Raw genomic sequence first — 115,343 nt, forward strand, 5'->3', positions numbered from 1 at the left:
TGACGACTATGTGAAGAGGAGGAGACTCGAACTCCCACAACATTTCTGTCACTACCACCTCAAAGTAGCGCGTCTACCAATTCCGCCACCTCTCCATACCATCTCATACTTTCAAAGAACTAAAATCGCCTCACCTAACGTGCCCAGAACAGGACTCGAACCTGCATGCCTCTCGACACACGCACCTGAAACGTGCGCGTCTACCAATTCCGCCACCTGGGCATTAGGTAATTGCAATCTATGCACTTGAGCGGAAAACGAGACTCGAACTCGCGACCCTAACCTTGGCAAGGTTATGCTCTACCAACTGAGCTATTTCCGCGATTGCGGATGCAAAGGTAGATATTTTCTCCAAACCTGCAAACATTCCGCCCGTTTTTTTCGCGAAGAAAACTAGACATCTCCTCCACTCTGAAGACATGTTTTTGATTATCAACTCATTCTGTCCCGATAATCTTCGTAAGAAAATTGCCTGAATATTTCAGCCTTCCCATCTTTTGTCCACATAGCAATAGCAGGATGATGGATTCCGTTAAACATATTTGTTTTTACCATAGTGTAATGAATCATATCTTCGAAGACTATGCGTTCTCCGATTTGTAGTTCATGATCAAAACTCCAATCTCCCATATAATCACCACTCAGGCATGAATTCCCTCCCAAACGATATACATGGCAGCCATTATTTCCCATTTCAGCACCACATACAGCGGGCTGGTAAGGCATTTCAAGACAGTCGGGCATGTGACAGGTAAAGCTAACATTGAGAATAGCCGTGCGAATGCCGCGACTTTCTACAATATCCACTACTTCGGAAGTCAAAACACCGGTTTGCCAGGTAAAAGCAGAACCTGGCTCCAAAATAATACGCAGATGAGGATGACGGCTATGCAAATCATTCAATAAATGAATAAGATGCTCTACATCATAATCTTTACGTGTCATCAAATGACCACCACCCAGATTCAGCCATTTTATCTGCGGAAACCAATAAGAGAATTTTTCTTCCAAATGCTTAAGCGTACGTTCCAGCTCGTAAGAAGAAGACTCACAGTGGCAGTGGCAATGAAACCCTTCAATACCCTGCGGCAAGGTTTCAGTCAGTAAATCTGCCGTTATGCCGAAACGGGTTCCGGGAGCACAAGGATTATACAACTCTGTTTCTACTTCTGAATATTCAGGATTGATACGAATACCACAGGAAATTCCACTTCCTTTCTTTACCACCGTAGGATAGAAACGGCAGAATTGTGACAAAGAATTAAAGGTTATATGGCTACTACAGCGCATGATTTCCGGGAAATCAGCCTTCGTATAAGCAGGAGAGTAAGTATGAGCTTTACTGCCGAACTCTTCCAATGCCAATCGCGCTTCATATACGGAACTCGCCGTAGAATGCTCGATATATTCCCTAAAAATAGAAAATGAGCGCCACATAGCAAATGATTTAAAAGCCAGAATTATTTCTACTCCGGAACGATCGGCAACACTTTTTATCAACGTGAGGTTTTTTCTCAATAATTCTTCATCCATGATATAACATGGAGAAGGGAAACGATCAAAATCTATCATATTTTCTTTTTTATCCGATTATTTTAAAACGGGCAAAGCGCAATAAAAGTTGCTTATCACCCGCATTTTTGAAACGAATGGTAGCTTTAGCATTATCCCCTTCACCTTCCACTCTCACAACTTCTCCCAGACCAAAACGTTCGTGCTCAATCAATTGTCCGGGTTGTACTGCTATCGCAGAAGCAGAAGTTGAAGAAGAAACAGGAGTTGATGAAGTCACCCGCTTCAGGTTACGTGGAACACTCGGAGCAATTATCTGCTGCTTAGGACGCTGAGGAGTTTCCTTTTCCTTATTATAAAATGATTCGCGTACATGAGGCGAACGAGAGAAACCAGTGCTATTCTCCCGACGAAATGATCCGGACTCATCATCTATTTTGCTATTAAGCCCTGCCTCCTGGGGCAAACGCAGAAAACGAATATCTATATCCTTCAGGAAGCGACTGGGACTGGCAAATTCCATTTTTCCATAGCGAAAACGGGTGCGGGCATATGAAAGAAAGCAATGTTCTTCTGCACGGGTAATGGCCACATAGAACAAACGTCTTTCTTCTTCTAACGCACGCGGTGAATCCCCTACCATACCACTGGGAAAAAGGTTTTCTTCCATTCCCACCACAAATACATTCCTAAATTCCAATCCTTTGGCAGAATGGACAGTCATAAGTGTGATTTTCTCATCATCTCCATCTTTATCCGAGTCCTGATCTGTCAACAGTGAAACTTCCGAAAGAAAATCAGTCAACGATATATTAGGATTACCTTCTTCCAGACGCATCGCACAAAAATCACTCATACCATTGACCAATTCCTCGATATTCTCTTTACGACTAAGGTTCTCCGGAGAATTATCTTGGCAGACATCATTAATGATACCGGATTGACGGATAATTTCCGTACCAATTTCATAAGCATTTTTATCCACTACACCTTCCAGAAATCCAAAAATCAAATCGCGGAAAATCTGTAATTTGGAATGTGTACCCTTATTGAAATTCAGCCCATATGTCAACGGTTCGCACAACACAGTCCAAAGACTGACACCATTCTCAGTAGCTGCAGTAATGATCTTACCCACTGTCGTATCACCAATACCACGAGCCGGATAGTTAATAATCCGTTTAAATGCTTCTTCATCATTCGGATTTACCACCAGTCGGAAGTAGGCTATCACATCCTTAATCTCCTTACGTTGATAAAAGGATAATCCACCGTAAATACGGTATGGCATGCCACGCTTACGCATCGCTTCCTCGAAGACACGGCTTTGTGCATTGGTACGGTAAAGTATCGCAAAATCCGAATAGGGATAATGCTCCGAGCGACGAAGTTCCGCAATCTTATTGACTACAATATCCCCCTCTTCCACATCACTGTATGCCTGAAACACACCGATGGCTTCCCCTTTCTCTTTCTCCGAAAAAACCTCCTTACGTATTTGCCTCTCATTCTTCTCAATCAAACTATTCGCCGCACAAACAATAGTTTGTGTAGACCGATAGTTTTGTTCCAGTTTAAAGACTTTTGTATTGGGATATATTTTAGTAAAGTATAATATATTATCAATATCAGCTCCCCGGAAAGAATAAATACTCTGGGCATCATCTCCTACCACACAAACATGCTGATGATCTTTTGCCAACTGTAGCACAATGCTATGCTGAGCATAATTAGTATCCTGATACTCATCTACCAGAATATAGCGAAACTGTTCCTGATAACGCGCCAGCACTTCCGGATGATCCCTGAACAGTATAAAAGTATAAAAAAGTAAATCATCAAAATCCATTGCATCCGCCTGCCTGCAACGATCCCAATAGCGATGATAAATATCACGTATTGCAGGCATCTTAGCTGCACAATCGCCCTCATATGCCTCTTTATTGGATGCATACGCCGCAGGTGAAACTAAATGATTTTTCGCATTGGATATACGTGCCTGTACATTCCCCGGTTTATACACTTTCTCATCCAAGCCCATTTCTTTTATAATAGAACGCACCAGACTCTTACTGTCCGCCGTATCATAAATGGTAAACTGTGAAGTAAAACCTATATTTACGGCTTCCACATGCAAAATACGCAAAAATATGGAATGGAATGTACCCATCCATAAATGACGTGCCCGCTGGTCTCCTACTTGCCGAGCAATACGCTCTTTCATTTCACGGGCAGCTTTATTGGTAAAAGTTAAAGCCAATATATTCCATGGCTGATAACCATTCTCTAACAAATAGGCTATTTTATAGGTCAGCACCCGCGTCTTACCGGAACCAGCACCGGCTATAACCAGTGACGGGCCCTCGTTGTAGAGCACTGCTGCGCGCTGTCCTTCATTCAGTTCTTCGATATAATTCGTATTCATGTATGCAAAATTAAGGGATTCTTTTTAGATTCATACAATGTATACGAACTAAAATAATTAAGATAGCATATTACATTTCAAAAAATAGTTCGTAAATTCCTATTTATTACGCACTTCTGCAACAAGTCATTCTACATCTTCAAAAAGTTTTATAGATATGGAAGAACATTTATTGGATATCAAACGTTATATTAACAGAAACATAATTCAAGACAAATTATGAATACATTATTAACATCTTTAATGCTTATAATTATGACATACGAAATGCCTAAACTTCCATATGCAAACAATGCATTGGAACCTGTAATCAGTCAGCAAACTATAGATTACCACTACGGTAAGCACTTACAAACATACGTAAATAACCTCAATAACCTGGTTCCGGGTACAGAGTATGAAAATAAAGATTTAGTAACCATAGTAGCCACTGCACCGGATGGAGCCATCTTCAATAATGCAGGACAAGTTCTGAACCATACTTTATACTTCTTGCAATTTTCTCCCAAACCTGCTCATAGTGAGCCAACTGGAAAATTAGCAGAAGCTATTAAACGCGATTTTGGAAGCTTCGATAACTTCAAAAAGGAGTTCACAGCTGCTGCCGTAGGATTATTCGGATCTGGCTGGGCTTGGTTATCAGTAGATAAGAACGGAAAACTTCATATAACCAAAGAAGCTAATGGCAGTAACCCTGTACGTGCAGGACTTATTCCATTGTTAGGCTTCGATGTGTGGGAACACTCTTACTATCTTGATTATCAGAATCGCCGTGCTGACCACGTAAATGCTCTTTGGAGTATTATCGACTGGGACGTAGTGGGTAATCGACTGAAATAAGCAGCAACAACCTTATAAACTCTTTTTTAATGCGCACCTACGGGAATAAGAACTTCCCATAGGTGCGTTTGTGTTTCAATCTAACATATTTTAAAGAAAAACGTTACCTACTGAAAGCATTTATCATTAACTTTGCTAAACATAAACGTTTAACAAATAAAAATGAAGCTCATCGTAGTCACAGCGCCCACATTCTTTGTGGAAGAGGACAAGATCATTACAGCACTCTTTGAAGAAGGGCTGGATATTTTGCATCTGCGGAAGCCGGAAACTCCTGCTATGTATTCCGAGCGACTTTTGACGCTAATACCTGAAAAATATCATAGACGCATTGTTACTCACGAACATTTCTATTTAAAGGAAGAGTTTGACCTCATGGGCATTCATCTGAACACACGTAATCCTAATGAGCCACATGATTACTCAGGACATGTCAGCTGTACTTGCCATTCTGTAGAAGAAGTAAAAAGTAAAAAGCATTTTTATGATTATGTATTTATGAGTCCCGTTTATGACTGTATCACCAAAACAGGTACTCTTTCCGGTTATACTCCGGAAGAATTGCGCGCAGCTGGAAAAGAAAGAATAATAGATACTAAAGTTATGGCTTTAGGAGGAATTACTCCAGACAATATTCTGGAGATAAAAGATTTCGGATTTGGAGGTGCAGTAGTACTTGGTGATTTATGGAATAAATTCAATGTTTGTACAGATCGAGATTATTTAGGTGTCATTCGCCACTTTAAGAAACTAAAGGAAATGGCGGATTAAAAAGTTCAAATTCTATTAGAACTTCCCATATTCTTTATATTCGACCCCAGCAGGTAAAGTAAAATAGAATGTAGAGCCTTCTCCTTTTTTAGATTCTACACCAATGCCACCACCATAGTGTTCAACAATAGATTTCGTAATAGAAAGACCTAAACCTGTGCCACGAATATTATAGTTCATCTTCACAAAGCGTTCAAAAATAGCCCGGCGACTATCTTCATCAATACCGCATCCGGTATCAGCTACGTAAAAATAAAAGTTATTATTGCTCAAACGACGATATCCAATCTTCACACTACCCTGTTCTGTAAACTTCAAAGCATTCTTCACCAGATTATTAATAACCTGTGCAAAGCGTACCCGATCTATCATTAAACGGCATTGAGGAAGTTTCTCTACAAACTCAATCAAAATACCCGATGGACGAGGATGCGCATTCTCAGCAGCACACATTTCCTGAATCAAAGCATTCACGTCCACATCTCCATCTTTATATTCCATTGTATTGGCCTCAATCTTTGAGAAGTCCAATAAATCATTAATCATCTGAACAAGAAAATCTTTATTGTCATTGATTTCTTTCAGAAAAATCATTCGTTCTTCCCTACTCAGATTATCAGTCTCAGCAAGTACATTTGTAAATCCGACAATCGCATTAAGTGGCGTACGTATCTCATGGGTCATATTAGCAATAAAGGCATTCTTCAGCTGATTACTTTCTTCCGCTACTTCATTTAATTGTTGCAAAGTCTTCAACCTCTTGGTCTTGTTGATAGACACCACAATCATAATGACCAGAAGTAATAAAATAATTACTCCAAAGCAAAGCAAGAGTATTTCATTCCTTTGATAAAAATCTGATGCCCCTAAAATATAAAATGTTGCAAAATCCGGCTTCATAAAATTGGTTATTAAAAGATAAAGGTGATCCTAATTCTATATGTGGGCACAAATATACTAAAGAAAAAACAAATAACTGATCAATAGATACATGTTTCTTCTAAAAAAGATAGGCTGTAAGCCTTTCTGAAAAAGGTTTACAGCCTATAAATATAAGATTTATGAAGTCTTTTATTTCAGATCTTCAATAGCTGCCTGCGCCGCTGCCAGACGTGCAATGGGCACTCTGAACGGAGAACAACTAACATAGTTCAAACCCACCTTATGGCAGAATTTTACAGAAGAAGGCTCACCGCCATGTTCACCACAAATACCGCATTTCAAATCCGGACGGATAGCACGACCTTTTTCCGTAGCCATACGTACCAACTGTCCTACTCCATTCTGATCGAGAACCTGGAACGGGTCTACTTTCAGAATCTTCTTTTCCAGATAAACCGGGAGGAAAGAAGCAATATCATCACGTGAATAACCGAATGTCATCTGCGTTAAGTCATTTGTACCAAATGAGAAGAACTCAGCAGAAGAAGCAATACGGTCAGCAGTCAAAGCTGCACGAGGAATTTCAATCATTGTACCTACCTTGAAGTCAATGCTGTCACCCAGTTCAGCAAAAAGTGCAGCAGCTTCTTCGCGAATCACCTTTTCCTGTTCCTTGAACTCATACAAGATACCAGTCAGCGGAACCATGATTTCCGGATGGGTTTCCACACCTTCTTTCTTCAGTTCCAGAGCGGCACCAAGGATAGCACGTGTCTGCATCTGAGTAATTTCAGGATATGTATTACCTAAACGACATCCGCGGTGTCCCAACATCGGATTATGTTCACAAAGTGATTCTACACGTTGCTGGATATATTGCAGACTAACACCCATGGCATCTGCCATCTCTTGTTGTCCCTTCAAATCATGCGGAACAAATTCGTGCAAAGGAGGATCGAGCAGACGAACAGTTACCGGACAACCTTCCATAGCCTGGAAGATACCCTTAAAGTCTGCTTGTTGGTAAGGTAATATCTTGGCCAAAGCTTTGCGACGTCCTTCTGCATCTTCTGCGAGGATCATCTCACGCATAGCTTTAATCTTTTCACCTTCAAAGAACATATGTTCCGTACGGCAAAGACCGATACCTACAGCACCAAAATCACGAGCCACAGCAGCATCATGAGGAGTATCTGCATTGGTACGCACCTGAAGTTTCGTATACTTATCAGCCAGATCCATCAATTCAGCAAAATCTCCTGAAAGTTCAGCAGCCTTTGTTTCTACCTGACCTTTATAAACTACACCTGTACTACCATTCAATGAAATATAATCGCCTTCTTTCAGCAGAACGCCATCTATTTCTACGGTACGAGCCTTATAATCAATATTCAAAGCACCGGCGCCCGACACACAACACTTCCCCATACCACGGGCAACCACAGCTGCATGAGAAGTCATGCCACCGCGGGCAGTAAGAATACCTTCTGCAACAGCCATACCCGCCAAATCTTCGGGAGAAGTCTCGATACGTACCATTATAATACGTTTACCGGCAGCATGCCATTCTGCAGCATCATCTGCAAAGAAGACAATCTGTCCTGTAGCAGCACCCGGAGATGCGGGAAGACCACGAGTTAAAACCTTGGCTTGTTTCAAAGCGGTCTTATCAAACACAGGGTGGAGCAATTCATCCAATTTATTGGGCTCGCAGCGCATCAATGCAGTTTTCTCATCAATCATGCCCTGATGCAACAAATCCATTGCAATCTTCACCATAGCTGCACCGGTACGTTTACCGTTACGCGTCTGGAGAAACCAAAGCTTACCTTCCTGAACGGTAAATTCCATATCCTGCATATCTTTATAGTGGTCTTCCAACTTAGTCTGCAGAGTATCCAGTTCTTTGTAGATTTCCGGCATAGCCTCTTCCATTGACGGATATTTGACTGCACGTTCTTCTTCGCTAACACCTGCCAGTTCTGCCCAACGCTGTGAACCGATTTTGGTAATCTGCTGCGGAGTACGGATACCTGCCACAACGTCTTCACCTTGCGCATTAATCAAATACTCACCATTAAACAAGTCTTCACCTGTACCGGCATCGCGGCTAAAGCAAACACCTGTAGCAGAAGTCTCACCCATATTGCCGAATACCATTGCCTGAACATTAACGGCTGTACCCCACTCATCGGGTATACTTTCCATTTTACGATATAGAATAGCACGTTCATTCATCCAAGAATTGAATACTGCACAAACAGCACCCCACAACTGCTCATAAGCACAAGCCGGGAAGTCTTTTCCGGTTTGCTCCTTTACAGCAGCTTTAAACTTCTTCACTAATTCCTTGAGATCTTCCACTTCCAGTTCATTATCCAGCTTCACACCTTTTGCGTGCTTCACCTCTTCAATGATGGCTTCAAATGGATCGATATCCTCTTTATTAGTCGGTTTCATACCCAATACCACGTCACCATACATCTGTACGAAACGACGATAAGAGTCCCATGCAAAACGTGCATTACCTGTTTTACGTGTCAATCCTTCTACTACTTCATCATTCAGACCCAGATTAAGGATCGTATCCATCATACCCGGCATAGAAGCCCGAGCGCCCGAACGCACTGAAACCAGTAATGGATTTTCTATATCGCCGAACTTAGAAGACATCAATTCTTCTACTTTTGCTATAGCGTTTTCTACTTCACCTTTCAACAGAGCAACAACTTTTTCCTGCCCCATCTCATTATATTCGGTACAAACCTCAGTCGTGATTGTAAAACCAGGAGGAACCGGAACCCCGATAAGGTTCATTTCGGCAAGGTTGGCACCTTTACCTCCCAAAAGATTTTTCATGTCGGCCTTTCCTTCTGCCTGACCGTTACCAAAGGTATAAACTCTTTTCTTGTCCATAATATAAATTTAAGTTTCTCGATTGTGATTTTTTTCTGTTCGCAAATCTAAGTATATTTCGCATACTAGAAAACTTTTTGAGAAAAAACTTTCTATCAAAATGCAATTTCGACATTGCAATCTTTAATATTTCACTTCATAGAGAGAATTCCCGAAAAAATGTCTATTTTTGCAGAATAATTTATTAGACTGGTGTAAAAGTGGCAAGAAATAGAAAAGAACTTCCCCTACTGGAGAAAGTGACAATAACGGATGTGGCTGCCGAAGGAAAAGCCATCGCAAAGGTCAATGATTTGGTTATTTTCGTACCTTATGTCGTTCCCGGAGATATAGTAGACCTGCAAATTAAGAGAAAAAAGCATCATTATGCTGAAGCCGTAGCAGTGAAGTTCCACGAATATTCTCGTGAAAGAGCCGTCCCATTTTGCCAACATTATGGGGTATGTGGTGGTTGCAAATGGCAAGTTCTCCCTTATTCCGAACAGATCAAATACAAGCAAAAACAAGTAACAGACAATCTTACCCGCATCGGAAAAATTGAACTTCCGGAGATTTCCCCGATTCTCGGTTCTGAGAAAACACAGTTCTATAGAAATAAACTGGAGTACACTTTTTCTAACAAACGCTGGTTGACGGAAGAAGAAGTTAAGCAAAATGTGGTATATGATCAAATGAATGCTGTAGGTTTCCACATCCCCAATGCTTTTGATAAAGTACTGGCTATAGAGAAATGCTGGTTACAGGATGACATATCCAACCGTATCCGGAATGCTGTACGCGATTATGCTTACGAGCATGATTATTCATTCATCAATCTGCGTACTCAGGAAGGGATGTTGCGCAATATGATTATCCGTACCTCCACTACCGGGGAACTTATGGTGATCCTCGTTGCAAAAATAGAAGAAGAAGAAAAAGAGCTGCAACTGTTCAAACAACTCCTGCAATATGTTGCTGATACATTTCCCGAAATAACTTCTCTTCTATACATTATTAATAATAAGCGCAACGATACTATTACCGACCTGGATGTATATACTTTTAAAGGTAAAGATCACATCTTTGAAGAAATGGAAGGATTACGTTTTAAAATAGGTCCTAAATCGTTCTATCAAACCAATTCCGAACAAGCATACAACCTTTATAAGATAGCACGCAATTTTGCGGGATTAACCGGAAAGGAACTGGTATATGACCTTTATACAGGTACAGGAACCATTGCTAACTTTGTCTCCAAGCAAGCCCGCCAAGTTATCGGTATCGAATATGTACCCGAAGCTATTGAGGATGCAAAAGTAAATGCAGAAATCAACGGTATCGAGAATACCTTATTTTTTGCCGGTGATATGAAAGATATGCTAACACAGGATTTCATCAACCAGTATGGTAGACCGGATGTTATTATCACCGATCCTCCTCGAGCCGGTATGCATCAGGATGTAGTAGACGTTATCTTATTTGCCGAACCGAAACGTATTGTATATGTAAGTTGTAATCCAGCCACACAGGCACGCGACCTGCAACTGCTCGACGTAAAATACAAAGTAAAAGCCGTACAGCCGGTAGATATGTTCCCACATACTCACCACGTAGAAAACGTAGTGCTTCTGGAATTAAGAAATGAAGACTGAGAATTAATCACTAATCACTAACCATTAATCACTATCAACGTGGCAAGAGGAAAAATAATAGCACGGGCCCGCACTCAATATACGGACTACACAGTAAACGAACCGATGGAACTTATGGAGTTCCTGGCAGCCAAGATGCCGGACGCCAGTCGCACCAAACTAAAATCATTGCTCAGCAAACGAGTGGTATTTGTAGACAGTGTGATAACCACTCAATACAATTTTCCGCTAAAACCGGGCATGAAAGTACAGATTAGCCGTGATAAGGGTAAAAAGGAGTTTCATAACAACTTGCTGAAGATTGTATATGAAGATGCCTATATCATAGTGGTGGAAAAGAAGCAAGGTTTACTGTCAGTCAGCAGTGAACGCCAGAAGGAACGTACAGCCTATCATATTCTAAATGAATATGTGCAACGCTCTAATGGACGCGGTAGCAACGTTTATATTGTCCACCGCCTCGATCGTGATACTTCCGGATTAATGATGTTTGCAAAAGATGAAAAAACACAGCGCACACTGCGTGATAATTGGCATGAGATTGTAACCGACCGCCGTTATATAGCTGTAGTTGCGGGAGAGCTGGAGAAGAATGCCGGTTGTATAATATCCTGGCTCACGGATCGCACCCTTTACGTATATTCCAGTCCGACAGATGACGGAGGACAAAAGTCAATTACACATTATCGCACTATTAAGCGTGCCAATGGTTATTCTCTTGTGGAACTAAATCTTGAAACCGGACGTAAAAACCAAATCCGGGTGCATATGCAAGACTTAGGACATCCTATTGTTGGGGACGGGCGTTACGGACTCGAAGAAGTAAATCCTATCGGACGCCTGGCGCTACATGCCTTCAAATTATGCTTCTATCACCCGGTTACAGGAGAATTGATGCAGTTTGAAACTCCTTATCCGAATGATTTTAAAAAGTTGTTTCTGAAGAAATAAGAAAGCATATAATAAAATAGGCAGCTTTTATAAAGTGGCCTATTTTATTATTATATATTTTCTAATCTTTTATTCCATTCCCAGTATAAAATTAAATCCTCGAGAATCACTCGTCAAGAAGAATGTACCTCTTAACTGATTTCCTGTTACTCTAACATCATCCATATAAGATACACCTGCCCTACCATAATCTAATATTAGATTATTATTGTAATCATCCTCCCACAGCCATTTAAAACGAAAATTATCATAAGGAGCTCCATCAGATGAATAGTACTGGTATTCTTCACCAAATCCATCTCCCCAAAAAGTAAATGTACTGAAAATAGGTTCACCATTCTCAGCATACATACCTACATCTCCTGTCCATGCCCGTCCTATGATTACTGACTCTATACTATACTGATCATCATCTTCGCATGATGTCAGGCTCAGGGCAAACACCCATACAAATATAAAATATAGATATTTTTTCATCTCGCTTATTTATTTAGTTTTTCGTATAATTGGAGTCTGTCATCATCAGCACCTTTCCGTCCAGTTTACCGCTAAGGTAATGATCACGTACCCATACATTCTCAAAGTACTTTACTTTTCCATCTGAAAAAGTGAGTCTTAAAGCTTCCTTGCTATCATCTGTCCAACGCCAGGAAAACTCTCTGTCGACAGTCGTTTTTCCACCGGTATCATAGGTGGTTGTAAGTTCCTGCCCTTTATTATTATCTTTAAAGAATCTGAGTTGATAAGTACATGTTAAACCCTCATCCGTTTCATATTCATCTATCCAGGTTCTGTCACATAGCTTTTTGTCACTATTCTCCATCGTGTAATATACATCATCCCCGCAAGACAATAAACCAACAGCAAAGACGCATAGCAATAATATTTTTACGCAATTCAAAGTTTTCATAATTATCAAGTTTAGTTAATACCTGTGGACAAAAATACGAAAAGATATCGAAATGTTTTAATATTTCGCCTGATATTTCTTGTAGAAGGTCAGAAACAGAATAAAACCAACCATGGCAAAAGGAACTCCTGCCAGTGCCGGATAACGATAACCGCCACTGATAGCAAGCCCACCAACATACGCACCGATGGCATTTCCCAAGTTGAATGCCACTTGCACACAAGCCGCTCCCAGCATCTCTCCACCTTTTGCCACACGGATAATCAACACTTGTTCCGGACTGGAAACCGCGAACAAACCGGCAGTACAAAGACACATCAATAATGCTGATGACCACGGATAAGGAGACAAGAAGAATATCAATAACAGTACGACACAAATCATAGCTTGCACAGTAGTACCTACTTTTCCGGGAGTATACCGGTCAGAAAGACGCCCACTCACCAGATTGCCCACCACCATACCAAAACCGGCCAATACCATCAATCCGGTAATGCTTTCGGCACTGAATCCGGATACATTCGTCAATAACGGGTTAATATAACTGTACCAACAAAAAACTCCGCCATTACCCAGTGCTGTTGCCCCTAAAATGAGCCAGGGAGCCGGGGTTTTAAGAAAACGGAACTGTCCTTTGAAACCAGTATCTTTCAAACCTTCGACATGGGGTACCCAACGCCAGATATAATAAAGGATAATCACTCCCCAACAACCCACCAGTAAGAATGTTACCCGCCATGAGATAGCATTACTCAATGATGTTCCCAATGGAACTCCAAAAAGATTGGCTATAGTCATTCCGGCAATCATGATAGATACGGCCTCAGAGCCTTTACCCTTATCAGCCAATTTTTCAGCAACAATAGAGGCCACACCGAAATATGCCCCATGAGGAAGTCCGGAAATAAAACGGGCCAGTAATAATACCCAATAATTAGGCGCCATTGCTGCACAGATATTCCCTACCATTATCAGAGTCACCAACGCCAACAAAATATGTTTCAGTGGATGTTTACGGGCCAAGATCAGAGTGGGCGCCCCGACACATACCCCCAAAGCATATGCAGAAATAAAATGCCCTGCCACAGGAATACTAACGCCCAAATCTTTAGCCACATCAGGCAGAATGCCCATCATGACAAACTCGGCAATCCCTAATCCCAAGGTGCCGAACGCTAATGCAATAAGACTCTTCTTCATACCTATTTTACCTACAAAAAACTAATCTTTTTACCGGGGTGCAAAGGTAGTGTTTTTTTTATTCCAATAATAAACTATTCATGTCTTCATTTTGTTTTTATATATAAACAGAACAGTAATATGAAAACAATTATTATAAGTCTATTTATGGCAATAACAGTAATAGCTGCCCATGCACAGCAGAAAAGCTTTTATGACTTCACAGTCAAGACGATTGATGGAGAAGATTTGTCACTTTCCACCTTTAAGGGAAAGAAAGTACTGATAGTTAACGTAGCATCCAAATGTGGCTTCACTCCGCAATATGCCAAACTTGAAGAGTTATATAAAAAATATGGAAAAGACAATTTTGTAATAATAGGCTTTCCTGCCAATAATTTCCTGAGCCAGGAGCCAGGCAGTAATGAGGAAATCAAAGAATTCTGCACATTGAACTACGGAGTTACCTTCCCTATGATGGCAAAAATCTCTGTTAAAGGAAAAGACATTGCTCCTCTTTATAAATGGCTTACCGAAAAAAGCGAAAACGGTGTGGAAAACGCAAAAGTTGGCTGGAATTTCCATAAATTCCTGATAGATGAGAATGGAAAGTGGGTAGCCTCCTATGGCTCCACAACTGATCCGCTATCGGAGAAGATAACAGAATGGATTGAGAAATAGAACATAATAAGCCCCGAAACTTATGATAAATTTCGGGGCTTATTATATCTTTCATTTTCGGAATCCGGAGAAAAAGTTATCTATCCAACGAACCAGATAAACTATAATCACTCCAGCTATGACCATTGCAATGATACGACCTAACATATTCTTGTAGCTTTAAATATTTTAGTAGGCAAAGATAGCTAAGATATATAAAACAGCATAGATTATTACGTAAAAATCATGTTTGTGACAGGGCTACACCCTTTCACCCGAATGGTGTAGCCTTGAGCACAAAAGGGTGTAGCCATTCGGAGTAAAGGGTGTAGCCATCCCAGACAACTGATTATGAACTAATTATATGCCAGCCAACAAAATCCTTTCCTATGAACGTTACAACGCAAACAAAATCCTTTATTTTTTGTTATATAGTGTAAATCTAACAAATAATAGTTAATTTCGCGAACTCAAAAAATTAAAAAACAAACGAATATGAAATCAAAAAGAAGTTTTATGCTCATGGCTCTATGCCTAAGCACTTTAGCCGGATTGGCACAAAATACTCAATCTTCCGGACAAGTCACAGAAGAAAGTAAAACAACATTCAAACCTCATTGGTATATGCAGGTACAGGCAGGTGCTGCAGAAACTGTTGGTGAGGCCAGTTTTAAAGACCTGATCTCTCCTGCAGCAGCTCTTTCTGTCGGATACAAGTTTACTCCTCTATGGGGAATACGTGCCGGTGCAAGTGGCTGGCAAGCAAAAGGTAAATGGGCAGCACTTGACGATTCCTATAAATTCAACTATCTACAAGGAAACGTAGATGCCACACTTGACCTGAGCAACCTGTTCTGCCACTATAATCCAAAACGTTTCTTCAACGCTTATATGTTCTTGGGAGTAGGTCTTGCCGGTGGATTCAACAATGACGATGCTGTTGCACTGGATGCAGCAGGTTACCGCATGCAATATCTCTGGAGCGGCAAAAAGGTATTTGTAGCCGGTCGTGGAGGATTGGGTGCAAATTTGCGTCTGAGCAACCATGTATCTTTCAATCTTGAAGTGAATGCCAATGTCGTGTCGGATAAATTCAACTCCAAGAAGGCTGACAATGCCGACTGGCAGCTTAATGCATTGGCCGGTTTTACATTCAAGTTCGGAAAAAGTGGCAAAAAAGCAAAACCTGTCGTTGCTTATACTCCGGAGGTCGTAGAAACAGTAGTGGAAGTTCAGCAAGAGACGGAACCAGTTTATGTTCCTGCACCAGTAGAGGAGAAAAAAGAGGAAGTGAAACCTTTGACTGAAAATATCTTCTTCAATATAAATTCTTCTGTTATACGTTCTTCTGAAGAAAGTAAAATAGCTGATCTGGTTGCATTCCTGCAAAAGAACGCAGATGTAAAAGTCTCTATTTGCGGATATGCAGACGCTGGAACCGGTACAACAGCTATTAACCTACGACTTTCCAAAGAACGTGCTTTAGCTGTTGAGAAGGCTTTGAAAGCAAAAGGTATCTCTGCCGACAGAATCATGGTAGACTTTAAGGGAGATAAGGTTCAGCCTTTCTCTAATAATAATGAAAATCGTGTAGCAATTTGTATTACTGAATAGTAATCAGATAAGGTCTGATATAAAAGAAATAGAGCTGTACTGTATAATCCTGCCTTTAGGATACAGTACAGCTCTTTTTTATGCTCAATTTCGGAATAAGATTACATGAAGATCAACTGCTTTTTAAGCAAATCTACAATATCACTCTGCAATTTCTGTGCATTGATAGGTTTAGAAGTATACGCATCGAAACCACTATTCAGGATGCGCTCCTCATCTTCTGCATAGACATAAGCCGTTACTGCCATGATAGGAACTGTCGGTGATATTTCACGTATGATCTGTGTAGCCTCGTAGCCCGTTTTTTTAGGCATATTGATATCCATCAATATCAAATGAGGATTGTATTTCTTAAACAATTCTACCGCCTCTTCTCCATCCCAAGCATGAAGAATGTTATATTTACGTTTCAGAATAGATTCAAATAACAAGAAATTGCTTTCATTATCTTCAGCTATTAAAACGGTGAGCTTCTCTACTTTACTTAACCGGTGCTCTTTCTGTTCTCTCGTCGACTTGAGTTCCACAGGATGATAAGGAAGAGTAAACCAGAAAGTGGAGCCCTTGCCAGGTTCAGATTCAACGCCTACGTTACCACCCAAATTTTCGACAACACTCTGGCAGATAGACAGTCCCAATCCTGTACCTTGAGAAAAAGAATCGAGTTTCACAAAACGACCAAAAACAGTATCTTTCTTATCCTCTTCAATTCCACATCCCGTATCCGTAACATAAAAATAAAGGAAATCAGTATCCTTCAGTCGATAACCGAAAGTGACGCTTCCACTATAAGTAAACTTCATAGCATTATTAAGCATATTCGTCATAACCTGCGTCAGCCTGTTCCTCTCGATATTTACAGTACAGTCCGGCATTTCCGGTACATATCGGATGGGGACAGCTTCATTCTTCTGACGAAGTTGGGCAAATTCTTCTATCTCCTTAAACAATGCATTCAGATCTAAATCGGAAAAAACAAATTCCAATGTTCCGGACTCAATCTTGGAAAGCTCCAGGATGTCTCCGACCAGTTGCAACAATAGCGTATTATTATTCTCAATAATATTGATATACTCTTCTTTCTCCTCCTGCTCTTCCGTATCTGCCAAGATACTGGAAAATCCGACAATAGCATTGAGTGGAGTACGTATTTCATGACTCATATTGGCTAGGAAAGCAGACTTCAGACGATTTGATTCTTCAGCTTTCTCCTTTGCTATAATCAGATCTTCTTCCATTTTCTTTCGTCCGGTTATCACGAGAGAAGAACCAACCAAAGTTATCGGATTACCTTTTTCATCCCTCTTATCCACAGTGGCCTGAGCCTCAACCCATTCATAACGCGATATTCCATTCTTACGAACTATCACGCGATATTCTTCTCTGATCTTAGAAACATTACCTTCCGTCAACTCCTTATAAGCCCTCTTTACTCGGTCTCTGTCTTCCTTGCAAATTTTGGCAAAATATTGATAATCGGGTACGGAAAGTTGTTCCTCGTTCATCATGCTATCATCATGGCTAAGCTCTACCGGGCGGTTTACGTCACAAAGCATAGTACCTTTCTCCAAATCCCATTTCCAGGGAACAATATTAGCCACGTCCAGCGACATTGATAATTTATGATTAGCAGATCGTAACATCTGTTGTGTCTCGGCTAACTCGGTATTGTCCACACAGAATACATCAACGTATCCCTTATGCTTAGAGGGTGTCAGAATTACATTGAAATAATTACCTATATTTTCGTAATAGTATTGATATGAAAGTTCCTTCTGAGTAGAGTTGACCATACTATAGAGGTGACACATCCTTTCAAAACCTTTCGGATCTGCTTCACTTCCTCTTTTACCAATGACCTCCCCCATAGATTTGAAGTATTTCTCGAAACGGGGATTTGCTTCCACTGTGATGTAGTCTACAATCTTTCCGGCAGAATCATAAACCAGCTGTTGCTTCAAATAAACTATGGGCATATTCTCAAACAAACTATGATAGCTGGTCATCAACTTTATCTGTTCGGCTTGCTTTCTTCTGCTCTTATACAACCACCACAACCACATCCACATAAACAAAATCAAAATTGTGGTAATTCCCAAAATGACACTATATTTGTGTTGCTCCCAGAAAGAAGGAGGCATCATATAAAAAACAGAATTAGGAGGGCACAACTTAGGTGACAATCCGGCTTCTGTAAGATCATAATAGTTGAACATAGGAGTGGGAGTTCCACAATTCACCATACGAACACCTTTCACGTTGTTATCAGCTAAAACGCCGGCAGTTATTTCTGTAATTTTCCTTCCGATTGTCTTCTCATCCAAAAAGTAACCGCCTACCAAACCATTCCGTTGCAATCCGGTATTGTCTAATGAAAAAATAGGTGAAGAAGAATAATAGCTGAGGATTCTGGAAATATTATTGGTCAATACAGCATTCCCTTTTTGAGCATTTTCCTGATACCATGAGCAAAAGAGAACACCACTATTCTCCTCTGCATGAGCCAGTGAATCAGCCAATTCATCGGTAGTCATTTCACCGGCAACATAATCTTTTATTTCAAACTCCGGAAAGTCTTTATTCACAATCTCTTTTAAATCCGAGCGAAACTGAGCACTTATGTAACGGGCATCCGACAAGAAGATAAGTTCATCCATTTCAGGCATCAGATTCTGCATCAACAGAACAGTTTCTTTAAGATAGGCAGGCACATGAAACACGGTCAGCGACAGGTTGCCTCGATAATCTGTCAGAGGTGTTCTCTCTTCCGCCGCAATAGCTCGCCTATGCAAATAGGCCTCTTGTGGACCTACATAATCCGTCTCGGTGCAGAGAATAATGGGAACATCTTTCCATTGCTTTTCTATACTCTCTTTCAGCAAGCCCCAGGAGGCACTACCCAAGAGGACCAAGAGTTTCGGAGGATTGTCTGCATATTTTCCAAAAAGGTTTTCTTTGTATTCTGATAAATCTTCCGTATTTTGCAGATGCATAAATTGCCCGCCCATATGTTCCACATCCACTACATACGGAGAGTTTTTATGTTGATAAGAATTATAAATGGGGATAATAAAATCGTTACTCCAACGGGAAGATCCACTGTATGAATTGAGAATCAATATTCTATCTTCATTTCCGGGTTTAAATGTTGAGGAGACTTCACCAAATACATTAACAGCATTCGAAAGAAAAACAACTAATATAATAAACACTCTGATTATTATTTGCAAATATTTCATCGAAATTACAGTTTAGTCTACAAGTGTATCCATTCTTTACCACACAAGGAACAAAAGGCCTACATCATAGAGAGATTTAGATTGCAAAACTAATTAAAAATCAGAGAATTCCCAGTTTTTAGTAAAGAGATTTTTAAAGAGAATTGCGTATCTTCCATATTCTACGTACTTTTGAGAACAGAAAACAGTAAAATCATGAAAATACTTCATACCAGCGACTGGCATCTGGGACATACACTATACAACTATGACCGCAGTCGCGAGCAACAAGCATTCCTGAAACAACTAACCCGCATTGTGGCAGAAGAAATGCCGGATGCAATGGTAGTCAGCGGAGACATCTACCACTACTCCACCCCATCGGCAAGTACCCAGAAGATGTACACAGACGGTATGCTCGAAATTCACAGGGCATACCCCGGAATGACAATTGTAGTAACTGCCGGAAACCACGACAGCAGTTCTAAATTAGAGATAGACAGTAGCCTGTGGAACCATTTCGGTGTAAAGGTAGTAGGAAACATAGAACGAAACCAGGAAGAAGTCAATCTGGAAAAACATATCGTGGAAGTGAAAAACGACAGAGGAATACTAAAAGGATATATTATCGCCGTACCTCACGTCTATCCGCAAAACTTCCCGATACTGGACACAGAAACACCCCGCGAAGAACGGCAAGCACGCTTTTTTCAGGCATTGCAGGACGAAGTAGAAAAAATGAATGCGGAAAGACTACCTGTTGTATTGATGGCACACCTTTCCATAGAAGGCAGCGACCAAACCGGGCATGACGAAACCGTAGGCGGAATAGAATATGTCCCTATCAGTGCAATGGGCGAAGGATACGATTATCTGGCACTCGGTCACATCCATTGCCCACAGAACATTAAAGGAAGCAGGTATTGTGCACGATATTGTGGCGCTCCCCTGCCTGTCAGCTTCGACGAGGCTTATCCACATTCTGTTTCCATTGTTGAAATACAAGGAGAAAAAGCACCTCAGATCAAAACAATTGAAATAGAGAATCCGATGCCACTCATCACGCTACCCAAGGAAGCAGTAGATTTTGAAGAAGCTATAAAACTGCTGGAGGAATACCCGGATGACAAACCGGCTTATATCCGCCTGAATGTTCTGATAAAAGATTATCTGGCGCCCGACTGCAACGAACGGGCATCGAGCGCGGTAAAAGGGAAAAACTGCAAATTCTGCTATATCAAACCCAATCGGGAGAAGCACACTTCAGATGATGAAACCAGGCATATCTCTATTCAGGAAATGCAGGAAATGTCCCCATTGGAAATAGCAAAACTTTATTTTCAGGAAACAGAAGGAGAAGAAATGGATGAAGAACTCTGCGAACTGATGAATAGCGTCGTACAAAAGGTAAAAGAGAAAAGCATTCTGCATTAATTCCCTATAATCTGTAGTGAATCATGAAACTTCAAAAACTGACTATCAAAAATCTGGCATCTATAGAAGATGCTGTGATTGACTTTGAGAATGGACCACTGAGCGAAGAATCCCTGTTTCTGATTTGTGGGGAGACAGGTGCCGGCAAAACTACATTACTCGATGCCATTTGCCTGGCACTCTACAATGAAACGCCGCGCATGGAACGGGCAGAAAACGAAAAGTATCGGGACATAGGGCAAACTTTTTCTTCTAAAAAGGAGGATGTATCAATAAACGACAGCCGCCAATTGATGCGCAGAAATACTAACGAGGCGTGGACGGAACTGGAGTTCACCGGTTCAAACGAGATACCTTATACTGCCAAATGGTACGTAGCCCGTGCACACCGAAAAGCATCGGGTGCCATTCAAGATGCAAAGTGGACATTAGAGAATCGGAAAACGAATCTCCAAATCACTAAGAAAAATGAAATAAAGGCCGAAATACAAGCAGCTATAGGGTTAAGTTTTGAACAATTCTGCCGTACTACTCTCCTGGCACAGGGAGATTTCACCAAATTTCTTCAGAGTAAGGAGAGTGAAAAATCGGATATCCTGGAGAAACTGACAGGTACCGGAATCTATTCTGAAATAGGTGCAAAGATTTACGCCATCACCAAAGAGAAACGCATAGAATATGAGAATCAGAACCAAAAACTGGAAGGTATCCATGTGCTGACTGATGAAGAGATAAACGAAATCTCCGAAACTACAACTACACTAAATGCTGATATCAATGGAAATACCGTACAAAAGAATACAGCAGTCTTGAAACGTGACTGGCTGAAGCGGTTTGCAGAACTGATCCTCACTCAAGAAAACCAACAAAAGAACTGGGAAACGAAAAAGGAACAATTGCAATCGGATGACTTCCTGCAGAAAGAACTATTGATAAAAGACTGGAATAATACTGCAGATGCCCGTAACTGGTTATTTTCTCTCAAACAGCAACAACAGCAACAGGAAAAAGACAGAGAGCAAACTGAGAAGTTGAAAAAGAGTTTCATCTACCTCAGTAGTGGCTGTTCCTGGTTGAAGGAAAATCTGAAAGAATTGCAAGCTAAACTAATACTTGCCGAAGAGTATCTGCAAACTCACGCCCCGCTCCTACCTATGTTCGAGCAAAGTCAATCCATCGTTACAGACCTGAATGCTGTGCTTTCTGCTCGCTCACGCATCGCTGCCTACGAAAAACAAATAGCAGAATTGTCCCGGCAGCAGCCTGTCCGGGAGCAGGAACGCACGAATAAGGAAAATGACTTCAACCGGAAAAATGAAGAAAATCAGATTAAGCAGCAAGAGATAAACTTATTGAATGCCCGGCTTGAATCCATGAATCGAAATGTCCTACAGGAAAAGAAGAATGTATTGGAAACGGCTAAGGAAAAGTTGCTAAAAGCTCAAAATACCCTGATACTATTAGGAGAGAAAAAAGCAGCCTTGAACATAGCAGAAGAAAGCCTGAAATCTCTGGAAATAAAGCTGCAAACCAGCAAAAGCCAACACAAAGAACTGGGAAATAGGTTCGACACTAAAAAGAAAGCCTACGATGAGATAAAAATGCTCTACAACAAACAAAAAGAAGCTGTGGAAGAGTGGGCACAAGAAGCCCGTGCCCGTCTTTCTGTAGGAGATATGTGTCCGGTATGTGGCCAAAAGATAGAATCACTCAGCAAGGATGAAGATTTTCAGTCTGTACTTGCCCCTATCCAGCAATCGCTGGAGACAAAAGAGAAAGAATACAAGGAAGCAGAACAAACTTTGAATAGTAACCGGACGGAGACCAAAACTTATGAGGATATGATAGCAGGGAGTCGTCTGGCAACAGATAAAGCCCGGAAAGGATATGAATTTATTCAAACTGAAGCTGAAGAAACATGCCGTCAGTGTAATATTCTAATAATCTCAAATAATACCAGAGATATCCTGGAAAGACAAATTCAAGAAAATAAACAGCACCTTGAAGACATCAATGCCAGGTTGAACGAAGTACAAATCCTCTCCAACAATATCTCCCGATTGCAGCACTTAAAGGATGGACATCAGAAAGTAGTGGAGACCGCCCGAAATGCTTTCGATACTGCTGACAAGAATCTGACGAAACTAAAAAATGATATCACTAATAAACATTCGCTAACCGAAAGTGAAAAGGATATCATTCGCACCACACTGGAACGTGTCAGCCCACTTATTCTTTGGAAAGGATGGCAAACAGAATGGAATACTGCTCCTACCTCATTTATCGAACGCTTACAAAAGTCTACAGTACATTATAAACTGGCACAGAACAGGCAATCGGAATTAAAAGCAACCATTTCCCTCATAAAGAAAGAGCTGGACAGTATATCAGCAACGCAGGATCTGATCTACACAGCATTTCCCGAATGGAAAAAACTGCCAATAGAGGAAAAGATGGAAATCAAAAATCTGGGAATGGCATGGAATACCCTGAACTCCGAAGTCAGCGGATTGAAACAAAACATCTCATCTGTCCGAAAGAACATCGACGAGCTGCAAGCCAACCTTACAGCGTTCTATACTATACATCCGGATATGAACGAAGCACGCCTCGTTGCTCTTTCCTCCTACTATAGCGAGCAAATAGAGAACTTGCGTACCGGTCAACAAAGGCTTAAAGAAGAAGAAGTAGCCACACAAACAGCTTTCAAACTAACAACCGGACAACTGGAAGAACACCAAAGCAAAAAACCGGAAATGGAAGAGGAAGAAAACCTTGAAAGTCTGGACAGCCTTATCATAGCTTTAGATGAGAAAATTGCAGTAAGCAATCAGGCCCTCATACGGCTAAAAATCCAATTGGAAGAAAACACTAAGAACATCGCCCGGATAAAGGACGAGAAGAAACGTGCGGACGAATTGCGGGAAGTGTATTTGAAATGGGACCGTCTTTGCCATCACTTTGGTGACGAGAAAGGAAAGAATTTCCGAAACATCGCACAAAGTTTTGTACTGAAAGAACTGCTCAATGGAGCAAATTTCTACCTGCAACATCTCACCAAACGCTACGAATTGGAATGCCAAGCAGGTTCACTCACTATCCTACTGCGCGATTTTTATCAGGGAGGCACACCACGTCCAGCTTGTACACTGTCCGGTGGAGAGAGTTTTCTGGTTTCTTTGTCATTGGCACTCGGTTTGTCTTCACTCAGCCGGCACAGCCTGTCTGTAGATACATTGTTCATTGATGAAGGATTCGGAACCCTGAGCAGTGATTATCTGAACACAGTAATGGACACACTGGAGAAACTGCACCAGATGGGCGGCAAGAAAGTGGGTATCATCAGCCATGTAGAAGGACTGCGCGAGCGGATCAAAACCCAAATTCAGGTAAAGCGAATCGATAATTCAAGAAGTGAGATCAGCACAGTGAGGACCCTATAAATAGGTATTGTGACAAAGAAAGGAACGATTTTCTGTGCCTACAAGTACAAGTACACTATATTATTGTGTACTTTTGTAGCAACTATTAATAGAAAAAGACAATGAAAAAGTTCATAAAAGGAGTCCGGTTTGCTCCTAAAAACTATTCCGACGAAGTAGAAGCGAAGATTCAACACTATAAAAAGGAAGGTTATAAACTACCGTCGCGCCACTTATTGCGCACTGAAGAACAACTGGAGGGTATCCGCGAAAGTGCCAAAATCAACACCGCACTGCTGGATTACATTTCTGCAAACATCCGCGAAGGAATGTCCACCGCGGAAATTGACCACATGGTCTATGAATTTACAACGGATCATGATGCAATACCTGCCCCTTTCATGTACGAAGGTTTCCCCAAAAGTGTATGTACAAGTATCAATGACGTGGTATGTCATGGCATCCCAAGCACGAAAGAGTTCCTGCGCAGCGGAGATATTGTGAATGTGGACGTTTCCACTATTTATAAAGGATATTTCTCGGATGCGTCACGAATGTATATGATTGGAGAAGTGAAGCCGGAAATGCAACGCCTGGTACAGGTGGCAAAGGAATGCCGTGACATAGGCGTACAGACAGCACAACCGTGGGCACGGCTTGGAGACGTCGGTGCAGCCATTCAGGAACATGCGGAGAAAAACGGATACAGTGTAGTACGCGACCTGTGCGGACACGGCGTAGGAATCAAGTTCCATGAAGAACCGGACGTTGAGCACTTCGGCAAGCGCGGCACAGGTATGCTTATCGTTCCGGGAATGACATTCACCATCGAACCGATGATCAATATGGGAACTTACGAAGTCTTTATTGACGAAGCGGACGGATGGACCGTCTGCACAGACGACGGACTGCCCTCGGCACAATGGGAAAGTATGCTTCTGATTACCGAAAACGGCAACGAGATATTGACTGAGTAAACATGGATATTGTTTTTCTAATTATCGGCCTTATAGTAGGTGTCGGCGTAGGGTATCTGATAGCCGGACGAAAAAGTGCCGCATTATCAGCACAATTGCAAGCCACCCGCGAACGGGAAGAACTGCTGAACCGTACGGTAGAAGAACGGATTGCACGTGAGAAAACCATCACAGCCGAGCGCCTAGCGGAGCAGGAAAAATCTTTCAACCTGAGACTGGCAGAGCAGCAGAAGCAATGGGAAGAACGCCTGAAATTGCAAACTGAAGAAGCAGAAGCCTTGCACAAACGCATGAGCACGGAGTTTGAGAATCTCTCCAACCGCATTTTCAAAAGCAAGACAGAAGACTTCACCAAGCTGAATTCGGAGCATCTCAGCAATTTACTCCGCCCACTGGGGGAAAACCTGAAAGATTTCCGGGAAAAGGTAGAACAAGTATATGACAAAGAGTCGAAACAACGTTTCTCGCTGGAAGAACGCATCAAAGACTTGGTAGAACTGAACAACCGGATCAGCGAAGATGCCAACAACCTGACCCGTGCGCTAAAAGGTGATTCCAAGATACAGGGCAACTGGGGAGAAATGATACTGGAACGACTGCTGCAAGCTTCCGGCCTGATAGAAGGCGAACATTATTTCCGCCAGGAATTCCTGAAAAACGAACAGGGTGAAATGCTGACCAACGAAGAAAGCGGTCAGAGAATGCAGCCAGATATTATTGTCAGGTACCCGGATGAGCGGGAAATGATTATCGACTCTAAGGTATCCCTGACTGCCTATGCCGCCTACAATTCCGCTGAAAACAAAGAGGAAGAGGCTCGCTGGCTGAAAGCACATCTACAATCGGTACGGGCACATGTGGATGAACTCAGTCAGAAGGATTATTCGCATTATGATGCAAAAGCGCCGGACTTTGTGATGATGTTTATCCCTACCGAAGCTGCCTACCTGACGGCTATCAAAGCGGATACCAACCTATGGGAATATGCCTATAATAAAAAGGTGGTATTGATGAGTCCTACCAATCTGATCAGTGCGCTCCGCCTTTCCCTCGATCTCTGGAAACGGGAAAATCAAGTAAAGAATGTGCAGGATATTATCAAACGAGGTACATTGCTTTACGAAAAGATTGCCGGATTTACAGATACATTCCTGCGCATCGGTGACAATCTGAGCGGACTGCAAAGAGATTATGACAAGGCTTATAACCAGCTTTCGGATGGCAACGGCAGTGTGATAAGACAGGCCGAACTGCTGCGTAATATGAGTCTGACTCCTAAAAAGCGAATATCAGCAAGACTGCTGCCCAAAGAAGAGGAAACGGAGGAGGAAGAAAACGGACAGGACAAATAGACAATCCAAATTAAGATATATAAAACATGAAAATCCTAAAAGACCGTATCCTGAAAGATGGAAGATGCTACCCCGGAGGCATACTGAAAGTAGATAACTTCATCAACCACCAGATGGACCCTATCCTGATGAAATCCATCGGTGTGGAGTTCGTCAGACGCTTTGCCTCCACCCCTATCAACAAAATTATCACGGTAGAAGCCAGCGGTATCGCTCCCGCCATTATGGTAGGTTATTTATTGGAATTACCCGTAGTCTTTGCAAAAAAGAAAAAGCCGAGTACAATGGAGAACATGCTGGTTACTTCTGTCTATTCTTTCACCAAGCAACGCTCTTATGATGTATGTGTCAGTAAAGACTTTCTCCGTCCGGGCGACCGGGTACTTTTCATCGATGATTTCCTGGCCAACGGAAATGCTGCCAAAGGTATCATGGAACTTGTGAAACAGGCCGGGGCCGAACTGGTGGGCATGGGCTTCATCATAGAAAAAGCCTTTCAGCATGGAGGTGACGAACTTCGTGGGCAAGGTATTCATGTGGAGTCTCTGGCGATCATCGAGAGCCTTGACAATTGCGAAATTAAAATCAGATAAAAGTATTTATCGTACATCTATAAACTTACAGCCGGCTTGTTTATGAATTAACAAGCCGGCTGTTTCGTTATAATCCGAGTATATGTTTTTATTCAGTAAAGCATTATTTATGGGATAAAGTTGTCCGAATAACTTCTTTCACATCTTCCACGATTCCCATAGTAACATCTTTATCAAACTTCAGTCCCACTGATAATCCATCGCTGTTGGCAATCGTTTGGTAATCCTTTAGCTTCAATTCCAATTCCTGAAGAGAAGGATGCTTTATCACTGAGCTTGTACCTCCTTTCGGATACAAAGATACTTCTATGGGTAAAAATATATCCGAAGCCGTCTTATATTTAGAACTGTAAATCTTAGGTTCTCTAAAAGAAACGAATATAGGAAGCAAACTATCCAAACGAGCTTCGGAAACTCCACCTAAGTCTCCGGAAATTTCTCCACGAACTTGTAGATAAGCCTCTTTTATGGTGCGCAGGTAAGAAGTGATAGCGGTGGATGACGAACCACGGTCATATATCACAGATAGCACAAGCAGCTGATTCTCATCTTTCTTTACAGCTTCCTTGTATGACTTCATCAATAAATTGGTAAATCGGCTCGACAAGGTTTCTACATCATATTCCTTAATCAATTCCTGATCCAGCATCATCTTATTATTCATATTCACAAAAAAGCTGCAAATCCGCATTGGCTTCTCGGGCCTATACTCCTTCTTTCCGCCCATAGCGTCGTTTGCTTTACGCTCGAAAAAAGCCTCCAACTGTTGCAATTCACCCTCCTGGACTGAATCTAGTTTCACACTTACAGGGTTGTTTATCACCTGTCCCACTGTCTTTTTAACTTCCGGTTGCGCAAAAGCATAAAGCGCTCCGGCAGCTACAGGCACAAAAAGCAATAGCTTCAAGTGTGCCCAATTGTTTGTTCTTCTTTTTAACATCATTGTGATACGATTTTTAAGTTTGCTGTGATTGAACCCGCAAGCCATAGAGTAGAGCCTTGTGCCCACGGACTTCTTCACCAGCAAGAGTTGATATTCTGTTGCATCAATGCCATTATTAATAACGCCGTTATCGGCTTCGTATTCATGCACTTCACGAAGTTCACGCATCAGGAGCCATGCGGCAGGATTGAACCAATGGAATACAACGATACATTCCATCCAAAGTAAATCCAATGTATGCTTATGTTGCAGGTGCATTTGCTCATGCAACAGGATTTCTCCGGGATTCCGTTCGTAATCCTCCTGTGACAGGACAATTGTATGCCCCCAACTGAAAGAGACCATCTTCTCCGGACAGATGACCAACTTATATTTCCCGCAATTACAGGCAGGATAGCTCCGGATAAGCCGGCGCATACGGATGGTAGAAAGCAAGAGGAAAGCAAGCACTATCAAAGCTCCGATAAAATAACAACCGCCCAACAGCCAGATCACAGGAATAACATGAATCACATTCGCACGACCTCCCTCTATCCTCTCCCCTTTTTCTGCCATCAAAAGACTTGTTTCTTCGGACAAATGTTTTTCACCAGTTCCTCCTTCCATTTGAGCACTTACTTCCTTCTCTGTCAATAAATGTCTTACAGTAATTATTGGCAGCTGCAAAGTTGTATATTGAGGAACATCTATTTGCAGCAATGGAAGTAACATACACGCCATCGTTCCCGCCAGCAACAAAAAACGGTTCGTACGGAACAGCGTATCTTTCCTGAAAAACAATCTGAACAGAAAGTACAGGATTGTCAGGCATAAGGTAGACTCAAATATATAAAACAATATAGTTCCCATGATCTATTTATTTGCCGAGTATAACTCTATTTCTATCTGTTCGACTTTTTGCTTTCGATCTCTGCTATCAGCGCTTTTAATTCGTCTACAGACATACCTTCTTCTTCAATAAATGTAGATACAACATTGGTATAAGAGTTATTATAGTATTGGGCTACGACATCATTCAGTGCAGAACGCTTATATTCTTTGTCGGAAACAGCAGCATAGTACTGATATGTGTTACCATAGGCCTTGTATTTCACAAAGCCTTTTTCCTCTAATCCTCTAACTAAGGTAGATACAGTATTATAATGAGGTTTCGGCTCTTCATAAAAAGCCAGCAATTCACGAACAAACATCGGACCATGCTCCCAAAACATTTGCATGATTTCCTCTTCTTTAGCAGTCAATCGTTTCATAATATTTTCAAGTTTACTTGAGTGAACAGTGCAAAGATAGGAATTAGTTTTAAACAAACAACTAATATTATTAGTTATTAAACTAACAAAAGAAGTAGTTTAACTAATATTATTAGTAGGTAGTCAATACACCTATTATATATAGAAAAAGAGAAGAAGTATAAGGGCAAGGAGTATTTGCAGTTTAAAAGGAATTAAATACATTCAGTCATTAATGTAAGTTCATTGCAAGAAACAAAGTGTTTCATCATTTGAAACAAAGTGTTTCACCGCTTGGAACTGGAAGTTTCATGCCTTGAAACAGAGAGTTTCATTGCTTGGAACTAATGGTTTCAAGCAATGAAACTTCTTTTGCAATACGAGGATAGGTTTCATACTCTTATTTATGCTTTCTTTTTCTTCGGCAATACCTGGTTCAGTACCACATATCCCAGTATTCCGGCAATAATGGTACCACACAACACACCGAATTTAGCTTGGTTCAGCAATTCCGGATAAGCACCGGAGAAAGAAAGATTGGATATGAACAATGATACTGTAAATCCAATGCCACCCAACAACGATACTCCCGCAATATTCTTCCAGTTCATGCCTTCGGGCATACGGGTAAGTCCGCTTTTAATAGCCAGCCAGGTGAAGAGATAAATACCCAAGAACTTACCCAAAAGGAGACCTAAACCAACAGCAAGACCTACATTCCCTATAACTTCTCCGCCATCGCTAAAAACGACTCCTGCATTGGCAAAAGCAAACAAAGGAAGAATGACAAAATTCACAGCTCCATGCAAGTTATCCTCCAAAGATTGTAAAGGGCTTATCACACGATCCGAAGCCCGCTCCACTTGCTTCAATGTAGCAATCTGTTCGTTTGTCAACACAATGTTATCAGACTGTACCACCGGGAAAGAACTGATAATAGCCCGGATACGCCGGATATATTTACCCGCATCCAGTCGTGGACGGGCGGGGATCACAAATGCAAGTATCACACCGGATATTGTACTGTGGATGCCGGATTGCAAGAATAAATACCAAATAATAATACCGAAGAAAAGAAAGAAGATCTTCTGCGTCATACCAAACTTTCCCATATAATATAAGAATGCATAAAGTATGGCGGCTACAATCAAATAACCGTAAGCAACTTCGGAACTATAAAAAATGGCAATCACCAAAATACCACCAATATCATCTACTACAGCAAAAGCAGTCAGGAAAATCTTCAGGCTTAATGGTACGCGTTTACCCAGCAGACTAAGCACTCCCAATGAGAAGGCAATGTCCGTAGCCATAGGGATAGCCATACCTTGCGTTTCAGGAGTACCGGGAGTTACCAGAAATGAATAAACCAAAACCGGAAATATCATTCCTCCACATGCTGCGATGAACGGCAGAATAGCTTTCCTGAAAGAGGACAATTCTCCTACCAGTAACTCGCGCTTTATCTCTAATCCCACGGCTAAAAAGAAGATTGTCATCAGACAGTCATTGATAAATTCAATCATCGTCAGATTATGACCGCCATGCGAAAGCAAGTTAAAATCACCAATACGCAAATGCAACTCCTGCGACAGGAAGCTCTGATAAACAGGAGCTAATGAAGAATTGGCAACAATAGCTGCCAGAATAGCCGTCAGGAATAATAAAATACTCGCCACCACATTCAGTGCCGAAAAGTTTCTCACAGTACGTAAAATAATCATATGTTCGATTTAAGTATTAGGTTTGCAAAGGGATGCCTGACACGGTTAATAAGCTACTCCTGATAGCTCATTAACGCCAGTTTTTTAACCCAGAGCACAAATATACCTGTTAATATTAAATTTAATACAATAGTAAGCACAGAAATTACTAATGCCGGGCCACCCAGATTGTAACCCAACGCAATGAAAATAACTCCTGCCCCTACCTCACCACGGGTAAACATACCAATGGAAAGTGCCAGACGTTCGCTCAATTTACGGTCGCGGTAGAAGAATACCGGGAACAGCTTACCGACATTGGAAAGTAACGATACAATAACCACATGTACAATAATTAGTGCCCAAGGCATCATTTCCTGCGAACCGGTTACTGAGGCCAGCCCCGTATCACCAGGAAGACTGATTCCCTGAAGCGGAGGCATACTCATACCAACCAGGAACATGAAGATGAATGAAATTCCGGTTGAAGCTTTACGTTCCCAAGCCGTATCAATATCTTTATGCTTCATAACCATACCCAAAATGAATGCCGGAAGCAGGACTTCAATATGAATGCTGGCATCTTCTCCATATAAGTTCTTTGTAATAAGATAAAGCGATTGAGTGGCAGCAAACACCAGAACGGAATAAAACAGAATGGCTTTCCAATCCTGCCGCATATTGTATTTGCTCAACTTCTTCCAACCGAAGGAAAGCAACAGAAAGACAATAAGGATAATAACCAGCAACTGCCAGCGCGGCCCGATCATCATAATTTGCAAAGGAATCATTAAAAGGATCGTATCCAGGTCATCAAAGATGGCCAGCACCTGAATCTTCTTGTAGATCCAGCTGGACTTCAGTCCGATGGCAGCCAACATAGTAAATAGTATACCTGCGGAAGTAGGAGCCGCAAAACGACTCAGTAACAGGTTTTCTTTCCATGCCTCCCAACTATTCCAGTATTCCGGCGGAAGTAAAACGAAAATATAATAAATAGCGATCAGAAACCAAGGCATGGCGGCCGTAGCCATAGCAACGAAATAATCTTTTGCGTATGTTTGCCATCGGGACTTGTCCACTTCGAACTCACGTCCCACATTAATCATAATGAATCCCAGGCAAATATACAGCAACACATTTGATACAGTTTTCACCGTACCATAATCACTTCCTGACCATGCAGGCAGATATTGCGCTATAAAGAGGCCTACCACCAGGAAGGCCGAAAACGATAGAACTTTTCTCATTTATTATTAGTTAGAAATTTCAAAACAAAGGGATTGTCAAGACAGTCCTACAGAAAGAGAACAATCCCCGGACTAATATGAATCAGCTTTTATACTTTTTTATATTAATCTAATTTCAACACCGCAAGGAACGCTTTCTGCGGCACTTCCACATTACCAATCTGTTTCATACGTTTCTTTCCTTTTTTCTGCTTCTCCAGCAACTTTCTCTTACGGCTGACGTCGCCACCGTAGCACTTCGCCGTAACATCTTTGCGCACCGCCTTAATCGTCTCACGAGAAATGATTTTAGCTCCGATAGCCGCTTGGATAGCAATATCAAATTGCTGTCTCGGAATCAGGTCTTTCAACTTCTCGCACATTCGGCGTCCCAAATCATAAGCATTGTCGAAATGTGTCAGTGTTGAAAGAGCGTCCACCGGTTCGCCGTTCAGCAAAATGTCCAGTTTTACCAACTTGGACGGGCGGAAACCGCTGGCATGGTAATCAAAAGAAGCATATCCTTTCGAGATACTTTTCAACTTATCATAAAAGTCAATCACAATTTCTCCCAAAGGCATGTCATAATAGATCTCCACACGATTGCCGGAAATATATTCCTGCTTCACCAGTTCACCGCGTTTACCCAGACACAAGGTCATGATGGGACCGATATAATCTGTAGTTGTGATAACGGAAGCACGGATATAAGGCTCCTCAATGTGATCGATCAGAGTAGGATCGGGCATACTTCCAGGGTTATGCACCTCTGTCATATGCCCTTGTTTGTCGTAAATATTATAAGAAACGTTCGGTACAGTAGTTATCACGTTCATGTCGAATTCACGATCAAGACGCTCCTGCACAATCTCCATGTGCAACAGTCCCAGAAATCCGCAACGGAATCCAAAGCCCAGTGCCAATGAAGATTCGGGCTGGAAAGTCAGTGATGCATCGTTCAATTGCAGCTTTTCCAAAGAAGAACGCAAGTCTTCAAAGTCTTCCGCCTCAATGGGGTACACACCGGCAAAAACCATCGGCTTCACTTCCTCGAAACCTGCAATAGCTTCTTTACACGGACGGGCAATGTGGGTAATCGTATCTCCCACCTTTACCTCTTTAGAGGTTTTAATGCCGGAAATAATGTATCCCACGTCACCAGTACGCAGTTCCTGACGCGCCACCATTTCCATCTTGAGCACACCGATTTCATCGGCATCATATTCTTTACCGGTATTGAAGAATTTCACCTTATCTCCCTTACGGATCACTCCGTTCACAATCTTGAAGTAAGCGATGATACCACGGAAAGAATTGAATACGGAGTCGAAGATCAAAGCCTGCAAAGGTGCTTCCTCGTCTCCTTTAGGATGGGGAATACGCTCAATAACCGCAGCCAGAATTTCTTCTACGCCCATACCCGTCTTACCGGAAGCACGGATGATCTCACTACGTTTGCAACCAAGCAACTCTACAATTTCGTCTTCCACTTCTTCGGGCATGGCACTCGCCATATCGCACTTATTGATAACCGGAATAATTTCCAGATCATGCTCTATTGCCATATAAAGATTGGAAATCGTTTGTGCCTGTACACCTTGCGAAGCATCTACAATCAGCAACGCACCTTCACAAGCAGCAATAGAACGGGAAACTTCATACGAAAAGTCTACGTGTCCCGGAGTATCAATCAGATTCAGAACATACTTTTCACCTTTGTACGTATACTCCATCTGAATAGCATGGCTCTTAATGGTGATACCTCTCTCTTTTTCCAGATCCATATCATCCAGCATCTGTCCTCCGGTCACTTGTATGGTGTTGGTAAATTCAAGCAGACGGTCAGCTAAAGTAGACTTACCATGATCAATGTGGGCAATAATGCAAAAGTTACGTATATTCTTCATTTTCTACAATTATCTATCTATAAATAAGTATATTACAAAATGAGGCTGAATAACTCGTAGTACAGTCGCAAAACAAAATGGTAATATCTCGCAACGGGCTCGCCTCCTTTTGCGGGCGCAAAGATAATGAAAAATATGAGGTTTTGAAAGTGATTTATTTAATATCCAAGGTCGTAAATGTCTATATATCCTAAAACTATTCTATCATCCCACTGTTATGTATGCATAATAACCTAAACTGAATAACTGAAATGAAAGAATTTATTATTTTTGCGTGTTCCCTCCTATTATTGGCCGGATGCTCCAAGAATGAGATAATCATTTATGGCTCATCGCCCGAAAACAATGAATCCGACAACAATCAGCCTCCAGAGAAAGAAGATGCGCTCATCACCTTTTCCGCTTCACTCGAAAGTCGTAAAGTAACCAGATCCATGTCGCCCATGCCTAAAGGTCTGGTAAGTCAGATTTATGCCTTTGAAACTACAGACAGGAATTTCGATGCCCCTTTTGCCGAAGGTTTGTATTCAACCGCTTCCGCAGGTGTATTGACCGGATTGAAAGGATATAAAATGTATTTGAGTAACGGATCATATAATATGTATGCGTTTTCTGAAAACTCATCCGTTTATCCTCCAGACCTGATAGATGGAATATCCGCTCCGCTAAAGAATGGTATTGACTACCTATGGTGGGAAAATCTGGATCAGGACGTCACAACGTCACAAATCCATATGCCCATTGTATTCCAACATGTCGCCACTCAGGTTGTAGTTGATTTGTCAGCCGGCGACGGTATAAAACTGGACAGCCTGATTTCAGCAAGCATACTTCCACCCACCCCGGGGGCCACTCTCGATATACAGACCGGAATTATTGAATCCACCTTTACCTATGATACCACTCCGCTCACTATGGGGAAAAACGGTTTTCTCACGCAGGCCATCGTCCTACCGACAAAAGCTACAAGCCCCATGTCTTTGACATTAAAGATATTGGCAGACGGAGAAACGACTCCGCGTACCTATACCGTAGGCATTCCCATTCCGGGTAAACTGGCAGGAGGATTTTCGTACGTCTTCAGTGCCATCATAGACGGAAATTCCGTATCGTTCCCCAATGTCAGCATCAAAGACTGGACCGAAGTAGATGAATCCGGCAATCCGCTTTATCCGACACAGAAATAATAGGGATCACTCTTGCATCCCCCAAATACAACAACAAAGTAGAAAATATGGAAACTAAAATATCCGAGATCAGAAAAGAGTATACCAAAGGTAAATTGAGACAATGTACTATCAATGACAATCCTTTTGAGCAATTCGAAGAATGGTTGAATGATGCCATTGCCCACAATGCGGACGAGCCCACCGCCATGATAGTAGCAACTGTTTCGGCCGAAGGACATCCCTCTACACGCACCGTTCTGCTGAAAGGAGTGGAAAACAACAAATTTATATTCTTTACTAATTATGAAAGCCGGAAAGGGAGACAATTGGCTGGCAACCCATATATTTCCTTCTCTTTTGTATGGCACAAATTGGAAAGGCAGGTACACATTGAAGGCAAAGCCGAAAAGTGCCCCGGCAAAGTGTCGGACACTTACTTTTCCAGCAGACCCTATAAAAGCAAGATAGGGGCAAGAATATCTCCGCAAAGCCAGGTGATAAGTAGCCGTATGGAGATTATGCGAGCTTTCGTAAAAGAGGTCTTCAAACTGGCGGGACATGAAATCAGCCGTCCCGACAACTGGGGTGGTTTTGCCGTAACTCCTACCCGCTTTGAATTCTGGCAGGGACGGGAAAGCCGCCTGCACGACCGCATTCAGTATATACTTCAGAAAGATGGTAGCTGGAAACAGGAAAGACTGGCTCCCTAGACCTCTCTCTCACCAATGGAATAGAACATAAAAAGAAGCGTTGATAACATATAAATGTACCAACGCTTCTTTTTATAAGATAAATGTCACTCTCTCTTAAACCAACTTAACAAACAGTTCGCCTTCTACTTCCTGAGTCGAAATCTTGTCTTCTCTCAACAACCAGCCAAGGCCCAAGAACAAATCTTTGTCTACCAACTTAGTTGCTTTCTTGATTTGTTTAGCAGTTAAACCTTCAGTCTCATTCAGAGCACTCCAAATTTTTCCTGCAGTTTCACCAGCTTTTTCTTTTAACATTTTCTTTTTGTTTTTAGTTATACATGCTTTAATCTAAATTCTCTCATTGGTGAGGTTCAGATTTTATTTCAGCGGCAAAGATAGTTATATTTATGTTATATAACACATTATTATCTGTTTTTTTATGTTATATGTCATAAAAAGAGCATTTTTTCAGCAGGTCAGACCAAAAAGAATGATTCATTCAATCGAAACTGATGGTTTGTTTACATTAAATAGACGGTCTGTTTTCAAGATATTCCGCCCAAATGCGGGCAGCTTCTTCCACCATCCTGACACACGGACGTTTAGCATAATATTGGTCGGTGCGTTCTTCGGGAGTAGACACTCCTTCCGGCTTCTTCAACCCCAATAATTCAGCACAAATTGTAGAGCCGTTCCGTTTCTTAAACTCGGCAGCCAATTCCTGTACTACTGCATAATTGGCCCCTTTTCCTTCACGATCTTTGGGATCAGTCGCTCCGGTTTCCAGTCCGGCAAGCAGAAACATACCGCATGCAGCGCCACAAGTCTGACGCATACGCCCGATACCTCCACCGAAGGAAGCTGCCATACGCGCCGCCTGTTCTTGCGTAAATCCATACATGTCGGCAAAAGCAAGCACCACAGACTGGGAGCAATTATAACCACTCTTAAAAAACTCTACCGCTTTCTCTATTCTTTCTTCAAACATTACCCTATCCTTTTTTTAGCCTTCTATATCCAACAACATGGGACAATGATCAGAATGTACAGCATCATTCAGAATACGCGCCTCTTTCAGTAACGGGCGAACAGGTTCGGTCACCATACAATAATCAATACGCCATCCTTTATTCTTTGCGCGGGAGTTGAAACGATAACTCCACCACGTATATTCCTGCTGTTCGGGATGCAACACACGGAAAGTATCGATAAAACCGGCATTCAGAAAACGCGTCATCCATTCCCGTTCTTCGGGCAAGAAACCACTATTAGTAGCGTTACGAATAGGATCATGAATATCTATCGGTTCATGGCAGATATTATAATCTCCGCAAAGTATAAGTTTCGGACGTGATTTTCGCAGCTCCGTCACGTACTCCTGGAACTTCTCCAACCACACCATCTTAAATGCCTGGCGTTCGTCACCACTCGTTCCTGAAGGATGATAAACACTTACGACGGATATATCGCCAAAATCGGCACGGATAAAACGGCCTTCATTGTCATATTCTTCTATCCCCATGCCATATTCCACATGGTCCGGCTCTCTTTTAGTCAAGATGGCAACTCCGCTATACCCCTTCTTCTGCGCAGAATAGAGATAATGCTTATACCCCAATGCACTCAATGCTTCTTCCGGATATTGGTCCGGTTGCAATTTGGTTTCCTGAATGCATACTACATCAGCTTGTTCCTGTTCCAGCCATTCCGGTAAACCTTTACTAACAGCTGCACGCAGCCCGTTTACATTATATGTAATAATTTTCATATGATCGTTTATTTGGTTTATACTAGTTCAGATATCAGCAACATAATATTCAATACGGTAACGATTCCCGCAATAGCATAGAGTACAAAACTACTCCACTTACTATTAACATACTGCCCCATTACTTTACGCGAAGACGTCAGTCCCACTTGCAGGAAAACAGTAAATGGCAACTGAATACTAAGCACCATTTGCGAAATCAACAATCCTTTGAAAGGATCACCGATGAAGAATATCAGCAACAACGCAATGCCCAATGAAAGGATTACGCCCACCTGAGAGTGGCTATCCTTGATATGATAGGATTCTCCAAAGATACCGGCAAAAATAGAACCTGCCGCCATACCACTTGTAATGGTAGATGAAATACCTGCCATCAACAAGGCCAAAGCAAACACAACTGCAGCGCTACTTCCAAGTAAAGGTTCCAACAAAGACTTTGCCTGTTGCAGTTCTTCAACCTGAATACCACTTTTAAAGAAAGTAGCAGCAGCCAGCAATATCATAGCACTATTGATAGCCCATCCCACAATCATGGAGAAAAGCGTATCAAACAACTCATACTTCAAAACCTTACGAATAGAACTGTCATCTTGCTTATTATACTCATGGCTCTGTATTACTTCCGAATGCAGGAATAAATTATGTGGCATTACCACTGCTCCCAGCACACTCATAATAATCAGCATACTTCCTTCCGGAAAAGCAGGTGTCACCCATCCTTCTACAGCCAATGGCCAGTCAATCTTCACCAGGAACAACTCATAAATAAAGGATAACCCAATAACTGAAACAAACGCGATGATGGAACGCTCTATCTTCTTATATGAGTTCGTAAAAAGCATGATGACGACAAAGACGGTTGTCAATATAGCTCCCCATATAATGGGAATATCAAAAAGCATTTCCAGGGCAATTGCTCCTCCCAGTATCTCGGCAAGGGAAGTCGATATGGATGCCAGCACCGCAGTGCCCAGAATAGGACGAGAAACCCATTTAGGAGTATATTTCGTAGCAGCTTCCGACAAGCATAAACCTGTAACAATCCCCAAGTGAGCCACATTATGTTGCAATACAATCAACATGATCGTAGATAAAGTTACCACCCAAAGCAGGGAATATCCAAATTCGGAACCCGCTGCAAAATTAGAAGCCCAGTTTCCGGGATCAATAAAACCTACTGTAACAAGGAGTCCGGGACCAATATATTTAAAAACGTCCAGCCCCCCCAAATACCGCTTGTGGTCCCTACGTTTCAAGTCTTTCAGAATATTTTTCATTGTTCGTTCTTTTTATGGCGTAAAAATACGAAATAATAACAAGCAAGCCACACTTTCTGTTCAAAAAAGAAGCCCCCGGCATTGTGCAATACCGAGGGCCAACCTATATTTTTTAAAGTACAGGGATTTAGTTAGAATCCCATTTCATGCAGTGCCCTACATAACTGATCCGGACAAGAAGTCGAACGTCTTCCACAACGAATCCCTTCCAGACGGGAAATCACATCATTTACCGGCATTCCCTTTACCAAACGGGAAAGACCTTGTAAATTACCGTTACAACCTCCCCAAAACGCGATATCTGTTATTATATTATCTTCTATTTCCAATTCAATGTGAGAACTACATGTACCTTGAGTCTTATAAGTATACTTCATTACTCTTCACTTCCCTCCGGTTTCATGTTGGTATAAACCGTTTGTACATCATCAAATTCTTCAAGACGCTCTATCATCTTGTCAAGAGTCTCACGTTGCTCGGGAGTTACCTCCTTCGTATCGTTCGGGATATAAGTAAATTCACCACCGACATCCTCAAAACCACATTCCTCCAAATGTTTCTGGATAGCCGCATAGCTCTTCGGATCGCCATAGATAGTGACTGTCCCTTCTTCTTCATCCTCTTCAAACTCATCATCTACATCGTAGTCAATCAGGTCAAGGATGAGTTCTTCCATATCTATGCCGTCTTTCTTCTTGAAAGTAAACATACATTTATGGTCGAACAGGAAAGCCAATGACCCCATAGTACCCAGATTTCCACCAAACTTATTGAATACGGAACGTACATCGGCAACTGTACGGGTAGTATTGTCAGTCAATGTATCTACAAATACAGCAATACCATGAGGACCGTATCCTTCATAAGTCATTCCTTTATAATCGCTCTGGTCCTTACCCATTGCATTCTTGATAGCACGGTCAATGTTATCCTTCGGCATATTCTCACGCTTACAAGTAGCGATAACCGAACGCAAAGTCGGATTATTTTCCGGTTCCGGGCCACCAGCCTTTACTGCAATAGCAATTTGTTTACCCAGTCTTGTAAAGGTCTTTGCCATGTGACCCCATCTTTTCAATTTGGCAGCTTTTCTATATTCAAATGCTCTTCCCATTGGAATTATATTTTAATGTTTAATTATTAATTGTTTAACTATCAATTAGCGAAGTCTTGCATCCAACTTATCTTCCAGATTCTTCACGAGTTTCGACATGATCTTATCGATCATCTTATCGTTCAGTGTCTGCGTTTCATCCTGCAACAGGAAGCTGACAGCATACGATTTTTTGCCGGCCTCAAGATTCTTGCCTTCATAAACATCGAAAAGAGATACTTCTTTCAGTAACTTCTTCTCAGTTTCATAAGCAATCTTTTCTATCTCCGCAAACTGCACCTTCTTATCGATCAACAAGGCAAGGTCACGCTTCACAGCCGGGAATTTGGAGATTTCCGTATAGCTGATCTTTACAGAACGGATAGCTTTCATCAACTCTTTCCAGTTCAGATCAGCGTAATATACTTCATTATCAATATCGAAAGCTTTGAGAATCTTCTTCGTTACAATACCGAATGTAGCAAGACGCTTTCCACCTTTAGTCTGTACAGACAAGGCAGTAGCATAAATATCGTCCACCAGATTACCGACTACCAGATTTCTCATATTCAACCCTAAACGGAGGAAAATATTTTCTACGTAAGCTTTCAATTCATATACAGAACTTTCTTCATCAGCATGTGCCCAAGAGTTGGATACTTTCTTACCCGTTACCCACAATCCGAGATGATAATTCTCTGTATAAGCAGCTAACGACTTTTCGGGGTTCTTCTTTTCTGCATCGAAATAATAGCAATTTCCGAATTCGAAGAATTTCAAGTCGGCATTCTTACGGTTGGCGTTATGAGAGATACTTTCCAGCCCCCCGAACAACAAAGTCTGACGCATTGCATTCAGATCTGTGCTCAACGGGTTCAGTAACATTACCAGATTTTTGGAAGGATAAGTTTCCATACCGTCATAATAGCCGGCACGTGTCAGAGAGTTATTCAGAATCTCATTGAAGCCACAACCAACCAACTGTTCAGCTACCAGATTCTGCAGCTTGTTAGACTTATCATGTTCGCCCTTCGTAGTCAAGCTAGACTTCAGCGTAGACGGTATTTCTACATTATTATATCCATAAATACGGAGGATATCTTCAATAACATCACAATCGCGTTGCACGTCTACACGATAAGGGGGAACCGCCAAAGTCAATCCTTCTGTTGTCTCATTGATTATTTTCATCTCCAGACTGGTAACAATGCTCTTGATTGTCCCCACCGGAATCACTTTACCTACCAACGAATGCACCTTCTCATAAGATAATTCTACGATGAAATCCTGAGCAGGAGCAGCACAAACATCCTTTATTTCAGAAGAAATAGTACCGCCGGCCAGTTCTTTCACCATCATGGCAGCCAGTTTCAGGCAATAAATAGTGATATTAGGATCAATGCCTCTTTCAAAGCGGAAAGAAGCATCTGTATTCAGCCCATGACGACGAGCTGTCTTACGAACCCATGTCGGATGGAAATAAGCACTCTCCAGAAAGACATCTTGGGTAGTTTCCGTAGAACCGGAATCCAAACCACCGAATACACCGGCAATACACATCGGTTTTTCCTTGTCACAAATCATCAGGTCGCGATCGGATAATTTACGTTCCACGCCATCCAATGTAACAAACGGAGTACCTTCAGGCATCGTCTTCACTACAACTTCACCACCTTTAATTTTATCCGCATCAAAGCAGTGCAACGGTTGACCGAATGCATGAACAATGTAATTTGTGATATCTACTACATTATTGATAGGACGCAGTCCGATGATACGGAGTTTATTCTGCAACCATTCCGGACTTTCTTTAACCGTTACGCCTTTCACTGTTACACCGGCATAGCGAGGGCAAGCCTCACTGTTTTCAACTGTAACTTTGATATCCAAATCATTATTTTCAACGGAGAAAGTATCTACAGACGGTCTCTTCAGAGAAGTCGGTTTGTTATTTTGCACCAGATAAGCATACAAGTCACGAGCTACACCATAATGCGAACAAGCATCGGCACGATTCGGAGTGATATCCACTTCCAGCACATAGTCGCTCTTTATGTTATAATAATCTTTGGCAAGAGTCCCCGGAACTGCATCAGCGGGCAGAACGATGATACCTGCATGATCCGTACCGATACCTATTTCATCTTCAGCACAAATCATGCCGTTGGACTCAACACCACGGAGTTTTGACTTTTTAATCGTAAAACATTCATCCCCGTCATAGAGTTTTGTACCCAAAGTAGCAATTACCACTTTCTGACCGGCAGCCACATTCGGTGCACCGCACACTATCTGTACAGGTTCTCCCTGTCCCAAATTTACAGTAGTCACATGCATGTGGTCTGAATTCGGATGAGGAACGCATGTCAACACTTCACCTATCACGAGACCTTCCAGTCCGCCTTTAATTGTTTGCACTTCTTCTACACTACCTGTTTCCAGACCTATAGAAGTCAATGCAGCCGCAACTTCTTCCGGTGTCAAATCGAAATCGACATACTCTTTCAACCAATTATAAGAGATATTCATATCATTAATTTTTTATTGTTTCCAAAAGTGACCCGCAAAATTACAAAGTTTTTTTGGATGACAGGGAATTATCCGATAAGAAATTAATGAAAACAACCGAAACTACATGATAAACAGTAATTCCGGCTGTAATATTAAAATTCTTATATTAATTTACCGATAATTTAGAATGGCAACGGTCCATCCGACCCCACCCCACCAAACGGATTATCTGTTTGAGGAGCGAACTCAGCCGGAGGCGGTATACTGCCATCACCTACCGCATTTATTTTGGAGCCATAAGTAGCTCCGCCTCCTTCTGCCGGATGCGGAATCACCATATCATCCTCCGGATTCTGGAAACGGGTGTACTGACCGATAAAGCGCAAACGAACATCACCTACCGCACCATTACGATGCTTAGCAATAATAATTTCTGCCATACCACGCAAATCAGTACCATCTTGCGATGTATAGATTTTATAATATTCAGGACGATGAATGAAACATACCATATCGGCATCCTGCTCAATGGCTCCCGATTCACGCAAGTCACTCAACTGCGGACGTTTACCTTCTTCACCTTCACGGCTCTCCACACCACGATTCAACTGCGACAAGGCTATAATAGGAATATTCAACTCCTTCGCCAAACCTTTCAACGAACGCGAAATGGTACTTACCTCTTCCTGACGACTACCAAACGACATACCACTTGCATTCATCAACTGCAGGTAGTCGATAATAATAATCCTCACTCCATGCTCACGCACCAGACGACGGGCTTTTGTACGAAGCTCAAATACAGACAAAGAAGGAGTATCATCCACATACAACGGCGCATCCAGAAGGTCACGCAATTTATAGTCCAATTGCTGCCATTCATAATCTGCCAGCTGTCCACTCTTGATTTTCTCACTCGGAATTTCGCACGCATTGGATATCAAACGATTTACCAACTGTACGTTACTCATTTCAAGCGAAAACACAGCTACCGGATTGCGATAATTCACCGCAATATTCTTTGCCATAGAAAGCACGAACGCCGTCTTACCCATTGCCGGACGGGCAGCAATAATAATAAGGTCGGATCTCTGCCAACCGGAAGTCATCTTATCAAGTTTGGTAAAACCACTCTCCAAACCACTCAAACCATCAGTACGGGCAGCTGCAATCTGAATTAACTGGTATGCTTCAGCAATAACCGGATTAATCTGTGTATAATCCTTCTTCATGTTCTGCTGAGAAATTTCAAAGAGTCTTCCCTCAGCTTCCTGCATTAAGTCGTCCACGTCCAGAGTCTCATCAAAAGCCTTGCTTTGAACATTGCTGGTAAACGTAATCAGTTCGCGTGCCAATGCTTTCTGCGCGATGATACGTGCATGATATTCAATATGTGCCGAAGAGGCAACCTTACTACTTAACTGGGTAATGTAGAACGGTCCGCCCACCTCTTCCAGATCACCACGTTTAGCAAGCTGTTCTTTTACCGTGAGGATATCCACCGGCTTCTGATTCACAGCCAGATCGGTGATAGCGGAATAAATCAACTGGTGCCGGTGTTCATAAAAAGACTCCGGGCGAAGAATTTCACTTACCAATGAATAAGCGTCTTTCTCAATCATCAATGCTCCCAACACAGCTTCTTCCAATTCCGGCGCCTGCGGCTGTATACGTCCGTAGTCAGTTACAGGCTGCACTTTTGCCTTGGAGTTACTTCGGGGAGTTCTTTTTTGTTCTGCCATTTTTAAATACTATGAATTATAAAGGGATGGCAAAGATAACGCTTATTAATCAAAATCATCCCTATTCTACCAAACAAAAAAAGAGCCATTCCCGAAATTCGAAAACAGCTCTTTACGTTTATATCAAACTTATTCTTAGATGGTCATTGCCTGACCGCCAATCACACCTGCAATGGCACTGGCTACGGCAATAATGACTTTCAATATCACATTCCAACTCGTTTTTTTCATAAGAGAATCGTTTTTTAATGATTAATATTCAGCGATCAACAGACTGCGCAGTCTTGAATTTTTAATTCTTAATTCTTTAATTTCCAAAGTTGCTGGCTTTGGAAATTACCCCAGAGGATCGTCTTCTATTCCCCCATCACCCGAATTACCTCCTGAACCACCATCTGAACCACCTCCTGATGGAACATTAGCTAAATTTTTCAGATAATCATCCAAGCTGACCAAATCCAGTTTTTCACCGGCACGGGTAGCAGTCTTGGTTATCTTCAGTTCCCTGTTGGCCTGGAAGCAGATACGAACACTCTCCACACTCTTGGCGGTCACATCTTCAGTCTTATCTTCTCCCTTAGATTTTGCAGCCAGCATAAATACGCCCAATCCGGCAATATTTACAGTTTTACCTTCCAGCAACTGCTCTTTCAGCTTCTCCACGAAGTTCTGCATAGTACTCCGGATATCACCGATAGAAAGCGAAGAACGATCCTGCATTTTCTGGGCTATAAATGCCAAGTCCACGCTCTGTCCTAAAGTTATTAACTGAGGGAAAAACTTTTTGGGAGAATTCTCAACCCGAGGGTCAGACGGCCTCTCTACCGTTCTAAAAATTACACTCATACTTTTTCATTTAGAGATTTAAATTCTGTTTTTAATTCACTTTGTTGATCAACGTTGATGCAAAGGTGAGGATTAAATCTCTAATAAAAGCAGGAAAATGAGTGAAGAGAGCGGTTTTTCTGAGAAAAGTTGTAAGTAGTTATAAATGAATATTATACCTAAGCGTTATGATTTACTTTTTCAAACATGCCTTTATTTGCTCCACGATGTACGCTACGTCTTCATCCGTCACCCAAGGTCCGGCAGGGATACATAACCCCATATTAAATAAACGTTCTGAAACACCATTCACATAACAAGGATTATTCACATAGACAGGCTGAAGATGCATAGGTTTCCACAAAGGACGGGTCTCAATACCTTTAGCATCAAGTTGCACACGAACTTCGTCATAGTTAGTACCTGTCTTCTCCGGATCAATCAGAATCGTAGATAACCAATAGTTAGCATTGAAACGATCGTCAGGATTAGATTTCAGTGTAATACCTTCCACACCTTCAAAAGCCTTTGCATAAAGATCATGCACATGGCGGTGATGGGCAATATGATCTTCCAGCACAGTCATCTGACCACGGCCGATACCCGCACAGATATTACTCATGCGATAATTGTAACCGATCTTTTCATGCTGGTAATGAGGGAAAGGTTCACGAGCCTGAGTAGCATAAAACATGGTCTGCTTCTTTGCCACTTCATTAGGAACGATTAACGCACCACCACCCGAAGTAGTGATCATCTTATTTCCATTGAAAGACAACACACCAAAAGTACCGAACGTACCACACTTTTGTCCCTTGAACTCAGAACCTAAAGCTTCGGCAGCATCTTCCAATACAAGAATATCATATTTCGCAGCAATAGCACAAATCTCATCTATCCTGGCAGGCATACCATAAAGATGTACAGGAAGAATAGCTTTGGGCTTTTTACCTGTTTTCGCAATTCGGTCTTTGATAGCTTCTTCCAGTAAAGCAGGGTCCATATTCCAGGTATCTTCTTCACTATCGATAAATACAGGCGTAGCCCCCTGATAAGCCACCGGATTAGCTGAAGCACAGAAAGTGAATGACTGGCAAATTACCTCATCACCTGCACTGACGCCAAGCTGAATTAAACCTAAATGGATGGCTGCCGTACCTGCCGACAATGCGACTACTTCCTTATTCTGACCCACAAAATGTTTCAGGTCGTCTTCGAAAGCATTGACATTGGGCCCCAAAGGAACTACCCAGTTTGTATCAAAGGCTTCGCGTATGAAGTCTTGCTCCTTGCCGCTCATATGAGCGAGGCAAAGATAAATTCTCTTGTCCATGAAATTATATGATTAAAAGAACAATAATTTGAAAAGCGAGAGCATAAAAGAAAGGTTATTTACGCCATAAATAGTATGGCACAAATAACCAACAAAATAATTTAGACATATTTTTCAAGTTAAAAACTTGCACGAAAATCATCAACAAAAGTCATGAAATGAATAATTTCTATCTGTATTGCTGAAGTATTTTCTTTATATCCTCAAAGCTTTTCATCTTCGCTATTTCTTCCGGTTCCAGTTCTACATTAAATTCAGACTCGATCTCTACCATCAATTCTAAATGCTTCAAAGAGTCCCATTTTTCACAGTTCGCTTGAGAGCAACTTTTATCAATGTTATTCAACTCAAGCACTAGTTTCAAGATTTCTAATATCTTCTCATCCATATCAGTTCATTTTTATTTTATAATATGATTCTATTTGATAATTTCCTGACAAATATTGTATATATGTTTTTGCGCCATCTTCACTTTGTCCCAAGCCTTCAAATCCAAGCCTTTCATAGAAATCGGCTACTTGGACATTCTTCAAGGTTGGATAGTATTCAGCATATATTTTCGTTATACCGCGATTATATAAATGATTCAAAATAAAACGTATAAACGCCAACTCTACTCCCTTACCTAATATTCTGCAACTCAACAGTAGCGAGTCAATCTTCATTCCATCGGCAAGTGGTTCTAGCATGACAGTCCCAGTAATACCATTATCTCCGAACTTATCCTTGACACTAATGCAATAAACGCTCCAGCCTTCATCTATAAAACCATAAATATCTGTATCAGTATAGCGTTTAGTAGTTAAATTAAATTGGTTTGTTTTCTGAGTCATTTGCGCTATGCGAGGAATATTGAATTCATTTGCTTCTGATATTGTTATTTCTATTTCAAGACTGGCAAGATAAGCACCCATATCCACAAATTTCTTTCTTTCTTGATTTCTATTTATATTCGCCTTATACTGTTCCGTCTTTTTTTCATCTTCCTCCGTAATGGTATATATACGAAAATAGCGTTCAACCAAAGTTGAAAAGAACGATGGTAGCAGATAAGGCTGCTCAGGAAAATCAGGAACTTCTACCATAGGTAAAAGTTGTTTCACCAGTTCGCGTTCTGTGGGATTATCATCCACAAATACAAAGCTATCCAAACCTATATTTAATTCTTGAGCTAGTTCCTTTATATTGTCGGCTTTGTTCTGCCAATTTATTCGGTATGCCGAGAAATATGTTTGATTGAGCTTTATAAACGGATTCTTTTCCCATGCCTCTAGAACATCAGCCTCATTGTTCTTGCTACAAACCGTCAGAATGACCCCTTTCTTGCTTAACTCTATAAGAGCCTCCTGAAAATAAAGAAAAGCTTTTCCAGGGTATTCTCCTCCTATTTCGATTCCATCAATACCTTCCTCTCCAAGTATACCATTCCAAAGAGTATTATCCAGATCAAGCACCAAGCACTTCTTCCTATTTAAAGTAAACTCTTCTGTCTTACGGACAAACCATTTGCGGAAAGTTCCGGCTAGCCTTGGATTTATTATCGCCAAGGAAATAAAATAATATTTCCAATCTATCCACTGTTCTTTAGGATAACTGGAAAGGAATTCCGAAAAATCAAGATACTTCACATTGTGATGTTCATTCGCAAACTCACGAACATCAGTGTTAAATCTTATAATAGCATTTTTTAAGTCATAATCCGTACTGTAAAAATTCAAATCATAAAGGTCTTCCAAAGAAAACACTATCAGTTGCTTATGGGAAGATAGTTGATCGTAAACCATTCGTAGCTTACTAAAATACCCGTTTACCTCTTCCGACAAGGCTCCCCTATCGAACTTAACCGGAACCTGATAAAACCAAATATAACAATCAGCATCTGGAGCAACATAAGAGATATCGTCATAACCGGAATAACCTATCCCCGTAGTACCAAAAAGATTCTCTAAGGTGTGATTGCGAAAAACAAAATACTTCATAATGAAACCATTTAAGACTCAACTAATTCTATTAAACCAACTGTCTTACTAAATAGGAAACAGACACGTTTTCCATCAATAGCACATGCTTCCACTGGTTTTATTAGAGGGACAAACTTCTTCTTTTTTAAACGACAAACAGCATCTTCCATGTCGTCGACTAAATAGCAACAATGATAAGGGGACACTCCCATCTTATTTAAGATCCTGTTTACAGGAGAGTTCTCATCTACAGGTGCTAATAGCTCCAACATTGGCATATTTTCTTTCGTTAAAAAGCAAATTTTTACATTCTGTATCTCATCAATAACCGTTTCTGCCTTCATATATCCAGCATCAACATAATATAGGGCTGTCTCCTCTATATCCCAAACAGCTATACCTATATGGTGAAATTTAAAATCTGGAAGCATATCACATATATGTTAAAAGATTATTTTAGCCGGATTTCCCAAATAGGTCGAGCTATTTTTCGCATCTTTCATCAACACGCTATTTGCACCGACTGTCACGTTTTCACCGACCTTTATCCCCTGCAAAAGGATCGATGAAACTCCCAGGAAGTTCCCATCCCCTATTTCATCAAATCCTGAAATTCTAGCAGCAGGCATCATCGAATTAAAATTTCCAATTCTGGCATCATGTCCTATGCTGACCCCACAATTCAATATATTAAAATCACCTATATGAATATTACAACTGATTATGCAGCCACACATTACAATATTTCCCTTCCCTAAAAAGACTTTTTCTTTATCCAGCCATAGACAATCAGGAGAAATTATATTGGGAAACTCAACTGAAGTATTGGTTATACTGGAAAAAACAGTTCTTACAATCTTCGGCGTACCTATTGCTATCACAATATCCAATTGTCCATTCCAACTGTTTAGGGTCTCAATACCACCCAATATTTTCCCATATTCATTTTCACTACCGACAGGTTTGCCATCATCAAAAAATCCGATAAAATTCCAACGGTTCTTTTCTTCATTACATTTTTTTATAATGCATGCGACCTCTCGTCCAAAGCCGCCAGCTCCATAAACAGCAATATCTTTCATTTTTTAATTTAATTATTTCCAGTAAAAGGTTCCATAGTAACGGAAGTATCAGAACTGATGCCTTCCCTTATAAACACCTTCTTTATTGTCATAAATAATATTTCCATATCAAGTAGAAAAGAGCAATGATCGACATACCATACATCCAGTTCAAACTTCTTTGTCCAACTAATCGCATTACGACCGTTCACTTGAGCCCATCCTGTAATGCCTGGCCGGACTTCATGACGGCGAGCCTGTTCTTCGGAATAAAGAGGAAGGTATTGGGGAAGTAAAGGGCGGGGACCTACCAAAGCCATATCGCCTTTCAATACATTAATCAACTGTGGCAATTCATCAATGGAAGTGGAACGGATGAATTTTCCTATTTTTGTCAAACGTTTCTCATCTGGCAACAAGTTGCCATTTTCATCACGTTCGTCAGTCATTGTTTTGAATTTAATAACTCTGAAAATCTTGCCATACTTACCCGGACGTTCTTGCATAAAGAATGTGCCAGTACCTTTATTGGCAAAATAAAGCCAGATAGAAATGAGTAATAATATTGACCAGACGATTAGCAAGACACAAGATACAATAATAAGATCAACTCCCCTCTTCAAGAAATTCTTGTACATATCATTAAATCTTTCTATAATAATTCAAATTCTTACGGTTTAGCACCACATAAACCAACATTACTTTATCTTTTATCTGCGAATTTATTGTATAATATCACTCTAATTCACAACTTATCTATCACATTGATGATATTAATATAAGCTTTCGCTACCGTTGCATCTATTTCACAATTATATTTCAACCAAAAATCCACATTGACAAACGACATCTATAATTATAAAATCAAAGAGTCAGGAAAAACACTCTTTTGATATTTGCATACATTCATTGAATATTAACAATAAAAAAAATTAAAAACTACAGCAAACTGTTATACTCTTCAAGCAATGCCTCCCATAGTTTTTTTTGTTCATATCGTTCTACAATCATTGGTCTAGTATATGGAATCATTTTTTTCACTTCCATCTCACGATGTTCATACATCCACTTCATCGCTTCATACAAAGCCTCCTCATCTTTCGGCGGAATAATCCTACCATTTACACCATCCTGAATAATCTCATTGCAACCATTAATGTCAGTTACAATTGAAGGCAATTCCATTGCACCAGCTTGTAACACTACATTTGGAAAACCCTCCCGATAACTAGGGAATACAAAAACATCAGAAGCAGCAAGAAAAGAACGAATATCAGGCTGAAATCCCCAAATTATAATTGCCTCATTTTCCCTAATCATCCTCTCTACATTTTCATCAAGCGGATCCAATTCACGCTCAAAGCTCCCAACTAAATGTAACCTTATTTCGGGATAGATATATATCAATTTTGAGAAAGCTCTTACCAACTCATTAATCCCTTTATCTTTGACTATTCTCCCCACAAATACAAAATTAAAAGTCCCCCCTTCCTTTATAGTCTCTACTTTATACATGACTTCTGCCGAACGCGAGAAATACTCTACATCAATTCCATTAATATTACCGTTCAGTATCACCTTTAATGGTTTCTTCGTAATACCATTAGTAATCAACATTTTCTTCACACCTTCTCCCTCAGGAATCACTTTCGTAGCGCACCAACAAGTAATCTTTTCCATTATGATCAGTAACCAACGTATTTTTTTAGTTGCTGTTTCAAAACGTAAACCTGTTACAGTATATATACGATGAGGTACCCTTATTATCCAAGCCGCTATCATAGACAACAGACTGGCTTTAGGAGTATTGGCATGAACAATATAAGGTTGTTCCTTTTTAAACAGTTTTATTAACTTTATTAGAGATCTCATGTCATTCAGCAACGAAATCTCTCGATACATAGGTATATCGATACAACGCACGCCCTCACGATCAGATACTTCTCGCAGTTTGCCTGTATTAAAATCAGAGCCTACACCTATTATTTCATAATACTTCGATAAAAAACGTAATTGTCCTTTTAAGAGATAGTATAAACTGCCTGAAATGGTAGTAAGACGAATTATTTTGTACATTTACCTAAAAATATGATTATATATATTTTGCTTATACAATGAAAAACAGGTTCTTTATGCGACTAAGAGGATTATCATCTCCCACTTTTGTTATATCAGCAATATTGTCCGCTTTTTGAGTATAAAAAACAATCTTATTATGTGTCTAATTCTAATAGAATAAATCCAAGAAGTACAAAATAAAACAGTGATAGAATCTCGTTTTTAATCACGTCACAAAAAACGTTCTAACTATATAGATAAATAAATTGTTATACCAACAAATATCATATCCCTAATTTCTACAAATAATCCGTGGTTTTGGTAACACTACCGTAGCATTATCGGGAACATCTTCTACAACTACACAATTCGCTCCTATTTTCACATTACTCCCAATAATAACTCCTGGAAGTATTTTTGCACCAGCACCAATCATCACATCGTCAGATATTTTCACATCACCATGAGCGATTGTGACTTGCTGAAATATAGTACATCTCTTTCCTATACAAACATCATGCCCGATAATGATACCATTTGGTCCATGTGGAAGATGAGGAGGCGTTGCAAAAAATGCACCAGAATTTAGATTCGTACCAAAAGAGCAATTATGATAAGCATCTATTTTTTTTATATAATAAAGATAGTATAACTTTATAAAAAAAGGCGTTTTATTACTGGATGAAGTTACAATATCACGACGTTTCCAATATTTATAGTGATTATAATGCTGAATCCAAGACAATACTTTTAATCCAAATTTATTTTGGAATGAAAAAGACCTATCCATTATTGTATAGTTTTACACAAATTCAAAAAAATATTTTATTTTTACAAGCAGTTTTCTTCATAAATTCAAAAGAACTTTTATTACTTATTCTTTTAATATCTCTGAAACTATCATTTTAAAAAAATCATTTCTTCTATTATCCAATATCTTAGAATCATATTCCTTTACTTTATTAAAGCTATAATCCACATATTTGCACCAAGAACAAGGAGTAACTTCAAGCAACTTTACAATACCAGCAACGTTTCCCTCATCGAATATAAGTTCTTGAGGAAGCAATTCTGGTATCCCTCCAACATTAGAACCGATGCAGGGAAGACCCACATTCATTGCTTCAACAACAGCTCGCGGAAGTCCCTCTTGTCTAGATGGTTGTGCATAAATATCCATGCTCATAAGACACTCATTAATATCGCTATGCTTAAGTACTCCTAAATAATGAATATGATCTTCAACACCTAATTCTTTAGCAAGTTTCAACAATGCTTTGCCCTCACCTCCACCAATCAAATAATAATGATAGTTCCATCCATCTTGAAGCAATGTTTTCAATGCTCTTATAATATAACGTTGCCCTTTATATGAAACGTCAAGGCTTCCAATCGTAGCAACTTTTATTTTATCAGACTTGTTTAAATAAGTAAATCGCTCTTTTCGTTTCAAGCATATATTTTCATTATTCTCTTCAATTACGACATCAGAGCATCCGATATTTTTTCCAGCTGTCGGATATCTGTTTTGCAAAAATTGACAAGTTACATATATCACGTAATTAGCTTCCCATACAGTTCTTTTCATGTTGAAAAAAGCCGAGGTTGCCAATAGCTTTCCTTTCCAACTATGATTCCAGAGAGAATCCCACACACAACCAATAACGACAGCAAGAAACGGTTTTCTCAACTTTTTAGCATACCGAGCTCCCATATCTCCAACTGAATCAGGAATATGCACAATTAAAAGATCACACTTTTCAACAACCTTCTTTATTGCACGTCTATTATGTTGACGATTAATTCTATTTCTAATATTATTTTCCTTTTTAACCTCAATAAATTTTATACTAGAAAAATTTATTTCATTCAGATTACTACTATTTTTTTCTTCCATTGAAACACATACAGCCAATGAACCGAATTGAGAATAACGTGAGATAATATCATTCAGAAAATTATGATAGTATCTATTATTTACCTTTTCTATCGTAATACTAGAGTATATAAATGCTATGTTCATCTTAATTCTTTTTATTATTAATCTTAATCTACAGGAACCTTATAATTCAAGTATGAATATAAAGGAGAAATAACTATTTCTACTATTGAATTATTCATAAAACTAGTTTGATACTTTAAGGGATCTGTACCTAATCTTCCAAAAGAAAACCAAAATTGAAGGAAAAAAGTAATAGATAAAATGAATAGTATTAATACTTTTTTTGTAATAGAATTTTTCAGCCTATAAAGAATATTCATATATATCATTATATAAATTGGAAAAGAGAACAATAATAATCTTGTAAAATTATGATTATTAGAATAGTTAAGATTCAACACTATTATGAAAATAAGACATGTTTTATCTATAATATCACTGCTTCTGCTCACTAAAATACGATTTAACAAGACTATTGAACATAAGAACCCAAATGTAAATTGAAAATATGGTGCATTAGAGAAAAAATTATTAAAATTTTGTTCTGTATAAGAATCTGCCACTGATGCAACTGAAGGAAACAACCCGACCCAATTTAACACCTGTGTAGATATCTCCATTAAATTAATATTACGCAATAAAAAACTCAATAATAACATAATATAAATAAAAGCAGAATTCATTTTTTTAATAAAAAATAAGGGTAACATAAACAGAGGAGAGAAATGAACTCCTAAAGATAAAATAAAAGCAACTATACATTTCAATCGTTTATCCAGCAAATAATATGAAAAACTATAGAACATTATAGATGTTGCTACAGCTTGCTTCATCACCTCCATAGTTTCTACAAAAATGACAAAACAAAAAACAACAGATAATAAGACAAAGCGTTTTTTCTCATTCTTATTTTCAAAATATTTTTCTAAATTAAGTATTGTTAGAAAACATATATAATACATGAGAAATCCCCAAAACAATGATGTATATTGTACATTTCCAACAATTTTTGTTATCAAAAAATTTACAGCTGTATAAATAATATATCTATCAGTAACAAGATAAATAAAGAAATTTGCAATGGAAAAATCACTTATAGAATTTATAATATGGTAAGTACGTGATATGTCACCATTTGGTGAATATTGTGTAAATGCAAGTAGTCCTATAAATATCGCTATAAAAAAATACAATAATTTAACATTTAGATTACTATTCTTCAACATTGCAATACTAGATATACAAGCAAAGAATGGATTTATTATGAAAATAAGGGATAGTAATGCAATAGAATATTTCTTGCTCCTAAACGTGCCAGCCATTAATCTAATAATTTCAATGATTGCTTTATAGTGTTATTATTATCTATACTATTAAAACAGTCCAATGCTCCACTATAATATGAAGTATAATTCTTTTCAATTTGCAATATGGCCTTTTTGATAGATAAAACATTATTTTCATCAACTATTTCTCCTGCATGTAAATCACCTATAAGCTTTAGCCCTGGAATATTATTAGCTATTATTGGTTTGCCAAATGCCGCATATTCAAATATCTTATTGGGTGCACAATAGGCTGTATTCAAGGATCTTAAATCATAAGTAACAATTCCCAAATAACACATACTGGTAAATACTAAATAGTCTGGTGCAGGAATAAACTCAATATGAACTAATGTATTATCTATTTCCTTATATCTTCGAAGCATGTCCATTCCTTTTCCAAGAAGAACTAGTTTGTACTCACCTCCCAGTTCTTTTATTGCTCGAATGAAATTCGACAAGTCACGCTCTTCAAAAAACATTCCTTGATATAATATAACCTTATACGATTTAAAAATCGTCAACAGCTCTTTATACTTATCTTTCAAAGATCCGAGCTCTTCTTGAGAAGGTATAAAATATGGTTTATTAGGTAATGTAATCGGTCGTTTCTTTAAATGAAACCAAACTTGATAAAACACTGTTCTGTTATATTCAGGCATAAAAACGAGTTTGGCTTGATGAATAACTTTTCCTATAGTTTTCAGCTGCGCCCTTGAATTATCATGCAACTCTGATATCTGTAGAATATATAGATATTTCTTAATAAAGCTCCCTAGAGAACGCATTGTTGTAGCTCCTTCTATCCATAAATAATCAAACGACAGCTCTTCCAATCTTTGTTTTACTAATTTTCTAAACCTTAAATACTCCCAAATTTTCCCTAATATGTGTGTTGCTGTTGCATAAGGATAAATATCCATCGTAATATTCCTCTGCCTCATTTGTTCTATAATAGAATCGGATGCACCACTTGTAATAACATGCACATTGTGCCCTAAATCCTTCAAAATATAAGATACACTTATGACAGGAGGTATAAATCTTAAATCTGATTTTGTTATAACTACAAATTTCATGTTATTTTTCATAATAAGTCTTTATATGTTATTGATTGAACAAATTTAGATATGATTTTTAACGAAATTAAGGTTCCCATTGTGAAGTCTTTGGGATGATCAATATATACTAAAAGACGTTTTTTACTCAATAGTGTTGACATTACTGCTGTAATGGTAGACACACATGTCGTATTAAACATTGATCTATTAAAGAAATGTAATTTCGTCTTAAGTTGATCTGATTTTCTAAAATGCGTTCCATCCGCATAAATAGCCATTTGCGAAGAGAATCGTCGATAGATTCTATCAGACAATTTATAAAAAATAAAACGATAATATGAAGAAATCGGCACCTCCATAAATGAACCTTCTACGTCTTCTATCTCAACGGCATTCTCGAATCTATAAACACTCTTCCTTGGAATATTTGTAAAATCATAATAGGAATCTTTATTTGCATTTTTTATACCATAACTAGTTGATGAATCAATACGAATATTAGTACATAAGAAAGCTTTTTTCAAAAGAGAAAAAGGTTGAATAGCCCATCCTCCTGCCCTAAATGCAACAATTTGATAATTTGAATCAACATTTCTGATAATAGAATGGAGTATATTGCACCCTTCTATAAACATCTCAGTAATTTCATCTTCTGTAAAAGAATTCAGACTATAATGAGAAAAATCAGAATAATTCCAAGTTCCATCACCATTATATTTGGCATCAACCCAATGGGGATGTATATGGAGTTCTATTCGGTGCCCTCGTTGAACAATATCCCTTATTTGATCTTCAATCAGGCGCAAATCTAATACACTGTGTTCATCAGTATTTCGTCCAAGATATTTAATCATCAAATAATCAACAAAGAAAGTAGCTTTTAAATTTGATTCTTCAAATTGAGCCAACAATAGATTCGTCGGCTCAATTAGTGTTTTGATTACCGTTCCTGACCGATCACCAAAAAATAACTCATAGTCATATGATAATATAATCAATTTTCTCATCTTTTTATTATTCTTTTTATTATTGGAAGCAACAAATAGAATGGACGTGTTCTGAAGGCAGCATTAATTGATATATATATACTAAAAAACAATACTGTTGAAATAAAAATCTGCAACCAATATGAATTAATCTGATAGACCAAACAAAAAGGTAATAATGCAGAAACTATTGAAATAATCATAAATTTCCCATAATCAACGAGTTGCTCTAAATAACTAACTCCAATCAAATATCTTGTATAATATGAGTTCAAAGTTGGAGCATAAAGCCCATAAACGAGCTGCCCTATACAAACACCTATTAAACCAAAATTTATAGAAATCAAAAAAATGATAATAGCAGATATTTTCTTTACAACCTCCAACTTGAGTGCTAAATCTGAACGCCCTTTTACATAAAGAAGATTCCTATTAATCGCACTTATATGCAATGTCATCATTGCCAAACATAAAATTTGCATCACAGGGACAGAGTCTATCCATTTTTCGGTAAGTAAAAGTAAAATCAATGGTTTGGAAATTATAAATAGCCACAACATAATTGCAAATACAACAAACGACGATGCCTGTATATATTCGCGATATAAATTTCGCAACCGTTCCGTATCATCTTGAATAGAACTCATAATAGGTAATGTTACCCTTATGAACACATCACTAAGCAATACAACAGGTAACTTCCCAAACTGTTCACCTCTAGCATATACACCTAAAGTTCTTGCTGAAAAAAACTTTGCAATAACAAGAGGATAAAGATTCAAATATATTTGGTCGATAAGCGATGATGCTATCAGCTTGGAACTAAATGAGAATATTTTTTTAAATGATTGGACAGAAAACAACATTATCGGTTTCCATTTTTGTATCAAATTCAACAATATACATCTAATAAATAATAGCATTAGCTGTTGAAATACCAATGACCAAACACCCCATCCAGTATATGCCATAAAAATTCCTACAACTCCTGATACAATGGCAGAAATAATACTTGCAATAGCTATCTTCTTAAAATCAACAGCTATAGTAAGCTTTATCAACGGAACAGACATAAAAGCTGAAAGGATTAGCTGAAGCGACAGAACTCTCAGAAGTAACACAAGAGATGATTCCTTATAAAATTCAGCTATTATCGGAGATAATCCAAATAAAAGAAAATATAATAGTACTGATGTTACTACATTTACAATATAAATTGTATTAAAATCAGTTTCACTCCTATCTTTCTTCTGAATAAGAGCCGTACTAAATCCACCATCAACCAAAATTGCAAAAAAACCAATAAAAACCATTAAGATGCTAATTAACCCATAGTCTTTAGGGGATAATAGCCTAGCCATCACAATGTTAATGACGAACTGAATTATATAATACGAAAATCTATCAGTTCCGCTCCAAAACACCCCCTTTAATGTTTTACTTTTTAATGAATTTCCTGTCATTTGATTAAACGTTCAAATAATTGCTCCCTTGTTACAATGGAAGCCGTCAACTTTTCAATAGGAATTTCGCATATTGTTTCTCTGCTACTTCCTTTTTTACCAGGAATCGGCGTCATAAAGTCATCACCATAATGCTTCCTCAAAAATACTTCAGAGTTACGAGGTATAGACACTATCAGGTTCTTAAAATGTGTATCAACAAATCCATCATAGTTCATATTTACGAGGAGAATCTTAAATTTATTCAAATTAAAAGCTTCTGTCCAATTTTTATCATGCAAAGCTCTTGGAATAAATCCAGTGATAAGTTTCTCACTCGAAAGTCCTTTTCTAAAACCATATATATCGAAAGAAACACCATGATATTTAAATGAAATCTGACAATACAAATTATCATCCGTAAGAATAGCATGCTCAAATATGAACCCTTTCTCTTCTAGTTTATCTATAACTTCTGGAGTAATATCAGTGCAATACATTGCAGTATCGATATCATCATCATTTTTTATAAAATCTTTTTCTCGATATGCCCCTAATAAGGTACCAAATGCTAGCCAATAGTCTAGTTTTAAACTTCTGAAAACTGTATCAAATTCCGCAATAGCTTTTTCTCCATACATAAGCATAGCAAATCGTTGTATCTTTGTATTAATTCGTTTTACGATATTATCTCCCAATATATTTCTAGCTATCTGTTTCAACATAGCTTCTCATTTTATTACTTTTTTCATACGATTAATGACGCCGGAAGGAAGTATTTGCTTGGCTACATCTTTGACAGTTCTAATAGCGTAATCTTTATGATTTACTACAATATGTCTTACTAATTTAAGAGCTTCACTCTCATCATCTGTGTTTGTAAACACCTCAAATATAACAGGCTTATCATTTAAAACTGGACTCACAAATTTATTATAAATATTAAAGAACTCATCCTTACTACTTGCAGATATATATTCAAAGCCTAGATCTTCTGCATAATGCTTTATAAGTTTACTAGACTTATTACCATAATGACCAGCGGCAGCAATATATAAGTCAGTTGCTGCACCAAATATGGTAGCAGGATGATGATAGTTTCTAAACTCTATTCCTCGTCCATTGTTAATTAATAGAATACGAACATTCGATCCAATATGTCTATTACCAATCACATTCATATCATAAAAGAACTGTAAATCACCAAATATTCCAAAATACAGTTTATTTTTATCACAAAGGGAAGCACCTATTAGAGATGACATTCCACCATCTATTCCAAATCCTCCAACATTAGAATATATTCTTATAGAATCATCGAGTCGGAAAAGATTCCATGCTCTAAGACTATTCAAAATTCCAAGTTGGATTCGTGATTTTTTAGGTATTACACGATGTAATTGGTTCGCAATCCATAAATTGGAAAAAGGAATGTCTGGAAAGCGCTCTAAAATAGAGTCGTATTCTTGAATACAACTTTCATAAAAGCTAATATTCTTCGTATCAGTACAGTAATAGTCAAAAAAGCTCTTCTCATCCATCTCAAAAACATAATGGAGTTTTTTAAAGGTATCTATCATATCTCCATCGCAGCTAACTCTCCACACTTCTTTTGCTTTAGAAAGTGCCCCAATAGAATAATCATCTCCAGATACGTTTCCTAAATGAATGAGTAAATCAATATTTGTCATTGTAGATTGATAAAACTCTTGAATACCTAATAATGAATAGTTGATAGAATATCTTCTATAATAATGACTTGTATGATCTTTGAAAACAACAGCATTGTAAGATGCACAAAACCGTTCAATCGATTCAGCCAATGCTTCACTCATATTATCATAAGAACCAATAATTATACCGATTTTACCCTTGGACATTTGTGGCATTTTACCCATATCCTTGCCTTCTATCCGTACTATTATCCTAGCTTTTGGTAGTTTCACAACAGAAAAGTCCATACTATATTCTGTCTCAAGATTAATATGAACAGGTCCACCACTCCTATGAGTAAGTTCTGACAGTGCTTTATTAACTTTCACTACACAATCCCATTCATCCAAATCATCCTTAACAATTTGTATGAGAACACTTAAATTTGCAATATCTTTCTGTATAGAAGAACGATCCACAGATTGTCTCTGATGGTGACCTATATTTGCTAATGGGGTAGTAGATGTGATCGCAAGAACCGGAAGCTTACGATAATATGCTTCAGTTAAACCTGGGAGATAATTCCTTGATGCTGTTGCTGCTGTACAAGTCAATACCACCGGCTCTCCAGACTCTGCTGCCAGTCCACATGCCATATATGCCGCAGATCTTTCATCCACAGATGAATACATTTCGAAAAATGGATCATATTGCATACTTGCAACCACGGAAATATTTGTTGACCCTGGCGACGCTATCACCTTTTTTATTCCATATTGTTTCAATAATGAAATAATTATTTGAACATTCTTCTCTTTTGAATAATGAAAATCCATACTATTATATTTTTATAAATTCAACTTGTATTTGACGTTCTTCACAGAATAGTTTGATTTGTGAAATTAATGAAGCTTCTATATCTCTTTTAGGAGCAGTAAAAATACGAAACACTCTTTTACACCAATATAATAGCATAAAAAATATGGGAAATTTTCTCTCTATAAACCAATATTTGCATCCTATAATAGACAGAGTAACCGGATGATAAACTATAGACATATCAATTGGAGAGAAATCTTCCAAATATTTCTCTCGATAAACTATATACACTTTACCGTCATTTTTCAATAAACTAAAGTATGTTCGTAGAATATGAAAACTAGCATATAAACTGCGTCCCCAAATCGTCTCCTCCAAAGTTTTATCAATACTTATACACAGCCTATTTACATTATATTTATCACCTATGACAATTGTTTCAAAATTTCTTCTTTTATCATGCCAAGGATTGAACCTTCTCCGCATATATCGATTCCTAACATAAAGGTTTGCTATAAGTATAATACCCACTACAAACGCCAAACAAACATTAATAATCAGAAGTAAGATAAAAAACGAAAACAACAATAACATCTTACATCTAGTCATATTCCTGGATTACTTAATGATTCAACAAACAATTTATAATCAATATTCAATGAATTTATTTTCTCTATCTCAAATTCTTTTAAAGAGAAATCAAAAATATTATTATTTTCCCTTATTCGCTCTGGCTTATTACTCATAAATACTGGTATTATATTTGTATCAATATGCCATCTTAATATAATTTGAGGGATTGATTTGTTATATTTCTTACCTAAATTAATTAAATCACTATTTTCTATTAGTCGCTTATCCATTCTCCCAACAGAAGAATATGCCTGTACTTTTATATCCAATTTTGAATAATACGCAATTTCTGTTGCGCATGTATTCAAAGGGTGTCTCTCTATTTGTATATAATCTGGTTTTATTCCTGTCTGACCATTAATCAGATCAATATGTCTTCTATGTACGTTACATAAACCTATATATTTAGCCAGTCCACGTTGTTTTATTTTAATGAATGACTCCCATGTATTAATAAAATACTCAGGTTGTGGCCAATGAATATAAAGAATATCAAAATAATCAAGATTCATTAAGCATAAGGCCTTTTCTACATATTTATCTATACACCCTTTCGTTGCATACATTTGCCATGAATCAATTTTGTCACTAATCCAAATTTCACTTCTATCGACTTGATACTTAAATAAATTTTTGTTAATAATATTTCCTAATATCTTTTCCGTACCATAGCTAGGAGCAGTGTCAAAGCCATAAACATGTTCTTGAAAAGCTGTTTCTACAACCTTTGCTAAATTAGGTGAATTCTGATATGTGCCTAAAAATAAAGCAGGAATATTACTTACCATATTTTATTTCATCAGCTATTTTTGAAGAACTTATTCCTTTCGTATGAGAAATATAAACAATATCAACTCCTATTTCTTTGAATTTAACTTCATAATCATTATATAAATCAGAACCTTTCCAATCATCTCCATGAAACATTACATCAAAATGAAGTTTAGACCAAGCTTGATATTTATCCATAGATAACTGAGGCACAACTTGATCAACATATCTAATGGACTTTACTATTTCCATACGTTCTCTAAAAGGAATAACAGGGACTTTATGTTTATAATTTTGAACCACTTCATCAGTACTCACACCGACAATTAAAAAATCACACATCTCTTTCGATTTTTTCAAAATATTGAGATGCCCTATATGAAACAAATCAAATGTTCCAGTCGTATATCCAATTTTATATTTTTTCATTATTTGCTGAGTAATGTCTCTAAAATTCTACTACAAGCTTTTCCATCACCATAGGGATTTACAGCACAACTCATATTATTATATAATTCCTCACACTCTAATAGTTCTGAAACATTATCAATAATGGTATCATAATTGGTACCTACCAATTTTACAGTACCAGCTTCAATAGCCTCTGGACGCTCTGTCGTATCACGCATAACAAGAACTGGTTTTCCAAGACTAGGTGCTTCTTCCTGTATACCACCACTATCCGTCAATACAATATTTGACTTTTCCATCAAATATACAAAGCTGAGATATTCCAGCGGTTCTATAAAAAATATATTTCCAAGATTACTAAGTTCACTTCCAAAGACTTCATGAATGGGTTTACGGACATTAGGATTCAGATGCATAGGATAAACAAAATCCACATCGGGATATTTTCTAGCTACTTCTTTGATCGCCATGCAGATATTAACAAAACCATTACCAAAATTTTCCCGACGATGACCTGTGATAAGTACAAGCTTCTTACCGTTATCTAACCGATTAACATTATAACCTAATTTATATAATTCATTACTCAATTTGAAAGTAAGTATATTACTATTTTTTATCTTTTCAACAACCCAATATAGTGCATCTATAACAGTGTTACCCGTGACTATTATCTTATTATTATCGATATTTTCGTTGAGCAGATTATCACGACTTCGAAGAGTCGGCGCAAAATTATACGTAGCAATACGACTTGTTATCTGCCTATTCATCTCCTCAGGCCATGGGCTATATATATTATGGGTACGCAAACCTGCTTCAACGTGACCAACAGGGATTTGTTGATAGAATGCTGCCAAAGCGGCAGCAGTTGATGTTGTAGTATCACCATGAACAAGAACAATCTCAGGTTTTACCTCCCTCAGAACATTACGCATACCAAGAAGCACCCGACCTGTTACATCATACAAATCCTGACCTTGCTTCATGATGTTCAAATCGTAGTCAGGCTTGATATCGAAGATATCTAATACTTGATCGAGCATTTCGCGGTGTTGTCCCGTTACACACACTACAGTCTTAAAATTCTTTGCACTCTTTTGAAACTCCTTTACTAATGGTGCCATTTTTATTGCTTCTGGTCGTGTACCAAAAACAAGCATTATAGTTTTCATATATATTACTTATTATTTTTCATCTTATAGAATTTATATCTGGCTAATTACGAAAAATTAGTCTTAAGAGAAATTACTAACATTATTCAATGTATGGCAATTTTTAATTTGGATGAGTTTAATTATATACAGATATTTTTTCAAACAAAAGGACACCTTTCTAAATGTGCTAACATATATTTATAAATTAAGCTCAATCGTGCAGGAGCATTAACAAAGCCCTGTTTCTCCATTTCTTTCATATAAATAGTATTTTCTATTTTATAATTATGGGCAGTAAAAAAGATTTTATTATTATAAGGTAATTGAGAAAAGCATTCTATATCTTTTTGTGAACAACTATCCAACTCACTTCCAATAACTAACATTTTATTTACATTAATTCGCTGACATCGTCTATTCCACTTCTCCCTTGCCTCTGTTTCATCGTAATAATGTAAAAACTCTATTTCAACTTCATCTATTCCATCACTCAATACCCCAATAAGATATTTTTTCTTGCTTTGCAAATACCTAATTCTACCTAATTCGTATTTAGACTTTTCTTTAAACTCCAAAGGTATATGAATCCATTTATCAATATTCTCTAAAAATCTTATATAATCTGGATAAAAAAAATAAAGACCTACCGTTGGAGAATTGTATTGAATTCCAATATCTTGGCACATTAATCCTGACAAACAATTATTAGTTATTATACTAATATCATGAGGTAATAATAAAGACAGCTTATCAATATACGACTTTCTATATCTTCTTTCAATGTGTTTTTTTAGTTTTTTAACAGTATAAATCATAAGTCAATTAATAATCATAGAATATTTATAATAATCGAATAAAAAATCAAGTATTCATTGTATAGTTAGTGGATATATAGCTAGCATCTCAACCTAAAATTCAAATTAACGTAGTCCAATTTCCGGCTCATATATTCTCTACTATTAAACCATTTTAATCACATATAAGACTAAAGTTTATCCTCCTCAATACCACAGGCTCTATATAAAAAATCATATCTGTAAACTGAAATATCATATATTAAAGAGTTCTTTATTGATGAATAAATCAAAGCATCGATCTATATTAAAGTAAAATAGTCTCAAAGCACAAAAACGAGAAATAAAAGTAATTGGATGTTTCTAACTAATTATACAAATTCTCCGTTAAATACGTCTGGTTCAATTCTTGTAATCCAGATTTTCCCTTTTCATTCATCAATATACTCCCATGGATAAGGGTTGTCAACCACATTTTGAAATTCTGCAATAGCTTCATATTGTTCAAGAGTAAGCTTTGTAGAATCCCATAAAGCAATAATCGAATGAGCTTCGTCAGCCAAAGCCTCATCAAATACTTCACCATAGCAGGCAGTGAGCAGACGAAGTTTCAACAACGAGGCTGGAAGAGCATCAAGAATGTTCCAGCAACGATCCAAAACTTCCTGAACATGCTTCTGCTTTTCACCGTGATCAATAAACGAGGCACTATAACCCATCAGCAGTGCAAGACAGACATTTGTCTGTTCTTCAGTAGTAGAACCTTTAGCGCCAGAGTTATACAAAGCCGTGGTCAAACGATAAACTTCACCATTACGACGGGAAAGGTCATCGCTATAGACCGGACTCCCGTCCATACCTAAATACATCAGTTCGTGCGCTGCACGCTGAAGAGCAAATGTTTCTTCGGAAAGAGTCATAACTATTTATGATTTCAAATTTATGATTTACCAGCCAGCAAATGACAGCTGTTAATTATTCGATTACTTCTATAAGATCCGGATGGATAGTCGCCATAGCAACAGCAATAACACCTTGTACTTCGATGACCACACGACGATCGCGTGCACCTTTCACTTTCAAGAAAAGCCCCTCCTGCCCTTCAAAATCACCACCAATGATGCGGACTCTGGTGCCTTTGGACAAATTCAGTTCATCGGGTTGGAAGTACAAGAGATGATCGTTGTAGGTACCGGCAACAGCGATGAAACGCTGCATCTCGTTGTCGGGGATAATTATTTTCTGACCACTGCGAGTATCAGTTATGTATTGCAAGTATGTGAGCTGTGATTTAACACGCTTCACTTCAGAAGGACAGGCATGAACAAAAACCAGATTATGAACGACGGGCACTAAAACACGAACTTTTTTGCCTTTCTTTATACTAATCTTATATTGCATCGGAATAAAGCAACCTAACTTTTCTTTTTCAAGTAGTCGCATAGCATCCAACTCCCTGCGATAAGTAGCACGCATGGCATACCATATTTCGCTCTCTTTCTCCACTTCCATTTTATGATTATTTCAGAAAAGGGTGTTCTCTCGGGGCTTTGAATTCCTTGCATACACTTGAAATTCAACCATTTGCGAACGCTTTATGTAGAATATAGCAAGCTTTGCGTCCTTCTTGCCTACAGATTTTCTATAGCAGTTCATTACCTTACAGGTAAAAAGCTATAAACGAACCAGTCACAAACAAAAAATGTCTTTTAGACGTTCGTTTAATGGACGTCAATTATTTTTAAAAGTGGGAGATGAAGAAAACAATAAAATGAATAGATGTTAACTGATATTTTCACTCCCATCTTATTGCTCATAATCAGAATATTATCGTATAAAAGAAGTAATCACAAGAAGATTTTTTATCAAACATTTTGTCGTTTCCAAAAACACCTCTATCTTTGCGTCCATTAAACGAACGTTTTTTAAACAGCTTCAAAAACGAAGTTACCAATCTTATTTACAGCTATTTGAATCCAACAAAAAATCACATTCTTTTCACTTTTCTTCCCCCCATTATCATATCTGAACTTTATTTTCTACTTTTGCAACATTTTTAACTGTGAATATCAGTTAAATATTTAATTAAAATTTATTCAATATGAAAGATTTAAAAAAAAGAGAATCAGAATGGATCTGACACAAAGAAAAGGTCACATCAAGTTGAAAATCAGAGAAAAAGCAGTAACAGAACAGTAAGCAGAATTAGTATAGTCGACGAAAATTTACTGGCTGAACGGTATTATGCAGGTGCAAAAACTCACATGTATGTAGGAGTTCTAAGAAGTTTCAAATTAGGCTATTTCAGAGGCCTAAATATCAACACCATAAGCGATTTGGGAATGCATTTACACGAATCGGGTGATGGCTTAAAACACGAAAAAGGAGAAGATATTCCACTGGAACTAAGCAGTTTAATGACAGAACTAAGAAAGATCTGGGCAGTGATACAAAAGGAAGATACGGAACACATAGACCCCTATGGATATGATGTAAGGATAAATCATTGATAGTTTACTCCAAAGAAAGGACATAACTTTGCCCCGTCAACCTGACAGTGGAAGGGCTACACCCTTTCACCCGGATGGTGTAGCCCTAAGCATAAAAGGGTGTAGCTATCCGAAGCAAAGGGTGTAGCCATCACAGAAGGTTGATTATAAACAATTTACAAATAACTAAAAGTACAAAAATGGAAAAACAAAAGTTGGGGCACCAACAGAAGTATGTAACGAAAAATGAGAGAGTAGAGAATCTATGGAAAAAACTTATCAGGCAAGAAACCGATTTATCCGAAGAAACCATTGCATGGATGACCCTACGCATCCGACAGTTGACCGAGTACATGCCATACGGATGTGCGCTGATAGCCTACAGAAAACAAAATGGCGAATTCTACATGGCAAGAGGAACACTTATTTATTATGAATCCGATTTCCATCAGAAATATGATATTGAGCGCATCAAAAACCATGTAGCATACTGGGATATGGAACAGCAAGGATGGAGGACTTTCCAGATTGAAAACTTCTTGGAATGGAGACCGATTGTTTAAATGAAGAATGAAAATTAAGAATGAAGAATTATGGATTCATATTTATTACATGATGCCAATGCAGGCAATAACTTTAAAATTATGATGATGATACAAAAAGAAGGAATGAAAGGATATGGCATCTACTGGATGCTGCTTGAATTCCTGAGGTTACAGAACGGATATAAAGCCGATCTGAGGGTACTGCCTATCCTGGCACAAAAGATGAGAGTGACAGTGACTACCTCGAAGCGAATTATCTACAATTATAAACTCTTTGAGGTGGACGATACAGCCTTTTCATCGCCCGGGCTTATCCTGCGGATGAGACCACTGGAAGCCAAGCGCGAAGCGAACAGAGAGGCAGGCAAGCATGGAGGACTGGCTAACCAACAGAAAATCAGAGATGCAAAGGCAGGCAACGCTTTAGCAACAAATAAAGAGAATAAAGAAAATAAAACAGACCCCTCTATATCTCCCCAAGGGGAGACAGTGAAGAATGAGGAGATTCTTCTTGTTCCTCCAGAGTATGCACTCAACAGGCAGACGCACAACTACGAAGGATTGATAGCAGAATTGGAACGGCAAAAAGTTGCATCCATAAAAGAGAAAAACGCCATTCTCAGACTGACGGACTTCGGAAGATTGGGAGGCAAAATTTGGAAAATCATCTATGACATCAACAGTTCACCACAGATGAAGGCACGGATTATTATGCCGGGAAAATATATCTTAAAGCTACTGCAGAACTAAATGATCTCAAAAAGGTTAGCTCTCCCCCAAGAGCAACCTTTTTACTATTTTCAAATCAATCAAGTTCAAACTGCTTTCTTTTATAAACAAAAATATCTAGATTTTGCTTTCTGCTTTAAACAAATATCCAGCTAATTTGCTTTTTACTTTAAACAAATTCGTATATTTGCTACATAAATCACTTTGAATATGGATAGCCTGTTTTTAAAGCAAGAAAGAATGTTGGCGCAAACAAGCACCAATATTGTAAGAGAGCTAATGAATAAGATTCATTGGAACAACCGCTTGATTGCCATCAGAGGTTCTCGCGGTGTAGGGAAAACAACTTTAATGCTACAATACATCAAATTGAATTATTCACCCGGAAGCCGGATAGCTCTCTATTGTACACTCGACAGCATTTATTTCAGCAGTCACACATTACTGGAGCTTGTAGAAAAATTCTATCTTCAGGGAGGTAAACATCTGTTTCTGGACGAAGTTCATAAATACCCTACTTGGAGCAAAGAGCTTAAAGAAATCTATGATCTGTATCCATCTATGCAGATTGTCTTCAGCGGTTCATCCCTACTCAATATACTAAATGCAGATGCAGACCTTTCCAGAAGATGCCTGCCTTACAATATGTATGGCTTATCATTCCGCGAATTTTTGATGTTCTATAAGAATATTCGGATTCCGGTCGCTTCTTTAGAAGAAGTACTAAGGAATGCAGGCGAGATTTGCCAAGGCATTAACGAACAGTGCAGACCTGTACAAATGTTCAATGAGTATTTACATGACGGTTACTATCCATTCTTCACCGGCAACCGGGAAGATTACTACATGAATATTGAAAATGTAGTCAACTTCATCTTAGAACAGGAGATGCCTCTGTTGTGCGGAGTAGCTCCTGCCTACGTAAGAAAATTGAAAGCGCTATTGAGCATTTTGGCTTCATCTGTTCCTTATGAAGTCGATATCACCAAGCTGGCAGGGATTATAGGACTTACCAGAAACTCAGTGATTACTTATCTCCAAAATTTGGATCGTGCAGAACTGCTTAAATTACTGTATTCTGATCTCACCTCAGTTAAAAAGATGCAGAAACCGGACAAAATATATCTCCAGAACCCGAACTTGCTCTATGCCATTGCTTCTACATCTGTACAGATTAGTACAGCAAGAGAGACTTTTGTAATGAGCCAGCTTTCGGTTAATCACGAAATAGAATACGGAAAAGCGCAGGGAGATTTTGTTGTCGACCACAAATATACATTCGAAGTAGGAGGAGCAGACAAGACCTTCAAGCAGATTGCCGACCTACCGGATTCCTTTATTCTTGCTGATAACATCGAATATGCCACAGGTAAAAAACTGCCTCTGTGGATAGTAGGATTAACGTATTAAAATAGAAAACACCATGATAACATTTCCGAATGCCAAAATAAATCTGGGGCTGAACATTGTAGAGAAGCGTCCTGACGGATATCATAATCTGGAAACAGTATTCTATCCCGTCCCCGTAGAAGATGCGTTAGAAGTCAATATATTGAATGAAAGCACGCAGAAGTTTCGTCTGCATCAGGCGGGATTGGAAATTGCAGGAGAAGCAGAAAATAACTTAGTAGTGAAAGCTTATAAGCTTTTAGATGAGAGATTCAATCTCCCTCCCATAGATATTCACCTGTTCAAGCATATTCCTTCCGGTGCGGGATTAGGCGGCGGTTCATCGGACGCAGCTTACATGCTGAAATTGCTGAATGAGAAGTTCAACCTGAAATTGTCGGATGAAAATTTAGAAGAGTATGCCGCCAGATTAGGAGCGGATTGCGCCTTTTTCATCCGGAACACCCCAACTTATGCAGAGGGAATAGGAAACATCTTCTCTCCTATCTCCTTATCCTTAAAAGGATATCAGATTGTTTTAGTGAAACCGGATATTTTTGTCTCTACACGCGAAGCATTTGCCCGGATAAAACCTCATCGGCAGGAGATTCCATTGAAAGAGGTTATAAAGCGCCCTATAGAAGAATGGAAAGAACGAATGGTGAATGATTTCGAAGAAAGCGTATTCCCCCAATTTCCCGCTATCAAAGAGATTAAAGAGAAGCTGTATGAGGCAGGGGCTATATATGCAGCAATGACAGGATCCGGTTCATCTGTATTCGGGTTGTTCAAACCGAAAAATGATAAAGTAGCAAAAGAAGACTTCGGAGAAAAAGCATTTGTATATCAAGGCATATTGAGATAACGGATAAAAATCATCCACATATATAATCAGAGAGGCTGAATTCAAGCCTCTTTTTTTGTTCGCTGATGCGAAAAAAAATAAGCCCTGTCTCCCGACAAGGCTTATTCACAACACAAACACAAAATAAAACACGACAAAACTACTATGCAATCTTACCTGTCTATGCCGGGGAGGCATAAGTACTAGTTACGGATATTCACATATACATAAACAGCGTCAGGCTGATTTGCAACATATAAACAAATGCGGGGAAGCATTTGTTCATTTCTTATTTGTTAATAAAAACAAAAATCTCTTTTATCGCTTATTGAATACCTCTCTCACGAAGCTTCAATTGCCAGTTCCATGCAGAACGCAATGTATCTTCGATGGTTTCAACAGCTTTCCAACCCAACTCTTCATTAGCGAATTTAGGATCGGCCCATACCTTTTCAATATCTCCCGCACGACGACCGACGATCTGATAATTCAGTTTCACACCGGTTGCCTTTTCGAAAGCGTTAATCAATTCCAATACTGAAAGACCGCGTCCCGTTCCGATATTAAACACTTCCACTGTTTCCTTTTGTTTCTTTTCCAAGATACGGCGGATAGCGATAACATGTGCTTTTGCCAAATCGACTACATTAATGAAGTCGCGTATACAAGAGCCGTCGGGCGTATCATAATCATCACCAAAGACGCTCAGTTTCTCACGAATACCGATAGCGGTCTGGGTCAGATAAGGTATCAAGTTCTGAGGCACACCATTGGGCAACTCACCAAGCAATGCTGTCGGATGCGCACCAATCGGATTGAAATAGCGCAGTAAAATTGCATTGATAGGAGCACCTGAAGCCACTGTATCGCGAACGATTTCTTCATTGATCTGCTTCGTATTACCGTAAGGAGATTCAGCTTTCTTAATCGGGGCTTTCTCCGTTACCGGCAATTCGTCAGGCTGACCGTAAACTGTACAAGAAGAAGAAAACACAATACCTTCCACTCCATGCTTTGGCATCAACTCAAGTAGGTTAATCAATGAAACCAGATTATTGCGATAATAAAGCAATGGTTTCTGAACCGACTCGCCTACAGCCTTACTGGCTGCAAAGTGGATGATGGCTTTAATGCCTTTATATTTAGTAAACACAGCGTCAAGACCAGCGAAATCCAAACAATCCAATTTCTCGAATGCAGGACGAATACCTGATACTTTTTCGATGTTATCAACTACATCGGCGCTAGAGTTTGACAAATTATCTATTATCACTACTTCATAACCTGCGTTTTGAAGTTCTACTACAGTATGTGAACCAATATAACCTGTTCCACCTGTAACTAAGATTTTTTCTTTCATCAATGATTTATTCTTATAGGTTATCATCGTTGTGGCGGCAAATTTAAGGAAATTTATTTTAGATAAAAAGAAAAAAGAGTATTTTTTTTAGTTTAAATTAAAAAGGGGCAGAATTTCTTCTCCCCCTTATCTATTACCGAATGTTCTTTTTTCAGATCTTTACTACACCGGAGAATCCCATGAAAGCCATAGCCAAAAGGCCGGCTGTAATTAAAGCAATCGGAGTCCCTTTCATGCCTTTCGGAATATTCACCAAACTCATCTGTTCACGCAAACCCGCAAAGAGTGTCAATGCCAAGCCAAAGCCAATAGCAGTAGAGAATGCATAAACTACACCTGTCAACAGGTCATAATCCTTTTGAATTACAAGAATGGCCACACCAAGAATACAACAGTTTGTAGTAATCAAAGGTAAAAATACACCCAGTGCTTGATATAAGGAAGGTGATACTTTTTTAAGGATGATTTCTACCATCTGAACCAAGGCTGCAATTACCAAAATGAAAGTTATTGTTTGCAGGTATTCCAAACCGAAAGCATCAAGAACAAACTTTTGAATAAGGAATGTCACTATAGTAGCAATAGTAAGTACGAATGCTACGGCAGCCGACATCCCCAATGCAGTTTCCACTTTCTTGGATACTCCGAGGAACGGACAAATTCCCAGGAATTGTGACAACACGATGTTGTTAACAAAGATTGCCGAAATAAATATCAATATATATTCCATAGTTTTCAAAATTAAGACTTAAAAATTAAAAATTAAAAGTAGTTGCTACTCTCATCTCTAATTTTTAATTTTCCATTATTAATTCTTCTTCAAGCTGTTAATCAATGCAATCAGATAACCCAACGCGATGAACGCACCCGGTGCAAGTACAAATATCAACATACCGTATTCTTCAGGAAGAATGGCCAGATCGAAGATTTTGCCTGTTCCCAGAAACTCACGTACGGCACCCAGCAGAGTAAGAGCCAAGGTAAAACCAAGCCCCATTCCCAAACCATCGAAGAAAGAGGCTACCGGAGTATTCTTTGCAGCAAAAGCTTCGGCACGTCCCAGTACGATACAGTTTACCACAATCAGCGGAATAAACAGACCCAGTGTAGCATACAGAGCAGGAACATAAGCCTGCATCACCATTTGCAACAACGTTACAAAAGATGCGATAACTACGATAAAGGATGGAATACGCACCATATCAGGGATAACATTCTTAATAGCCGAGATTACAACATTAGAGCAAATCAACACGAACATGGTTGCCAGTCCCATACCCATACCATTGATGGCGGAAGAGGTAGTACCCAGCGTAGGACACATACCAAGCAGGAGTACAAACGTAGGATTCTCTTTAATAATCCCGTTCATCATAACTTTAAAATTATTCATATCTTCTACTCCTTTCTTTATTTAGCGCTGATGGAATCCGTAGCCTCAGCGACTGCGTTTTCAGCAGGTTCAACAACTTTTTGTGTAGCGCCCGTAGCAGCATCAGACTCATTCTGACCCGCATAAGCAGCATAAGCAGCATTCACAGCATTCAGGAAAGCACGTGAAGTAATGGTAGAAGCGGTAATAGCATCTACCTGTCCCCCGTCTTTGCTAACAGACAAAGGAGCCTTACCCGGATTCATTCCCTTGATGCTTCCTTTATTGCCTTCTTTAAACCAATCGGCAGCTTTGGAGCCCAATCCCGGAGTTTCCGCATGCGACAACAAAGAATAATCTATAATGTTTCCTTCTGCATCAAAACCGACCAGTACTTTCAGTTCACCGCCAAATGCCATTGAGCTGGCTTCTACAGCAGCACCAATAAATTGTCCGTCTTTCGTTGCAGGATATACGGCATAATCCACGCCGTTCACAGCCTGCACCTTCTTTTCTGCAATCGGATCGTTATCAAAACCAGGAACCACTGCACTGACTGCATCGCTCAACGTCTTTGCATTGGCTTGTGCAATAGGTTCTTTAGTCAGCTCATTTACATATGCCAGCAACGCCACGGAAATAGCAGTAACGCCCGTGAGTACCAGCAACATATTCTTCAAGGATGATTCTAACTTTTTCATTTCTTCTTCGCTACCTCCCCAAAGCGTTTAGGTTTACAATATGTATTTATCAGCGGAGTAAAGGCATTCATAATCAGGATTGCGAATGACATACCTTCAGGATAAGCACCGAACAAACGGATAATCACTGTCAGCAGACCAATGCACACACCATAGATCAGCATCCCTTTCTTGCTCATCGGAGAAGTAACATAATCCGTAGCCATAAAGACAGCACCCAACATCAAACCACCTGTAAGCAGTTGAAGTACCGGAGATACATATACTTCCGGATCCACCAGATGCATGATACCTGAGAATATAAATACTGTTGCCAATATAGAAATAGGAATATGCCAGGTTATAATTTTCTTCCAAAGCATATAGGCCAATCCCAACAGCAATGCCAAGGCACTTACTTCACCCAAGCAACCTCCATTATTACCAATCAATAAGTCAAAAGAAGAAGGCAAATCTTTTAAGGCTTCTATATTTCCACCGGCAATCTGCTTCATCAGGTTAAGAGGGGTAGCTGCCGTCGTTGCATCTGTATAAGAAGTCAACTGTCCGACAACCGGCCAGCTCGTCATCTGCACAGGGAAAGAGAGCAACAGGAATACACGGCCTGCCAATGCGGGGTTGAACGGATTACAACCCAGTCCGCCAAAAGACATTTTACCGACACCTATTGCAAACAATGCACCCAGAATAATAATCCAGATAGGCAGATTGGAAGGTAAGTTGAATGCCAGCAACACACCTGTGATTACGGCAGAACCGTCACAAATAGTCGTGGTTTCTTTCTTTAAAAGGAATTTGCCGATAGCCCATTCAAAGAACAAACAGGCAGCCACCGATGTAGCCGTAACAATCAGCGCACCCAGTCCGAAGAAATAGAGTGATACGAGAAATGCAGGAATCAATGCAATGAGCACGCCATACATATTCTTTTTCACGCTGTCACCACCATGGACATGGGGCGAAAGTGATACTATTAATTTATTTTCCATACTTCGTTAATTTTTAGCTTGACGTGCACGGATGATCGCCCCTACTTTACCTTTACCCAAACGGCAGTAGTCCAGCAACGGACGGTTCGCAGGACAGGTGAACTGGCAAGAACCGCACTCGATACAATCCATAATTCTTTCTTTCTCCATTCTCTCGAATTCAGTATGTTCAGCAAGCGCCGACAACAAGTAAGGCTCCAATCCCATCGGACAAGCACCCACGCACTTCGCGCAACGGATGCAAGGTTGAATTTCACCACGCTTGGCTTCCTTATTGTTCATTATCAGAATACCAGAGCTACCTTTGGCAGTCGGTACATCTGTATTTATCAACGCCTTTCCCATCATCGGGCCACCACCGATAATCTTACCCGTATCTTCGGGCAAACCACCGCAAGCATCAATCAACTGCTTCATTGGTGTACCGATACGTGCCAGGAAGTTGGAGGGTTTTGCTACCGATTTTCCTGTTACGGTAATCACACGTTCAAACAATGGCTTATTCTTCTGTACAGCCTGATATACGGCAAATGCAGTACCCACATTCTGTACCACGGCACCTGTAGAGATAGGTAATGCGCCACTTGCTACCTGACGGTTGGTGATGGCATCAATCAACTGCTTTTCACCTCCTTGCGGATATTGCACTTTCAAGGCAACCACCTCGATACCTGCATAACTGGAAGCAACTTTTGTCATCAACTGAATAGCATCCGGCTTATTATTTTCAATACCGATAAATGCCTTATTAACCTTTACTGCCTTCATCAGGATAGACACGCCTACCATAATTTCTTCTGCATGTTCCAGCATTAACTGGTGGTCAGCTGTCAGGTAGGGTTCACATTCTACGGCATTAATGATCACACATTCTGCCTTGAATGCAGGCGGCGGACAGAGTTTCACCTGAGTAGGGAAACAAGCACCCCCCAAACCTACAATACCGGCATCGGCAATCTTTTTTACAATTTCTTCAGAGGTAAGATTACATTCCTTCACCAAAGTTTCAGTGCGGTCAATGCTTTCTTCCCATTCGTCACCTTCTACGTCGATAAAAATAGCTGGCTTCGGATAACCGCTGGCATCGATAATCGAATCGATTTTAGCAACCTTACCGCTGACAGACGAGTGGATGGCTGCAGATACAAAACCACCGGGTTCAGCAATCTTTGTACCGACTTTCACCACATCTCCTTTAGCCACAAGTGGTTTTGCAGGCGCACCGATGTGCTGTCCCAGCAGAATCACAGCTTTGGCAGGAACTTCCGCCTTGATGATGGGCTGATGTGCTGAAAGTTTATTTTCGTGTGGATGAACACCACCGATTGAAAATGTCTTCAACATACAATTCTGTATTTTAGTCGTTTATTACTTCTTGATTATTAAGCTTCCGCTTTCGGAGTTTCAACCTGAGGGGTTTCAACTACTTTCGGGGTTTCTACAGCCTTAGGAGCCTCTGCTACCTTAGAAGTTTCTGTGGCTTTTGGTGCAGCAGCTACTTTTGGAGCAGCAGCCGGAGCAGCACCTTCCGCCTTCGGCTTGCGTGGCGGGAAATTGAGTGCGATAATCGTGTTCTGCGGACAAGCTTCTTCGCACTTACGACATGATTTACATTTGTTCGGGTCAATGTAAGCCAGATTATTCTCCAGCGTAATGGCCTCGAACGGACAAACTTTCACACATTTACCACAACCGATACAAGCAACCGTACAAGCCTTACGTGCTATAGCACCCTTGTCTTTGTTCACGCATTGTACATAGATACGGCGTGACTTCTTGCCTTGCGGGCGAATTTCAATAATATTCTTCGGACAGGCCTTAACGCAAGCAGCACAAGCAGTACATTTGGCTTCATCCACTTCCGGAAGTCCTGTTTCAGAATTCATGTGGATAGCATCAAACTGACAGGCTTCCACACAGTCACCACAGCCCAGACATCCAAAACTACAACCTGTTTCACCACCATAAAGAGAAGCTGCAATAGCACAACTCTTCGCACCATCGTACATATTTACACGTGGACGATTGGCACAGGTTCCGTTACATCTCACAACCGCAACCATCGGTTCGGCAGCAGTAGCATCCAAACCAAGGATTTCAGCAATTTGCGTCATAACAGGTTGCCCTCCTACCGGACAGAATTTTCCATCCAGCGAACCTGCTTTTACACAAGCATCGGCAAAACCGCTACAACCCGGGTAACCACATCCACCGCAATTTGCTTGAGGCAACACCTCTCCTACCTGTGCAATTCGCGGATCTTCATACACGGCGAATTTCTTGGAAGCGACATACAGAATAGCAGCCGAAACCAGCGCTATAGCCCCCAATGAAATCACTGCAATCAGAATTACATTCATAAATTAGTTATTTATTTAATTATTTATTTTAATGTTCTAATAGTTAGTCTATCGGCTTTATTGAAAAAGAAAATTTCTTTCCCATACGTGTTTTATTCAGCCATAATATATAATAGTAAGGTATAAGGAGAACTAACGAACCAATCGCAGAGAGAAGTTCATCGTTCCAGATAGCCATAAATATAAAGAGGGAAATAATCAGAACACAGAAAGGTACTATAAAAGCCAGTAACACCGCCATCATCCCCATTGATAACTCTCCGAAGACGATTACCCGGTCACCGGGTTGGTAAGAAGATGCATCATTACTGATTACATCAATCATTTTTTCTTTGGTATCAGCCGAGGCACAATGTCCTTTAGCGCTACACGCTGCACAAGCTGATGTTTGGACAATTCTCACCACAACATGAGAACCGTTTATGTTTTCCACAATACCTTGATGTTTTATAATATCTGCCATTTTGCAAACTGTGCATTACAAATTGCGGCAAATTTACGCATTATTTGTGAACTGCAAGGCTTTCACCTGCTTTTTTATGTGTACGATAATGCACTTTTTCCCGTTTTAACCATTTTTCTTCATTTTTTCTGCAAAAAAAATCAAAAAAGCTGTTTTAAAACACGGATTGATATATCACTTTGCACTGTCATTTAAAGTAAAGCAGAGAATCCATCTGTCAATATAAATAAGGAGTAGAGCCTTTGATTGGCACACAATGACAAAATGATACTATAAATGAGGCTGCCCCCTTAAAGGAAGCAGCCTCATTTACTACATTTATATCAAGATCTATAATTACCACTTATAATTGATACCAAAACTCAGAATCTCATTCACTTGGAAGTGACTGTCTCCTGTAGTCGGCTTGCTACTGTCATCATAACGTGCATGTACATACAGTTTTGTAGAGAGATAACGGTTCAATATGAAATTGATTGTATTTTCCCACTCTACACGAGTCCATTCGTAACTGGTCAGATAATTCAGACGGGAATTCAACACGATGGAAGGAATAATTGTCCAATCCAATGTCGGTTGTATTTGTGAACCCCAGTTATGGCGTACACTCTTGCCTTCCTCCAAACCGAAGTCCACTTCATTCACGTCTTTATTACCTATATAACGCATCGTCCAAGTCAATGGAGCTATAAAAACAGACAGACTAAACTTTTTCTTTTTCAACTTATAGTCCATACCGACACTGGTGGATAAGTCCGCCGGAGCAAAGAAAGCTGAAACTAATTTCTCACTGTTCGCCTTATAACCATGACAGAACTGAGTTTTAAATTCAGTTGAAATAGTATAGTACCAATTAGAAGCCGCCTGAATACCCATTTTACTATACAAGCGTAACAGGTCAGTGTTTACCAGATAATCGTGATACTTGTCCGAAGGAGTGGAGCCAAAACCTAACTTGGCTTCCAACATATTTTCCCACTGTACTTTCTCGCGATCGTTATAATTAGCAAACAACTGCAGATTCGCCAGGAAAGAGTTTGTGCTTTCACCACCTTTATACCAGTTTTCTGAAATATAATTCTGAGTAATCTGCAAAGAACCACTTCCACCCGTTACCCACCAGTTGGGCTTACGAATTACAACCTCTACATCCTCTTTTACATTGGCCATATTCTCTTGAGCAAACAATTTGATAACAGAAGGTTTAGAGGAAACTTCCTTTTCAATATTATCCTTGAAACTCTTTACCTGCATTATTTCATCTTCCCATGCCACAATCTTACGTGGATTTTCATTAGCATAAAGATATAACAACGCGCGATCTACAACCTCATTGGCACGTTTCTTCGAAGTAAAAGGAGCTTCATCAAACAGCAATGGTTCCTTTACAGAAGTTTTCGTCGTATCGAAAGGCTGGAATTTCCATTTCAGTGTTGAAATTCTCTCCATGGGAGAATTATAATAAGTCAACGGGATAAACAAACGGTAATAATTAGGATTGTCCGCAATGTAACGCTCCGGAGTAGAAGGATCATTCAGGTAATTTAAAACCCCGAAATATTTTTCATAGGATATGGAAACTGTATCCAATTGCCGGGTAACACTACCCGGTTTCAACTTTAAAACAAAATATTGCTTCATTAAGTCCGATAAAGTATCCGCTTGTACTACAGCCGTTTTTCCACCGGTTTTTAATACAGGCTTCACCGAATTCTGCGCCATAGCCGACGAAGAAAAAAGCACAGCGATTGCCCATAAAGATAAAAATTTATTCTTCATAACGCCCTAAAATCTATGTTTTGAGCGCAAAATTAAATTAAAATGTTTAGAAAACATAGAAATGAAGAAAGAAAAAGAAAACATGCTTTTTTAATAATTGTTTCGCCGAAACTTTATGTACTTCCTCTTTTTTTTGTAATTTTGCGCTTTTTAAGTCTCACGTGTAGACAGATAGATACACAAATGTGTACATCACACCAAACAAAACAATAATATTAAAAACAGTATAGCTGTGGGAGAAACAAAGTATATTTTCGTCACCGGTGGCGTTGCCTCATCTTTAGGTAAAGGTATCATCGCCTCATCCATTGGTAAATTGCTACAAGCAAGAGGTTACAAAGTAACCATTCAAAAGTTTGACCCGTATATCAATATTGACCCGGGTACTTTAAACCCCTACGAACACGGAGAATGTTATGTGACTGTAGACGGACATGAAGCTGACCTTGACTTAGGCCACTACGAACGTTTTCTTGGCATCCAGACTACAAAAGCCAATAACATCACAACCGGACGCATCTATAAAAGCGTTATCGATAAAGAACGCCGTGGTGATTATTTAGGTAAGACCATTCAAGTCATTCCTCATATCACGGACGAAATCAAACGAAACGTAAAGTTGCTGGGTAACAAATATAAATTCGATTTTGTAATTACAGAAATCGGTGGTACGGTGGGTGATATCGAATCCTTGCCATATCTGGAAAGTATCCGTCAGTTGAAGTGGGAACTGGGACGTGATGCATTGTGTGTACACCTTACTTATGTGCCTTACCTCACGGCAGCCGGTGAATTGAAAACCAAACCGACACAACACTCCGTAAAGGAATTGCAGAGTGCAGGTATCCAGCCGGATATATTGGTTTTACGCACGGAACATGAACTGAGCAGCAACGTACGCAAGAAAGTTGCTTTGTTCTGTAATGTGGATGAAAACGCAGTAGTGCAGAGCATCGATGCTCCTACCATCTACGAAGTTCCCATCCTGATGCAGGCTCAGAAACTGGATGAAACAATATTGAAGAAAATGGGATTGCCTGTAGGCGACACACCGGGACTGGGTCCGTGGCGTGCTTTTCTTGAGCGTCGTCATAAAGCGGAAAATACAGAACCGCTGCACATCGCATTAGTCGGCAAATATGATTTACAGGATGCATACAAATCCATCCGTGAAGCCCTGTCACAAGCCGGTACGTACAATGACCGTAAGGTATCTGTAGACTTCGTGAACAGTGAAAAGCTCACGGAAGAAAATGTAGCGGAAGCATTGAAAGGCATGGCAGGTATATTGATTGGCCCGGGATTCGGCGAACGTGGTGTTGCCGGTAAGTTCGTAGCTATCAAATATGCACGCACACATGATATTCCGACTTTCGGTATCTGCTTGGGAATGCAATGCATTGCTATCGAATTTGCACGCAACGTACTGGGATATACTGATGCTGATTCACGCGAAATGAATGAGAAAACTCCGCATAATGTGATTGACATCATGGAAGAGCAGAAATCCATCACCAATATGGGTGGAACGATGCGTCTGGGAGCTTACGAATGTATTTTGCAGAAAGGCAGCAAGGCTTATGAGGCTTATGGAACAGAACACATCCAGGAACGCCACCGCCATCGCTATGAATTCAATAACCAGTATAAAACGGAGTATGAAGCTGCCGGCATGAAATGTGTAGGTATCAACCCGGAATCAGACTTGGTAGAAATCGTAGAAATACCGAAACTAAAGTGGTTTGTCGGAACTCAATTCCATCCGGAATACAGCAGTACGGTACTGAATCCCCATCCGTTGTTCGTGGCTTTCATTAAAGCATCTGTCGAAAGTTTCGAGGAAAAGGAAAAAGCAAAGAAATAAGATTATTTCAATAATTATAAAATTGTAAACTAGAAATTATTCATGGATAAAAACACCATTACAGGTCTTGTTTTAATAGCAATTTTGTTAGTCGGCTTCAGTTTTCTGAGTCGCCCCAGCAAAGAGCAATTGGAAGCACAGCAGCGTTATTATGATTCCATTGCGCTGGTACAGCAACGTGAAGAAGCACTGAAAGCCAAAGCAGATGCAGCATTGGCAAATGAAAAAGATGTAGAAACAGTGGATTCTACTTCACTCTTCTTCAATGCTCTCCAAGGAACAGATTCGCTGATTACTATTCAGAACGACGTGGCTGAGTTGACCCTCAGCACCAAAGGCGGTTCCATATTCTCCGCTGTATTGAAAGAGTATATGGAACAGGACAAGAAAACTCCTGTAACCTTATTCACCGGAAACGATGTTTCCATGAATTTCCTTTTTTATAATAAAAAGGAAACAATACAGACTAAGGACTATTACTTCACCACTGTAAACCGTACGGACAGCACCGTAACGATGCGTCTGTCTGCCGACAGTGCAAGTTATATAGACTTTAAGTATGCATTGCATCCCAATACTTACCTGGTAGACTTTAGTATCGAAGCTAAAGGTATGGCAGATAAATTGGCAGCAAGCAATAACTATGTAGATATTGAATGGGCACAACGCGCCCGCCAGATTGAAAAGGGTTATGTATACGAGAACCGTTTGTCTGAGTTGACTTATAAGATGCTGGGAAACGGTACAGACTACTTATCTGCTAATAAGGATGATGAAAAGGAAGTGCCGGAACGTTTGGACTGGATTGCTTTCAAGAATCAGTTCTTCTCTTCGGTATTCATTGCAGATGCTGACTTTGAGAAAACAAAGTTAGCTTCCAAAATGGAAAGAGAAGGTAGCGGATATATCAAAGACTACTCTGCCGAAATGAGCACAAGCTTTGACCCGACAGGTAAACAGCCTACACAAATGTTCTTCTACTTCGGCCCGAACCATTACAAGACGCTAACTGCGCTGGATAAGGGACGTGAAGAAAAATGGGAGTTGAACCGTTTGGTTTACTTGGGTTGGCCATTGATTCGTTGGATTAACAAATGGTTTACCATCAATATCTTCGACTGGTTGTCCGGTTGGGGCTTGAGTATGGGTATCGTATTGTTACTGATGACGTTGATTGTAAAAGCAGTCGTATTCCCGGCTACCTGGAAAACGTATATTTCTTCCGCCAAGATGCGTGTGTTGAAACCGAAAATAGACGAGATCAACAAGAAGTATCCTAAGCAGGAAGATGCGATGAAGAAGCAGCAGGAAGTTATGGGAATGTACAGCCAGTATGGGGTGAGCCCAATGGGTGGTTGTTTGCCGATGTTGGTACAGTTCCCGGTTCTGATTGCCTTGTTTATGTTTGTACCGAGTGCTATCGAATTGCGTCAACAAAGCTTCTTGTGGGCTGATGACCTTTCAACATACGATGCTTTCATCAACTTCCCATTCAATATTCCGTTCCTGGGGAGTCACCTCAGCTTGTTCTGCTTGCTGATGACGGTTGTGAACATTCTGAACTCCAAGTTCATGATGCAGCAACAGGATACCGGAGCAAACCCTCAGATGGCAGCGATGAAGTGGATGACATACCTCATGCCGATTATGATGTTGTTCATCTTGAACAGTTATCCTTCAGGTTTGAACTATTACTACTTCATATCGACATTAATTAGTGTGGTGACTACTCTCATTCTGCGTAAAACTACGAATGAAGAGAAGCTCCTTGCCCAATTGGAAGCCCGAAAGAAAGATCCGAAGAAAGCTAAAAAAACCGGCTTTGCTGCCCGCCTGGAGGCAATGCAGAAACAACAGGAACAGTTGTTGAAAGAGAGACAGAATAAAAAGTAAGTCTCCGCTTTTCATCACTTGATAATAAAAGCCGGGCAATTGATGTAATTGTCCGGCTTTCTTTCTCTTATAACTACTATAACTATAAGTCAAATGAAAACTAAATACACCAACAAACAGATCTGGATGATAGCCTATCCGATTCTCATCAGTCTGCTGATGGAACAAATGATAGGTATGACAGACACAGCCTTCCTGGGACGGGTAGGCGAAGTAGAATTGGGAGCATCAGCCATTGCAGGTGTCTTCTACATGGTAATATTCATGGTTGCTTTCGGCTTCAGCATCGGAGCACAGATACTTATTGCACGACGCAATGGAGAACAGCAATACAAGGAAATCGGAAACCTGTTCTATCAAGGCATATACTTCCAGATAGGATTGGCTGTAGTTATGTTCATCCTCTCCTACTGCTTTTCTCCCTTGATTCTGAAACGTATCGTAGCATCGGAGCATATCTACGAAGCAGCCACCAGCTATTTGAATTGGCGCGTATTCGGAGCATTTTTCTCATTCAGTGGAGTTATGTTCCGCGCCTTCTTCCTGGGCACAACGCAGACCAAGACGCTGACGTTAAACTCTGTAGTAATGGTGTTGAGTAACGTAGTATTCAACTATATACTGATCTTCGGTAAATTCGGATTTCCGGCTCTCGGCATTGCCGGTGCTGCTATCGGTTCATCACTTGCCGAACTCGTTTCACTGGTCTTCTTTATCTTATATACCCGCTACCACATCGACTGCCAGAAGTATGGACTGGACCGCATTCCAAAGTTCTGCATGGAAGTATTGAAACGTATGCTGAACGTCTCCTTCTGGACAATGATACAGAACTTTTTTTCATTGTCCACTTGGTTCTTGTTCTTCCTTTATGTAGAACATCTGGGCGAACGTTCACTGGCTGTGACGAATATTATCCGTAATGTGTCCGGTATATTATTCATGGTACTCATGGCATTTGCCTCTACGTGCGGTTCACTGGTCAGCAACCTGATCGGTGCAGGCGAGAAAGATTGCGTGGCGGGAACTATCCGGCAACACATACGCCTCGGCTATATGTTTGTATTGCCGCTGGCACTGTTGTTCTCTCTATTCCCTAAGTTGATACTGGGTATTTACACAGATATGCCGGATTTGCAGGATGCGGCAGTACATTCACTCTGGGTGATGTGTTCCACATATCTGTTCCTTGTGCCCGCCAACGTCTATTTCCAGGCAGTATCGGGAACCGGAAACACACGCACGGCACTGGTGATGGAGTTAATCACTCTGGTCATCTACGTAGCCTACATCAGTTACATCATTCTCTATTTAAAACTGGATGTAGCTCTTTGCTGGACCTCTGAAATGGTTTATTCCACATTCATTTTAATACTCTGCTGGAATTACATTAAACGGGGACGATGGCAAGAGAAACGCATATAATTTGTATATTTGTCGCAAAATAACTGTAACGAACAACCTATATGAAACAAGTAAACTTATTGCTTATGTCAGCAGCTATGACATTGGCTGCCTGCGGCGGGACAAAAGACGCAGGGCAAGCCGGAGCACCGCTTATCGAGCGGTCGGACATCAAGATTGAAGGCAAGCGCATGACTCCCGAAGCTCTCTGGGCCATGGGGCGTATCGGCGGTGTAGCCGTATCTCCCGATGAAAAGCAGATTGCTTACACGGTAGCTTACTACAGTGTGCCGGAGAACAAGAGTAACCGTGAAGTCTTTGTGATGAACACAGATGGAACAGGCAACCAACAAATCACCCATACCCCTTGGCAGGAGAACGAAGTGAACTGGATAAAAGGCGGCACTAAACTGGCGTTCCTTTCCAATGAAGGTGGCAGCAGCCAGTTGTGGGAAATGAACCCGGACGGTAGCGGACGCAAGCAATTAACGCAATATGATGGTGATATCGAAGGTTATTCTTTCTCCCCCGACGGCAAGAAGTTACTTTTCATTGCACAAGTGAAAACCAAACAAAGTACCGCGGATAAGTATCCCGATCTGCCTAAAGCAACGGGTATCATCGTTACTGACCTGATGTACAAACACTGGGATGAATGGGTAACCGGTGCTCCACATCCTTTTGTAGCCGATTTTGATGGAAACAGTATCAGTAATATAAAAGATATACTGGAAGGAGAACCTTATGAAAGCCCGATGAGACCTTGGGGTGGCATCGAGCAACTGGCATGGAGTCCTGCCGGAGACAAGGTGGCATATACTTGCCGTAAAAAGACCGGTCTGGCTTATGCTATCTCCACCAACTCGGATATTTACATCTATGATCTTGCAACTAAGAAGACAGACAATATCACCGAAGCAAACAAAGGTTACGACACGAATCCTCAATACTCTCCCGATGGTAAATACATTGCTTGGCAGAGCATGGAACGTGACGGTTATGAAGCAGATTTAAACCGCCTCTTCATTATGAATCTGGAAACAGGTGAGAAACGTTTCGTCAGCAAGGAATTTGAATCGAATGTAGATGGTTTCTTATGGAATAAGGACTCAAAGAGCATTTATTTCATTGGTGTCTGGCATGGTGAAACGCAGATTTATAATGTAGACCTTGCTGCCAATGATAAAGTTACACAGTTGACAGACGGCATGTATGACTATGCTTCCCTTGCCCTTGCAGAAGATAAAGTAATAGCTTTACGCCATTCTATGAGCATGGGCGATGAAATCTATGCCGTATCTGCTACCCGCAACGGTGATGCTTTTGCCGAGGCAAAGCAACTGACCTTCGAAAACAAGCAGATTTACGAGCAATTGGAAATGGGTAAGGTTGAAGCTCGCTGGATGAAAACTACAGATGGCAAACAGATGCTGACATGGGTAATCTATCCGCCGCAGTTTGACCCGAATAAGAAATACCCTACCCTCCTATTCTGTGAAGGTGGTCCGCAGAGCCCCGTAAGTCAGTTCTGGAGCTATCGTTGGAACTTCCAGATTATGGCTGCCAACGATTATATCATCGTAGCTCCCAACCGCCGCGGTCTTCCGGGCTTCGGAGTAGAATGGAATGAGGCTATCAGTGGTGATTACGGTGGTCAGTGTATGAAGGATTATTTCACAGCTATCGACGAAATGGCTAAAGAACCGTTTGTAGACAAAGCCCGTCTCGGTTGTGTAGGCGCCAGCTTCGGCGGCTTCTCCGTTTATTGGCTTGCCGGACATCATGACAAGCGATTCAAAGCATTCATCGCACATGATGGTATCTTCAACATGGAAATGCAATATCTGGAAACTGAAGAAAAATGGTTTGCCAACTGGGACATGGGTGGCGCATACTGGGAAAAGCAGAATCCGGTGGCTCAACGCACATTCGCCAACTCTCCACACCAGTTTGTAGACAAATGGGATACACCTATCCTTTGTATTCATGGCGAAAAGGACTACCGCATTCTTGCCAACCAGGCAATGGCTGCTTTTGATGCTGCCGTAATGCGTGGCGTTCCTGCCGAACTGCTGATCTATCCGGACGAAAACCACTGGGTACTGAAACCTCAGAATGGTATCCTCTGGCAGCGCACATTCTTCGAATGGCTGGACAAATGGCTGAAATAAAAAAACAGACCATCTATTCGTTATGAATAGATGGTCTGTTTTTTATCTATGAAGTAATTCTTGCAATTCCCTGCACAGTCGCTGTTTCACCTCTCCCATCGGCACCTCCCGTTTCAGCTCCTGCTGAAGTGAAGTGACTCCCTTATCTATAAATCCACAAGGATGGATATAACTGAAATAGCGTAAATCTGTATTCACATTCAGTGCCAGCCCGTGCATGGTGACGAAATGGCTGCTACGCACACCAATGGCACATATCTTACGGGCACGTAGCGTATCCCCTTCCAGCCACACACCTGTTGCTTTCTCCAATCTTCCGGCAGTGATGCCATAAGAGGCACACACACGGATGACTGCTTCCTCCAGCAAGTGCACATACTCCTTCAGTCCAAGAGAAAATTCTTCAAGGTTCAGGATAGGATAACACACCAACTGCCCCGGCCCGTGATAGGTAATATCTCCGCCCCGGTCGATATGATAGAGCGTGGCTCCTATCTTCTGAAGCTGTTCTTCACTCAGCAACATATTTCCTTCTTTACCGCTACGGCCTAAAGTATAAACGTGCGGATGTTCACACAAAATAATGTGATTTTCATACTCCTCCCCCGCCTGCTTGGCGCGAACAAGAGCATCAAACCACTCCGTCTGCCGGATCCATGCATCAGCATACGGAATGATATTCCAATCTATGACATTCAGTTTCATGCCGACAAAGTTAAGATTTTAGGGATAAAATCGTATATTTGCCGACAGCAAAATGAAAAAAGATGAAACATAACTTCCCACAAGTAGATTTGCCGGTCGAAATGCTGGCATGGAGAGATGTTACAGAAGATATTCTGAATCTCTATCGCCAGTCGTGTCGATTGAAGGCTTGCATTTTCGCATTATGCACCGAAGGAACTATCAAGGCATCCATCAATCTGATGGAATATGAAATCAAAAAGAATGATTTGATTATCCTGATGCCGGGCACTATCATACAGCTCAATGAACAAAAAGAAAAAGTCCGGCTCTGCTTTGCAGGATTTTCCGCCCACTGTGTCAATGGCATCAATCTGCTACAAGCTACTATGGGTTCATTCTCCAAAATATGGGACAATCCGATTGTCAATGTGAGCGATACCATAGCCTCTTATTTTGTAGATTACTTCGCATTACTGACCCGGATATCTATCTCTCACCCCACCAGTACAGCAATGGCACAAAGCGTACTTCACAGCATTTTGCTGGGAATTAATACCCTCTATGCCCGTCGTCCGCAAAACATTCTTGCCAAAAGCCGTAAGGAGGAGATTTGCCATAAATTCGTGCAACTGGTTATTGAAAACTATATGACGGAACGGCGTGCCCAATTCTATGCCGACAAACTGGGAATCTCCCTGCAGCACCTCAGCACTACCGTAAAACAAGTAACTGGAAGGAATGTGCTTGATATCATTTCACATGTAGTCATCATCGACGTCAAGGCACGGTTGAAATCTACAGATATGACTATCCAGGAGATAGCCTATTCACTGAACTTCCCCAGTGCCTCTTTCTTTGGAAAGTACTTCAAGAGGCACATGGGGATGAGTCCGTTGGAATATAGAAATAGTTAGTATCTCAGTCGAAGGCTGTTCAATACCACCGATACACTGGAGAACGCCATAGCGGCACTTGCCAGCATAGGGTTCAGCAACAATCCGTTGATGGGATAAAGCAGTCCTGCTGCAATAGGAATGCCTATCAGGTTATAGATAAATGCCCAAAACAGATTCTGATGAATCAAACGTACAGTTTGCCGGGAGAGGTTGAATGCTTTCGGCAATAGTAATAGGTCCGAAGTCATGAGGGTTACCATCGCTACATCCATAGCAATATCAGTTCCTTTACCCATGGCAATGCTGACATCGGCACAAGCCAAAGCCTGTGAGTCATTGATGCCATCGCCTACCATCGCCACCGTCTTTCCTTGAAGCTGGAGCTGACGGACAAACTCTTCCTTGTCATCTGGCATAGCATCAGAAATGTATTGGATATTACCCAAGCGTGCGGCAACAGAAGAAGCAGTACGTTCTCCGTCTCCCGTCAGCATATATACATCAATACCCTGAGTACGAAGTTCGCGGACAGCTTCAACGGAAGTAGCTTTTATCTGGTCCTTGATAGCTACAATGGCAAGCAGTTCATTCTTACGTCCAAAGTAAATGATACTGCAACCATCCGATTCATACTGGGCCAGCATCTCTCCCAATACATCAGTAAGAGCGGCATGATAATCTTTCAATAGCTTATGACTGCCTGCCCAATACTCAATACCCTGATAAGAGACTTTGATCCCTTTTCCGGTAATACTTTCAAAACTGTCCAAAGCTGCAGGTTCGATATGCTCCTGTTCTTGCAGAGCAGTCACAATAGCACCTGCCAACGGATGTTCGGATTTAAGTTCGGCAGCCAGAAGAACATCTTTATAGTGTTCCTCCTGCGGCTGTGCCCATAACCATCCGGTAACAGTGGGATGCCCTTCAGTCAATGTGCCGGTCTTATCCAACACTACCACATTCACCTTTCGCATCTGTTCCAACGCAACAGCATCTTTTATCAGAATATGATGATCGGCAGCTTTACCAATACCTACCATCAAAGCTGTAGGCGTGGCCAACCCCAATGCACAGGGACAAGCAATCACCAATACGGAAACCGCCGATAACATGGCATGGGAAAGCATATCTACACCACCGAAGAACATCCAGATAAAGAATGTCAGTACAGACAAGCCCAATACTACAGGAACAAAGATACCTGTCACCTTATCCACAATACGTTGTACGGGAGCTTTACTGCCCTGTGCTTCTTGCACCATACGGATAATACGCGCCAGCACCGTTTCACTACCCACTTTCTCGGCACGAATAATGAATGAACCTTTCTGATTGATGGTTCCAGCCAATACATGCGAACCGGTCTTCTTTTCTACCGGGATAGGTTCACCGCTGATCATACTTTCATCAACATAAGAATCACCCTCGGTCAAAAAGCCGTCAACGGGAATTTGCTCACCGGGACGTACGCTGACTAGGTCGTCAATTCTCAGCTGTTCCAAAGGAATATCCTCTTCCTTACCGTTGCGCACCACGCGGGCTATCTTGGGTTGTAATCCCATTAGTTTGCGGATGGCAGTAGAAGTGTTACCTTTGGCACGCTCTTCCATCAACTTACCTGTCAGTACAAAAGCGATAATAACCACAGCAGCTTCATAATAAACATGAGGCTCCAAGCCACGGCTATACCAGAAATCGGGGAAAAAGGTATTAAAAACGCTAAACAGAAAAGCAATGGATGTACTCAGTGCAACCAAGGTATCCATGTTACTGCGTCCCAGACGAGCCTGTTTCCAGGCACCGGTATAGAATGGTGTACCGAACAACACCAGTACTGGAATAGCCAATACCATCTGTATTTCATTAGAATAGGGTACATGCATAAAGACCATGGAAAGCAACAGCAGAGGAATAGCAAATAACCACGCTCCTATCACCCGCCCTTTCAGGCGGCGGTAACGCTTCTGTTGTTCTTCCTCCTGACGCTCTTCGGCATGTTCTTCCTCAATAATGAGGTCATAGCCCGCAGCCAGTACGGCAGCACGAATTTCTCCGGATGTCAGCTTATCCGTCTCATAGGAGACAGACAGTGTATTGGAAGCAAAGTTGACCGAAGCATCTGTAATGCCCACCAACTTGCGAACGGTCTTTTCTACGTTATTGGCGCATCCCGCACAATGCATGTTCAGTACGGGAAACGTCTGTTTCTTTAAATTAGCCATATATATTGTTTTTATGATTTATCAAAATTAGCTGATAATTGTACAAGAATGGGAGGAATGATAATATAACAGGCTGAAAGGCTTATATGCCTATTGCAAATTATCATTCAGCCCATACTCATACAGTAAATAACAATCTCTACAGGCTGTTTGTTCGACTACTTCTTATCCTCTTGCTTCGCCTCCTTAACGAACTCAGCTTCGTAGTTGAACTTCTTGAAACCAGCTTTCAGTTTGTCTACATTTGTCTTTTCAGCATCGTAGGTAATAGACACAGTTTTTGTTTTCAAGTCTGTAGAGAATTCTTTTACTCCTTTCTCAAATTTAATGTTGCTTTTCACTTTCCGCTCACAGTTTTCGCAATGCATCTGTGAAACTTTAAAAACAGCGGTACGGATATCTTTTGCCATCACTGCTGTTACACTCAATAAAGCTACTACGAGGGCAGCCATCACTCTTTTTGTTTTCATAAATATCTCCTTATTTTGAGTTTATATAAAATTAGATTTTAGTTTCTTGCAAGGTTAAACCTCAACCCGATATATGCCTTAGCACCATGCATCGGTCCCCACACCATGGTAGCATCGAAGTTCTCTCCCCATGGATTAGAGGCATCAATTATCGGATTCTTCTGCTTAAAGTTCGTCAGGTTCTCACCACCGACATAAATAGACCAGCGACGGAAATAACGCGTTACTTGGGCACTAAGTTGCTGAAAGCTTCCATAACGGCGTTCCCACGAAAGACTGCCGTCAGCAAGTTCGTAAGGATCGGGCATCCTTCCACCCCCATTCAACTGAAGGGTAGCATCAAACTGCCATAATCCCAGAGGTGTCTGATAGGAAGCTGTCAATAAGCCCTTATACTTTCCGGTCAGTGGTTTCTCCATTAGTTTACCATTGTAGGTGGTCTTCGCATCTGTCAGACGGTAGGCTGCCGTAAGGTTGAAACCTTTGAAAAACGGATAACTTACCTCTACCTGAAACACATGCGAGTAAGAACGTCCATCCAGATTATAAAAGGCCACTTCATGCGGATTGCTATCCATATCAACAACCACCTGTTTCAGAAAATCCGTATAGTAATACTCGGCATTCACATTCAGTGTCTTGCCAAAAACAGGAATGTAAGTAGATACACTCGCTCCGTAATTCCACGCTTCCTCTTGATCCAGATGAGGGGCAATCTTCATTTTACGGCTGCTTGCCAGAAGATAGTTATTCTCCGCCAATACATGATTGGTACGGTATCCCTTACCGGCAGACAAACGAAAATGCAGATACTCATTCGGATTATACTTGACGTGTGCACGCGGTGTAACAAAGAAACCATGTTCGCTGCTGTAATCTCCCCGGATACCGCCCATCAACATCAACTGATCATTCAGATTGAATGTATACTGGACATATGCTCCCGGAACAGACTCCTTCACAAATTTCTTCGTCAATCCGTCTTCTACCTGATTTGTCAGCCGGTAATGCTGATCGTAACCATCATAATTGAAACTTAATCCCGTGGAAAGACTATGCTGCTTGCTGAACTCCGTCTCAAAAAGCAACGAAGCATAGAAATTGCTTTGGTCCACATCATACAGTTTACGTCCGTAAGTGGCATCCTGATTATGCAAGGTTCCCTGCAGAATCAAAGCAAGATTCGTGTTCTTTTCTTTATCGAAAATATAAGCATTCTTGGTGAAGGCTTCGTAACGGTTTGTCTGAATGCCTATTTCATATAGATCATGAGTAGGTGTCTGTCCATGAGCAGTCTGACCACTGTTACGGGTTTCATGCAAAGCCTTTATACCTGCCTGAAATACATAATGATCGCCCATATACGCCCATCGGTTCCAGAAGTTGTACTGCTCCACACGCGGAATATCCACAAAACCATCATCATTGGAGTCATGAGATTTCGTCTCATTTTCATAATGTGCCAGTAAAGAAGTACTCCAGCGCTTCGAAAGCTTCACTGTAGCATCCGCATTAGCTTCATACCGGTTTGTGCTGCTGGCAAAAAGATTTGCCGACACCCAATCCGCTTCCGGCAACTGAGGTTTCTTGAATTCTACATTAATTTGTCCGGTTATAGACTCATAGCCATTCTTCACGGATGAACTTCCTTTACTGACCTGTATACTCTGCATCCACGGTCCCGGCACATATCCTAATCCATAAGGAGCGGCTGCCCCACGGAAATTCGGAATATTTTCAGTCATCATCTGTACATAAGTGCCGGAGAGCCCCAGTAATTTAATCTGTTTGGCCCCCGTGGCAGCATCCGAATAGCTTACATCGACGGAAGGGTTTGTCACAAAACTCTCGCCCAGATTACAGCAGGCTGCACGTGTCAGTTCGGCACTACTGATCATATCTTCGTTCATCACACTGGAACGTAACTTCATAGTACCCATTTTACGGGTTACAATATTCACTTCACCTAATTCCACTCCTTCACGAAGCACAATCTCAAGTTGCTGATTGCCCTTATCCACATGTACCGTATCATTTTCAAATCCGATAAAGCTAACTACAAGCATATGGCTACGGGCAGGTTTATGAATAGAGAAGTTACCGTCTTCATTAGTGGTTGCACCTTCGGTTGTATTCATCCAGAAAACATTTGCACCCGGAATGGGTTCTCCGGCAGTGTCTTTTACAACACCTGTCACTTGCGCCTGCAAGTTCAAGGTTATGGCGAGAAAAAGAAAAATATATAAAAATCTCATTATTCTTAAAGTTCTATTAGTTCTTGCAATCATTTTAAATGACCTGCACCGTATTCTCTCCCTATCCGGTCCGTACTTGTTCCGTATCTATACGCTTGGACTTGGTACGGACTTGGTATGGACTTGACACGGAGTTGGTATGGTTAGGGTACAGTACCGACCCATATTTGAAAGAAATGAAGGTCTTTCAAACGTACAGGAGCAGATTCACTCCATAATAAGGGAATTCTAAATGATGAGAACAGAATAAAGAGCCAGATACTGCCTCGAACTGTCAGGATGTGGAGGTACATTATAGAACACCTCTTCCAAATCACCCGTAGGCAAGGAGTACTGGAAATCCGGCAATGCTTCACAGAGAAGTTGAATAACAGGTACGGCTATAACAGGGCTTTCACACGAGTATTTCACAAGGTCTACCTTATAGAAAGTAGCCGTACAGCCTTCATCCTTGCAAGATTTTTCCGGATTATGATGAGATTTGTGGCATTTAGCACAACCATTGGTGCAGCATGCCTGCTCTGTGGCGCAACGTGCACAACAATAGTGGACAATAGAAACTCCGGCCCCTGCATACACAACCGTCAGGGACAATAATACTGCCAATATGTAACGAAGTCTCTTCATATCTGATGCAAAGATAGGTAGATAAAAGCATTTATGCCTATTATTTTTTCATTTTTTATATGTTCTATTCGTTTATATGTCCTATATTTGTCGATAGCGAACTGAAACCGAAATGTTGAATTTAACGAAGAAAGTCCAAATGAAAAAGCAATATGTCAGCCTACTTGTCATTCTACTTGCGGCAAGTGGCTTTTTATTTTCTTGTGGTAACACCATGAACAAAAACGCCGGTGCGTTGGAGTTCGACAGTATACAGGTAAATGAGACTGCCCACCTGTTCGGAGATACAGCAAAGCCCGGATGTAACATTACCATCAACTTTGCCTATGCCAGTAAATCGTCCGACGAGAAACTGAAAGATAGCCTCAATACCTATTTCCTTTCTGCCTGTTTCGGCGATAAGTACATGACGATGACACCCGAAGAGGCTGTGCAAGCTTATAAAGAAACCTATATTCAGGATTATCTGAAAGATCTGGAACCGATGTATGCCAAAGATGAAGCGGAAAAAGAAGATTCAGTATCCATAAGTGCCTGGTACTCCTATTACAAAGGTGTAGAAGGCCATGTGCAATATTACAAAAAGCATCTGCTGGTTTACCGCATTGACTACAATGAATTTACCGGAGGCGCCCATGGCATTTATATGTCCACTTTCCTCAATATGGACCTGCGTACTTTGAGTCCGATACGCCTGGACGATATTTTTGTAGGAGAATATCAGGAAACGCTCACTGACTTACTGTGGAACCAACTCATGGCAGATAACAAGGCCACTACACGCCAGGAAGTAGAAGAAATGGGATATACAAGCACCGGAGACCTGGAACCAACCGAGAACTTCTACCTGAGTGAAAAAGGAATCACTTTCTATTATAATATTTATGAAATCGCTCCCTATGTGATGGGACCGGTAGAAATCACTCTGCCTTATGAAATCATGTCGCATTTACTGAGCGATGATACAATGGTATTGAACGAAGTGAGAAACGAGAACTAAAATCATAAATAACAAGCATGGAAATCATTTTAAAGTACTTCCCGGACCTCACAGAGACGCAGAAGCAACAGTTCGCGGCCCTCTATGACCTCTATACAGACTGGAATGCAAAAATAAACGTCATATCACGCAAAGACATCGAGAACCTGTACGAACATCATGTACTCCATTCACTGGGTATAGCCAAGGTTACCCGCTTCGCACCCGGTACCCATATCATGGATCTGGGAACAGGAGGAGGCTTTCCCGGTATTCCTCTTGCTATCTTATTTCCTGAAGTGAAATTCCACCTTGTCGACAGTATTGGAAAGAAGGTGCGCGTAGCAACGGAAGTAGCCAACAGCATCGGACTGGAAAATGTCACTTTCCGCCATGCCCGGGCTGAGGAGGAAAAGCAGTTATTCGATTTCGTTGTAAGCCGTGCTGTAATGCCGCTTGCCGATTTACTGAAAATCATTCGTAAGAATATCACTCCCAAACAACAGAATGCTTTGCCTAACGGACTGATTTGTCTGAAAGGCGGCGAGTTGGCCAATGAGGCTATGCCTTTCAAGAACAAGACCGTGATGTATGATCTGAAAGACTATTTTGAGGAGGAATTCTTTGAAACGAAAAAAGTGGTTTATGTGACGCCTTAATCACAGAAATAATGACTAACATATACCTATCATGAAAATAAAAAGGTTTGAGTTTAATATGTTCCCCGTGAACTGCTACGTTCTGTGGGACGACACCCTTGAAGCTACCGTGATAGACCCCGGTTGCTATTATGAGGAGGAAAAACAAGCGTTGAAGAACTTCATCATCAAGAATGGACTGAACGTAAAACATCTCCTCAATACGCACCTGCATCTGGATCATATCTTTGGAAACGCTTTCATGGTTAAAGAATTCGGTCTGCAAGTAGAAGCCAATAAGGCCGATGAATTCTGGATTGATGAAGCTCCGAAACAAAGCCGCATGTTTGGCTTCCATTGGAACGAACTGCCTGCGCCGATAGGGCACTACCTGCATGATGGAGACATCATCAGTTTTGGGAATACAACACTAGAGGCTATTCACGTGCCGGGACACTCACCGGGAAGCCTTGTTTATTACTGCGCTGCAGACCACTGTATGTTCTCCGGAGACGTACTTTTCCAAGGTAGCATCGGGCGTGCCGACCTCACCGGCGGCAACTTCGACGAACTGAAAGAGCATATCTGCAGCCGCCTGTTCGTATTGCCCAATGAGACAATAGTCTATCCCGGACATGGTGCTCCGACTACCATCGGCATTGAAAAGGCAGAAAACCCATTCTTCAGATAAACTTAAATTAAATATAGATATGAAAAGCGACCTATTAGCTTGCCGCCACATCGGCATCAGCGAGAAAGACGAAGAGAAAATGCTCCAAAAAATAGGAGTCGGCAGTCTGGATGAGTTGATAGATAAGACCATCCCTGCAAACATTCGGCTGAAAGAACCGTTGGCACTCCCCGAGCCCATGACAGAATATGAGTTCGGCCGACACATCACCCGGTTGGCGTGCAAAAACAAACTTTACACTACGTATATCGGCCTCGGCTGGTACAATACTATCACCCCCGCCGTTATTCAACGGAATGTATTTGAAAATCCTGTATGGTATACCTCTTATACTCCTTACCAGACAGAAGTTTCACAGGGACGCCTCGAAGCGTTGATGAACTTCCAAACAGCTGTCTGCGACCTGACTGGTATGCCGCTCGCCAACTGCTCCCTGCTGGATGAAGCCACTGCTGCCGCCGAAGCTGTCACTATGATGTATGCCTTGCGTCCACGCGATATGCAGAAATCCGGTGCAAACGTCGTGTTTGTAGACGAAAGCGTTTTCCCGCAGACATTGGCAGTAATGACTACACGCGCCATCCCGCAAGGTATCCAAATACGCACAGGAAAATATTCCGAGATGGAAATGACATCGGATATTTTTGCCTGCATACTGCAATATCCCAATGCAAGTGGAAATGTGGAAGATTACCGCACTTTTGTAGAAAAAGCTCATGCCGCCAACTGCAAAGTAGCTGTAGCCGCCGATATTCTGAGCCTTGCCCTGCTCACACCTCCGGGAGAATGGGGAGCTGACGTTGTATTCGGTACTACGCAACGACTTGGCACACCGATGTTCTATGGCGGACCGTCTGCCGGTTATTTCGCTACGCGTGACGAGTACAAACGTAACATTCCGGGACGTATCATTGGCTGGTCAAAAGACAAATACGGAAAGTTGTGTTATCGTATGGCCCTGCAAACCCGTGAGCAACATATCAAACGTGAAAAAGCCACTTCAAATATCTGTACCGCACAAGCGTTGCTGGCAACGATGGCAGGTTTCTATGCCGTATATCATGGACCGGAAGGCATTCGCACCATCGCCGAACGCATTCACAGCATTGCAGCATATCTCGAAAAGAACATCAACAAACTGGGATACAAACAAGTGAACGAGCAATACTTCGACACCCTACGTTTTGTATTGCCTGATACTGTATCTGCACAACAGATACGTACCATTGCACTAAGTAAGGAAGTCAACCTACGCTATTTTGATAATGGCGACGTAGGTATGAGCATCGATGAAACCACTGATGTAGCTGCTACCAATATACTACACTCTATCTTTGCCATTGCAGCCGGAAAGGATTGGACAAAGGCAGAAGATATTCCCGTAAACAGCACTATCAATAAAACCCTGAAACGTCAGAGTCCTTATCTGACGCATGAGGTATTCAATAAATATCATACGGAAACAGAGATGATGCGTTATATCAAACACCTCGACCGTATGGATATTTCCCTTGCACATTCCATGATTTCCCTTGGTTCCTGCACCATGAAGTTGAATGCAGCCGCAGAAATGCTACCTCTCAGTCGCCCCGAGTTTATGTGTATGCACCCACTTGTTCCCGAAGACCAGGCTGAAGGGTATCGTGAACTGATAAATAATCTTAGTGAAGAACTGAGAATCATTACAGGTTTTGCCAGTGTCAGTCTGCAACCGAATTCCGGTGCGGCAGGTGAGTACGCAGGTCTCCGCGTGATCCGTGCTTATCTGGAAAACATCGGGCAGGGACATCGGAACAAGGTGCTGATTCCTGCTTCGGCTCACGGAACCAATCCCGCATCAGCCATCCAGGCTGGTTTCACTACCGTGACTTGCGCTTGTGACGATCAGGGTAATGTAGACATGAACGACCTGCGTGCTAAAGCAGAAGAGAATAAAGAGGAGCTTGCCGCATTGATGATTACCTATCCTTCCACACACGGTATTTTTGAAACTGAAATTGTCGAAATCTGCCGCATCATCCACGATTGTGGTGCACAAGTATATATGGACGGTGCAAATATGAATGCACAGGTAGGTCTGACAAACCCCGGTTCTATTGGTGCCGACGTTTGCCACCTGAACCTGCACAAGACTTTTGCCTCTCCTCACGGTGGTGGTGGTCCGGGTGTAGGTCCTATCTGCGTAGCGGAACATCTGGTTCCATTCCTGCCAGGACATCCGTTATTCGGTAATCCTGTTAATGCTGTGTCTGCCGCTCCTTTCGGTAGTGCAGGTATCCTGCCTATTACTTACGGATATATCCGTATGATGGGTACGGAAGGACTGACACGTGCAACAAAAATTGCAATCCTCAGTGCCAATTATCTGGCAGCCTGTCTGAAAGATACGTATGGTATTGTATACCGTGGAGCTACGGGATTCGTAGGCCATGAAATGATATTGGAATGCCGTAAGGTACATGAAGAAACTGGTATCAGCGAAAATGACATAGCCAAACGATTGATGGATTATGGGTATCATGCTCCTACCCTCTCCTTCCCTGTTCACGGCACGCTGATGATAGAGCCTACGGAAAGTGAAAGCCTCAGCGAACTGGATAATTTCGTAAATGTAATGCTAAACATCTGGGAAGAAATTCAGGAAGTGAAAGAAGGCAAAGCAGATAAGGAAGACAATGTATTGGTGAATGCTCCGCATCCTGAATACGAAGTGGTTGCCAATAATTGGGAACATAGTTATACTCGCGAAAAGGCTGCCTATCCGATAGAGAGCGTACGCGAAAATAAATTCTGGATAAATGTAGCGCGTGTAGATAATACGCTGGGCGACCGCAAGCTGTTGCCAACGTGCTACGGGTGCTTCTAAGGTATCATCCACCAATAAAAAGACTCAACTCTCATAATAGTATGTCCCGTTTTGCCCCCCTTCTAATCCGCCAGTCTTACCCTGACGGATAGAAGAAGGCAGCGGGATTTTCTTTTACCCGGAAGAACAGACTCCTATTTTCATCCACCCAAAATTTGCATTCTACCCGAAAACGTCTACCTTTGCGAGGCGTTTTTTAATGTTCTGCTTATCCATCTCACCCAATGAATACAACCCGAAACAGAAAAAATAACGGACTTTTCTACACTAAAGGAGAAGAAAGAATAAATACACTGTCACATGCCGCAGGCATTCTGATGGGTATTATCGTGGGCACACTGTTTTTCATAAAAAGCGACGGAGAATTTTGGGCAACGTTCGGCATCTGCCTCTACTTGTTCGGCATGCTGGGTTCTTACATCTTCTCTACCCTTTATCACGCACTGAGATATCATAATCCCTGGAAAAAACGATTACGGAATTGGGATCACGCAGCTATCTACTGGCATATTGCAGGTAGTTATTCGCCCGTCACACTAATTGCACTGCGAAGTGAAGGTGCCTGGGGATGGGGCTTGTTCGGATTCGTATGGCTATGCGCCATTATCGGTACCATTGTGAGTTTCCGCAAAATGGAGGAACACAGCAATGTGGAAACCATTTGTTTCATTGTCATGGGCTTGTCCGTACTGGTTGCTTTCAAACCACTATATGCCGTTGCCGAAGGAACTTGTTACTGGATGATCGCCGAAGGTGTATGCTACATCACCGGGGCCGTATTTTACTCTTTCCGACAGCGATATATGCATTCCGTTTTTCACTTCTTTGTACTGGCAGGCTCAGCATGTCACATGGTGGCGGTATGGCTGATTCTATAAAATAATATGCTAAAACATATTAATTAAAGTCTCTATTCCTTGCTTTTCTCACCAGCATCATTTACGTTTGCAGTGTTGTACATCAGTACAACACCAAAGAAGTTATGATAAAGATAGAGAATGTAAACTACGGATATAAGTCTAAACAACCTATTTTCAACGATATATCTTTGGAAGTAGGTAGTGGAATATACGGATTATTGGGAGAAAATGGGGTAGGAAAAACCACACTGATGCATCTCATCTGCGGACTTCTTTTCCCATGGAAAGGTGAGTGTAAAATCGATAATTGTAATTCTGCCCAAAGAAGTCCGGAATTACTGAGCCACTACTTCTTTCTGCCGGAAGAGATGCAGATGCCCACTGAAAGCATTTATCAGTTTGCCGCCCATCATTCAGTTTTCTATCCTCATTTCAGTCGAAAAGAATTTGAGCAGAACCTGGAAGAATTACACATTGACGGAAAACAGAAACTGTCTACTGTCTCCTACGGACAGCAGAAGAAAGCAATGTTGGCCTATGCCTTAGCCCTGCATACTCCCCTCACCCTGCTTGATGAACCTACCAACGGACTGGACATCACTTCCCGGCAGACTTTGAAGCGCATTATCAGTCGTAGTGTGGATGATGAAAGCACCTTGCTCATCTCTACCCATCAAGCACATGATTTTGAGAATCTACTGGATCATCTGATTATCCTTGGCGAAGGGGAAATCTTATTAAACCACTCACTGGACGAAATCAGTGAACGGTTACTCTTCGTCCGGACGGCATCCTTACCCGAAGATAGTCTTTATAGCGAACAAGACTTGCACGGCTATTTCTCCATCTTATCCAATGAAGAAGGAGAAGAGAATACAACAGATATTGAATTACTGTATAAGGCAATGCTGCAAGAACCGGAAAGAATTAAAATGATATGGAACGAATAAATGATAAGAAGAAATTATGAATGCAACCTTTAATCTGAAACGTTTCTTCCTATTGGAGAATTATAAGAAGCAAGAAACCGGAAAACACTTGTTATGGAGCGCAGGTATTGTTCTGGGAATTTGCCTTCTTTGTATGATGTACGACATAAATAAAGGGATGAGTTATTACACCGAACACACGCAAGCCAATAGCTTTTGCCGTTACATCTTGTGGTTTCTCTGCATCGCTCCTTGTCTGCTGGAACCAAGTATTACCAAGCACAATTCCACCCTTTACTTGTTGTTGCCCGCTTCCGCTTTTGAAAAGTTCCTTCACTTGTGGATAAAGTATATACTCATACTTCCCATATTTTGTACGCTACTAATATTAGGAATCAAAGCAATACTTATTTTATCGGGTACCGACTATCTGTCACATTTTGGTAATCACATTGAACTTCATATTATTCAAAACGACCAGATTCTGACATATAGCCTGCTGCAAGGTACCTTCTTTATTGGTTGTATAGCCTTCAAACAGCAAAAACTGATAAATTCTTTTATAGTCTTATGCGCCTGCTTCATAGCCTTCTTTGGAATCATACTTTCCATAAGTTTATGGGAACCTGCCGACAGCCACGGATACTGGATAGCAAACATATCCTATCCGATATATAACTTTCCAATGAACAGTACGGGAGAAGCCATCATTGCTTTTTGCAATTATGCCACTCCACTCTTATTCCTCATCGGAACATGGGTCTCGGGTTACTTCCTGCTCAAAGAAAAACAATTGTAAGCCATGGAGTTTAAAACCAATAAACCTATATACCAACAGATTGTGGACTTCTGTTTCAGCAAGATACTGACCCGGGAGTGGCAAGCGGAAGAACGGGTAGTCTCGGTTAGGGAACTCTCCGCACTGCTTGCCGTGAACTCACGCACCGTAATGAAGGCTTATGAATATCTACAGGCGGAAGACATTATTTATTCGGAGCGGGGCATGGGATTTTATCTGGCAAAAGATGCGGTAAAGAAGGTGATGAAAATACAAAAGAAAGAATTCTTCGATAACCAACTGGCCGATGTATTCCTAAACATGGAGTTACTCGGCATCAGCATAGATGAAGTGATAGAACGATATAATAAACTTAAAAATAGCAGTTCATGAAGAGAAACGCAAAGATTGCATTATGGATTACCTTCGGACTCCTCTTCGTGCTCATCATAGTTAAAGTTTTTACTCTGGTGTACGAACTGAATTCTGCTGTACAATCCCAACTTTCATAGTCTCGACGCCGAAAGTATAAACATCTGAAATACAAATTATAAAATCTTCCCTGACAGGGAGGAGTGTCTTTTACATCTCTAATCAAACAGTAATCTACTAACAGTAACGAATATGAAAACAAAACTATTTTTACTACTGACCGTCCTCTCCGTACTCAGTATGCAGGCGCAGAACCTTACAATCAAAGGACGTGTTACGGACGCTTCTCAGGAGGCCATCATAGCCGCTAATGTATCGTTATGGGGCACGGACTCTACTCTGATAACAGGAGTGACTTCGGATACTCAGGGCAGGTTTGCTCTCAACAAGATCAAAGCAGGAAACTACCGCCTGTCGGTTTCTTTCATAGGCTATCGAAGTGAAATACTTCTCTTGAATCTAAACAAGAACCTTGACCTGGGGGATGTCTTTCTGGAAGAAGATGCCGTAAGCCTGGGAGAAGTAACCGTATCGGCCAGTAATGTGCTGCAAAAGGTAGACAGACAAATTATCCTGCCCACCGAGAGTCAACTGAAACGTTCATTCGGTGCTTACGACTTATTGGATAATCTGGGAATCGCTCGCCTGCAGGTAGATAAATTCACCAACAGCATGAGCATCAGTGGCGGTGGAGCTGTACAAACTCGCATCAACGGAATCAAAGTAACAGATAAGGAAATAGCAGCCGTCAGAGCCAAAGATGTACTGCGCGTGGAATTTATTGAAGACCCCGGCAAACAATACAGTGACGACGAACTGGGTGCTGTAGTCAATATAATCTTACGTCGCCGGGAAACAGGCGGTGTGGTAAATTTCCAACTTTCCGATTCGCCGCATACCCTATGGGGAGAGAATTTCCTAAGTGCAAAGTTCAACTATAAGAACTCCGAATGGGGTATAGATTACTTCAACAAAAACGGCAAGTATCATAGCCGACTGGAATCACACGAAACTTTCTATCTGGGCGACCGTACCATAGACCGTATCAAGCAAGGCATTGAAGATGAATCTCCCGCACTCAGCTTCATCAACAACCTGAACCTGACCTACAATCTGACAAAGACCGACAAATATGTTTTCAATGCTATCTTCCGCAACAACCTGTTTAATGCTCCTTATCAGAATGAGTTGAACAAAATGTGGGCAGTAGGCAGTACAGACCATATATATTCGTATGTCAATAATCATTCATCCAGTTATTCCCCGGCACTCGATCTTTACTTTCAGCATACCCTACCCCATCAGCAGAGCATTCAGATGAATGTGACAGGAACGCTGATCCATACCAAAAACAACCGGAAATACAAAGAATATAAGGATGAGAATGCCCCACTGGCAGATATCCTTACACTGGTGGATGGTGACAAGCGTTCCGTTATCGGTGAAGCAATTTATGAAAAAAGTTTCGAAAACGTGAAGCTGAGCGGCGGTGCCCGCCATTATCAGATGCGAACAGAAAACGAGTACAAAGGTTCCAATCCTACTACATCGAAGATGGATCAATCGCAAACCTCTGCTTTCCTTGAAGTGCAGGGTAAAGTAAAAGATTTCAGCTATGCAGGTAGTGTGGGTATGACGCGTGCCTGGTTTAAGGAAAGTGATGAAGATCATGCTTACTATACTTTTACGCCTACCGTACGGTTGAGTTATAATCTAAAAAAAGCAGGTTTCTTGCGTTATCGTTTCAATATCAGTCCGGCCATTCCGTCACTCGGATCACTGACAGATGTGGAACAGGCCATAGATACCATACAAATCGTACGTGGTAACCCGTTATTGAAAACGTACCAGCAGTTTACGAACTCACTGTCGTACAGCTATTCCAAAAAACAATTCAACGCTAACTTAAGCATACGCCATCAATATTACGACAATCCCATTATGGAGAGTATTTTCGTAGAAGATGGTAAGTTAATATTAAAAGACGAGAATCAACGCTCATTCCAGAACTTGAATGCAGAGTTGATGATTGGGATAAATGGTACGACACTGTTCGGGTTGAAAGACTTCCTGACACTCTATGCCTCGGGAGGATATACCCGTAGCTGGTCGGCAGGCTTGGATTACAGCCACACATACGATCAGTTCTATTACAGTCTGATGGCGCAACTACAATATAAGGGATTCTCTTTACTCGGACAGTTCAGAAAAGTACAGGATAGTTTCTTCGGAGAGACGATTAAAAAGAATGAAAACCAAACGGCACTCATGGCTATGTATACCAAACAGAACTTTCAGGCAGGGTTTGGTGTTATGTTTCCCTTTACCAACAATTATAAAGTAGGAAAAGAACGTATCAGTGAAGTAGCTCCCTTCCGTTCGGAAACCTTTGTAAAGGAAACAGGACAGATGTTTGTACTCCGGATAGGTTATACTTTTGAATTCGGCAGAAAACATAAAGCCGGAAACAAGGGATTAAATAACAGTGATACGGATAGTGGTATCATCAATATGGAAAGATAATAAAATAAAAAAGTCCAAAGGGCGAGGTGGCAGGATTATACAAAATTGCTTCATGTATAGTTCATTAATTACCTGACTGCTGCCTCCCCTGCGGACATTTTCTATTTATAAATGAGAAAGATATATTCTTTCTTCATTGCGATTCCTTTTCATCCTTATTTCATTGGCAGTTTCAAATAATGAAACCATTTGTTTCTCGATGTGAAACTATTTGTTCCAAGTAATGAAACTGTTTGTTTCTCGGCATGAAACATTTTGTTTCAATAGGTGAAACCATTTGTTTCAAGCCATGAAACAAATCCTAAGATAGGAAATCAGCCTGATAATTCAGAAAAAGAAAGTTCAGTATCACTTAATGATCGTCACAGTACCTTCTGCCAGTTGCCTCTCCTTTGCCGGGGCAGTAGCAGCATAGCCCAAAGCAGCACAACCATATACACGGTGATTTTCGGGAATACCCAGCTTCGTCAGGAAAGCACGGACATCCGGATCATCACAAGTCTGCCCCAATTGATTGATCCAGCAAGAGCCTATACCAAGAGACTTGGCGGACAGGAAGATATTCTGCATGGCACAAGCACAATCCATAGCTGCCCACCACTGCGTCGGTTCATTAGATACGATAACAAGTGTGGGCGCATGATAATAACAGCAATAAGTTTGGCTCTGTCCACGCTCCTGTAGACGAGGCTCGTCACTTTTAGCAAAAGCACCTTTAATCTTCTCATTCAGTTCTTCCAATACCGCGGCATTCTGAATAGCCGTGAAATGCCAGGTCTGATAATTCATACCACTGGGGGCATAGGTCGCCACTTCCAGAATAGTATTCAAATCTTCTTGAGATATCTGCTGTTCCGTATAAGCGCGTATGCTACGACGCGACTTGATGGTCTTTAAAACTTCATTCATACTTGTTATTTTTTTGTCAATCCAATCTTTACATTCAGTTTGAAATAATATACACCATTCTCTTTTTCCAGAAAGCCGTACTTATCCTTATCTACCGAACCTTTCTCTAAACGGGTATTCAGATAAAGGAAATCGGCAAATGTCCGGCGCTCCGATTTATGATAGCAAAGCACTTCTCCTTCTGCATCCACCAGCAGAATACCTTCCACGGCGGAATCCGTACCACTATAAATCTTTGCCGGACGCATGCCAAGAACCAGTGCCAACAGGAACTGTTTCATTTTAAACTCATAGAAACCATGTTTATTTATCAGCTCATCCTTTATCTTCAAAGGATTGATTTCTTTGATACGTTCCGTCAACTCGCTGATACGGGCTATGCCATCGAGATGCATCATACGCACCATTTCAGCCAGCATACGAGGAAAATGCAAATCAATCATCAGCAAATTACAACGGAATACACGGTCGGCTACGTCAGAGTATTTCAACACCCCACCCAGACGCTCAATCATCAGCATGCGTTCGGTAACTTCTGTGGGAGACTCCGGCAAGGCATTCACCTTATTCACCGTAGGCGTTGCAAATTTAATACCCGACTGTTCCAGCTTCAGGTTCGCCGTACGCCCGCCGTCCAGCAATGGATTCATCGAACTAAGACGGCAACGGACATTAAAGCCTGTCAACGGAGCCTCGGGATGCCAGAAAGCTACTGAGAAATCCGTACGGTCTTCCGTCTTCGCTTCCAGGTCGTAGATATTGACCGCATCCAGAAATGCTTCCAATTCCTCAGGGACTTCAATGGCGTCGGAACCGCTGGTAGTCTTCAATAATTCAAGAATAAACCCGGCAGCTCCGCCAAAATCTTCACGGGGAATGAGCTGTTCTTCCTTATCAGTTGTAGTAAATGTACCTTCTTTCTCTAATACACCACTAACTATACGGACATTATCCGACTCTATGTAATAACGACGTGTACCGTCGTGTTCCTCTCTCTGTATCAGTGCAATAGGCCAGTATTTCGTTTCATCCTTCCGGGCTTGCGGTGTACCCAGTGAAACTTTCCCGTCTGCCAGAAGGCGAAAGAATGTATAGAGTTCGCCCAACTCACGTTTTGTTGCTTCAAATGCCATAATAAATTGTTTTTTTCCTAATTAACAAGTGTGCAAAGATAATGCAAATCGAAGGTAGAACTTTCATGCTGGCATGAAAAAGTTATGCAGAGACGCAGCTTATTTTATTTAAAGATAAGGAAATCCTCCAAAAGAAAGTGAATAAACAAACTATTTCCATGTAGAAGCGTTCTACTTGAAACATCAAATATTAAATTTTCGATAACATGAAAAATGAAGAAAATATGGTAGCCATTACAGCTACCCCCAATGGACCTTTTATTGTAGAAGGTAATTTTAAACTGATAGACAGAGAAGGGAAAACAGAAATACGAACAGGCAGGATTGCCTTATGCCGATGCGGAAAGTCCTATAAACAACCCTTTTGCGACGGTACTCACCGAAAAATCCATTATAATGATTTATCTTTGAAATAAACGTACTGGAGCACCTGGAAGCCGGAGACATTACACTTCCTCGAAGCGTAATGTTTCTACTTTTTCCAGACGCGCCCTCAACTTCGGCATCATCGACTTCCGGATGCGAAGTGTCATACGGCAATCCATATCATACGACTGTTCCAGAATTTCCGGTTCTTCTTCCTTTACGATACGCATTACATCATTCATAAAGGGATATTCAAACAAGAAGGTCACCGCTTCGTCCACCGTTTTCTCTATCACTTCGGCAGCAGCTATCGCCTCGGCAGCAGCAGCTTTATAAGCAACAATCAGTCCGCTTGTTCCCAACTTTATGCCGCCGAAATAGCGGACAACGATTATCAGTATATCCGTCAGTTCATTGGAGTTTATCTGTCCCAGGATCGGCTTCCCAGCCGTACCGGAAGGTTCTCCGTTATCATTGGCGCGGAAATCTTTACGTTCGGCCCCCAGCATATAGGCGTAGCAGACGTGGCGGGCATCATAATATTTCTTCTGATAAACTTCCAGATGCGATTTTACCTCATCGACAGTACGCACGGGCAAAGCGATAGCAATGAACTTACTGCGCTTCTCAGTGTAAGTCCCTTCGGAAGGGGAGCTTATGGTTTTGTAGGTATCTTCACTCATGCTGCAAAGATAGTATTTTTGTTTTAGTTACAATTTAATCTCACACAAGATCATTTAAAGTTCAAACGTAAAAAGTAGATTTTAGCAAAATATTTTCTGAATATCAGCTCTCTTTATTACTTTTGTAACTTCTGATAAGAATATTTATCAGAAGTTACACTTGTTGGAACATGAAACCAGAAGAGAAGGCACGAATAAAAATAGACCAAATGTTTATTGACGCAGGATGGGCTGTTGTTGATCGTAATCATTACGCCCCCAACATTACAGCAGTTGCGATCAAAGAAGGTCTGCTAAAAGGTAATTTGGAAGCTGATTATTTTCTGTTTATCAACGGAAAGGCAGTCGGTATATTAGAAGCCAAACGAGAAGAAGTGGATGTCTCCAATAATACTGTATGCGAGCAGGCTGCACTATATGCACGTAGTGTTCCTAATTGTTACCAAGCTTATATGAAACCACTCCCTTTGATTTATCAATCGAATGGAAACGTTGTGCAATTTAAGGATTATCGCAACGCAGATTCCGACTATCTGGAATTAAACCGCATACATACCCCCAAAGAGATTGTAAGGATGCTGGGTATAAAAGACTTCTATGCAGGACTTCCCGTCTTGCGTAAAAAAGGACTGCGCGATTGCCAATACGAAGCCATTACCGAATTAGAGAAAAGTTTTCGCTCAGGGCAAAACAAAGCTTTAATGGTGTTGGCCACAGGCGCAGGAAAAACCTACACGGCTTGTCTTGCAGCATACCGATTCCTAGCCTACACTCCGATGAAACGAATACTGTTTCTGGTGGACAGAAATAACTTGGGGAAACAAGCCGAAGGAGAGTTTGGCAGGTTTCGTCTTACAGAGAACGGTGACCCTTTCAATACTATTTTTACCGTCAATAGAATACGTTCTTCTAAAGTTCCACAGGATAGCAATGTAGTAATTTCTACCATCCAACGCTTGTTCTCACTTTTGAAAGGAGAAGATATAGAAGATACGGATAATGATGAAGAATACGATGACACCAAAGAAATAGAATTTCCAACGAACCCGAATCTACCTCCTGAATTCTTTGATATGATCATCATAGACGAATGCCATCGTTCCATTTACGGGAACTGGAAGAAAGTTCTGGATTACTTCAATACGGCAAAGTTGGTGGGGCTTACCGCCACTCCAGTTCCGGAAACGAAAGCATTTTTCAACAGTAATACCATTGTGAACTATACGCTCGAACAATCCATCGTGGATGGAGTGAATGTGGATTGCCGGGTTTATCGCATCAAGACGAGGGCAACGGAAGAAGGTGGTGCCATCCTGGAGGGCGACAAGTTGAAACGGGCCACTGTTTATACAGGTAAAGTTGAAAACATCAGCAATAAAGAGGCCAAAAACTATACGAAGGAAGAGTTAAACCGAAGCATCATCAATCCGGCTCAAATCAAGCTGGTACTTGAAACATATCGTAATGCGGTCTATTCAGAAATGTTTAATGAGCCTCAGCGAGAGCCAGACATGAACTATCTGCCCAAAACGCTGATATTCGCCCTTAACGAAAATCATGCGACAAACATCGTACGTATTGCGAAAGAGGTGTTCGGACATGAAAACGATGACACTTTTGTACAGAAGATAACCTATTCATCGGGAGACAGCAACGAGTTGATACGCCAGTTTCGGGTGAATAGGGAATTTCGCATTGCGGTGACTTGCACGTTGGTTGCCACAGGTACAGATGTAAAACCGCTTGAAGTGCTTCTCTTTATGCGCGATGTGGCTTCCGAACCTCTCTACATTCAAATGAAAGGACGTGGTGTTCGTACTATCGGTGACGAACAGTTGCGCAATGTCACTCCTAATGCTTTTAGCAAAGACTGCTTCTTCTTGGTGGATGCAGTTGGAGTAACGGAACATGATAAAAAAATCACTCCTCCGTCAGACGGCCCAACGACCAAACTGATTACTTTCAAAGAATTGCTGGAGCGTATCACTCACGGCAACTTAACCGATGACAATTTGCGCTTATTGGCTGCCCGGCTTTCACGTCTCTATAATAAAAGCGACCAATCCCAGCGGAATAAGTTCATCGAATTAGCTCACGCAGATATGAAAGATATATCGGGTAATATTTACACTGCAATAGAACAGGATTCACTGCCTCCATACGTGGATATAAACAAGCCTAACAACGAGCGAAAAGGATTGGTAGTCAATATTGCGAACTATCCGGAAGCCCGTGAATATCTGCTTATACTCAATGCCGGTTTCGTGGATACGCTACAACCGGGAGAGGATACTTTGATTTCAAAAGGCTTTTCTATAGAAGAAGCTCAAATTACCACCTCTGCCTTTGAGCAATATTGCGAGGAACATAAAGACGAAGTGGAAGCTTTGCGACTTATTTACAACAATAATGGGAGCCCGATTACCTACTCGCTCCTAAAGGATTTGGAAAACAGGTTGAAGATGGCGAATAATAGATTCAGCCAATCACAATTATGGAATTCCTACACCATCGTTCATCCAAAGCACGTCAAGACCCGTTCTACCAAAGAAGAAAAGGATGCATTGACTAATATTATTCAGTTGGTACGTTTCGCCTTCCATCAGATAGACCAATTGGAAAGCCTTTATCCGGCAGCCCAGCAACGGTTTAACCTTTGGTATGGGCAGACACAACGAAATATCACGGAGAAACAGATTGAAATTATCCGGCAAGTTGTGAACTATATAGCTTCAAACGGAGCTTGCAGCATTAAAGACATCCGGGAAGATGACAAAACTCGTGCAGCCCAGCTGATTCGTGCATTTGGCGGAGTCGCTACTGCTGACGAAGCTTTGGTGTCACTCTCTAAATTTATTATTTATAGAAAAATAGCATAATAATGGCAAAAAGAACAATCAATACAGAAGCCTCATTAACCAAAAAAGTCTGGACTTTAGCCACCACCCTTGCCGGACAAGGCATCGGATTTACTGACTATATCACACAATTGACCTATCTCCTCTTTTTAAAGATGGATGAGGAAAATGTGGAAACTTTTGGTGAAAAGTCAGCCATTCCTGAAGGTTATCGCTGGAATGACCTAATAGCACTTGAAGGACTTGATCTGACTAAACAGTATGAAGACACTCTCAAAAAGTTAAGTGAAGAAGAAAATCTGATAGGTACGATTTTCACCAAGGCGCAGAATAAGATAGATAAGCCTGTTTATCTGAAAAAGGTGATTTCGCTGATAAATGAGAATCAATGGCTCTTGATGGATGGAGACGTAAAAGGGGCAATCTATGAAAGCATTTTAGAGAAGAATGGACAAGACAAGAAAAGTGGTGCCGGACAGTACTTTACGCCTCGCTCTCTGATACAGACGATGGTAGATGTAACTCACCCGAAGATTACTGAAACTGTTTGCGACCCTGCTTGTGGGACAGGTGGCTTCCTTTTGGCTGCATATGACTATATGAAAGAGCAATCACAAGATAAAGACAAGCGCAATTTTCTTAAAGATAAGGCCCTTCACGGTTTTGACAACACAGCGCTTGTGGTCACATTGGCATCCATGAATCTTTACCTGCATGGCATTGGCACAGACCGGAGTCCCGTTGTTTGTCAGGATTCTTTAGAGAAAGTTCCAGATACACTGGTAGATGTAATACTTGCCAATCCTCCTTTCGGAACAAGACCTGCCGGATCGGTGGATATCAACCGTCCGGATTTCTATGTAGAGACCAAGAACAACCAGCTTAATTTCTTACAGCACATCATGGTAATGCTAAAAAATGGAGGTCGTGCTGCCGTTGTGCTGCCAGACAACGTTCTGTTTGAGGGTAATGCAGGTGAAATCATCCGCAAAGAACTGCTGAAGAACTTCAATCTGCATACAATACTCCGCTTACCTACCGGAATATTCTATGCACAAGGAGTAAAGGCAAATGTTTTGTTTTTCTCTAAAGGAACTTCAACCCAGGACATATGGTTCTTTGATTATCGTACAGATATCAAACATACCTTAGCTACTAATCCAATGCAACGTCAACATTTGAACGAGTTTGTAGAATGCTACCAAGCCGACAACAGGGCGAACCGTAAAGAAACCTACGATGCGGTAAACAATCCGAATGGTCGTTGGCGTAAATATTCGGTCAATGAGATTCTACAACGCGACAAGACAAGTCTCGATATCAGCTGGATCAAACAAGGTGGAGATGAGGAGAATAAATCTTTAGCCGAACTGATGCAGGAAATCAAAACGAAAAGTGACAATATTAACAAGGCTGTGGCTGAACTACAGAAACTAATGGCAAACATTGAAGAGTAATGGGGGAAAATAATATTCAAAAAAGAGAAGATGTTCTCTTTGAACGTATATCTCAGCTAATAGACGAATCACGGAGAAAAGTAAAGACCACCATTAATACAGCAATGGTTTATACCAACTATGGTGTGGGCAGCTATATTGTCGAGGATGAACAGCAAGGAGAGCAGCGTGCTGCATACGGAAAAGCGGTGCTGAAAAGAATTTCTGAAAAATTAACTGATAAATATGGTGAAGGATGGTCAGTGGAAACCCTTAAGAAGTGTAGAAAATTCTTCCAAATATATAGTCCTGTAACTGGGAGTATCCCCAAAAATCAATTAAAATCGGTCTACGGTGTAGACCAAATTCATCCATTCACTCTTTCTTGGTCTCATTATCTCGTTCTAATGCGTATAAAGAATGATGAAGAGCGTAACTTTTATGAGATTGAGAGCCAAAAGCAAGATTGGAGTGTACGTCAGTTGCAACGTCAGTATGCTTCCAGTCTTTATGAGCGTTTGGCTTTGAGCCGTAATAAAGATGAAGTAATGCGTCTGGCGAAAGAGGGGCAAACAGTAGAAAAACCAGACGATGTGATCAAAGACCCGCTTACGCTGGAATTTCTTGGCCTAAAAGTAGATGATTCATACAGTGAAACAAAATTGGAAAGTGCTATCATAAGTAAGATGCGTGATTTCCTGCTCGAAATGGGTAAGGGATTCTTGTTCGAAGCAAGGCAGAAGCGATTCACTTTTGATGAAGAGCATTTTTATGTGGACTTGGTGTTCTACAATCGTCTGTTGCAATGTTATTGCCTTATAGATTTAAAGAAAGATAAGCTAACCCATCAAGATCTCGGACAGATGCAAATGTACGTCAATTATTTCGACCGATATGTAAAGCAGGATTTTGAGAAGCCAACCATCGGAATTCTTCTGTGTAAAAAGAAGAATGATGCATTAGTAGACTTAACTCTCCCCAAAGATGCCAATATTTATGCCTCTGCCTACGAACTCTATCTACCAAACAAGGCTCTTCTGCAATCAAAAGTAAAGGAGTGGATAGAAGAGTTTAAAGAATACGAACCGGATGCCGATAATACTAATAAGGAATAATCATAAATGCGACAAACTATCGCAGATTTATAAGAAACAATATGGATACGAAGAAGTTACGTCAAAAAATACTCGACCTTGCAATACATGGCAAGCTCGTGCCACAAGACCCTAATGATGAACCTGCCTCTGTTTTGCTCGAACGGATTAAGGTAGAAAAAGAGCGTCTTATCAAAGAGGGTAAGATTAAGCGTAGCAAGAAGTCTGGTTCTTCTGATACGCTCCATTATCCCTACTTGTTGCCGAAAGGGTGGAAATGGTGTAAATTGGAAGATATTATATGTGAATTGAAATACGGAACATCTGAGAAATCTTCAAGTGTAGGTAAAATAGCTGTCTTACGAATGGGGAATATTACTAATGTTGGTACAATTGATTATTCGAACTTAGTGTATTCTTCAAATGATGAAGATATTAAGCAATATTCATTAGAAAAAGACGATTTACTTTTTAATCGCACAAATAGTAGTGAATGGGTAGGAAAAACGGCAATCTACAAAGAAGAACAACCAGCCATATATGCAGGCTATCTTATTCGTGTTAGACCTTTATTGATTTCTGCTGACTACCTTAATATTGTAATGAATAGCAGCTATTATCGTAATTGGTGTTATAATGTAAAAACAGATGCTGTTAATCAGTCTAATATCAATGCTCAAAAGCTATCGCAACTAATGATACCTATTCCTCCATTAGAGGAACAAGAAAAAATTGTAGTAGAGATGGCTAAGTGGATTTCTTTAATTGGAACTATCAAGAACGGTAAAGATGATTTGCAGAGTATAGTCAAGCAAGCCAAGAATAAGATCCTTGACCTTGCCATTCACGGCAAACTCATACCCCAAGACCCGAATGATGAACCTGCTATTGAATTGTTGAAACGCATAAATCCCGACTTTACACCTTGTGATAACGGGCATGATAGGAAGTTACCTCAAAGCTGGTGTTGGATAAAAGGGAAAAACATTTTTTCTCCTATGAAATCTGTAAAGCCTCAATATGATGAATTTCAATATATTGACATTGAGTCTATTGATAACAAACGACAAATAATCAATGAAGTTAAGACTATAAAAACAATTAATATGCCAAGTCGGGCTAGCCGTTATACACAAAAAGGAGATGTTGTATTCTCAATAGTACGTCCCTATTTGCGCAACATAGCCAAAGTCATTAATAATAATTGCATTGCATCAACGGGCTTTTATGTATGTAGCCCTATTTCTGAAATCCTTAATTCTGAATATTGTTATTATCTTATGATTTCTGATTATGTTATTGATGGGTTAAATCAATTTATGAAAGGAGATAATTCTCCTTCTATCAGTAGAAATCATATTGACGAATGGTTATTCCCTATGCCTCCCTTAGCTGAACAACAACGCATAGTTCAAAAAATAGAGGAACTTTTCTCTGCTCTTAATTATATTCAAAAATCCTTAGAAGCGTAAGTAAATACGCTTCTAAGGATAGGGTAAGTGATTACCAATTCACCACTTTATCCACGATCTTCTGTTGTTCACTCGCAGTTCTACGAAGATAAATACGAGTTGTTTCAATGCTTTCGTGTCCCATTAAATCCGCTAGTAAGGCAATATCATTGAAACGGTCAAGGAAATTTTTGGCAAAACGGTGACGGAAGGAGTGAGGATAAACTACATCTCTGTTTAGACCATATTTCTCAGCAAAATGTTTGAGCTGTTGGGCAATGCCGCGAGTTGTGATACGTTGACCAAAGCGATTCAAGAAAAGGTAGCCTGAAATAAGACCTTTCTCTTTAAGCCATTTCTCGGTTTCTGTACGCAAGTTTTTCGGAATATACAAACGGCGTATTTTTCCACCCTTGCTATAAA

The 115,343-nt window shown here is 40.5% G+C and carries 101 protein-coding genes and 3 tRNA genes (1 of these 104 cut by a window edge); 38 read left to right on the forward strand and 66 right to left on the reverse strand.

Features of this window, described 5'->3' with window-relative positions:
- Positions 1-11: 11 nt before the first annotated feature.
- The 5 genes from DW036_RS17955 to DW036_RS17980 form a co-directional block, all read right to left on the reverse strand.
- Positions 12-95, reverse strand: a tRNA-Leu gene (locus DW036_RS17955).
- A gap of 45 nt (positions 96-140) precedes the next feature.
- A tRNA-Leu gene (locus tag DW036_RS17960) sits at positions 141-222 on the reverse strand.
- Positions 223-249: 27 nt separating this feature from the next.
- A tRNA-Gly gene (locus DW036_RS17965) sits at positions 250-322 on the reverse strand.
- A 110-nt stretch (positions 323-432) separates the two neighbouring features.
- Positions 433-1,572, reverse strand: a complete 1,140-nt coding sequence (nspC, locus tag DW036_RS17975; protein WP_118465610.1) for a carboxynorspermidine decarboxylase — start codon at positions 1,570-1,572, stop codon at positions 433-435.
- Positions 1,573-1,582: 10 nt separating this feature from the next.
- Positions 1,583-3,937, reverse strand: coding sequence for an ATP-dependent helicase (locus DW036_RS17980; RefSeq protein ID WP_118465611.1), 2,355 nt, complete (start codon positions 3,935-3,937; stop codon positions 1,583-1,585).
- Positions 3,938-4,180: 243 nt separating this feature from the next.
- Between DW036_RS17980 and DW036_RS17985 the strand changes: the two genes are divergently transcribed.
- Both DW036_RS17985 and DW036_RS17990 read left to right on the forward strand, forming a co-directional pair.
- Positions 4,181-4,777, forward strand: a complete 597-nt coding sequence (locus DW036_RS17985) for a superoxide dismutase (protein ID WP_007663121.1) — start codon at positions 4,181-4,183, stop codon at positions 4,775-4,777.
- Between the two features lie 162 nt (positions 4,778-4,939).
- Complete coding sequence (locus DW036_RS17990) at positions 4,940-5,548, forward strand: thiamine phosphate synthase (RefSeq protein WP_118465612.1); 609 nt, start codon at positions 4,940-4,942, stop codon at positions 5,546-5,548.
- A gap of 15 nt (positions 5,549-5,563) precedes the next feature.
- On the opposite strand, the gene DW036_RS17995 is transcribed toward DW036_RS17990, so the two are convergent.
- Together DW036_RS17995 and ppdK are read right to left on the reverse strand one after the other, a co-directional pair.
- Positions 5,564-6,448, reverse strand: a complete 885-nt coding sequence (locus DW036_RS17995) for a sensor histidine kinase KdpD (protein ID WP_118465613.1) — start codon at positions 6,446-6,448, stop codon at positions 5,564-5,566.
- 171 nt (positions 6,449-6,619) lie between these two features.
- A complete protein-coding gene (gene ppdK, locus DW036_RS18000; RefSeq protein WP_118465614.1) occupies positions 6,620-9,346 on the reverse strand; it encodes a pyruvate, phosphate dikinase in 2,727 nt (908 codons plus the stop codon).
- Between the two features lie 200 nt (positions 9,347-9,546).
- Between ppdK and rlmD the strand changes: the two genes are divergently transcribed.
- Both rlmD and DW036_RS18010 read left to right on the forward strand, forming a co-directional pair.
- The gene (gene rlmD, locus DW036_RS18005; RefSeq protein ID WP_118465615.1) at positions 9,547-10,977 is read left to right on the forward strand and encodes a 23S rRNA (uracil(1939)-C(5))-methyltransferase RlmD; all 1,431 of its coding nucleotides are present in this window, start codon (positions 9,547-9,549) and stop codon (positions 10,975-10,977) included.
- Between the two features lie 39 nt (positions 10,978-11,016).
- Positions 11,017-11,928, forward strand: a complete 912-nt coding sequence (locus DW036_RS18010; protein ID WP_118465616.1) for an RluA family pseudouridine synthase — start codon at positions 11,017-11,019, stop codon at positions 11,926-11,928.
- A gap of 69 nt (positions 11,929-11,997) precedes the next feature.
- Here the strand turns inward: DW036_RS18010 and DW036_RS18015 are convergent, their stop codons facing one another.
- From DW036_RS18015 to araJ, 3 genes are read right to left on the reverse strand one after another with little or no spacing between them, the layout of a single operon-like run.
- Positions 11,998-12,405: a hypothetical protein gene (locus DW036_RS18015; RefSeq protein ID WP_022391363.1), complete on the reverse strand. Its 408-nt coding sequence runs from the start codon at positions 12,403-12,405 to the stop codon at positions 11,998-12,000.
- Between the two features lie 13 nt (positions 12,406-12,418).
- The gene (locus tag DW036_RS18020) at positions 12,419-12,838 is read right to left on the reverse strand and encodes a hypothetical protein (RefSeq protein WP_022391364.1); all 420 of its coding nucleotides are present in this window, start codon (positions 12,836-12,838) and stop codon (positions 12,419-12,421) included.
- 57 nt (positions 12,839-12,895) lie between these two features.
- Positions 12,896-14,038 (reverse strand): MFS transporter AraJ, encoded by a 1,143-nt coding sequence (gene araJ, locus DW036_RS18025; protein WP_118465617.1) that lies wholly within the window; start codon positions 14,036-14,038, stop codon positions 12,896-12,898.
- Positions 14,039-14,158: 120 nt separating this feature from the next.
- Between araJ and DW036_RS18030 the strand changes: the two genes are divergently transcribed.
- Positions 14,159-14,698, forward strand: a complete 540-nt coding sequence (locus DW036_RS18030) for a glutathione peroxidase (RefSeq protein WP_118465618.1) — start codon at positions 14,159-14,161, stop codon at positions 14,696-14,698.
- A 474-nt stretch (positions 14,699-15,172) separates the two neighbouring features.
- Positions 15,173-16,291: an OmpA family protein gene (locus DW036_RS18035; protein WP_118465619.1), complete on the forward strand. Its 1,119-nt coding sequence runs from the start codon at positions 15,173-15,175 to the stop codon at positions 16,289-16,291.
- A 101-nt stretch (positions 16,292-16,392) separates the two neighbouring features.
- Here the strand turns inward: DW036_RS18035 and DW036_RS18040 are convergent, their stop codons facing one another.
- Entirely contained in the window at positions 16,393-19,530 is a 3,138-nt protein-coding gene (locus tag DW036_RS18040; protein WP_118465620.1) for an ATP-binding protein, read from the reverse strand.
- A 195-nt stretch (positions 19,531-19,725) separates the two neighbouring features.
- Between DW036_RS18040 and DW036_RS18045 the strand changes: the two genes are divergently transcribed.
- From DW036_RS18045 to xpt, 5 genes are all read left to right on the forward strand, one after another.
- The gene (locus tag DW036_RS18045; RefSeq protein ID WP_118465621.1) at positions 19,726-20,943 is read left to right on the forward strand and encodes an exonuclease SbcCD subunit D; all 1,218 of its coding nucleotides are present in this window, start codon (positions 19,726-19,728) and stop codon (positions 20,941-20,943) included.
- A 23-nt stretch (positions 20,944-20,966) separates the two neighbouring features.
- The gene (locus DW036_RS18050) at positions 20,967-24,386 is read left to right on the forward strand and encodes an AAA family ATPase (protein ID WP_118465622.1); all 3,420 of its coding nucleotides are present in this window, start codon (positions 20,967-20,969) and stop codon (positions 24,384-24,386) included.
- 101 nt (positions 24,387-24,487) lie between these two features.
- Positions 24,488-25,342: a type I methionyl aminopeptidase gene (gene map, locus DW036_RS18055; RefSeq protein WP_118465623.1), complete on the forward strand. Its 855-nt coding sequence runs from the start codon at positions 24,488-24,490 to the stop codon at positions 25,340-25,342.
- A 2-nt stretch (positions 25,343-25,344) separates the two neighbouring features.
- Entirely contained in the window at positions 25,345-26,694 is a 1,350-nt protein-coding gene (gene rmuC, locus DW036_RS18060) for a DNA recombination protein RmuC (RefSeq protein ID WP_118465624.1), read from the forward strand.
- Positions 26,695-26,720: 26 nt separating this feature from the next.
- Positions 26,721-27,287, forward strand: a complete 567-nt coding sequence (gene xpt, locus DW036_RS18065) for a xanthine phosphoribosyltransferase (RefSeq protein ID WP_118465625.1) — start codon at positions 26,721-26,723, stop codon at positions 27,285-27,287.
- A 103-nt stretch (positions 27,288-27,390) separates the two neighbouring features.
- Here xpt and DW036_RS18070 read toward each other — a convergent pair whose 3' ends face one another.
- The 5 genes from DW036_RS18070 to lepA form a co-directional block, all read right to left on the reverse strand.
- Entirely contained in the window at positions 27,391-29,079 is a 1,689-nt protein-coding gene (locus DW036_RS18070; RefSeq protein WP_118465626.1) for a M56 family metallopeptidase, read from the reverse strand.
- A 32-nt stretch (positions 29,080-29,111) separates the two neighbouring features.
- Positions 29,112-29,480, reverse strand: a complete 369-nt coding sequence (locus tag DW036_RS18075; protein ID WP_007213754.1) for a BlaI/MecI/CopY family transcriptional regulator — start codon at positions 29,478-29,480, stop codon at positions 29,112-29,114.
- Positions 29,481-29,863: 383 nt separating this feature from the next.
- A complete protein-coding gene (gene nhaA, locus DW036_RS18080) occupies positions 29,864-31,183 on the reverse strand; it encodes a Na+/H+ antiporter NhaA (RefSeq protein ID WP_118465627.1) in 1,320 nt (439 codons plus the stop codon).
- A 53-nt stretch (positions 31,184-31,236) separates the two neighbouring features.
- Complete coding sequence (locus DW036_RS18085) at positions 31,237-32,412, reverse strand: sodium:proton antiporter (RefSeq protein WP_118465628.1); 1,176 nt, start codon at positions 32,410-32,412, stop codon at positions 31,237-31,239.
- 104 nt (positions 32,413-32,516) lie between these two features.
- Positions 32,517-34,298: a translation elongation factor 4 gene (lepA, locus tag DW036_RS18090; protein ID WP_118465629.1), complete on the reverse strand. Its 1,782-nt coding sequence runs from the start codon at positions 34,296-34,298 to the stop codon at positions 32,517-32,519.
- A 251-nt stretch (positions 34,299-34,549) separates the two neighbouring features.
- On the opposite strand from lepA, the gene DW036_RS18095 reads away from it, so the two are divergent.
- Entirely contained in the window at positions 34,550-35,485 is a 936-nt protein-coding gene (locus DW036_RS18095; protein ID WP_118465630.1) for a fimbrillin family protein, read from the forward strand.
- 47 nt (positions 35,486-35,532) lie between these two features.
- A complete protein-coding gene (gene pdxH, locus DW036_RS18100; protein ID WP_118465631.1) occupies positions 35,533-36,177 on the forward strand; it encodes a pyridoxamine 5'-phosphate oxidase in 645 nt (214 codons plus the stop codon).
- Positions 36,178-36,273: 96 nt separating this feature from the next.
- Here the strand turns inward: pdxH and DW036_RS18105 are convergent, their stop codons facing one another.
- The 32 genes from DW036_RS18105 to DW036_RS18255 form a co-directional block, all read right to left on the reverse strand.
- The gene (locus DW036_RS18105; RefSeq protein WP_007213746.1) at positions 36,274-36,474 is read right to left on the reverse strand and encodes a winged helix-turn-helix domain-containing protein; all 201 of its coding nucleotides are present in this window, start codon (positions 36,472-36,474) and stop codon (positions 36,274-36,276) included.
- A 211-nt stretch (positions 36,475-36,685) separates the two neighbouring features.
- On the reverse strand, positions 36,686-37,147 hold the full coding sequence (locus DW036_RS18110) for a C-GCAxxG-C-C family protein (protein ID WP_007217996.1): 462 nt from the start codon (positions 37,145-37,147) through the stop codon (positions 36,686-36,688).
- A gap of 15 nt (positions 37,148-37,162) precedes the next feature.
- Positions 37,163-37,927: an exodeoxyribonuclease III gene (locus DW036_RS18115; protein ID WP_118465632.1), complete on the reverse strand. Its 765-nt coding sequence runs from the start codon at positions 37,925-37,927 to the stop codon at positions 37,163-37,165.
- Between the two features lie 17 nt (positions 37,928-37,944).
- Entirely contained in the window at positions 37,945-39,207 is a 1,263-nt protein-coding gene (locus tag DW036_RS18120) for an Nramp family divalent metal transporter (protein ID WP_022391383.1), read from the reverse strand.
- Positions 39,208-39,338: 131 nt separating this feature from the next.
- Entirely contained in the window at positions 39,339-39,584 is a 246-nt protein-coding gene (locus DW036_RS18125; protein ID WP_022391384.1) for a TIGR03905 family TSCPD domain-containing protein, read from the reverse strand.
- Positions 39,584-40,321 carry a YebC/PmpR family DNA-binding transcriptional regulator gene (locus DW036_RS18130; protein WP_118465633.1) on the reverse strand — a complete coding sequence of 246 codons (738 nt, stop codon included), beginning with the start codon at positions 40,319-40,321 and terminating at the stop codon, positions 39,584-39,586. The genes DW036_RS18125 and DW036_RS18130 overlap by 1 nt, the downstream gene beginning before the upstream one ends.
- A gap of 45 nt (positions 40,322-40,366) precedes the next feature.
- On the reverse strand, positions 40,367-42,829 hold the full coding sequence (gene pheT / locus DW036_RS18135; protein WP_118465634.1) for a phenylalanine--tRNA ligase subunit beta: 2,463 nt from the start codon (positions 42,827-42,829) through the stop codon (positions 40,367-40,369).
- A 164-nt stretch (positions 42,830-42,993) separates the two neighbouring features.
- A complete protein-coding gene (gene dnaB, locus DW036_RS18140) occupies positions 42,994-44,553 on the reverse strand; it encodes a replicative DNA helicase (protein ID WP_022391386.1) in 1,560 nt (519 codons plus the stop codon).
- 135 nt (positions 44,554-44,688) lie between these two features.
- On the reverse strand, positions 44,689-44,784 hold the full coding sequence (locus DW036_RS25580; protein ID WP_021968105.1) for a smalltalk protein: 96 nt from the start codon (positions 44,782-44,784) through the stop codon (positions 44,689-44,691).
- A 105-nt stretch (positions 44,785-44,889) separates the two neighbouring features.
- On the reverse strand, positions 44,890-45,399 hold the full coding sequence (locus DW036_RS18145) for an HU family DNA-binding protein (protein ID WP_007663183.1): 510 nt from the start codon (positions 45,397-45,399) through the stop codon (positions 44,890-44,892).
- Between the two features lie 172 nt (positions 45,400-45,571).
- Positions 45,572-46,711, reverse strand: coding sequence for a DegT/DnrJ/EryC1/StrS aminotransferase family protein (locus DW036_RS18150; protein WP_118465635.1), 1,140 nt, complete (start codon positions 46,709-46,711; stop codon positions 45,572-45,574).
- Positions 46,712-46,880: 169 nt separating this feature from the next.
- Positions 46,881-47,099: an acyl carrier protein gene (locus DW036_RS18155; RefSeq protein ID WP_118465636.1), complete on the reverse strand. Its 219-nt coding sequence runs from the start codon at positions 47,097-47,099 to the stop codon at positions 46,881-46,883.
- Position 47,100: 1 nt separating this feature from the next.
- Positions 47,101-48,690, reverse strand: coding sequence for an HAD family hydrolase (locus DW036_RS18160; protein ID WP_118465637.1), 1,590 nt, complete (start codon positions 48,688-48,690; stop codon positions 47,101-47,103).
- A gap of 11 nt (positions 48,691-48,701) precedes the next feature.
- On the reverse strand, positions 48,702-49,103 hold the full coding sequence (locus DW036_RS18165; protein WP_118465638.1) for a VOC family protein: 402 nt from the start codon (positions 49,101-49,103) through the stop codon (positions 48,702-48,704).
- Positions 49,104-49,115: 12 nt separating this feature from the next.
- Entirely contained in the window at positions 49,116-49,754 is a 639-nt protein-coding gene (locus tag DW036_RS18170; protein ID WP_118465639.1) for a NeuD/PglB/VioB family sugar acetyltransferase, read from the reverse strand.
- Between the two features lie 8 nt (positions 49,755-49,762).
- Complete coding sequence (locus DW036_RS18175) at positions 49,763-50,371, reverse strand: sugar transferase (RefSeq protein ID WP_118465640.1); 609 nt, start codon at positions 50,369-50,371, stop codon at positions 49,763-49,765.
- A gap of 301 nt (positions 50,372-50,672) precedes the next feature.
- Complete coding sequence (locus DW036_RS18180; protein ID WP_118465641.1) at positions 50,673-51,809, reverse strand: glycosyltransferase family 4 protein; 1,137 nt, start codon at positions 51,807-51,809, stop codon at positions 50,673-50,675.
- 274 nt (positions 51,810-52,083) lie between these two features.
- The gene (locus DW036_RS18185; protein WP_118465642.1) at positions 52,084-52,581 is read right to left on the reverse strand and encodes a serine O-acetyltransferase; all 498 of its coding nucleotides are present in this window, start codon (positions 52,579-52,581) and stop codon (positions 52,084-52,086) included.
- Positions 52,582-52,665: 84 nt separating this feature from the next.
- Positions 52,666-53,814 carry a glycosyltransferase family 4 protein gene (locus DW036_RS18190; protein ID WP_118465643.1) on the reverse strand — a complete coding sequence of 383 codons (1,149 nt, stop codon included), beginning with the start codon at positions 53,812-53,814 and terminating at the stop codon, positions 52,666-52,668.
- 23 nt (positions 53,815-53,837) lie between these two features.
- Positions 53,838-55,055: an EpsG family protein gene (locus tag DW036_RS18195; RefSeq protein ID WP_118465644.1), complete on the reverse strand. Its 1,218-nt coding sequence runs from the start codon at positions 55,053-55,055 to the stop codon at positions 53,838-53,840.
- Positions 55,055-56,149 (reverse strand): glycosyltransferase, encoded by a 1,095-nt coding sequence (locus tag DW036_RS18200; RefSeq protein WP_118465645.1) that lies wholly within the window; start codon positions 56,147-56,149, stop codon positions 55,055-55,057. Before DW036_RS18200 ends, DW036_RS18195 begins: the two co-directional genes overlap by 1 nt.
- Positions 56,146-57,126, reverse strand: a complete 981-nt coding sequence (locus DW036_RS18205; RefSeq protein WP_118465646.1) for a hypothetical protein — start codon at positions 57,124-57,126, stop codon at positions 56,146-56,148. The genes DW036_RS18200 and DW036_RS18205 overlap by 4 nt, the downstream gene beginning before the upstream one ends.
- Positions 57,123-58,568, reverse strand: coding sequence for a lipopolysaccharide biosynthesis protein (locus tag DW036_RS18210; RefSeq protein ID WP_118465647.1), 1,446 nt, complete (start codon positions 58,566-58,568; stop codon positions 57,123-57,125). The genes DW036_RS18205 and DW036_RS18210 overlap by 4 nt, the downstream gene beginning before the upstream one ends.
- Positions 58,565-59,272 (reverse strand): LicD family protein, encoded by a 708-nt coding sequence (locus tag DW036_RS18215; protein ID WP_118465648.1) that lies wholly within the window; start codon positions 59,270-59,272, stop codon positions 58,565-58,567. The genes DW036_RS18210 and DW036_RS18215 overlap by 4 nt, the downstream gene beginning before the upstream one ends.
- A gap of 6 nt (positions 59,273-59,278) precedes the next feature.
- Positions 59,279-61,036, reverse strand: a complete 1,758-nt coding sequence (locus DW036_RS18220) for a thiamine pyrophosphate-binding protein (protein WP_118465649.1) — start codon at positions 61,034-61,036, stop codon at positions 59,279-59,281.
- 4 nt (positions 61,037-61,040) lie between these two features.
- A complete protein-coding gene (locus DW036_RS18225; protein WP_147401509.1) occupies positions 61,041-61,505 on the reverse strand; it encodes a hypothetical protein in 465 nt (154 codons plus the stop codon).
- 119 nt (positions 61,506-61,624) lie between these two features.
- Positions 61,625-62,440 carry an aldo/keto reductase gene (locus DW036_RS18230; RefSeq protein ID WP_118465651.1) on the reverse strand — a complete coding sequence of 272 codons (816 nt, stop codon included), beginning with the start codon at positions 62,438-62,440 and terminating at the stop codon, positions 61,625-61,627.
- Positions 62,430-62,852, reverse strand: coding sequence for an adenylyltransferase/cytidyltransferase family protein (locus DW036_RS18235; protein ID WP_118465652.1), 423 nt, complete (start codon positions 62,850-62,852; stop codon positions 62,430-62,432). Before DW036_RS18235 ends, DW036_RS18230 begins: the two co-directional genes overlap by 11 nt.
- Positions 62,852-64,009 (reverse strand): non-hydrolyzing UDP-N-acetylglucosamine 2-epimerase, encoded by a 1,158-nt coding sequence (gene wecB / locus DW036_RS18240; RefSeq protein ID WP_118465653.1) that lies wholly within the window; start codon positions 64,007-64,009, stop codon positions 62,852-62,854. Before wecB ends, DW036_RS18235 begins: the two co-directional genes overlap by 1 nt.
- Before the next feature lie 140 nt (positions 64,010-64,149).
- Positions 64,150-64,806: a DUF1919 domain-containing protein gene (locus DW036_RS18245; RefSeq protein WP_118465654.1), complete on the reverse strand. Its 657-nt coding sequence runs from the start codon at positions 64,804-64,806 to the stop codon at positions 64,150-64,152.
- Between the two features lie 410 nt (positions 64,807-65,216).
- Positions 65,217-65,705: a UpxZ family transcription anti-terminator antagonist gene (locus DW036_RS18250; protein WP_118465655.1), complete on the reverse strand. Its 489-nt coding sequence runs from the start codon at positions 65,703-65,705 to the stop codon at positions 65,217-65,219.
- 55 nt (positions 65,706-65,760) lie between these two features.
- Positions 65,761-66,297: a UpxY family transcription antiterminator gene (locus DW036_RS18255; protein WP_118465656.1), complete on the reverse strand. Its 537-nt coding sequence runs from the start codon at positions 66,295-66,297 to the stop codon at positions 65,761-65,763.
- An 830-nt stretch (positions 66,298-67,127) separates the two neighbouring features.
- Here DW036_RS18255 and DW036_RS26055 point away from each other — a divergent pair.
- From DW036_RS26055 to ispE, 5 genes are all read left to right on the forward strand, one after another.
- The gene (locus DW036_RS26055; protein ID WP_233560489.1) at positions 67,128-67,295 is read left to right on the forward strand and encodes a hypothetical protein; all 168 of its coding nucleotides are present in this window, start codon (positions 67,128-67,130) and stop codon (positions 67,293-67,295) included.
- Positions 67,296-67,474: 179 nt separating this feature from the next.
- A complete protein-coding gene (locus DW036_RS18265) occupies positions 67,475-67,837 on the forward strand; it encodes an SH3 beta-barrel fold-containing protein (RefSeq protein ID WP_118465658.1) in 363 nt (120 codons plus the stop codon).
- A 30-nt stretch (positions 67,838-67,867) separates the two neighbouring features.
- Positions 67,868-68,569: a DUF4373 domain-containing protein gene (locus DW036_RS18270; protein WP_118465659.1), complete on the forward strand. Its 702-nt coding sequence runs from the start codon at positions 67,868-67,870 to the stop codon at positions 68,567-68,569.
- Positions 68,570-68,758: 189 nt separating this feature from the next.
- Complete coding sequence (locus tag DW036_RS18275) at positions 68,759-69,958, forward strand: ATP-binding protein (protein ID WP_118465660.1); 1,200 nt, start codon at positions 68,759-68,761, stop codon at positions 69,956-69,958.
- Between the two features lie 13 nt (positions 69,959-69,971).
- Positions 69,972-70,802 (forward strand): 4-(cytidine 5'-diphospho)-2-C-methyl-D-erythritol kinase, encoded by an 831-nt coding sequence (gene ispE / locus DW036_RS18280; protein WP_118465661.1) that lies wholly within the window; start codon positions 69,972-69,974, stop codon positions 70,800-70,802.
- A 304-nt stretch (positions 70,803-71,106) separates the two neighbouring features.
- Here the strand turns inward: ispE and galE are convergent, their stop codons facing one another.
- From galE to DW036_RS18325, 9 genes are all read right to left on the reverse strand, one after another.
- A complete protein-coding gene (galE, locus tag DW036_RS18285; RefSeq protein ID WP_044534918.1) occupies positions 71,107-72,141 on the reverse strand; it encodes a UDP-glucose 4-epimerase GalE in 1,035 nt (344 codons plus the stop codon).
- A gap of 151 nt (positions 72,142-72,292) precedes the next feature.
- Positions 72,293-72,871, reverse strand: coding sequence for an electron transport complex subunit RsxA (rsxA, locus tag DW036_RS18290; protein ID WP_007663245.1), 579 nt, complete (start codon positions 72,869-72,871; stop codon positions 72,293-72,295).
- A gap of 78 nt (positions 72,872-72,949) precedes the next feature.
- The gene (rsxE, locus tag DW036_RS18295; protein ID WP_118465662.1) at positions 72,950-73,534 is read right to left on the reverse strand and encodes an electron transport complex subunit RsxE; all 585 of its coding nucleotides are present in this window, start codon (positions 73,532-73,534) and stop codon (positions 72,950-72,952) included.
- Positions 73,535-73,551: 17 nt separating this feature from the next.
- The gene (locus DW036_RS18300) at positions 73,552-74,214 is read right to left on the reverse strand and encodes an RnfABCDGE type electron transport complex subunit G (RefSeq protein WP_118465663.1); all 663 of its coding nucleotides are present in this window, start codon (positions 74,212-74,214) and stop codon (positions 73,552-73,554) included.
- Positions 74,211-75,203: an RnfABCDGE type electron transport complex subunit D gene (locus tag DW036_RS18305; protein WP_118465664.1), complete on the reverse strand. Its 993-nt coding sequence runs from the start codon at positions 75,201-75,203 to the stop codon at positions 74,211-74,213. Before DW036_RS18305 ends, DW036_RS18300 begins: the two co-directional genes overlap by 4 nt.
- Positions 75,204-75,209: 6 nt before the next feature.
- Positions 75,210-76,547, reverse strand: a complete 1,338-nt coding sequence (gene rsxC, locus DW036_RS18310; protein WP_118465665.1) for an electron transport complex subunit RsxC — start codon at positions 76,545-76,547, stop codon at positions 75,210-75,212.
- 38 nt (positions 76,548-76,585) lie between these two features.
- Positions 76,586-77,563, reverse strand: a complete 978-nt coding sequence (locus DW036_RS18315) for a Fe-S cluster domain-containing protein (protein WP_118465666.1) — start codon at positions 77,561-77,563, stop codon at positions 76,586-76,588.
- A 43-nt stretch (positions 77,564-77,606) separates the two neighbouring features.
- The gene (locus DW036_RS18320) at positions 77,607-78,026 is read right to left on the reverse strand and encodes a SoxR reducing system RseC family protein (protein ID WP_118465667.1); all 420 of its coding nucleotides are present in this window, start codon (positions 78,024-78,026) and stop codon (positions 77,607-77,609) included.
- A 336-nt stretch (positions 78,027-78,362) separates the two neighbouring features.
- A complete protein-coding gene (locus DW036_RS18325) occupies positions 78,363-79,805 on the reverse strand; it encodes a DUF3078 domain-containing protein (RefSeq protein ID WP_118465668.1) in 1,443 nt (480 codons plus the stop codon).
- A 232-nt stretch (positions 79,806-80,037) separates the two neighbouring features.
- On the opposite strand from DW036_RS18325, the gene DW036_RS18330 reads away from it, so the two are divergent.
- The 4 genes from DW036_RS18330 to DW036_RS18345 all read left to right on the forward strand — a co-directional run bounded on the left by DW036_RS18330 (position 80,038) and on the right by DW036_RS18345 (position 87,137).
- The gene (locus DW036_RS18330; RefSeq protein WP_118465669.1) at positions 80,038-81,669 is read left to right on the forward strand and encodes a CTP synthase; all 1,632 of its coding nucleotides are present in this window, start codon (positions 80,038-80,040) and stop codon (positions 81,667-81,669) included.
- Positions 81,670-81,711: 42 nt separating this feature from the next.
- On the forward strand, positions 81,712-83,562 hold the full coding sequence (gene yidC, locus DW036_RS18335; RefSeq protein WP_118465670.1) for a membrane protein insertase YidC: 1,851 nt from the start codon (positions 81,712-81,714) through the stop codon (positions 83,560-83,562).
- 93 nt (positions 83,563-83,655) lie between these two features.
- A complete protein-coding gene (locus DW036_RS18340) occupies positions 83,656-84,987 on the forward strand; it encodes an MATE family efflux transporter (RefSeq protein ID WP_118465671.1) in 1,332 nt (443 codons plus the stop codon).
- A 41-nt stretch (positions 84,988-85,028) separates the two neighbouring features.
- Positions 85,029-87,137, forward strand: coding sequence for a S9 family peptidase (locus DW036_RS18345; protein ID WP_118465672.1), 2,109 nt, complete (start codon positions 85,029-85,031; stop codon positions 87,135-87,137).
- Positions 87,138-87,179: 42 nt separating this feature from the next.
- Here the strand turns inward: DW036_RS18345 and lipB are convergent, their stop codons facing one another.
- Complete coding sequence (lipB, locus tag DW036_RS18350) at positions 87,180-87,842, reverse strand: lipoyl(octanoyl) transferase LipB (RefSeq protein ID WP_118465673.1); 663 nt, start codon at positions 87,840-87,842, stop codon at positions 87,180-87,182.
- 62 nt (positions 87,843-87,904) lie between these two features.
- On the opposite strand from lipB, the gene DW036_RS18355 reads away from it, so the two are divergent.
- Complete coding sequence (locus DW036_RS18355; RefSeq protein ID WP_118465674.1) at positions 87,905-88,738, forward strand: helix-turn-helix domain-containing protein; 834 nt, start codon at positions 87,905-87,907, stop codon at positions 88,736-88,738.
- Here DW036_RS18355 and DW036_RS18360 read toward each other — a convergent pair.
- The 4 genes from DW036_RS18360 to DW036_RS18375 all read right to left on the reverse strand — a co-directional run bounded on the left by DW036_RS18360 (position 88,735) and on the right by DW036_RS18375 (position 94,294).
- Positions 88,735-90,942, reverse strand: coding sequence for a heavy metal translocating P-type ATPase (locus tag DW036_RS18360; RefSeq protein WP_118465675.1), 2,208 nt, complete (start codon positions 90,940-90,942; stop codon positions 88,735-88,737). The two genes, DW036_RS18355 and DW036_RS18360, sit on opposite strands and share 4 nt — an antisense overlap.
- Positions 90,943-91,100: 158 nt before the next feature.
- Positions 91,101-91,412, reverse strand: a complete 312-nt coding sequence (locus DW036_RS18365; protein WP_118465676.1) for a heavy-metal-associated domain-containing protein — start codon at positions 91,410-91,412, stop codon at positions 91,101-91,103.
- 38 nt (positions 91,413-91,450) lie between these two features.
- A complete protein-coding gene (locus DW036_RS18370; protein WP_118465677.1) occupies positions 91,451-93,667 on the reverse strand; it encodes a TonB-dependent receptor in 2,217 nt (738 codons plus the stop codon).
- 228 nt (positions 93,668-93,895) lie between these two features.
- Positions 93,896-94,294 (reverse strand): hypothetical protein, encoded by a 399-nt coding sequence (locus DW036_RS18375; RefSeq protein ID WP_118465678.1) that lies wholly within the window; start codon positions 94,292-94,294, stop codon positions 93,896-93,898.
- A 139-nt stretch (positions 94,295-94,433) separates the two neighbouring features.
- On the opposite strand from DW036_RS18375, the gene DW036_RS18380 reads away from it, so the two are divergent.
- The 10 genes from DW036_RS18380 (at position 94,434) to DW036_RS18420 (ending at position 104,990) form a co-directional block, all read left to right on the forward strand.
- The gene (locus DW036_RS18380; protein WP_118465797.1) at positions 94,434-95,294 is read left to right on the forward strand and encodes a DUF3298 and DUF4163 domain-containing protein; all 861 of its coding nucleotides are present in this window, start codon (positions 94,434-94,436) and stop codon (positions 95,292-95,294) included.
- 17 nt (positions 95,295-95,311) lie between these two features.
- Complete coding sequence (gene rsmG, locus DW036_RS18385) at positions 95,312-95,932, forward strand: 16S rRNA (guanine(527)-N(7))-methyltransferase RsmG (protein ID WP_118465679.1); 621 nt, start codon at positions 95,312-95,314, stop codon at positions 95,930-95,932.
- Between the two features lie 31 nt (positions 95,933-95,963).
- Positions 95,964-96,602 carry an MBL fold metallo-hydrolase gene (locus DW036_RS18390; protein WP_044533096.1) on the forward strand — a complete coding sequence of 213 codons (639 nt, stop codon included), beginning with the start codon at positions 95,964-95,966 and terminating at the stop codon, positions 96,600-96,602.
- Positions 96,603-96,621: 19 nt separating this feature from the next.
- A complete protein-coding gene (gene gcvP / locus DW036_RS18395; RefSeq protein ID WP_118465680.1) occupies positions 96,622-99,468 on the forward strand; it encodes an aminomethyl-transferring glycine dehydrogenase in 2,847 nt (948 codons plus the stop codon).
- Between the two features lie 224 nt (positions 99,469-99,692).
- Complete coding sequence (locus DW036_RS18400; RefSeq protein ID WP_118465681.1) at positions 99,693-100,346, forward strand: hemolysin III family protein; 654 nt, start codon at positions 99,693-99,695, stop codon at positions 100,344-100,346.
- 104 nt (positions 100,347-100,450) lie between these two features.
- Positions 100,451-101,278, forward strand: coding sequence for an ATP-binding cassette domain-containing protein (locus tag DW036_RS18405; protein WP_118465682.1), 828 nt, complete (start codon positions 100,451-100,453; stop codon positions 101,276-101,278).
- A gap of 16 nt (positions 101,279-101,294) precedes the next feature.
- On the forward strand, positions 101,295-102,056 hold the full coding sequence (locus tag DW036_RS18410; RefSeq protein WP_118465683.1) for a hypothetical protein: 762 nt from the start codon (positions 101,295-101,297) through the stop codon (positions 102,054-102,056).
- 3 nt (positions 102,057-102,059) lie between these two features.
- Positions 102,060-102,428, forward strand: coding sequence for a GntR family transcriptional regulator (locus DW036_RS18415; RefSeq protein ID WP_118465684.1), 369 nt, complete (start codon positions 102,060-102,062; stop codon positions 102,426-102,428).
- Positions 102,425-102,547, forward strand: a complete 123-nt coding sequence (locus tag DW036_RS26200; RefSeq protein WP_255421318.1) for a hypothetical protein — start codon at positions 102,425-102,427, stop codon at positions 102,545-102,547. Before DW036_RS18415 ends, DW036_RS26200 begins: the two co-directional genes overlap by 4 nt.
- A gap of 112 nt (positions 102,548-102,659) precedes the next feature.
- On the forward strand, positions 102,660-104,990 hold the full coding sequence (locus tag DW036_RS18420) for a TonB-dependent receptor (protein WP_118465685.1): 2,331 nt from the start codon (positions 102,660-102,662) through the stop codon (positions 104,988-104,990).
- A gap of 348 nt (positions 104,991-105,338) precedes the next feature.
- Here the strand turns inward: DW036_RS18420 and DW036_RS18425 are convergent, their stop codons facing one another.
- Both DW036_RS18425 and DW036_RS18430 read right to left on the reverse strand, forming a co-directional pair.
- Positions 105,339-105,899 carry a nitroreductase gene (locus tag DW036_RS18425; RefSeq protein WP_118465686.1) on the reverse strand — a complete coding sequence of 187 codons (561 nt, stop codon included), beginning with the start codon at positions 105,897-105,899 and terminating at the stop codon, positions 105,339-105,341.
- 5 nt (positions 105,900-105,904) lie between these two features.
- Positions 105,905-107,032 carry an HpaII family restriction endonuclease gene (locus DW036_RS18430; RefSeq protein ID WP_118465687.1) on the reverse strand — a complete coding sequence of 376 codons (1,128 nt, stop codon included), beginning with the start codon at positions 107,030-107,032 and terminating at the stop codon, positions 105,905-105,907.
- A 206-nt stretch (positions 107,033-107,238) separates the two neighbouring features.
- On the opposite strand from DW036_RS18430, the gene DW036_RS18435 reads away from it, so the two are divergent.
- Entirely contained in the window at positions 107,239-107,448 is a 210-nt protein-coding gene (locus tag DW036_RS18435) for a CDGSH iron-sulfur domain-containing protein (RefSeq protein ID WP_118465688.1), read from the forward strand.
- Positions 107,449-107,478: 30 nt separating this feature from the next.
- Here the strand turns inward: DW036_RS18435 and DW036_RS18440 are convergent, their stop codons facing one another.
- Positions 107,479-108,081 (reverse strand): YigZ family protein, encoded by a 603-nt coding sequence (locus tag DW036_RS18440; protein WP_118465689.1) that lies wholly within the window; start codon positions 108,079-108,081, stop codon positions 107,479-107,481.
- Positions 108,082-108,251: 170 nt separating this feature from the next.
- On the opposite strand from DW036_RS18440, the gene DW036_RS18445 reads away from it, so the two are divergent.
- Genes DW036_RS18445 through DW036_RS18460 form a run of 4 tightly spaced genes read left to right on the forward strand, consistent with a single transcriptional unit; the run spans position 108,252 to position 114,941 of the window.
- Positions 108,252-110,960 carry a type I restriction endonuclease subunit R gene (locus DW036_RS18445; protein ID WP_118465690.1) on the forward strand — a complete coding sequence of 903 codons (2,709 nt, stop codon included), beginning with the start codon at positions 108,252-108,254 and terminating at the stop codon, positions 110,958-110,960.
- 2 nt (positions 110,961-110,962) lie between these two features.
- The gene (locus DW036_RS18450; RefSeq protein WP_118465691.1) at positions 110,963-112,396 is read left to right on the forward strand and encodes a class I SAM-dependent DNA methyltransferase; all 1,434 of its coding nucleotides are present in this window, start codon (positions 110,963-110,965) and stop codon (positions 112,394-112,396) included.
- On the forward strand, positions 112,396-113,490 hold the full coding sequence (locus tag DW036_RS18455; protein ID WP_118465692.1) for a YhcG family protein: 1,095 nt from the start codon (positions 112,396-112,398) through the stop codon (positions 113,488-113,490). Before DW036_RS18450 ends, DW036_RS18455 begins: the two co-directional genes overlap by 1 nt.
- 41 nt (positions 113,491-113,531) lie before the next feature.
- The gene (locus DW036_RS18460; RefSeq protein ID WP_118465693.1) at positions 113,532-114,941 is read left to right on the forward strand and encodes a restriction endonuclease subunit S; all 1,410 of its coding nucleotides are present in this window, start codon (positions 113,532-113,534) and stop codon (positions 114,939-114,941) included.
- Positions 114,942-114,972: 31 nt separating this feature from the next.
- Here DW036_RS18460 and DW036_RS18465 read toward each other — a convergent pair whose 3' ends face one another.
- A protein-coding gene (locus tag DW036_RS18465; RefSeq protein ID WP_118465694.1) for a tyrosine-type recombinase/integrase crosses the window boundary here: on the reverse strand, positions 114,973-115,343 show its 3' end. It continues 433 nt past the right edge of the window; 371 of the gene's 804 nt are visible here — the last part of the coding sequence; the start codon falls outside the window, past its right edge; the stop codon is at positions 114,973-114,975.

The sequence above is a fragment of the Bacteroides sp. AF39-11AC genome (assembly GCF_003474285.1).
Lineage (GTDB): Bacteria > Bacteroidota > Bacteroidia > Bacteroidales > Bacteroidaceae > Bacteroides.

What these genes read in the sequence shown, in the direction of transcription:
- nspC (WP_118465610.1), bottom strand. Translation starts at nt 1,572, where the DNA reads ATGATAGATTTTGATCGTTTCCCTTCTCCATGTTATATCATGGATGAA.
- DW036_RS17980 (WP_118465611.1), bottom strand. Translation starts at nt 3,937, where the DNA reads ATGAATACGAATTATATCGAAGAACTGAATGAAGGACAGCGCGCAGCA.
- DW036_RS17985 (WP_007663121.1), top strand. Translation starts at nt 4,181, where the DNA reads ATGCTTATAATTATGACATACGAAATGCCTAAACTTCCATATGCAAAC.
- DW036_RS17990 (WP_118465612.1), top strand. Translation starts at nt 4,940, where the DNA reads ATGAAGCTCATCGTAGTCACAGCGCCCACATTCTTTGTGGAAGAGGAC.
- DW036_RS17995 (WP_118465613.1), bottom strand. Translation starts at nt 6,448, where the DNA reads ATGAAGCCGGATTTTGCAACATTTTATATTTTAGGGGCATCAGATTTT.
- ppdK (WP_118465614.1), bottom strand. Translation starts at nt 9,346, where the DNA reads ATGGACAAGAAAAGAGTTTATACCTTTGGTAACGGTCAGGCAGAAGGA.
- DW036_RS18015 (WP_022391363.1), bottom strand. Translation starts at nt 12,405, where the DNA reads ATGAAAAAATATCTATATTTTATATTTGTATGGGTGTTTGCCCTGAGC.
- DW036_RS18020 (WP_022391364.1), bottom strand. Translation starts at nt 12,838, where the DNA reads ATGAAAACTTTGAATTGCGTAAAAATATTATTGCTATGCGTCTTTGCT.
- araJ (WP_118465617.1), bottom strand. Translation starts at nt 14,038, where the DNA reads ATGAAGAAGAGTCTTATTGCATTAGCGTTCGGCACCTTGGGATTAGGG.
- DW036_RS18030 (WP_118465618.1), top strand. Translation starts at nt 14,159, where the DNA reads ATGAAAACAATTATTATAAGTCTATTTATGGCAATAACAGTAATAGCT.
- DW036_RS18035 (WP_118465619.1), top strand. Translation starts at nt 15,173, where the DNA reads ATGAAATCAAAAAGAAGTTTTATGCTCATGGCTCTATGCCTAAGCACT.
- DW036_RS18040 (WP_118465620.1), bottom strand. Translation starts at nt 19,530, where the DNA reads ATGAAATATTTGCAAATAATAATCAGAGTGTTTATTATATTAGTTGTT.
- DW036_RS18045 (WP_118465621.1), top strand. Translation starts at nt 19,726, where the DNA reads ATGAAAATACTTCATACCAGCGACTGGCATCTGGGACATACACTATAC.
- DW036_RS18050 (WP_118465622.1), top strand. Translation starts at nt 20,967, where the DNA reads ATGAAACTTCAAAAACTGACTATCAAAAATCTGGCATCTATAGAAGAT.
- map (WP_118465623.1), top strand. Translation starts at nt 24,488, where the DNA reads ATGAAAAAGTTCATAAAAGGAGTCCGGTTTGCTCCTAAAAACTATTCC.
- rmuC (WP_118465624.1), top strand. Translation starts at nt 25,345, where the DNA reads ATGGATATTGTTTTTCTAATTATCGGCCTTATAGTAGGTGTCGGCGTA.
- xpt (WP_118465625.1), top strand. Translation starts at nt 26,721, where the DNA reads ATGAAAATCCTAAAAGACCGTATCCTGAAAGATGGAAGATGCTACCCC.
- DW036_RS18070 (WP_118465626.1), bottom strand. Translation starts at nt 29,079, where the DNA reads ATGGGAACTATATTGTTTTATATATTTGAGTCTACCTTATGCCTGACA.
- DW036_RS18075 (WP_007213754.1), bottom strand. Translation starts at nt 29,480, where the DNA reads ATGAAACGATTGACTGCTAAAGAAGAGGAAATCATGCAAATGTTTTGG.
- nhaA (WP_118465627.1), bottom strand. Translation starts at nt 31,183, where the DNA reads ATGATTATTTTACGTACTGTGAGAAACTTTTCGGCACTGAATGTGGTG.
- DW036_RS18085 (WP_118465628.1), bottom strand. Translation starts at nt 32,412, where the DNA reads ATGAGAAAAGTTCTATCGTTTTCGGCCTTCCTGGTGGTAGGCCTCTTT.
- lepA (WP_118465629.1), bottom strand. Translation starts at nt 34,298, where the DNA reads ATGAAGAATATACGTAACTTTTGCATTATTGCCCACATTGATCATGGT.
- DW036_RS18095 (WP_118465630.1), top strand. Translation starts at nt 34,550, where the DNA reads ATGAAAGAATTTATTATTTTTGCGTGTTCCCTCCTATTATTGGCCGGA.
- pdxH (WP_118465631.1), top strand. Translation starts at nt 35,533, where the DNA reads ATGGAAACTAAAATATCCGAGATCAGAAAAGAGTATACCAAAGGTAAA.
- DW036_RS18105 (WP_007213746.1), bottom strand. Translation starts at nt 36,474, where the DNA reads ATGTTAAAAGAAAAAGCTGGTGAAACTGCAGGAAAAATTTGGAGTGCT.
- DW036_RS18110 (WP_007217996.1), bottom strand. Translation starts at nt 37,147, where the DNA reads ATGTTTGAAGAAAGAATAGAGAAAGCGGTAGAGTTTTTTAAGAGTGGT.
- DW036_RS18115 (WP_118465632.1), bottom strand. Translation starts at nt 37,927, where the DNA reads ATGAAAATTATTACATATAATGTAAACGGGCTGCGTGCAGCTGTTAGT.
- DW036_RS18120 (WP_022391383.1), bottom strand. Translation starts at nt 39,207, where the DNA reads ATGAAAAATATTCTGAAAGACTTGAAACGTAGGGACCACAAGCGGTAT.
- DW036_RS18125 (WP_022391384.1), bottom strand. Translation starts at nt 39,584, where the DNA reads ATGAAGTATACTTATAAGACTCAAGGTACATGTAGTTCTCACATTGAA.
- DW036_RS18130 (WP_118465633.1), bottom strand. Translation starts at nt 40,321, where the DNA reads ATGGGAAGAGCATTTGAATATAGAAAAGCTGCCAAATTGAAAAGATGG.
- pheT (WP_118465634.1), bottom strand. Translation starts at nt 42,829, where the DNA reads ATGAATATCTCTTATAATTGGTTGAAAGAGTATGTCGATTTCGATTTG.
- dnaB (WP_022391386.1), bottom strand. Translation starts at nt 44,553, where the DNA reads ATGGCAGAACAAAAAAGAACTCCCCGAAGTAACTCCAAGGCAAAAGTG.
- DW036_RS25580 (WP_021968105.1), bottom strand. Translation starts at nt 44,784, where the DNA reads ATGAAAAAAACGAGTTGGAATGTGATATTGAAAGTCATTATTGCCGTA.
- DW036_RS18145 (WP_007663183.1), bottom strand. Translation starts at nt 45,399, where the DNA reads ATGAGTGTAATTTTTAGAACGGTAGAGAGGCCGTCTGACCCTCGGGTT.
- DW036_RS18150 (WP_118465635.1), bottom strand. Translation starts at nt 46,711, where the DNA reads ATGGACAAGAGAATTTATCTTTGCCTCGCTCATATGAGCGGCAAGGAG.
- DW036_RS18155 (WP_118465636.1), bottom strand. Translation starts at nt 47,099, where the DNA reads ATGGATGAGAAGATATTAGAAATCTTGAAACTAGTGCTTGAGTTGAAT.
- DW036_RS18160 (WP_118465637.1), bottom strand. Translation starts at nt 48,690, where the DNA reads ATGAAGTATTTTGTTTTTCGCAATCACACCTTAGAGAATCTTTTTGGT.
- DW036_RS18165 (WP_118465638.1), bottom strand. Translation starts at nt 49,103, where the DNA reads ATGCTTCCAGATTTTAAATTTCACCATATAGGTATAGCTGTTTGGGAT.
- DW036_RS18170 (WP_118465639.1), bottom strand. Translation starts at nt 49,754, where the DNA reads ATGAAAGATATTGCTGTTTATGGAGCTGGCGGCTTTGGACGAGAGGTC.
- DW036_RS18175 (WP_118465640.1), bottom strand. Translation starts at nt 50,371, where the DNA reads ATGTACAAGAATTTCTTGAAGAGGGGAGTTGATCTTATTATTGTATCT.
- DW036_RS18180 (WP_118465641.1), bottom strand. Translation starts at nt 51,809, where the DNA reads ATGTACAAAATAATTCGTCTTACTACCATTTCAGGCAGTTTATACTAT.
- DW036_RS18185 (WP_118465642.1), bottom strand. Translation starts at nt 52,581, where the DNA reads ATGGATAGGTCTTTTTCATTCCAAAATAAATTTGGATTAAAAGTATTG.
- DW036_RS18190 (WP_118465643.1), bottom strand. Translation starts at nt 53,814, where the DNA reads ATGAACATAGCATTTATATACTCTAGTATTACGATAGAAAAGGTAAAT.
- DW036_RS18195 (WP_118465644.1), bottom strand. Translation starts at nt 55,055, where the DNA reads ATGGCTGGCACGTTTAGGAGCAAGAAATATTCTATTGCATTACTATCC.
- DW036_RS18200 (WP_118465645.1), bottom strand. Translation starts at nt 56,149, where the DNA reads ATGAAAAATAACATGAAATTTGTAGTTATAACAAAATCAGATTTAAGA.
- DW036_RS18205 (WP_118465646.1), bottom strand. Translation starts at nt 57,126, where the DNA reads ATGAGAAAATTGATTATATTATCATATGACTATGAGTTATTTTTTGGT.
- DW036_RS18210 (WP_118465647.1), bottom strand. Translation starts at nt 58,568, where the DNA reads ATGACAGGAAATTCATTAAAAAGTAAAACATTAAAGGGGGTGTTTTGG.
- DW036_RS18215 (WP_118465648.1), bottom strand. Translation starts at nt 59,272, where the DNA reads ATGTTGAAACAGATAGCTAGAAATATATTGGGAGATAATATCGTAAAA.
- DW036_RS18220 (WP_118465649.1), bottom strand. Translation starts at nt 61,036, where the DNA reads ATGGATTTTCATTATTCAAAAGAGAAGAATGTTCAAATAATTATTTCA.
- DW036_RS18225 (WP_147401509.1), bottom strand. Translation starts at nt 61,505, where the DNA reads ATGCGGAGAAGGTTCAATCCTTGGCATGATAAAAGAAGAAATTTTGAA.
- DW036_RS18230 (WP_118465651.1), bottom strand. Translation starts at nt 62,440, where the DNA reads ATGGTAAGTAATATTCCTGCTTTATTTTTAGGCACATATCAGAATTCA.
- DW036_RS18235 (WP_118465652.1), bottom strand. Translation starts at nt 62,852, where the DNA reads ATGAAAAAATATAAAATTGGATATACGACTGGAACATTTGATTTGTTT.
- wecB (WP_118465653.1), bottom strand. Translation starts at nt 64,009, where the DNA reads ATGAAAACTATAATGCTTGTTTTTGGTACACGACCAGAAGCAATAAAA.
- DW036_RS18245 (WP_118465654.1), bottom strand. Translation starts at nt 64,806, where the DNA reads ATGATTTATACTGTTAAAAAACTAAAAAAACACATTGAAAGAAGATAT.
- DW036_RS18250 (WP_118465655.1), bottom strand. Translation starts at nt 65,705, where the DNA reads ATGACTCTTTCCGAAGAAACATTTGCTCTTCAGCGTGCAGCGCACGAA.
- DW036_RS18255 (WP_118465656.1), bottom strand. Translation starts at nt 66,297, where the DNA reads ATGGAAGTGGAGAAAGAGAGCGAAATATGGTATGCCATGCGTGCTACT.
- DW036_RS26055 (WP_233560489.1), top strand. Translation starts at nt 67,128, where the DNA reads ATGCATTTACACGAATCGGGTGATGGCTTAAAACACGAAAAAGGAGAA.
- DW036_RS18265 (WP_118465658.1), top strand. Translation starts at nt 67,475, where the DNA reads ATGGAAAAACAAAAGTTGGGGCACCAACAGAAGTATGTAACGAAAAAT.
- DW036_RS18270 (WP_118465659.1), top strand. Translation starts at nt 67,868, where the DNA reads ATGGATTCATATTTATTACATGATGCCAATGCAGGCAATAACTTTAAA.
- DW036_RS18275 (WP_118465660.1), top strand. Translation starts at nt 68,759, where the DNA reads ATGGATAGCCTGTTTTTAAAGCAAGAAAGAATGTTGGCGCAAACAAGC.
- ispE (WP_118465661.1), top strand. Translation starts at nt 69,972, where the DNA reads ATGATAACATTTCCGAATGCCAAAATAAATCTGGGGCTGAACATTGTA.
- galE (WP_044534918.1), bottom strand. Translation starts at nt 72,141, where the DNA reads ATGAAAGAAAAAATCTTAGTTACAGGTGGAACAGGTTATATTGGTTCA.
- rsxA (WP_007663245.1), bottom strand. Translation starts at nt 72,871, where the DNA reads ATGGAATATATATTGATATTTATTTCGGCAATCTTTGTTAACAACATC.
- rsxE (WP_118465662.1), bottom strand. Translation starts at nt 73,534, where the DNA reads ATGAATAATTTTAAAGTTATGATGAACGGGATTATTAAAGAGAATCCT.
- DW036_RS18300 (WP_118465663.1), bottom strand. Translation starts at nt 74,214, where the DNA reads ATGAAAAAGTTAGAATCATCCTTGAAGAATATGTTGCTGGTACTCACG.
- DW036_RS18305 (WP_118465664.1), bottom strand. Translation starts at nt 75,203, where the DNA reads ATGGAAAATAAATTAATAGTATCACTTTCGCCCCATGTCCATGGTGGT.
- rsxC (WP_118465665.1), bottom strand. Translation starts at nt 76,547, where the DNA reads ATGTTGAAGACATTTTCAATCGGTGGTGTTCATCCACACGAAAATAAA.
- DW036_RS18315 (WP_118465666.1), bottom strand. Translation starts at nt 77,563, where the DNA reads ATGAATGTAATTCTGATTGCAGTGATTTCATTGGGGGCTATAGCGCTG.
- DW036_RS18320 (WP_118465667.1), bottom strand. Translation starts at nt 78,026, where the DNA reads ATGGCAGATATTATAAAACATCAAGGTATTGTGGAAAACATAAACGGT.
- DW036_RS18325 (WP_118465668.1), bottom strand. Translation starts at nt 79,805, where the DNA reads ATGAAGAATAAATTTTTATCTTTATGGGCAATCGCTGTGCTTTTTTCT.
- yidC (WP_118465670.1), top strand. Translation starts at nt 81,712, where the DNA reads ATGGATAAAAACACCATTACAGGTCTTGTTTTAATAGCAATTTTGTTA.
- DW036_RS18340 (WP_118465671.1), top strand. Translation starts at nt 83,656, where the DNA reads ATGAAAACTAAATACACCAACAAACAGATCTGGATGATAGCCTATCCG.
- DW036_RS18345 (WP_118465672.1), top strand. Translation starts at nt 85,029, where the DNA reads ATGAAACAAGTAAACTTATTGCTTATGTCAGCAGCTATGACATTGGCT.
- lipB (WP_118465673.1), bottom strand. Translation starts at nt 87,842, where the DNA reads ATGAAACTGAATGTCATAGATTGGAATATCATTCCGTATGCTGATGCA.
- DW036_RS18355 (WP_118465674.1), top strand. Translation starts at nt 87,905, where the DNA reads ATGAAACATAACTTCCCACAAGTAGATTTGCCGGTCGAAATGCTGGCA.
- DW036_RS18360 (WP_118465675.1), bottom strand. Translation starts at nt 90,942, where the DNA reads ATGGCTAATTTAAAGAAACAGACGTTTCCCGTACTGAACATGCATTGT.
- DW036_RS18365 (WP_118465676.1), bottom strand. Translation starts at nt 91,412, where the DNA reads ATGAAAACAAAAAGAGTGATGGCTGCCCTCGTAGTAGCTTTATTGAGT.
- DW036_RS18370 (WP_118465677.1), bottom strand. Translation starts at nt 93,667, where the DNA reads ATGAGATTTTTATATATTTTTCTTTTTCTCGCCATAACCTTGAACTTG.
- DW036_RS18375 (WP_118465678.1), bottom strand. Translation starts at nt 94,294, where the DNA reads ATGAAGAGACTTCGTTACATATTGGCAGTATTATTGTCCCTGACGGTT.
- DW036_RS18380 (WP_118465797.1), top strand. Translation starts at nt 94,434, where the DNA reads ATGAAAAAGCAATATGTCAGCCTACTTGTCATTCTACTTGCGGCAAGT.
- rsmG (WP_118465679.1), top strand. Translation starts at nt 95,312, where the DNA reads ATGGAAATCATTTTAAAGTACTTCCCGGACCTCACAGAGACGCAGAAG.
- DW036_RS18390 (WP_044533096.1), top strand. Translation starts at nt 95,964, where the DNA reads ATGAAAATAAAAAGGTTTGAGTTTAATATGTTCCCCGTGAACTGCTAC.
- gcvP (WP_118465680.1), top strand. Translation starts at nt 96,622, where the DNA reads ATGAAAAGCGACCTATTAGCTTGCCGCCACATCGGCATCAGCGAGAAA.
- DW036_RS18400 (WP_118465681.1), top strand. Translation starts at nt 99,693, where the DNA reads ATGAATACAACCCGAAACAGAAAAAATAACGGACTTTTCTACACTAAA.
- DW036_RS18405 (WP_118465682.1), top strand. Translation starts at nt 100,451, where the DNA reads ATGATAAAGATAGAGAATGTAAACTACGGATATAAGTCTAAACAACCT.
- DW036_RS18410 (WP_118465683.1), top strand. Translation starts at nt 101,295, where the DNA reads ATGAATGCAACCTTTAATCTGAAACGTTTCTTCCTATTGGAGAATTAT.
- DW036_RS18415 (WP_118465684.1), top strand. Translation starts at nt 102,060, where the DNA reads ATGGAGTTTAAAACCAATAAACCTATATACCAACAGATTGTGGACTTC.
- DW036_RS26200 (WP_255421318.1), top strand. Translation starts at nt 102,425, where the DNA reads ATGAAGAGAAACGCAAAGATTGCATTATGGATTACCTTCGGACTCCTC.
- DW036_RS18420 (WP_118465685.1), top strand. Translation starts at nt 102,660, where the DNA reads ATGAAAACAAAACTATTTTTACTACTGACCGTCCTCTCCGTACTCAGT.
- DW036_RS18425 (WP_118465686.1), bottom strand. Translation starts at nt 105,899, where the DNA reads ATGAATGAAGTTTTAAAGACCATCAAGTCGCGTCGTAGCATACGCGCT.
- DW036_RS18430 (WP_118465687.1), bottom strand. Translation starts at nt 107,032, where the DNA reads ATGGCATTTGAAGCAACAAAACGTGAGTTGGGCGAACTCTATACATTC.
- DW036_RS18435 (WP_118465688.1), top strand. Translation starts at nt 107,239, where the DNA reads ATGAAAAATGAAGAAAATATGGTAGCCATTACAGCTACCCCCAATGGA.
- DW036_RS18440 (WP_118465689.1), bottom strand. Translation starts at nt 108,081, where the DNA reads ATGAGTGAAGATACCTACAAAACCATAAGCTCCCCTTCCGAAGGGACT.
- DW036_RS18445 (WP_118465690.1), top strand. Translation starts at nt 108,252, where the DNA reads ATGAAACCAGAAGAGAAGGCACGAATAAAAATAGACCAAATGTTTATT.
- DW036_RS18450 (WP_118465691.1), top strand. Translation starts at nt 110,963, where the DNA reads ATGGCAAAAAGAACAATCAATACAGAAGCCTCATTAACCAAAAAAGTC.
- DW036_RS18455 (WP_118465692.1), top strand. Translation starts at nt 112,396, where the DNA reads ATGGGGGAAAATAATATTCAAAAAAGAGAAGATGTTCTCTTTGAACGT.
- DW036_RS18460 (WP_118465693.1), top strand. Translation starts at nt 113,532, where the DNA reads ATGGATACGAAGAAGTTACGTCAAAAAATACTCGACCTTGCAATACAT.